The organism is Chryseobacterium sp. C39-AII1, assembly GCF_039672645.1.
GTDB lineage: Bacteria > Bacteroidota > Bacteroidia > Flavobacteriales > Weeksellaceae > Chryseobacterium.
In genome coordinates, this window is sequence record NZ_JBDFPQ010000003.1 from 424110 (window position 1) to 507207 (window position 83098).

Genomic DNA, 83098 nt, shown 5'->3' on the forward strand with positions numbered 1-83098 from the left:
CCTTCCAATTCAAAGATTGAATTGCTGATGAACCGAGCCGAATCATTAGAAAATAGCGAGTGCGGAGAGCAGGAAATAGCTCCTGGAAAAGTTGGAGCGTGGATGAGTTTTAGAGTTATAGAGTTTAAGGGTTTACGTTTTGTAAGATTTTATGTTTAATAATCACAAAAACCGCCACTTTCGTGACGGTTGACCTAGTTTTATTTTAAAAATGAGTTTAATCCCTGTTTTTTACCATTACCCAACCTGAATATTGAATTGGGGTGTTCTTTTTATTATTTTCATTCCATGTTACGGAATACCAATACGTTCCTGTGGGAACTTTTTTACCACCGATGGTTCCGTCCCATGTATAATTATTGAATCTGTCAGCCTGGAAAACTTTATTTCCGTAGCGGTCGAAAATATTGAAAATTAAATTTTGTTTGTTCGCCAGTGCTGTATAATCGATCACATCATTAATTCCGTCTCCGTTGGGTGTGATAACATTTGTAAGATTAGGAACAACAATTGCGACATCCACAGGATCACAGTCATAGGTATCTTTTACAAAAACAGTGTGATCACCTCTTGAAACATTATTAAACAAATTTGAATCCTGCCAATTGACATTATCCATCGAATACTTGTAAGGTGCTTTACCGCCTACAACATTGATCGTTACAATATGTGTTGAAATATCAATGGAAGAAATAACAGGTTGATCCGAAGGAATTACTTTTACATATTGTGTCGTAATACAATCTCCCGTTTTCAGTTTTATCCAATACGATCCAACTCCAATATTAGCAATTGATTGGGTTGTTGCTCCCGTACTCCATTCATATCCGCCGAAACCAGAACCAGCATCCAATGTTGTGGTATCTTCAATACAAATAGTTTTATCTTTTAATTCTGAAGAAAAAACAGGAGGAATTACTTCTAATCCAACTTTTGCAATTGCATAACATCCTTGAGAATTGGCCACTTTAATATAAGCAAAGCCGGTTGGAGAAATATACGCTGTTGGCGTTACAATAGGATTGGTAGAGTTAATCGCATCTGTTAAGGAAGGATAATATGATTTAACAATTCCTGTTTGTGAAGTAACTGCCGCCACCGTAAGATTGAATGCCGCAGTTAAAGGATCTCTTTCCAGGAAACACGTTCTTAAAACCGCATCATTTACTACAGCAATGGGATGAAATTTCAATGTTATCACCGCGTCAGCAACACATCCGAATTGCGAGGTTATTTTTACATAAACCGTTCCTTCTGCAGAAACATACGCTGCAGGATTTAGAATTTCATTGGTGCCTGCATTCAGATTAGCCAATGTAGGGTAATATTTTTTTATTGCAGTAGGATCTCCAAAAACACCAGCCGAAGTAAGATCAAAGGTAGCCGTCCCTGCATTGTTATTGTTACAGCTAAATATCGTTACATTTGTACCGCTGATATTTCCTTGTTTAAATTTAAAAGCACCAACTTGTCGGCAAGAATTAATAGGATTATTGGGATTAGCAGGATCTTCATAATGAATACTGTAATAATACGTTGCCGTTGTACTGACCGTAATCGGAGCCAAAATAGGACTTAATCCCGCCAAAGCATCATTCTGCGTGGTATGATACGTCACAAAGAAATTCGGATTTCCGTTTAAAATTCCTGCAGTTAAAGTGCTAAAATCAAAAATAGCAGGCGTATTGCAAATAATAATCTCTCTAGGATCTGCAGGATTAGCCGCCGGACTTCCCGGTGGATTAAAAGGATGTGGCTGCAATGCAGGATCTGTAAATGGTGAAGCTAAGGTTGCCGTTCCGCCCCAAGTTAAAGAAAACGGAGCAACAGTAGTACTTCCCGCTCCTACCCAGTTATCAATATATAAATAATAGGTTTGCCCCGGTAAAACATCCATATATTGACAATAAGGTGTATAGGAACCTCCTGCAGCACTGATGATGGTACTTGTCATATTCATCCCTGTGTTACCGCCAACCAATTGTGTGGTTGCTGCGTTACAGCGAATTGGCGATCCCAAACTTCCACAGGTTACATTCGGGCCATAAATTGCCCAGTCGTAATCTGCATCAGGATCATTCGGGATAAGATCAAAAGTAAGCGTTCCCGCAGTGGCAATAGTAAGTTTATACCAAATTGAATTGTGCTCGCCAGAGGTAAGACAGCCTCCCAGACTTTCATTCTCATTACCAATTCCCGTGGGAGAATACGTAATGCTAGAATTTCCACAAACCGATAACGCGGTTGAACAATCTGCTTGTGAAAAAAATATTTGAGAAATACATACAAATAAAACGAGTAGAATTTTTTTCATATATAATTTTTTTCAGGATTATTAGTGCCAATGTAAAATGGTGTATATCAAATATAAGCATTTTTTCAATCAACAATAACAATATTTAAAAAAATTACATATTTATATGCGAAATATTAAAAATTAGCTCAAGTTAAAAACCGAAACAACAACAATTACTTTATACTTGTGATATTTCCGCAAAGATTCTCTAAATGAAAAATCTTATGAAAAGGGCTTTTCACTTCATGCAAATGTTCTTTATCCTGAATAAAAGTATACCGTGAAGCAAGCGAATTCATATCAGAAACAATCACCAGCCAACATTCATCAACCGAGGTATCATAATAAGGAAATTTCTCGTTCTTTTTTTCTATTAATTCTAAAATTTTCTCTGAACACAGCTCATCAAAAAGATTCATATTATATTCGTGAGTAATGAAAACATTTCTACGATGAAAAGATTTTCGCAAACTTTTTACACAACCAACAGGCTTTCCTTTTTTAATACTTTTATAAATAAAATGAATGATTTCCTGTTGCAGTTCAAGATTTTCAAATTTAAGATTAGGATAGAATTCTAAAAAATAAACACCACGATATTTCGTAGTGTCTTCTTGTTCCAATAATATTTCTGCCTGACGGAAAATCTTGTTTAAGTTGCTTTCCATCTTTTTCATTTCAAGATGATTGATTACCTCAGTCAATTCAATTCCTATTTTTTTGTCGTTGAATTTGGCGATAAAGTCTGGACTCTCGCAGGTAAGGTTTTCGAACTGAACTTCGGGAAAATGATGCATAAAAGAATTCAGCAGCAAAATTTCAGATTTCTTTTTATACTTTTCACGGTCGTGAAGCGGAGATTCATCTATTTTGCGGTGATACTTTTCAATCGGCTTCTTTTTCAAATGTCGATTGAGATAATATAAGCTCAGATTCTTGATCAAATCTTCATCGGAAAATGCCTTTTTCATGTGCTTATCTTTTAATGGTTGTTGAGACACACGAAACCCTCGGTTTCTTTTGATTATCAAAAATTTATAGTTTAAAGTTAGTAAAAAAAACTATGCAACCCTTGTATTTAAAATTAATTTATCAGTTAATTAACATAGAGTTTATTTTCATAATCAATACCTTTGCGCTTCAAATATAAAACTGTGATTTATGGATTTTAAAAATTTTAAAATACCGTATAGTGTTAATCCACAATACTCTAAAAAAGTAGCCTATTTTTCAATGGAATTTGCCATTGAGCAGGTGCTAAAAATATATTCTGGAGGGTTGGGATTTTTGGCAGGTTCTCACATGAGAAGTGCTTACAATCTTAAACAAGACCTTGTAGGAATCGGGATTCTTTGGAAATTTGGATACTATGATCAGGCGAGAAATCACGATCAAACCCTGCAACCAACCTGGACGAAAAAAATGTACAGTTTTCTGGAAGATACTGGCATTAAATTTCAGATCGAAATTCACAGCGCTCCAGTTTGGGTGAAGGTTTGGTATCTTGATCCTGAAACGTTCAATACAGCTCCGATGTTTTTCCTATCCACGGATGTTCCTGAAAATGATCACATTTCAAAAACTATTTGTCATAAATTGTATGATGCCAATGAATCTACGAAACTGGCGCAATACATTTTATTAGGAAAAGGTGGTGCGAAATTATTGGACGAAATGAACATTGAAAGAGATGTTTATCATTTGAACGAAGCTCATGGACTTCCTGCTGCTTTCCATTTGTTGAAAAAATATAATGGTGATTTAAATAAGGTTAAAGAAAAACTGGTTTTCACCACACACACTCCTGAAGAAGCTGGAAATGAGAAGCATAATTTCAAATTATGTTATGATATGTCTTATTTTTCAGGCTTCAGCATGGAAGACGTGAAAAGCATTGAAGGTTCTGATGATGATCGCTTCAACCATTCCCTTTGTGCTTTGAAAATGGCGAGAGTGGCAAACGGTGTTTCTCAGCTTCATGGCGTAGTTTCAAGAGCAATGTGGAGTAAATATCCGGGAATCTGTGAAATTACTTCAATCACGAATGCTCAGGAATTTAAATATTGGGCAGACAAACCGCTTTACAATGCAAAAGATGAGCGTAACGATACCTTATTTGATTATCGTAAAAAACATTTAAAGAAAAGATTATTTAAAATTGTTGCCGACCAGACAGGGAATTTATTTAATCCGAATGTTTTCACTATCGTTTGGGCAAGAAGATTTGCTGGTTACAAACGTGCTGACCTTCTTTTACACGATAAAGACAGATTTTACAGACTTTTGAACAATCCGAAATATCCTGTGCAGATTATTTGGGCTGGAAAACCTTATCCGATGGATTATTCCGCGATTTCTACCTTCAATTCATTAGTTGAAGAAAGTAAAAATCATAAAAATATGGCGGTTCTTACAGGTTACGAATTGTCATTAAGTAAATCTTTGAAGCAAGGTTCTGATCTTTGGCTAAACAATCCGAGAGTTCCTAGAGAAGCTTCAGGAACATCTGGAATGACGGCTTCCATGAACGGATCGATCAACCTTTCTACAGACGACGGCTGGATTCCTGAATTTGCGAAACATGGCGAAAATTCTTTCGTAGTTCCGAAGGCAGATTACATGAATATGAGCATTTACGAGCAGGATAATTATGATTTAAACAAATTATATGAAATCCTTGAAAACGAAATTCTTCCAACATATTACGACAAACCGGATGCATGGAGAAAAATTCAGCATAATTCTATGAACGATGTGAAAGATCAGTTTAACAGTGATAGAATGGCAGATGAATATTACAGAATTTTGTATAATTATAAAGGATAACCTGCAAAGAAGGTTAAAAAATATCTTTAACCATTAAGAAAAATTAAGTTGTTAAGAGTTATTAAGCTTACTATATTTAAGTTTTTTAATCAAACGACTATCTTAATTAAACTTAATTTCTTAAATGAAACCTTAATGGTTTAAAAAATTAAAATTTCCTTTTAAAAATAAGTAAAAAACGGTTTGTAAAATTTACAAACCGTTTTTATTTTAAAACTAATCTTTTTTCTTTTTAGGAACTTTCAAACCAGCCTCTTTGGCCTCGGAAATTCCGATGGCGATTGCCTGTTTTCTGTCGGTCACTTTTTGTCCGGAAGAAGATTTCAACTTTCCTTCCTTAAATTCGTGCATTACTTTTCCTATTTTGTCCTGAGCTTTGTCTGAATATTTTGTTTTGCTCATGATATTGCTATTTTAAGATTTAGGTAAAGCCACTCCGATTTCATAAACGTGAGCATGCTTTAGGTATTTGGATCTTTCTCTTGAAGTTACCGACTCAAAGTGATCATTTTTAATCACAATAATCGGATCTTCTGCATTTTCGATTTCGAAGTTAGCTAAATATCTTTCGTCAGGTGGTGACTGCTGCAGTTTAGCCTTAATTTTTTGAAGTTCGTCAGCATATTTTCTGAAACCTGGATCTGATGAATGGATAAATTTATATTCTTCTCCCGCATCCACAAAATAATGGAGTTTTTTCTCTATTAAGCCTGCTTCATCTGTTATTACCGGGTTATCGTTGCCATCCTTAAAACCCACTTCCACCAAAGTACCACCTTTGCTCTGTGCACATGCTTCAGCATCTTTGAAACCTGAAAAACCTGTATATATGATCTGGTCATTAAAGTCATAACGGTTTAGTTTTTGGTTAAAAGCATTCGTTTCCATAATTATTACTTGATTTGATTATACTTTAATCATATTCAATTTTTCTGCCAAACCCTTTAGTAAAAGAAATATTAGTGTATGGTATCAATAATAAAACTTAATACTAAGAATAACATTCTAATTATATATTTTTGGCAATTAATATTTTACACATTATTAAAAAAACTACATTTGCAAACTAAATTTAAGACATGAAACTCAATTTTATCTTTTCAATGCTGCTCACAGCGGGTAGCCTTGCATTTGTTCAGGCTCAGAGAATAGACGCTGAGAATGTAACATTTCAATTACTAAGAGAACCTTTAAATCCTGTAGATGCCCAAAACAGAAATTTTTCTGTAACGGTAAATTCGCCTTACAATATCACCAAAGAAGACGTTACGAAGCAGGCAAAAGAAGATTTTCAAAAACGTGTAGATAATTACGATCAAAGTGTGGTTGATGCAAAAGCAGAGCACGCAGAAAGATTAAAAGATTACGATGCCGAAGTAAAAAAACTTCAGGAAAAATACAAAACAGAATCTGAGCAATACAATAAATTAAAAGCCGTTGAAAAAATTGCGATGAACGCTATGCCGCCGGTTTTAAGACTTCCTTCAAGACCACAGTTGAACGTTCCTGCAAAGCCCGTTTACACAGAACCGGATCTTAGAAATGCTTTAATTGTTGATAATAAAGTTTTGGCTTCCCAAGTTGGTATCGAAGGTTTTACTAAAGGAAATGCCATCGAAATCACGGTTGACATGGAAAGAACTAATTTTCAAGATAATGCAGGAAAATCTTTTGCCAATCAGCCAACAAAATTGGTCGTTAAGCAAAACGGCGTGGTGAAAATTGACAAAACCTTATTCACAGATTTTCAGGAAATTGCATCTTCGCCAACCAATGAGATCAATTTAAGTTCTCATGAAAAAATGTATCTGCAAAAAGTCATCAATAAAATCAATGAAATTTTAGCGGATAATTATGCTTTTGCGAAATACAGTTCAACCATAAAATTAGAAACGGTAAAAAATAAGGGTGAATATGATGATTTGGAGAAAGCATCTATTTATGTAACCACCAACCTGAAAAAAATGCAGGCAAGACCTGACTATGCTCCCAACAAAACAGCGTTGGAGAACATGGATAAAGGAATTACCATTTGGAAAGATGCATTGAAAAAAATCAATTATGATGATAAAAAAGCGCCATACAATGCTAAAATTGCCGCTTATCTTTATATGAATCTTATTCGTCTGAATCTAGCTTTGGGAAGAAAATCTGAAGCAGAAAAATCGTTAAATGATATGCAGGAGCATTTAGTAGACATGAAATTATCTTGGGATCAAAACAACGAATTAAAAGGCCTTGAGCAACAAATATATAACTAATACAACCATGAAAAAAACAATAATTACTTCGCTTGTTTTGATGAGCGCAGTTGCTTTCGGACAGAAAAAAAACGTTTACGGAGACGCTTTCGAGTTTAATTCTAAATATGAAAAAGACATTAAACTTGTACTGGCAGACGACTATAATCAATATGTTTTCAGTGATATTAATGAAGACGGTTACAGTACTTATCCTCACAAGAAAATCTTAATGAGAAAGCTGGATCAAAACGGAAATTTGATCGATACTTATATTAAAGATTACGCCAACAAAACCAACGGCGTTTTGCATAACTATTTAGGTTCTATTGAAGTCAGCAAAGACCAATTTGTGATCTTTACTGAAGAATTGGAAACAAAGGTTAACAGAAAAGAAATTTTCCAGCATGTTTTCAATAAAAAAGATGGAAACTATACCACAACAAGCGTTGCTAAACTTTTCACAGAAGGCGGCTTGAAAATGGGAACCACTTATCTTCGATTTTCAGAAAACGGAAAATATGTGGCGATTGTAAACGACAGATCGGTTTCTAAAAAAACAGCAAATACGATTGATAATATTGTGATTGATCTTTCTACACTTACCAAAAAGTGGGATAAAGAAATCACGTTGGATACAGATTATTTTGAAGCAGATGCCGCGGTTACGAATTCCGGAAGAGTTTTAATCTTAAGAAAATCAACCGGTTGGAAAGAATCATCAAAATTGGTTTACGTTTCGGCTCAAGGGGATCAGGATATTGCTTTGAAGGATAAATTAATCTTAAAAACTTTAAGCCCTGTTTCTATTAATGATCAGGATTATTTGGTTTCTTTCGGATATTTTACGGGAGTGAGAATCAATCAAAGTAATTTTGGAGATATGGCATTCATCAATCTTCAAAACGGAAATATTACGATGAGCGAGGTTTCAGATTTCAGATCAAATACTAATATGTCGGGAGTAGATATTCCTTTGGTTCAAGTCGTGGACGGAAAAGCATTTTTATACGGATTTAACGTCAATAAAACATTACCGCCGTCAACGCCAGCTAATCGTTTCCCAGATCCTATTTATTCTTATGGTCCGGGTAAATGGTTTACCATAAAATCTGACGGAACTGCAAGTACAACTTCTACTCAAAAAAGAGGAGATATAGGATTTTTCACTAAAGAAAATACGAATTATTTCTTCACAGACAGCTATGGTTTTACTCCATATAAAGTTGGAAGTGATCATACAGATCCAAGTAAATTTGTTGAATTCCAAAACAGATACACGAGCACTGAAGCAAAGTATGGGCAACCTATTTTCACTTCGGTGAAGTACATTCCACAATCTGATCGTGTGATTTTCTTACGAAAACTAGGCGAAAATAAATTGCTTACACAAAGCCTTTATGGTTGGCAGAATTAATCATTTTTATTGATATATAAGCGAAAAGTTGGCAGATATGTCAACTTTTTTGTTTTAAATAATTCACCAAATCCTAAACTTCATCTGTAAGATTTAAATATTTTATATATTTGAATTCTTTAAAATTAGAAATGAAAAAATTCTTACTAACGCTTACCGTTGCTGCTGCATTTCAAAGTTTGTCTGCACAGGAAATCACTTTAGATAAAATATATTCAGGATATTACCGTGGAAAAGGCATTGCCGGAATAACATCCATGAAAAACGGCGAAAATTATTTAGTAATTGAACCGACAGGAATTGCAAAATATTCTTACAAAACCTCTCAAAAAGAAGGAAATATTGTAGAGGGACAATTTGAAAGCTATGAATTTTCGGATGATGAGTCTAAAATTCTTTTACTAAAAGGCAGCCAGCCGATTTACAGACATTCTTTTTTAGGTGTTTTTGATGTTAAAGATCTGAAATCTGGGAAAACGCTTTCGTTAAATGACGGAAAACCTGTTCAGGAGCCAAGATTTTCTCCAGATGCAACCAAAGTGGCTTTTATTGTTGATAATAATATTTTTTATCAGGATCTAAACTCAGGAAAAATCACACAGGTTACAGAGCACGGTGTTAAAAATAAAGTATTGAACGGTCTTGCCGATTGGGTTTATGAAGAAGAATTCGGGCACGCAAGATTGTATGAATGGACGAAAAACTCTAATGCGATTGTTTTTGTGAAATCTGTAGAAACAGATGTCCCGGAAATTTATATTCCAATCTACGGAAAAACGCTTTATCCAACAGAAATGCGTTACAAATATCCTAAAGCGGGAGAAAAAAACTCTGTAGTTTCAGCACATATTTACCTTTTGGACGGCGGTAAAAAAACAAAAGTGAATTTAGATAATTTTAAAAATTATTACATTCCGAATGTTATTCAAACTTCAAAACCTGACGAAATTGTGTTGATTACTTCTCAGAGAACACAAAACGCGTCTGATGTATTGAAAGTAAATACGAAAACTGGTGAAGTAAAAAAATTGTTCACAGAAACCGATGAAAAATGGATTGATACAGATAATGTTACCTTAGAATTTTTGGATGACAACAGTTTCCTTTGGGGCTCTGAAAGAGACGGAAACCGTCATTTATACTGGTACGACCAAGATGGAAAGCTGAAAAAACAAGTCACAAAAGGAAATTGGGAAGTAACCGATTATTACGGATTTAATCCTAAATCAAAAGAAATCTACGTTCAGACCACTGAAAAAGGAAGCATCAACAAAGTAGTTTCTAAAGTAAATATCGAAAACGGAAAATCTCAGTTGATTTCTAACGCAGAAGGAAATAATTCTGCAAATTTCAGCAAAAACTATAATTATTTCATCGAAACTTCTTCTACCGCTGCAAAACCTTATACTTTCGTTTTAAAAGACGGAAACGGCAAAACGGTAAAAGAGCTTCAGAATAATAATGATCAGCTTCAAAAATTAAAATCAGATAATTTCACAGAAAAAGAATTCATAACAATTCCAAACAACGCTGGAGATCAAATGAATGCATGGATTATCAAGCCTAAAAACTTTGATAAAAACAAAAAATATCCATTGTTCATGTTCCAGTATTCTGGTCCGGGATCTCAGCAGGTTGCTAATTCCTGGGACAACGGAAACGGAATTTGGTTTGAAATGTTGGCTCAAAAAGGCTACATCGTAGCTTGTGTTGATGGACGTGGAACGGGCTACAAAGGTGCTAAATTCAAGAAGGTAACATACATGAATTTAGGAAAATACGAAATTGAAGACCAGATTACTGCAGCAAAATGGTTCGGAAATCAATCGTATATCGACAAATCAAGAATCGGAATGTTCGGATGGAGCTTCGGAGGTTATATGACGAGTTTGGCAATGACCAAAGGTGCCGATGTTTTCAAAATGGGAATCGCGGTGGCGCCGGTTACGAACTGGAGATATTATGACTCAGTGTATACAGAAAGATTTTTAAGAACTCCGCAGGAAAATCCTGATGGATACGACAAAAATTCACCAACTGAATATGCGAATTTGTTAAAAGGAAAATTCTTATTAATCCACGGAACTGCCGATGATAACGTACATTTTCAAAACTCTATGGAATTTTCAGAAGCTTTAATTCAAAACAAAAAGCAGTTTGATTTCATGGCTTATCCTGATAAAAACCACGGAATTTACGGCGGACAAACAAGACCGCAACTGTATCAGAAAATGACTGATTTTATTTTGGAGAATTTGTAAAAATTGATCTGAAATTTAATGATAAAAAAACTCCGAATCTCTTTTTAAGATTCGGAGTTTTTATTTTCTTTCTTTCCATTGTTCAGGATCTCTTGACGTGTGGAAAATAGAATATATTTCAATTATATTTTCTTCTGCGTTGTATGAATAGTGAATTCCGTAGGGAAATTTCTTGAGAAAAACGATTCGATTATGATCATATTTGAATTCAAAAGATAAAGGATTTTCTTTAATGAAATTGATTTTGGAGCGAAATTCTTTCATAAAATTAATCCATAGTTTTTTATTAATTTTCTTGTACCAATCATTAATTTCTTTCAAATCTTGTTTTACAAAAGGACTATAAATTAACTTAATCTCCACTTTCTAAATCATTTAAATAGTCATCCATATCAGATTCTGAAACAAAACTTTGAGGATTATCCTGAGAATATTTTATCCTTCTTCTTACCTCTTCTTTTTGCCATTCAGGAATATCAGTTTCCCTTACTTTAATATGTTTATGTTTCAAAAAATCAATAAAATCATTTACTTCCTCGTAAAAATTTTCAGGAAGTGTTCTGATATTGTTTTCTAAATCTTGTAACGTAATTTCCATTTTCTTCATCTTTATTTTATCCAAAGTTAATAAAATTCGATTATTATTTTTAAAATTCTATATTTGTGAAATTTGAAATTTATCAACTATGAAGACTAAACATCCTAAGGGATTGCCTTTCCTCTTCTTTACGGAAATGTGGGAACGTTTCGGGTACTATCTTATTCTCGGAATTTTTGTATTGTATGTGATTGAACCCACGGGTTTAAAAGGAGGTCTCGGACTTCCCGACAAAACTGCAGACGACATTTTCGGAACCTATATCGCTTTGACCTATTTGACACCTTTTATCGGCGGATTTTTAGCGGACAGAGTTTTAGGATATATTAAATCGATTTATTTAGGAGGTATTTTGATGGCTGCCGGATATATCGGGATGGGAGTTTTCAAAGATTTGACCTTATTTTATTCTTCATTAGCCTTAATTATCATCGGAAATGGTTTCTTTAAACCAACGATTTCTACATTACTAGGAAATTTATATTCTGAAGAACCTTACAAAGCCAATAAAGATTCCGGATACAATATTTTTTACATGGGAATTAATATTGGAGCGTTTATTTGCAACATTATCGCAGCATTTATGCGAAATAAATTCGGTTGGGGTGAAGCTTTCATTACTGCCGGAGTCGGAATGTTAATTGGTATGGTGATTTTTACAATTGGTAGAAAACATTATATCCACGCTGCTCAGATGAAACCCGTTCAGGAAGGCGATACAAAGCTTTCTGAAATTATGTTGAAAGTTTTCTTACCAGCGATTATCGCGGGAGGAATTGGCTGGGTAATTCCGGGAAATATTTTTGGAAGCGATAATACAGATGCCTTTATTTTTGCGTGTATCCCTGTTATTTATTTCTACGCTTCTCTATATTTTAAAGCAAAACCGGAAGAAAAATCTTCGATTGGAGCTTTGCTATCCGTATTTTTAATCAGTATGTTTTTCTGGGCAGTTTTCAAACAAAACGGAACAGCTTTAACGAGATGGGCAAATTATTACACCGACAGAAGTGTTCCTGCATCCATGGAAAAACCATTGGAAGGCATTTATATGGTTGACGGAAAAAGCTATGAAGATAAAGAAGTTCCTGTTTACGATAATCAATTCCAGTCTCAAAAAGACAAAAACGGAAACACCATCAAAGTACAAGGAAAAGATGTTTATTTTAAAAATATTTCTCCTGAACAACGTGCTGTTTTAGAGAAAAATCCGGAAACGAAAACCTATTTATACAATACAGAATTATTCCAATCGATTAATCCGTTTTGGGTTATTGCTTTAACACCGGTTGTCGTAGGATTCTGGGCTTTGTTAAGAAGAAAAGGAAAAGAACCTTTAACGCCAACAAAAATTGTTTTGGGACTTTTCATTTCAGGATTATCATGTTTGGTAATGGTTTTAGCAGTTTGGGCCGGAGATAACGGAGCTGTAAAAGTTTCGCCTTGGTGGTTAGTGGTAAGTTATGGAGTCATTACAGTGGGTGAACTTTGCCTTTCACCAATGGGACTTTCATTTGTTTCAAAACTTTCTCCAGCGAGAATTACAGCCTTAATGATGGGCGGATTTTTCTTAGCAAACTCCGTCGGAAACAAACTTTCAGGGATTTTAGCGAGTACTTGGTATAATTACGATAATAAAATGAATTATTTCCTTGTGAACTTCGGATTGCTGATATTTGCTACACTTTTAGGAGTTTCTATGTTGAAAAGATTAAACAAGATCATGAAAGAAAAAGGACATTAATCCTTATTTATAGTAAAGAAAATCAAGCTGTAGAATCATTCTGCAGCTTTTTTATTTAATTATAAAATTAAAACCTTGCCGAAAACACAAAAAAAACTATATTTGTCAGTCTTAACAAAAATTAACAATAAAAATGGATAATACTGAAGCATTAAGTCCGAAACCGGATGAATTTGTAGAGAAGAGCAACTCCAGGCATCCTAAGGGATTATGGGTACTTTTCGGAACAGAAATGTGGGAGCGTTTCAACTTTTATGGGATGAGAGCATTGCTTACCCTATTTATGGTAAACTCGCTTTTGATGAAGGAGGCAGATGCTTCAATTGTATATGGTGGTTTCTTGGCGCTTTGTTATCTTACTCCAATGTTAGGAGGTTTCATTGCCGACAGATTTTTAGGAAACAGATATTGTATCCTTGTTGGGGGTACTTTAATGGCTATCGGGCAATTCTTACTATTTATTAGTGCAAGTACGTTCGGATCAAGCTTAGGAACAGCTACAACGATTATGTGGGCTGCCTTAGGTGTTATTATTTTTGGTAACGGATTCTTCAAGCCAAACATTTCGTCAATGGTGGGAAGTCTTTATCCAAAACAAGAAAAATCTAAACTAGATTCTGCATTTACTATTTTCTACATGGGGATCAATCTTGGAGCATTCCTTGGTCAATTGATTTGCCCAATTATCGGAGATGTAAAATCAGCAGACGGAATCAGAGATATCCACGCTTTCAAATGGGGATTCTTAGCAGCTTCTATCGCAATGTTGGTAGGTACGCTTACATTCTTATTCCTTAAAAATAAATATGTTGTAACACCGACGGGAAGACCAATCGGAGGTTTACCAAAAAATAATACTTCTGAAGACTTCGAAGAAGGAGAAGCTCAAACTGCGAAATTCTCTACAGCTTCTGTAGGAATTGCTGTGGTTATTTTTGCTGTTTTAGGATCATTATTTCACTTTGCTTTAGGGCAAAACGTAATCTATTCATTGGTTTACGCGAGTGGTATTGCATTGGCATATTTAATTATGTCTGATTCTTCTTTAACTAAAATTGAAAGAGACAGAATCTGGGTAATTTACATTGTTTCATTCTTTGTAATCTTCTTCTGGGCAGCATTCGAGCAGGCAGGTTCATCTTTAACGTTCATCGCAGATAATCAAACCGACAGACATTTCTTTGGATGGAATATGCCGCCTTCAATGGTACAAATCTTCAACGGAATCTTCGTCGTTGCATTAGCAGTACCTTTTAGTATCCTGTGGGATAAATTGAGAGGAAAAGGCAAAGAGCCTGTATCTCCTTTCAAACAAGCAATGGGATTAGCTTTAATTGCTGTTTCATATTTCATTATTGCACACAATGTTAAAGATTTAGGAAGCCACGGACTTTTAGCTGTTAAATGGTTAATCTTACTATATTTCATCCAAACTTGTGGTGAGCTTTGCTTATCTCCAATTGGATTATCATTGGTAGGAAAATTAGCTCCAAAAAGATTTGCTTCATTATTATATGGTGTATTCTTTATTGCTAACGCTGCTGGATACGCACTAGCTGGAACATTAGGATCTATCCTGCCTGCAACAGGTGATAAATTCGAAGCTGCTCAAAAAATCGGAGTTAGCCTTCAGGATGTTTTAGATAAAAAAGTGACTTTAACTGCTGATCAGGTTGCTGCTTTCGAAAAAGCACAATTGCCTTTAGCAAACCCAACTTTTGCAGGTGTTGAAATTCATAACTTATTCGAATTCTTCATGGTATTCGTAGTTCTTTGTGGTATTGCTGCTGTAATTTTGGCATTAATTTCACCAATTTTAAAGAAAATGATGCACGGTGTAAACTAATCCGCATCAATAAAATACAATGAAAACCTCTGCTAAGTCGGAGGTTTTTTTTATTTTCGTATGTTCTTTATCTAAATACAATACTTGACACATTGTGTCAACAATTCATTAATTTGATAGAACACCCTTTATTAAAACTTAATCATATACATTATGAGCTTAACTTTAGATGAAATACAAAATTTCAAAGGAAAATACCCCAAACAAATCTGGAGCCTGTTTTTCTCTGAAATGTGGGAACGTTTTTGTTTCTACGGAATGCGCGGAATGCTCGTATTCTTCATGATCTCTCAACTCGATTTCCATGAAAAAGAAGCCAATCTTCAATATGGAGCGACACAGGCATTTGTGTACGCTTTTACTTTTGTGGGTGGGCTTTTCGCAGATAAAATCTTAGGATTCAGAAAATCTCTTTTTTGGGGCGGAATTCTGATGATTGTCGGAAGTTTGATTCTAGCGGCTGATCCACATAATAATTTCTTTTTAGGAATTGCATTTACCGTAGTAGGAACAGGTTTTTTCAAGCCAAATATTTCATCAATGGTTGGTCAGCTTTACAAACCAAATGATTCCAGAGCAGATGCAGGTTTTTCACTTTTCTATGCCGGAATTAACCTTGGAGCTCTACTTGGAGGATATTTATGTATCGCCATCGGAAAAGGAGAACTTCTTGCCAACCAAATTCCGGAAGAATTGAGATGGCATTTGGCATTTGGGTTTGCCGCTGTTGTAATGGTTGTAAGTTTGATTAATTTTGTTTTCACACAAAGAAGTTTAGGTTCAATTGGTCTCCAGCCAGGACATCCAAAAAATGAAGTACAATCTGCTCCAATCCCAAAATGTCAAGAATATGGAGTTTATGTTTTATCATTAATTTTCGTTCCCATTATCATGACGATGGTTGCTAAAACAGAATATACAGATTATTTTATGTGGACGATCGGGCCATTAACATTAATCTATTTATTCTACGAAATGACAAAAGTAACGCCGGCAGAACGTAAGAAATTGTGGGCAGCTTTAGTTTTCATCTTATTCTCCATTCTATTCTGGGGAATTTATGAGCAAAGTGGAGGTTCGTTAAGTATTTTTGCTGCTAAAAACTTAAATAAAGATCTTCTTGGATTAGATCCAAACGGTGTAAATAATTCCGGAGGAGCATTCTTTATCATCTTCTTAGCTCCATTAATTGGTTTACTATGGATTTGGTTAAATAAAAGAAAAATTGAACCCAATACCATCATCAAGTTTGGTTTAGGATTTATTTTCTTAGGATTAGGTTATTATATTTTATTTGCGACAAGACTTTTTGCAGACCTTCAGGGAATCACTTCATTGAATTTCTTTACCATTGCATTATTAGTGATTACTTTAGGGGAATTATGCCTCTCTCCTATCGGTTTATCCATCATGACAAAGCTTTCAACAAAAAATCTTCAGGGAATGATGATGGGAATGTGGTTTCTAGCATCAGCATACGGACAATACGTTGCTGGAATCATCGGAGCAGGTTTAGCCACAGCAAAAGAAGGCTCTACAAACTATGATGCTCTCATCACTTATACCGATGGATATAAACAATTAGGATTATACGCGGTAATTGCCGGAGTAGTATTAATTTTGATATCTCCGTTCGTGAAAAAATTAATGCAGGAGGTAAAATAGAAATAAAGCAAATTATGCTTATTTTTACTTAAATATCAAATTATGAAGAAAATTATAAGCATAATATTCCTTTTCTGTTTAAGCTTTAGCTTTGCTCAGGTAAAATGGATGACCATTGAAGAGGCTTTAAAAGCTCAGAAAGAAAATCCAAAAAAAATATTGATCGATTTTTATGCAGACTGGTGCGGTCCATGTAAAATCATGGATAAAAAAACATACGGTCACCAAGTAATTGCTGATATTTTAAATCAAAATTATTATCCTGTAAAATTTAATGCAGAAGAAAAAAAATCAATTGAAATCTTCGACAGAACTTTTTCTAACCCAAATACAGAACAAAAAAAAGGAAGAAATTCTCTACACGAGTTTACGCAGTATATGAATGTTGCAGCCGTTCCAAGTACTGTTTTTTTGGATGAAAAAGGAGATCCGATCACGATTTTGCAAGGAGAGTTGTCTGCAAAGGAACTTGAACCTTATTTAGAACTGATTTCTAAAGATTTATATAAAAAAATCCGAAGTCGTGAACAATGGGAAGATTATCAGAAAAAATTCAAATCTAAAATAAAAGATTAAACATATAAAGACTTTCAGCTTTGAAAGTCTTTTTTAATTTCTATTTTTTCCCGAAATTCGTGGCTCTTTTTAATGAATTTAGAAACCTCCATAGAATACGTTAAAGGCATAGGTCCTGAAAAAGCAAAACTTATCAAAAATGTTTTGGGCATTTCGAATGTAGAAGATCTTCTGAACTTCTACCCTCTCCGTTATTTGGATAAGAGTAAAATTCATAAAGTATTCAATCTTCAGGAAAGTAGTCTTGAAATTCAGTTGAAAGGAAAAATCACCCATATTCAGGAAATTCAGACAGGTAAAACGAAAAGACTTGCCGCTAAATTTAATGATGAAACCGGTTCGATGGATCTGGTTTGGTTTCAATATTCAAAATGGTTGAAAGAGCAAATCCCGATCAATAAAGAGCTTTATATTTTCGGGAAAATCAATGTTTTCAATAATCAATATTCAATGCCGCATCCGGAAATTGAAGTTGAAGAAAAAAAGGAAAATGATGTTCGTCTAAAACCTATTTATCCAAGTTCTGAAAAACTGACTAAAAGAGGTTTAAATCAAAGGTTTTTCCAGAATATTTTAAGAAATGTTTGTAAGGAAATTCCTAGTTTGATTGAAGAAAATATGCCTGAATACATGATAAAACATTTTAAATTTTTATCAAGACAGCATACTTTTTTAAACATACATTTTCCAAAAGATTTAGAACACTATGAAAAAGCTGATTATCGATTAAAATTCGAAGAATCATTCTTTTTTCAGTTGGGATATGCTTTGAAAAAACTTCATCATAAAACGCAGTCTCATGGAAATCCGTTTCCGATTGTGGGAGATTATTTCAATAATTTTTATGAAAATCATCTTCCGTTTGAATTGACAGGCGCTCAAAAAAGAGTCTTAAAGGAAATTCGTCTGGATATGAAAAAGCCGATCCAAATGAATCGCCTTTTACAAGGTGACGTAGGCTCAGGAAAAACGATGGTAGCTCTATTAACCATGCTAATTGCAATGGATAATGGCTTCCAAAGCTGTCTGATGGCTCCAACTGAAATTTTGGCACAGCAACATTACAACGGGATTAAAGATTTATTAGTCGGAACCAAAATAAATATCCGTTTACTGACAGGTTCAACCAAAACTTCAGAACGGAAAATTATTCATCAGGAATTAGAAAGTGGTGAACTTTCTATTTTGGTAGGAACACACGCTGTTTTAGAAGATAAAGTGAAATTCAAAAATCTGGGTTTAGCAATTATCGATGAGCAACACAGATTTGGTGTTGCACAGCGCGCTAAACTTTGGGCAAAAAATAAAATTCCGCCACATATTTTGGTGATGACGGCAACGCCAATTCCTAGGACTTTAGCGATGAGCTTCTATTCTGACTTGGATGTTTCTGTAATCGATGAACTTCCGATCGGCAGAAAACCTATTATTACCGCTCATAGAAGAGAAAAAGACAGAGCGTATGTTTACGATTTCTGTCGTGAAGAAATTCAGAAAGGCAGGCAAATTTACTTTGTTTATCCATTAATTGACGAATCCGAAACTTTAGATTATAAAAATTTAATGGAAGGGCTGGAAAATATTATGGATAATTTTTCGAAGTATAATACGACGATGCTTCACGGGAAAATGAAACCTGCGGAAAAAGATGAAGCGATGAATTATTTCGCTTCGGGAAAAGCAGAAATCATGGTCGCTACAACGGTAATTGAAGTCGGTGTAAACGTACCCAACGCTTCCGTAATGGTGATCGAAAGTTCGGAAAGATTTGGGTTATCACAGCTGCATCAGCTTCGTGGTCGTGTGGGTCGTGGTGCGGAACAAAGCTACTGTATTCTGATGACTTCCGATAAGCTATCCAGCGACAGCAGAACGCGTATTAAAACCATGGTTGATACAAACGACGGTTTTAAAATTTCTGAGGTCGATATGCAATTGCGCGGTCCCGGAGATATTTTGGGAACTCAGCAAAGTGGCGTTGTTGATTTTAAAAGGCTAGATTTGGTGCAGGATGCTGGCATTATTAAACTGACGAAAAAAACGGTTGAAAAAATTCTGGAAGCAGATTCTTTATTGGCAAGACCCGACAATCAAATCATCAAAAATTACTATCTGAGATTCTATCGCGGAAAAAATAAGTGGAGTAAAATTTCCTAGAGAAATAAAAAAACCGCGAAAATATGACTTTCGCGGCCCCCTTATAAAACTGTTATTTAGAAGAAATTTACTTTTTGTTTATATGAAAAATTTATTTTAATAGTTGATTCGCTTCATAAATTAATATTTTGTGGTGTGGTGTGATGATATTAAATTTGGTTTGAGGGATGTTTTCAGCTGCAACTATTAAAATAAATTATAAAAAAACAAAATGAATTATGTTTCCAATTTGCATTATTATAAAAACTAACTGAGACTTTCATTAAAGGCGTAAATGAAACGAATTATCCTTTAACTACTCGCGAGTTTTCATGATTGTACCGTTTTTTTAAAGATCTTCTTCGCTTATAAATTGGAGACTTTATATAATTCATTTTGTTTAACTAACATTGTGATTTATATAATTCAGTTCTAAAATTCGAAATAACTTAATCATTCATTTTTATGTCTTAAAATATGGATGAATTTGTGTTGCTATTTTCTTATTACAAATGTGATGATAACTGTTGAAAAAGTTTTTATATTATTTCAATTTTTAATTACAAAATTTTCACTTTTGTGTGAATATTATGCTTTAAATATTAATATTTAATTAATATTAGCAATACTTAAAAGCTTTTAATAATTATATTTTTAAGATAAAATTATCCTTATTTAATCCTGAAGTATAATATTGCCAATTCAGTGTTATTACATCAGAAATCTTCTTTTTAAAAGCACTCTTACTTTCCGTTTTTTTGATGCAAATATTTCCATTCTTAACAAAAAAATCATCCATTTCTGCATCTGAAATTTTTTCAGAATAAATGGCAGTTATTACTTTATAAAGATTTTCTCTTTTTTTAATTTCATCTAATAATTCGTTCTTTAAAATATCATAATTCATGAAAATTAATTCCGGAGAAAGCGTATCTTCCTTATCTAAATATTCTAAAACTTCATCTGAATTTTGAAATGTTAAAAGTTTAATACCAACTTTTACCTCATTAAAGATATTTTTAAAAAAATCGATATTTTCATCAATATTATCAACCAAGAAAACATTGAGATATTCTTTATTCATAGCCAATTAATAGTTTACCAATATACTTTGAGCTTTTCTTCTTTTCACCACAATTTTGTGAAACTGTGACGGCGTTACTCCTGTGGTATTTTTAAACTGTGTGCTTAAATGCGCCACACTCGAATAATTCAGTTTATGAGCAATTTCTGTAAGACTCTGTTTATTTCCTATAATAAGCTCTTTGGCGTGCTCTATTTTTTGAAGAATAATGAAATTTTCAATAGAAGTAAAAGTAACTTCTGAAAAAAGATTGGAAAGGTATCCGTAGCTATGATTCAGTTTTTCTGCGATATAAATAGAAGCCTTCACGGGAACTACCTCATCGGAAAAAACAAGCTCAACAATAGCATCTTTGATTTTCTGAACCAAAGCAATTTTCTGACTCTCAATGATTTCAATACCATAATCTTCAAGGTTTTTCTTGAAAACTTTATGCTGTTCTTTGGTAAAAGATTCGTAGAATTCTACTTCGCCAAAGTTCAACAAGCGATATTTTAACCCCTGTTCTTTTAGTTTCTCATCCAATACTTTTTTACAAAGTGCATTGAAATCAAATTTAACGTACATTTTCATCCTGTTATAGTGTGTAAAATTTTCGAGTAAATATAATTACTTTATTTCAAATAAAAGTGAATTAGGCGAAAAATTCTAAAAAAAATGTTAAAAAGCAAAAAACTCCTGCATTATTGAATACAGGAATTTAAACACTAAGGATGAAAAAAAATATACTGATAAAAAGCTCTGACAGCTTAGAACCGAGCATATGAATGTACTATTTTATATTTTAATTAATATTTGACTTTGATCTGTTACAAATATGAAGCAAAAAAACACTTCACATGTTATAGAATTATAATTCAATGTTACAGAATTTTAAGTCAATTGTTTGTGAATTAAAAATTCCATTAAAAAATCATCCATGACAAAATTATTCCCAATATCGAAAACCCCTTCATCATATACGCTATAACCTTGAGATTCATAGAAATTTTTCGCTGAATTATATTTATTAACATTTAAAATAATTCTTTCATCCCCTGCTCTCTCAACATTTTCTTTCAAAAACTCTAATGCCCCTTTCCCGAAACCTTTTCCTTTACTTTCGGGAACAAGATAAATTCGGTGAAGCTTGGTTGTTTTTTCCTCATAATGATTTTCATAACCGATAAACCCTTCAAACGAATTTTGAGATTCATCCTGAATTAAGAAATAATGATAATTCGGTTGTTGAAGGTGGTTTGATATTTCTTCTTTAGAATACATTGTATTTAGCATATATTCCATTTGTTCATTGGAAAGTATCTCGGCGTACGCGTTTTCCCAAGACCTTCTCGCTAAATCCTGAATTGAAGGAATATCATTTTCTGTTGCTTTTATAAATTTCATTGAAGTTGAGTTTAATTAATTGAATAAAAAAGGTGAAAAGTATCAACCTTTCACCTTATATGTATAAATTTAAAATTCACAATTTACTACAAAGCAAATTGATTATTCACCTTTTAAATATTCGCCATTTCAGCCTTAATCTTAGCATAAAGACCTTCGGAAGCCGGAATTAAAGGAAGTCTTAAATAATTTTTAATGATTCCTTTTTCAGCCAAGACAGCTTTGATACCGCATGGGTTTCCTTCAGCAAAAATCAATCTTGTAATCTCAACCAATTTGTTGTGAATTTCATAAGCTTCATCCACTTTTTTATCTAAAGCCAGCTGAACCATTGTTGAAAATTCTTTAGGATAACCTTGTCCGATCACAGAAATTACTCCTGCCCCACCCGCTAAAGTTACCGGAAGTGTATATTCATCATCACCAGAAACCAAGTTGAATCCTTCTGGCTTTTTTCTTAAAATATCGAAATACTGAAGAATATTTGGAGCTGCTTCTTTAATCAAGAATAAGTTCGGGAACTCATTTGCTAAACGCAAAGTTGTTTCTGCTTCAAGATTTTGTCCTGTTCTTGACGGAACATTATAAATAATGATATTTTTTCCTGTAGAAGCCAGCGCTTTATAATGTTGGTAAAGCCCTTCCTGATTTGGTTTGTTGTAATATGGAGATACAGAAAGTACTGCTTCAAATGCAGAAAGATCTGCTTCCTCAATCTGTTTTTTTACTTCCAGCGTATTATTTCCACCGATTCCTAAAACCAAAGGAACCCGTTTATTATTTACCTTAATGATATGGTCAATTACCTGTTTCTTCTCCTCAGCAGAAAGCGTCGCAGCTTCCGCTGTAGTCCCCAAAACAACCAAATAGTTGGTTCCGTTTTCGATATTAAAGTCTACCAATTTTGTTAAACTATCGAAATCAACGGATAAATCTTCATTAAAAGGCGTCACCAGTGCAACACCTACTCCTTTTAAATTGCTCATCTGTAAGAATTATTTTTGCCAAATTTAATAATTTAAGCTAAGAATTTGTAATAAATAATAATGTTTTATTCTACATATAATTATATTTGCATATACTAAAAGATATTATGAAAAATAAATTCTTGTTACTAGGAATTGCTCTGGCAACACTTTCGGCTTGTAAGACGGCTTCATCGGCTTCTTCCACGCAGCTTGTGAAAGTGAAAACCCAGAAAAATATTTCTATTAATAATGAGCTAAAAAATGATGAGGAGTTTGTAAAATTTATTGAACCTTATAAGCAAAAATTGGATAAAGAGATGAATCAAAAAATCTCGCACACCAATGTAGATCTTACCAAACAAGGTGACAATAGCAATTTGGGCAATCTTTTAGCAGACTATACATTTGAAGGAGCTGATGAATGGGCAAAGAAAAATCTTCAAAAAAACATAGATGCAGCACTGATTAACATCGGAGGAATCCGTACAACAATCGGTAAAGGCGATATTATGCTTAAAAATGTATTTGAAGTAATGCCTTTCGAAAATGAAGTGGTGATCGTAAAAATGAAAGGTTCGGATTTACAGGGACTTTTTGATTATTATGCTAAAAATCAAGTAAATAATCCGGTTTCTCATTTGACGATTGAAACCAATAACGGACAATTAACCAAAACTTTAATCAACGGAAAAGCAGTAAATCCAACACAGGATTATTACATCGCAACCTCTGATTATTTGGCTTTGGGCGGTGATAATATGAAATTCTTCGCTCAAGGAGAATCTATCGCAACAGGAATTAGAATGAGAGATCTTTTTATTGATTATTTTAAGAAAAATCCTGAAGTTGTAGTAAATAATGATGTTCGTTTAAATTTTATCGGTAAGAAATAATGGATAGAAAAAAGTTTTTAAAAGCAATAGGTGGCGGAACTTTGGCAATGGCTTTAGCTCCCAATATGATGATGGCGGAAGAATTGAATATTCTTGATCTGAAATCCGCCAACAAACTTACTATTCTTCATACCAACGATCAACACAGCAGAATAGAGCCTTTTGATGCAAGCTATACCAGAAATCCTAATCAGGGAGGTTTTGCAAGAAGGGCAAGTTTAATTCAACAAATCAGAAATCAGGAAAGTAATGTTTTACTTCTTGATTCAGGAGATATTTTTCAGGGAACTCCCTATTTCAACTTTTTTGGAGGTGAACTGGAGTTTAAATTAATGTCCATGATGAAGTACGACGCTTCAACCATGGGAAATCATGATTTTGATAATGGCTTGGACGGATTTTTAAAGGTTTTGCCGAATGCGCAGTTTCCTTTTATCTGTTCTAATTATGATTTTAAAAATACAATTCTCGACGGAAAGACTTCTCCTTACAAGATTTTCAATAAAAACGGAATCAAAGTCGGGCTTTTCGGAGTGGGAATTCAGTTAGACGGATTGGTGGGCAAAAAGCAATACGGAGAAACGGTTTATTCGGATCCGGTTGAAGTTGCTCAGCATTATTCCAACTTCCTGAAAAACGAACAAAAATGTGATCTGGTGATCTGCCTTTCTCACATTGGCTATGATTACAAAGACGAACCTAATAAAATCAGTGATAAAATCTTAGCATCCAAAACAGAAAATATTGATATTATTCTGGGAGGTCATACCCACACTTTCTTACCTGAACCTGAAACTTTTACCAACAGAGCCGGTAAAAATGTTTTGGTAAACCAGGTTGGATGGGCAGGGCTTCTTTTAGGAAGAATAGATTTCTTCTTCGATTCAAATAAAAACGTAAAACATATTTCCTGGAATAATCAGGTGATTGACAGCAGCATAATAGCATAACATGAAAAAACTTTTAATTTCTCTTGGAATTTTAGCATCCCTACAAGTTGTAAATGCTCAAAATATTTCTTCTAAAAAATGGTCGGATCTTTTTTCCTACAATAATGTACTGGCCATGAAAGAAGGCGGAGGCAAAATAGTAGCAGCCACAGAAAACGGGATCTTTTTTTATACCATTTCCACAGGTGAAATTACAAAGTTATCAAAAGCCAACGGGCTTCATGATGTGAAAATATCTGCATTTGATTATAATCCGCAAACCAATATGGGACTTGTGGGTTATCAAAACGGTTCTTTGGATATTATCACTCCAGACGGAGTAACCTATGTTGTTGATATTCCTTTAGCAACAGGCTATACAGGAAATAAAAAGATTAATCACATATCGATTACAGGAAGTAAAGCGACTGTTTCTGTAGGCTATGGTGTTTCTATTTTTGATTTGCCTAAAAAAGAATTCAATGATTCTGCATTTTTCATCACCGGAGGAGTTTATGAAGCCAGTAATGAAGCAACAATTGTTGGGAGTAAAGTATTTTCTGTAACCAATTCGGGTTTAAAAAGCCACGAAATAAATACTACATTTCCTGTTTACAGTACTTGGACTACAGAAATGGCTGGATCATTTAATCATATAGATTCAGAATCTGTAATGACGTTCGGGTCGCCAACTGCAGCCTATTTATACAATAGCGGAACCTCAACCGCTTTACCGGTAAGTTTCTCTAATATTCGTGATATTGTAGTAACCAATAACGATATTATTGTAACTGATGCCAACAGAATTTATACATTTGGAACCAACGGTACTTCCAGCGGAAATGTAAGTATTGGGGAAGAATGTAACACCGCGACAAAAGTTAATGGCAAAGTATACGGAGGAACAAAACTGAGCGGTATAAAAACCGAGGATAATATGGTCTTCAAACCAGATGGTCCTTATAGCAACACTTCTTATAAAGTTTCATTATTAAACGATCAGATTTGGGTTTCAACAGGAGGTAAAGAAGCCTACAACTCTCCTACCATAAGGAATCTAGGATATTATCATTTTGATGGAAACAAGTGGAATTATCCTGATTATTTCATCAATAATCCGATAACATTCAATGTTTTAGATGTAGTACCAAATCCTTCTAATCCGAGTGAAGCCTACTTTGTAAATTATATTTTTAATCAAGACAAAGGCATCTACAAAATGGAAAACGATGTCTTTAAAAAGAGATATAAAAATGATGACGGAGCAATTGGCGAAAACCGTCCTGGAGGCATTGCGTTTGACGAAAATAATCAAATGTTTGTATCGGCAGGAATTGTAAACAGTACATTAGGAAACGTAGGATATTACTTCTATGATAAAGCAGCCGACGATTTTATTCTTGTACCTGTAATTTCTGGAGGAAATACTCAAAAGCCTGTGGTAAAAGATGGAATGTTATATATTCCAAGTCCGTTTTTTGAAGCAGGAGGTTTGGTAATGAAGCAATATGGTAACAACCCAACCTCTACCACTGCTCCCTATAAAATTCTTAAAAAAGACAATGGTTTACCGGCAAATGGAACTGTTTCTGTAGCTGTTGATAAAGACGATAATGTTTGGATCGGAACAAGATTGGGAATCAGAATTCTTTCAAATCCAAAATCTGCCATTACAGATACAGCTCCAAAAGCAGAAGCTATCATTATTGAGCAAAACGGAGTTGCAGAAGAACTTTTCAGAGATAATGCCATTCTTCAGATCGAACCAGATACAGGAAATCAAAAGTGGGTTTCTGTGGAAGACGGTGGTGTATATTACCTTTCACCAAGTGGCGAGCAGACTATAAAGCACTTTACAAAAGAAAATTCTCCTTTGCCAACAAACAGTGTTACTGACATAAAAGTTGATTCTAAAACCGGAAAAGTTTATTTCGTTACTCTTGATGGAATCGTCGTATATCAAGGTGATGTGGGCGATGTTAACTCAAAATTCGGAAACGTGTTGGTGTATCCGAATCCTGTGGTTTATTCAAACTTCAAAGGAAAAGTTACGATAAAAGGTCTTGCTGAGAAAACCAATATCCGAATAGCTGATGCTGCCGGAAACGTTGTACACTCGGCGGTTGCAAGAGGTGGATATTATGAATGGGATCTGATGAGCCAGAAAGGTAAGCGTGTTGCTTCAGGAATTTATTTTGTCTTAATGACCAATGAAGATGGTTCTGATAAAGCAACTGCAAAAATAGCAGTGGTAAATTAATGAATTCACAAAACGGATTTCTAATTTCCTATTTAAAATACGGAGAAAATGATGCTGTGCTGCATTGTTTTACTGAAGAAGATGGCTTTCAGACTTATTTTCTAAAAGGTATTTATGCCAAAAGAAATAAGAAAAAAGCCTTACTTCTGCCGTTGAACCAGCTTAGTTTTTCTTTAAATCCGATTAAAGGAAACGGAATTCAGACCGTTTCAAAATTTGAGTTGGTAAAGAATAATGATATTTATACGGATATAAAAGTAAACACCATTATATTTTTTATTTCAGATTTTTTAAATCATATTTTAAGAAACGAAAGCAAAAACCTAAGTATTTGTTGGGGAATTGAAGAATTTATCAGCCAATTATCTCAAAAAAATTATCAGGCACATCTTGTTTTTTTAATTAAAATCTTAAAAATTCAAGGCGTTTCACCTTTGATTAGTGATAAAGATTTTCTCGATCCTGAAACGGGAACTTTTTCATCAACCATCAATCATCAATTGTTTAACAATACGATTTCTCTTATCTGGAAAAGTATTTTACTATCTAAAAATCCTTACGAAATCAAGATTCATTCGTCATGTCGGAAAGAATTTTTAGACAGCATTCTTATCTATTATCATTATCATATCACCGATTTTAAAACACCGACATCACTGGAAGTCATTCAGGAAATATTTGAATAGCAGCAACTCATCTTGAAAATATTTTTAAGTTTTACAAAGCTAAAAACCAGCAACTATCAACCAGCAACCAAAAACAATTATTCAGCGTCATCCGGCATTTCTGTTTCAGATTCGGCAATTTCTTTTTTAGAAAATCTAGGCATCAGAATCTTTGCAATCAATCCTGTCCAACCTGTTTGGTGGGAGGCTCCTACTCCACGTCCGGTATCTCCGTGGAAATATTCGTAAAATAAAATATAATCTTTGAAATCAGGATCAGTCTGAAATCTCGAATACTGCCCGTTGAAAGGGCGATTTCCGTTTTCATCTTTTAAAAATAATTTAGACAATCTTTTACTCAGCGCATCTGCAATCTGATCTAAATTTGAATAATTTCCACTTCCCGTAGGATATTCCACCAAAAAATCAGGACTGTAATAAAAGAAAAAACGCTGCAGGCTTTCAATAATTAAAAAATTGATGGGGAACCAAATCGGTCCGCGCCAATTGCTGTTTCCTCCAAAAAGTCCGCTATCACTTTCTGCAGGTGTATATTTTACGGTATAATCTGTTCCATTTAAATTTAAAGTATATGGATTCTTCTCATACTCTTTCGATAGAGCACGCACACCAAAATCACTTAAAAACTGATTAGGATCCAACATTCTGCTCAATAATCTTTTCAAACGATGGCCTCTCAACAGAGACAGTAAATGCTTAGAGTCCTCCCCTTTTACTTCCCAATGGGAAACCAACGACGCCAATTCCGGTTTATTTTCCAAAACCCATTGCATTCTTTTTTTGAAATTTGGCAGTTTTTCAATCATTTCATCATCAATCACTTCTACTGCAAACATCGGAATAAGACCAACAATAGTTCTCAGTTTTAAATACATATGATTGCCATCATTGGAAGCAATTGCATCATAGAAAAATTCATCTTCCTCATCCCAAAGGCTGAAACATTCTTCACCCATATTATCCAAAGAGTTGGCAATGGCAAGGAAATGTTCAAAAAATTTCATAGCCATTTCTTCATACACATTGTTATAAAGTGCCAATTCGAGAGCAATTCTCATCATATTTAAAGCAAACATCGCCATCCAGCTCGTGCCATCCGACTGTTCCAGTTGTTCGCCATTGGGAAGCGTTGTATTTCGGTCGAAAACCCCAATATTATCGAGTCCTAAAAATCCGCCTTCAAAAATATTATTTCCGTTAAGATCTTTTTTATTCACCCACCATGTAAAATTCATCAACAGTTTTTGAAAGGCACTTTCAAGGAATTCCAGATCCGGTTTTTCTTTAAAATATTCATCAATTTTAAAAACCCTGAACACTGCCCAAGCATGCACCGGCGGATTAACATCACTGAAATTCCATTCATAAGCCGGAAGTTGCCCATTGGGGTGCATATACCATTCAAAAAGAAATAATTTTAACTGATGTTTAGCAAAATCCGGATCAATCAAAGAAAAACTAATGGTATGAAAAGCCAGATCCCAAGTCGCATACCAAGGATATTCCCATTTATCAGGCATGGAAATAATGTGCTCATTGTTGAGGTGTTTCCAGTCATAATTACGGATCTTCTCACGGGATTTTGGAGGTTTTGCCTGAGCGGGATCGCCCTTCAGCCATCGTTCCACGTTGTAATGATAAAACATTTTATTCCATAACATTCCCGCAAAAGCCTGTCGCTGAACCAATTTTTCATCATCAGACTTTATTCCCTGCTGAATTTCATTATAATATTCATCGGCTTCTTTTTGTCTTGAACTGAAAATTTCATCAAAATCTTCAAATGGCTGATTCAGTTCTTTGTCTGATATTCTGAATTCAAATGTTTTTGTTTCTTTTGGCTTAAAATTTTCGTCTATAAAAAATGACGCTTTGGTGCCTTTATTATTGGGATTAACCGATTGTACATTTCCGTTAATTACAAAATCATTAATTCCGTTTTTGGGATAGTTTGAATTTCCCGGACATTGATAGATATTCTCATTATCAGTTTCGTTATCACAAAACAGTACTTTCTCCGATTGATTAGCGTAAATATTTTTTATTTCTAAATCTTTATGATTGATTTGTATCGAATTCACCTCATCAGATTTCATTTGTGGCTGATAATCGTTGTATCCCCAATTCCAAGTATTTCTAAACCAAATGGTCGGAAGAATAATTAATGATGCTTGATTTTCGGATTTGTTGACAATCGTGAGCTTCACCAGAATATCATTTTGACTTTCTTTCGCGTATTCAATAAAAATATCGAAGTATTCGTTCTGATCAAAAACTCCGGTATCGATGAGTTCATATTCAGGTTCATCTTTGGATCTTGCAGCATTCGTTTGTATCAGATCATCGTAAGGGAAAGCATTTTGAGGATATTTGTACAGCATCTTCATATAAGAATGTGTAGGCGTAGAATCGAGATAATAGAAATATTCTTTCACATCTTCTCCATGATTTCCCTGATCGTTGGAGAGACCAAAGAAACGCTCCTTTACCATTTTATCTTTCTTATTCCAGAATCCGACAGAAAAAACCAGCTTTTGGAGATCGTCACAAATTCCGCAAATTCCTTCCTCGCCCCAACGATATGTTTTAGCTTCAGCGATGTCGTGGTTGGTATAATTCCATGCATCGCCATTTTCGCTGTAATCTTCGCGCACAACTCCCCATTCACGATTGCTGACATAGGGTCCCCATTTTTTCCAGCTGACATCGGATAATCTTTCTTTTTCTTTCATACTTTATAAACGATAATTGATAAATGGTATATGATTAAAGGGCTAAAAGTGAATGGTGAATTTTGCTTCGCTAGTCAATGGTGAATTGATATCTAGCTTAAAAATTGACAAGTGAAACAAATTCACTATTGACCATTGACTTTCAAACGACTGCTTTTTCTATTTTCGGCTGCATCGCGCCCCGGATTGAACGGCCTGTCTGAGCTCTTTTTATAAGCGTTGGACTCAGAAAGGGCATAAAAAAGCGAGTAGTGAAAGCCGGAAATGTGCGCCCAAACTTATCCTCCGGTAGAAAAACTTTCGAAGGTTGTCATTCCACCATCCACGAAAATACTGGCTCCTGTGATGTAATCTGCAAGATCACTTGCTAAAAATGCGGCGAGATTGCCGATATCCTGTGGTTGCCCGATTCTGTTATAAGGAATCAGATCTAGTAATGAGTTTAAGGCTTCCGGAGTTCCCCAAGCGTCTTTATTGATCGGTGTTTGAATAGCTCCCGGACATATTGAATTGACCCTGATTTTATCTGCTCCGTATTCCTGAGCCAAAGTTTGCATCAACATACGGATTGCGCCTTTACTCGATGCATAATTGGCATGCCCCGCCCAAGGAATAATCTCGTGAACCGAGCTGATATGGATGATCTTGCCACAGGCAGCGGATCGGGAAGTGTCGATTCCGCGACGAAGAAATTCTTTTATGGCCTCTCTAGCACATAAAAACTGCCCGGTGAGGTTGATGCCGATGACGGTATTCCATTGATCGAGTGTCATTTGGGTGAATTTTGCATCTTTCTGAACTCCGGCATTGTTGATGAGGATATCAACCGTTCCAAATTGTGCAACAACATCCTGAAACATTTTCACCACCTGATCTTCCTTGGAAACATCGCATTGATAGGTCATTCCGTTTCCTCCAGCATCGGTAATTTCTTTTAAAACAGCTTTTGCTTCGTCTGTAGAATGTTGCGAGGAATGATTGACGATAACTGTTGCTCCCGCCGAAGCGAGGGATTTTGCAATTCCGGATCCAATGCCGCTGGAAGCTCCCGTTACGATAGCTACTTGACTATGAAGTGATATTTCCATGTTTTATTATTTGATGTTACTCAAATTTAGTTGAAAGTATCACGCCAAACATGAAAATTCTGAATTAAAAGTTTCTTAAAGTTTGAGGATTAATAAGTTTTGGCTAAAGCCCTTTCTTAATTGAATGGGAATGTTGATTTTTTCTCTCGCAGATTTTGCAAATTGCGCAGATATTTGTGGTGAATCTATGTGTTAATTGTTTGAAAAATTGATTTTAAAGTCTTTTGAACATTAAATATTGTGGTCCGCTTCGTCCGATGCGGGTTTTTCCTTCATATTGATAACCAACTTTTAAATATAACTCGTAAGCGGAAATATTATTTTGATTAACGGCAAGAACGATTTCATTACAGTCTTTGAAATTTTTTCGTACAAAATCATCCACCTGAATCATTGCACTTTTTCCGATTCCTTTGCCCTGTATTTCAGGGTTTATGGAAAGGGAACGCAATAAAGTTGAGTTTTGATTATCCGTTAAATCTAATTTATCTTCACCAAAATCTAAGGTAAAAAAGCCGGCAATTTCTTCATTATAGAAAATCGTAACGGCAAATTCTAAACCCGTATTTCTTTGGGAAATTCGATTTAAAGCAAATTCGGCGGTAGAAGTATATTGAAGCTGAAGTTCATTCAAAGTATAATTTACTCCAGAAAGATCTTCTGGGCTGAAAAATTGTAAGCGAACCATATTTTAATGATGATAAATATCTTCATACATTACTCCTGCGCGAATTTCCATGGGAAGTTTATTTTCTTCAGGAACGATCGGGCAATTATAATCGTAAGCGTTGTAAGCACAGAAAGGCTGATAAGATTTGTTGAAATCTAAAATGATGGTATTTCCTTTTGGAATCGTTAAATCCATATATTTTCCGCCACCATAAGTTTCTTTTTCATTGGTTGCATCACGGAAAGGGAGAAATAAATAATTCTTATATTTCTTTTGTTTGATTAAATCTAAACTTTGATATAAGGTTAAAGTATATGATTTTCCGTCTAATTCGAAAGTTGCTTTACCGTATTCTCTATAGGATTTTGTTTTTCCTGAGGAAGTAGGAAGATCAAAAGGTTTCGCATCTTTTGTTTTGGTAAATGTTGCGGTTACTTTATATTTCAGATCAAAAGGAAAGAAAGGATGTCCTTTAAAATTGGTGAAATTATCACCTCTTAAAGGTGTCTCCTTCGGATTAAGATATTCTGCATTAAGGTCTTCCTGAAATTTTTTGATTTCCACAATATCTTTAGAAACCATTTTCTGAGAAAAGGCAAGTAAAGGGAAAAGTATAAGCAACAAAATATATTTCTTCATGAACTTATTTGAAATTGGGGTTAAAACTATGATTTTTTTGTTTTCGCCAATATTATGATTATGTTACAAAATACTGACCGTTTTATAACAAACAAATTTCATGAATTTATTTGATTTTTTTAGTAACTGTTTTGGGAAAATGATAAGAATAGGCAAATATTAATTTTTGAACACGAAGTTCACGAAGCTTTTTTGGTTATTAATTATTTTTTAGTTTCACAAAGCCGTTTCACTTATATAAGAATAGAGAGATTTTTATTATTCATAGAGTCAGACTTTTAGCTAGCTTAATAATTTTAATGATATAGATTAGCTTTAAAATTCTCTCGCAGATCAAGCAGATAGCGCAGATTTTCTATTTTTAAAGATATCGTTTGCTAAATTTTTCATATTTGATACTGAACATTTCTGTTCACAAGAATTTTTTACTCAGCAAATGATAGCAATGCTTTAAAATAGAAGAATTGGCAAAATCATTCTAATAGGATTCAGAAATTTTAACCCGATAAATGTCTGAGTTATTTCTTTTGATCGATTCCACGAAAAAGCCTCCTTCTTCGGGAATAACTTCCTTCAAATCAAAACTTTTACAGTCTTTAGGTAATCCTGAGAAAACGAGTGTAAACCAAAAATCCCGCATAAAAGGAACGGGTGTCCAATTGGGGAAAATGGTAATATTTTCGGCATGAATCAATTTACTTTGATGCTCCGATTGATTATCAAAAAGATACGTTGTATGCCAAATCCTGATCAGATTTCCTAAAAATGGTGATGCCGGAAAGCAACAGTGCACAATTACCTGCTGCTCTTCTTCTATTTTCGTCTGAAGAGATTCCAGCAATTCTTTTGCAATGATGGGCTTTGCTATTGTTTCTGACATGTTTAGGAAATTGTGAGGCAAAGATAATTAATTTTAAAATTTTTGTTGAAAGATAGCACTGAAAAAAATCCCATTCAGAGAATGCATAAACACATTGTAGCTTATTGTGAAGTTAATTAGAATGATCCCTAGAATGTTTGAATATCCTATTTTAAGATGATAACATTTTTTTCAAAAGCTAAGATAATTTTGAAAATTTCATAAAACAAAAATGGCTTTACAAAACTGCAAAGCCATTTTTAAATATTTATGAATCAGATTAATATTCCAATTCTAATTTTTCTTTAGAATAATCTCTCAATTTGTCCGTAAGTTCTGGATGTTGGGCTAATTTCAGTCCGTAAGAAGGCACCATTTCCAGTAATTTAGCTTTCCACTCTCCTTCCATTTTTTCAGGGAAACATTTTTCAAGAACATTCAACATCGCATAAACTGCTGTTGAGGCGCCTGGAGAAGCTCCCAATAATGAAGCGATTGTTCCTGCTTTATTCACCACCACTTCAGTTCCGAATTCAAGTTTTCCACCCAGCTGGTCATCTTTTTTAATGATCTGAACTCTTTGTCCAGCAACTTTTAATTCCCAGTCTTCTTCTTTCGCATCCTTGATGAATTCTCTTAAATGCTGAATTCTCTGTGCTTTATTCATCGCTACCTGCTGAATCAGATATTTCGTTAATGGTAAGTTATGCCACCAAGCTCCAAAAAGAGATCTTAAGTTTTTAGTATTCACACTTTCAGGCAAATCTAAATAACTTCCCTCTTTTAAAAACTTCGTTGAAAAACCTGCAAAAGGACCGAAAAGAAGTGCTTTTTTACCATCAATAATTCTTAAATCTAAGTGAGGAACCGACATTGGCGGTGCATCAACAGTTGCCTGTGTATACACTTTTGCCTGATGCTTTTCTACCAATTCCTGATTGTGAGTTACCAACCACTGTCCGGAAACAGGGAAACCTCCATATCCTTCACTTTCTTTAATATCCGAACTGTCTAATAATGGCAAAGCATATCCTCCGGCTCCGATGAATACAAAATCTGCCACCACTTCCTGTTTGTGATTTTTAGTTCTGTCTTTCACCTTCATCTCCCATTTTCCGTCGTTACGAGGATTAATGTCTTTTACTTCATGATAAAGGAAAATCTCAACATTCGAACCTAACATCAAATGTCTTCCCATTTTTCTTGTTAAGCTTCCGAAATTCACGTCTGTTCCCATATCCATTTTTGTGGCTGCGAGTACTTCAGATTTATTTCTTTTACTCATTACCAATGGAATCCATTCTCTCAGTTTATCATGATCGGTTGAAAACTCCATGCCTTTGAATAAGGCAGATTCTGATAATTTATCGTGACGTTTTTTCAGATATTCAGCGTCTTTTTCACCAAATACCAAACTCATGTGCGCACAAGAATTGATGAAATCTTTAGGCGTATCCACATATCCTTTATCCACAAGGTAAGCCCAAAACTGCTTAGAAATTTCAAATTGTTCAGCAATACTTTCTGCTTTTGAAATGTCGATGCTTCCGTCTGGCTGTTCCGGGGTATAATTTAGTTCGCAAAAAGCAGAATGTCCTGTTCCTGCATTATTCCATGCTGCGGTACTTTCTTTGGCGAATCGTCCCAGCCTTTCAAAAATGGCAATTTCAAGGTTAGGATCAAACTCATGAAGCAAAGTTGCTAAAGTGGCGCTCATAATTCCGCCACCTATCAGTACAACGTCGTATTTTGGCTTCGGTGTTCTGCTAATAAGCGTTTGTGGCATAATTCTAAATTTTACAACAAATTTCGGGAAAAATTTTAAGAATTAAAGCCTGATTATACGATTTAGCACGTAATTTTTTAGAAAAAAACAAATTAGTTGATAGAGAAGAAAATATGATGGAAAATATAAATGAAGTGCTATCGAAAAGATAAATTTTAATAGAAGGTAAAGGTTAAGATTAAGGATGAGAAAAACTTAAGTTCTTAACTTTTTAATAAAGATCTTAATGGTTTTAAAAATTTTATTTTCTGGAGATTCCACGGATTGGCTTCATTTTTTCCAAAAAGGAATAAAATTTCGCTTTTTGATCGAAATAATATCAAAAAAAAAACACTTCGGCTCGGAACAGTTTTAATTATTAAAAATCAATTTTGCTCAAAGTCGAAATGTTTGAAAATATAATTTAGTTAAGTTTTGTCGTTAACTTTTTGAACTGTTTTTCAGCATTTTTACCTTCATACAAAATACTGTAAATGGTATCAACAATTGGGAGTTTTAATCCTTTCAATTTTGATGTTTTATAAATGGAATCGGCTGCGTAATATCCTTCCGCAACCATATTCATAGACTGGATGGCAGATTTTACGGTATATCCTTTTCCGATAAGGTTTCCTAAATTTCTGTTTCGGGAGAAAAGCGAATAAGCCGTTACCAATAAATCGCCTAAATAAGCACTTTCATTCACGTCTCGCGGTGCTTCATAAATAGCTTCAAGGAAAGTTTCCATTTCACGAATAGCATTGGAAACAAAAACTGCGGTAAAGTTATCTCCATAGCCTAATCCGCTTGCGATACCCGCTCCGATAGCGAAAATATTCTTAAGAATCGCACTGTACTCGTTTCCTAAAATATCTTTACTGGAATGCATTTTAATAAAATCAGAATTAAAAATATCAACCAATTTAGCTGAAACTTCCTCTTCTACTGTGGCAACTGTAAGGTAAGAAAGTCTTTCCATTGCAACCTCTTCCGCATGACAAGGCCCTGCAATCACCGCCTGATTTCTGAAACCTATTTTAAATTCGTCTCTTAAATAATGAGCAACCACATCGTTCACTTTAGGGATAATTCCCTTGATCGCAGAAACGAAAATCTTGTCACCATATTCACAACTCATTTTATCTAATGTATCTGATAAATAAATAGATGGAGTTGCCAAAACAATAACATCACAAGCCGAAACCAACTCGTTGATATCTGTCGTAAGCTTTAAACTTTTAAGATTAAAATTAACGGCCGTAAGATATGTCGGGTTGTGACCACGAAGCTCGATCGCTCCTTTTACAAACTCATTTCTTACGCACCAATGCACCACTTTGCAATTTTCTACAAGCATTTTTACGATAGCCGTTGCAAAACTTCCGCTTCCTACTACGCCAACGGAAATGTCTTTTTTATTCTTTTTTGAATTTGAAGTTTCCGAATTTGTTTTCTTTTTCGCCATAACTGAAATGTGATTTGCAAATATATTAAAACAAAGGTTGAACAGTACTTTTGAAGGCATGATAAAACCCATTTTTAGAAAAAATTAACACTTCAACACAATTAAATACATTAATCGCCGTTTATTACAGATAAAAATAAAAGTATGTTAAGAATAACATCAAAAAGTTATTTTTAATTAAATTTGCAAGCTTAAAACCGTTTTTTTAATTCTAAGAGCAGGAAAATGAAGAAATTTCTAAGCAGCAAGAAAAACGTAAATTTCCTTTTAGGAGGGCTTTTATTAGTAGTTTTTGCACAAGCCATTTTTATTGTTAAGTTATTTTCTCAAAAAGATGACAAAACCTACGAGGTGAATCTTGTGAAGATAAACACCCAAAAAGACAGCGTAGATTATCTGAAAATGAAAACTGACCTGAGTATTGTAGATCAAACTGTTGCTCAGCTTAATTCATTTTTAAAGTCTAAAGATGTGCCGAGCGAAAGATTGATGGCATTAAGTAAAGACAGTATTTCCAACTCTGTATATCTGGCAAAACAATCGAACCGATACAGCCAATATTTAATAGATTTACAGAAAAAGCTTCAGGAAGTTCCGCTAGGAATGCCTACTGATGGCTATATTTCATCTAACTTTGGGATCAGAAAAAATCCAATTCCTTTCAAAACAGTCTATGCTTCGGTAAAATCACCGTCTAAAACAGACTCGAAACCTATTGCAGCAGCTGCCGCTCCTGAAGTCAAAGCAGAACCTGTGGAAAAAATAATAGAACTTACGGACAGCTATGGAAATAAAAGAGAGGTAAAAGTAATGGTAACGCCAAAAACGACACCTGCTGCTCCTTCTCCGGCAGCTAGTTCATCAACAAAAACTATCGCTTCTAATTCAAATACTAAAACAGCAACTCCTGAAAAAAATAATCCACCTGCTGAAGCAGACCAAATGCAGTTCCATAAAGGATTGGATATTGCCGTGGCTTACGGTTCGGATGTAATTGCAACGGCTGCAGGAAAAGTAATCTTTTCCGGACAGAAAGGTGGTTATGGAAATTGTGTTATCGTCTCTCACGGAAATGGTTTAGCAACTCTTTACGGTCACTTATCTCAATTGGTCGCGAAGGTAAATGATAAGGTAAAAGTAGGCCAGGTGATTGCAAAATCTGGAAATTCCGGACGTTCCACAGGACCTCATCTTCATTATGAAGTACACAAAAATAATACTCCGGTTAATCCGAAGTTATTCATGAATTTGTAAAAGATTTTAATGTTATATAAAAGTCTCGGCGGAACCAAAGGTTCCGCCGAGACTTATTTTTAGCACTAGCAATTCGTTATTTCAAAAAGCTCAATTTACCTTCAAGATGAACTAAACTTCCATCTTTTGCTGTAAAATTAGAGTACACAATATTTTTATTATAATCTTCGATGTGCGTTATATTGTATCCGTTTTTAGGTTCATGCCAATATACAAGAAAAACATTTTTTGCCACTTCAACCACAGAATACTGTACGGTATCCGTATCTCCTTTTGACTTTCCTTCTGCCTGAACAAAAGTCATCGTCTTATTATCCTTGTATTCTTCAAGAAATTTTGTATCGTTAAAATCCACCAATACTTTTCTTCCAATAGCTGGATAAGGAGATTTCAAATCCCAGTTCATTTCTCCCAAGAAAACTTTCACACCCATTTCCAATTCATCTTTTCCGGGAAGAGTTGGGTATTGCTTAACCATATAGTTTACGATGGCGTCTGAAGTTTTATATTCTGTAACCGCTTTTTTAAAGTTTTCAAGATAGTTTTTAACAAGATTCAATGACTTTGGTGAAAGATCCAGCTTGGCATAATGCGAAGGCACAACCTGTTGAGGATTGAGGGCTTTCATGGCATCAATTTTAGCAATCCATTGATCGATTGCAGCTTTATTTTGAGTGTCCGCCATCCAGATATGAGATTCCACGGTCACCGAAATACCGCCAAGAATAGTTTTAATGGAAGGAATCCACAAAAAACTATGGGCAGGATCATCGATATTGTCTTTGATCTCAATTTTGTTTCCTTCCAGATCAGGAATTTCAGAAACTGCTTCAGGAATAATAATTTCAGAAGGCGCATCATTTTTCAATTTTGGTCCCCAAACTGCCAATTTTCCATCTTTAGACCCTGAAATTAAATACGCCGTTTGTGCCGTTGAAATAATTTTCACATTGGGAAAAGCTTTTTTAATGACATCTAATCCGAAATAAAAATCAGGATCACTGTGAGAAATAAAAACCGTTTTCAGATTTTTACCTGTAGCTTTAATTTCTTTTACCAGCGCTTCTGCATATTGTTTTTCAAACTGTGCATCCACCAACATCGCATCTTTATCTCCATAAACAATAGTGGAAGTTATCGGAAAAATAGCTTTAGATCCCGGATTGAAAACTTCTATCTTTAAATTTCCCGCCCAAGCAAAAGTTACACTCAAAACAGCAATTATTGTTAAAAACTTCTTTTTAAACATCAATAAAAATTTTAATTACAATTAATAAGCAGCGGTGAAACGTTCACGGATATGATTATTCTGCTCTAATTCATCTACCAAAACAACTGCAACATCTTCTACAGAAAGTACGCTTCTTCCTTCTTCATTGAACACTGGATTTTCCAAAGCTGTTCTGTATTTTCCAGTTCTCACTCCTGCAGTTCCCTGATGCATTTCGATAGCCGGACTAAAGAATGTCCAGTCCAATACTGTATTTTCTTTAATTTTATTTAGATAATCTCTTGCAGCTGTTGCTCCTGGTTTAATTTCTGCAGGAAAATCTGGTCCATCTACCAACTGATTTCCATCGATGAAAAGGCTTCCCGCTCCACCAACGGTAATAAATCTCTTCACGCCCGATTCTTCAACTGCCTTTTCAATGTTTACAGAACCATTTAAAAAGTCTTCATACAAGTTTGGGTTTGTCCAACCTGCATTGAAAGAGCTGATTACCGCATCATTTCCTTTTAAAGCATCTGCCAATTCGCTTACATTATTTACATCAACACTTTTAGCGGTTATTTTTTCATTTTGCTGAACTTTTGAAGCATCTCTTACAATCGCTTCCACTTGATATCCTCTGTTTACCAATTCGTTTACCACTTGTGTTCCCACAAAACCTGTCGCACCAATTACTGCTACTTTTTTCATAATATTTTATTTTTAAATTAAATTGTAATAATTTTTGTTACATTTTGAATCAAATTTTTTTATTCAAACTGATCACTAAACTCCTGAAGTGTTTTATCTCCTAAAAAGTTTAAAACCAATCGATCAGTTTCTGTAAATAAATGATCCAAATGATTGTTAATATCTCTTCCCACAGCACAAATCGGATTAGGATTTTGATTTTTCTTTCCTAAAAGCTCCGTATTTTTTACCGCTGAATAAATTTCAGAGATGGTAATAGATTCGGCTTTTCTCGAAAGCTGGCTTCCTCCCTCTTTTCCCTGGCGGCTGACAATTAAACCGGCTTCCTTCAAAACAATAATCTCTTTACGAACAACAACCGCATTGATATTGATGCTACCCGCCAGCCACTCAGAATTTAACCATTCTTGAGGGCTTTTAGCCAATAAAATCATAATATGTATTGCCGTAGCAAATCTTGTGTTGTTCATTTCAATTACAGTACAAAGATATAAATTTTTTAACTGTAACAAAAAATGTTACAGTTAAAATTTTCTTAAAGAATCAACCGATCCAAATCTAATAGTAAATAATTGATATTCTGATTAATTGTTCTCGTCGCCGACTGCATTTGATTCAACATAGCTTCCCGATTGTGCAAATCGTCTGCTCTGTAATAGCCTCCATCACTGAAAATAACTGATTGATCTGCATCCGTTTTATTATCTTCAAACTGATAATGCAGCCATCTTTCTCTCATACTTCCAATGATAGAATGCTTTTCTTTATTTGAAAACTTTTTCTCTGTGTACATATACCAAACAAACGGCGGAAAATTGGCAGCCTTTAGTTTTTCTGTCCAAATATCTCTTAATAAATTTCTCTGATGAATAAATTCAACTTTTTGACCTTTAGGATTTAATGTCGCCAAACCGAATCCGGCTCCTAAAATACCCCCGCCAATATCAATTGCATTGCTCCAGCCGTTATCCTTCACAATACCTCCGGCGATTGAAGCGGCGGCACCTGTTATAATTGAATATAAGATGAGCTTATTATTTCTTGAATCGTTCAGATTATCAACATAACTTCCAATCTGCGCTACTCTTTCACCTTCACAGTCAAATTCGGCAGCAACAGCATCTAATTCTGTTAAAGCAATGGTAATTTTACTATTAATCTTTCCTTTTAATTGTAAAACTTTAACCTGAGCGTCTAAAGACGTATTTTTTTTAAGCTCGATAATATCATGAACTTCATCCAGATTATCCAAAGCATTTAAAATTAAAATACTTTGATCTGAAAACATCGGTTTCAGTTCTTTATTGGCAGCAATAATAGAATCTGAATTATAAGAAGGAACTTTGTTGGTATAATTATATTGAAAAGGCGCTTTACAATAGCTGTCTTTAAGAGTAAGAATATTTTGCTTAATGACCTGATTTTTTCTGGAAACACAGGACGTAAGCATGCTAAAAGCAGCAAGGAGATAGAATAAATTTTTCATTTGGTTGTATTTTTATTTGTGTAAAGCTTTAAAACTGCAAACAAATCTGCAATCATTACTAAACACTAAGATAATACAAATAAAAAAATCTACCTGAATGTCAAGTAGATTTTTAAGCTATTTTTAAGGATATACTATTTGATATCCAACAATTCAACTTCGAAAATAAGCGTACTGTTTGGCCCGATTTCTTTGCTGATCTGCTGATCTCCGTAAGCCAAATGTGGAGGAAGAATTAATCTCCATTTACTTCCAACAGGCATTAACTGAAGAGCTTCCGTCCAACCTTTAATTACTTTATTCAAAGGAAATGAAGCCGGAGTACCTCTTTTTACAGAGCTATCAAATACTTTTCCAGTGATTGTTGTCCCATGATAATGACATTTTACGGTAGATTTTGGTCCCGGTTTTTCGCCGTCGCCTTCTGTGATGATTTCATATTGCAAACCGCTTGGCAGCTCAACTACAGATTCTCTTTTTCCGTATTCTGCCATATATTCCTGACCGTCTTTCAGGTTTTTCTCTGCCAATTCTTTTTTACGTTTAAATAACATATCTGCTACTCCCATAATTAAATATTTTTGCAAAGATAGTTTTTTGTGACGGAAGATGGGAGTTGGAAGATGGAAGTTTCTTTTACAATCATAGAACAAAAACCATTTAAACAACTATTTTTCAACACATTAAACCACCATCCATTTACTTCTTCAAAAAGTTCAAATATCTTTAATACTGGGTTAACATCTTTGTCGAAACTTGGCGTTATAATTGAATTTAAAAACTAAATGCCAAGTCCATTAAAATATAATAAGAAATACGACAAGCTAACCGACGAAGAAAAGGAACTGCTTGAGATCAATAAAAAAAGTATCGCCGACTTTGTTGAACAGTCATCAACCGTAAGCGATGTAAATTACGCCACCCGAAATGCCCATGCAAAGACCTATGCGGTAGCAAAAGGAGAATTCATTATTGATAAGAATGTACCTGAAGAGCTTCAGCCTTTCTTTGATAAGGAAAAATATGAGCTGATGATTCGTTTTTCGAATGCGCAATTGAAAATTGATGATAGCAAAAAAGATGTTCCCGCCTACGGATTTTCGGTGAAGATAAAAGATGAAAATGGTGATTTGCTCGCCAATTATCCTTTGGTGAACTTTCCTTTGTTTCCGATCAATTCCGTAAGTACTTTTTTGAAATTATTTACCTCTGTGAATCGATTTTATATTAAAAAATGGAGTTCTTTTTCGTTGATGCTTCAGATTTTAAAAGTTATACCTTCCACTTGTACAGGTTCGTTCTTAAAAAACGGTTTTAAGCTTTTCGCTAAAAGAAATGATTTTATTTTATCATTCGATTATCATTCGGTTGGGGCTTACCGTTTGGGAGAAAATATGATGAAAATAAAACTTCAACCTAAATCGGTTGATAAAAATTTCGATAAAAAAAAGAAACCAAAAGACGCTTTGAATCGTTATTTTAATGAAAATGATTTTTACGCCGATGTTTTAATTCAAATTTGCTATGATCTGAAGCATCAACCTATTAACAGGTTAAATGTTGAATGGAAAAATTCGCCTTTCGTCAAAATTGGAGAAGTAAAAATTGAAAAAGGTTCTTTGCAAAATCCAACGGCTTGTGAAAATGAATTGCTGTCTTTTAATCCTTTCGAAAGTAAATATTATTTTCAGCCTGTTGGAAAGATCCAAAAATTGAGAGATGAAGCGTATAAGGTTTCGTTGCAAACCCGTCAAAAAATTAATAAACTATTGAAATATAAGTAGTTTTTATGGTTGAATAGTCAATGGTGAATTTTGCTTTGCAAGTGAATAATGAATTTGATATTATTAAGAATATTTTAATTCAAAAAGTATTTCATATATCCCTCTAATTTGTCATGCTGAAAGTATCTAAACACTAATTATCTTAATCTGTTTAGATTATTGTCAGAATGATAAACTTTGAACATATTTTCAAATACTAAAATGAATGGCTTCTACCCTAGCCCCGATTGGAACGACATCCTTTTGGGTTGCGGCTGGAGCGAAGCAGAAGCCGTAACCCAAAAGATACAGTGGAAAGCGGGAAAAAGCTTCAAACAAAAAAAGCTCTACACAATGTAAAGCTTTTCTATATCTAAAGATAGTTGGTATTATTTTTCAATTTTCTCTTTCTCTTCTTCCTCTTTATCAGGGAAAATGATTGATAAGATCACGGAGATTACTAATACTCCCCCCACAATTCCTAATGAAACTGGTGATGAAATGTGAATCCACGGTGCGATTAGCATTTTAACTCCAATAAATGACAAGATAATTGCCAATCCGTAAGGCAGTTTGCTGAACATGTGTATGAAGTTTGCCAAAAGGAAATATAATGATCTTAATCCTAAAATTGCGAAAATATTCGAGGTGTAAAGGATGAAAGGATCATCTGAAATCGCGAAGATCGCCGGAATAGAATCTACCGCAAACAATACATCTGTAAACTCGATTACTGCCACAACTACCAAAAGTGGAGTTGCCATTTTAATTCCGTTTTGAACGGTGAAGAATTTGTCTCCAGCATAATTATCAGAAACTTTCCAGAATCTTTTGATCAGTTTAGCTCCGGCAGTATTGCTGTAATCTTCGTCTTCATCATCGCCACCATCTCCCCAAGATTTGATCCCGGCATAGACAAGGAATAATCCGAAAAGTACCATTACAATATTGATCTGAACGGCCTGTCCGAAAATATTCATTTCAGGCAAGTACGTCAAATTAATCAATCCAACTCCGGCAAAAATGAAGATCGCTCTGAAAATCAATGCTCCGATAATTCCCCAGAAAAGAACTTTATGGTGAAGATATTTCGGAACTTTAAAGAATCCGAAAACTAAGATGAATACAAATAAATTATCCACCGAAAGAGCTTTTTCAACCCAATAAGCTGCCTGATATTGTGTAAATTTCTCCACTGCCATAGCATGACTTTCCGGCGTTCCGTCTGTATTGAAAACCCAATACACCACTCCAGAAAACACCATAGACAGCGAGATCCAAACAATTGACCAGATGGTAGCTTCTTTGGAAGAAACCTCATGACTTTTTTTGTTGAAAACCCCTAAGTCAAGGAGCAACATGATAACTACCGTTACCGCAAATCCCCAAACCAACCCAGGATGAAGATCTATAATACTTTGATGTTTATCCACTTTTTAATGTGCTTTTTATATGATAAAAGCAATAGTTGTACGAATACAAGTATTGCCATTTAAATTTATTGTCTTAAAATTCAATATTTTAAAATAAGTTTTGGCTAAAGCCGGATTAGAAACTTACCTTTTCATTAAACGGGCTAAAGCCCGTTCCTATTGAATCCCAATTTTATAGATATTTTTGCTTTACCGTTTCAATGGTTTCCTGCAATTTTCTATCTGCTGTTGGATCTCCAATCGCATTGAATTTCCACTCGTTGTTTCTTTTGTAGAAAACACCCATTACCATCGCCACGTGACCTCTGAAAGAAGCATCGTTAGCAATATCATATTTAGCGAAAACTTCTTTTACATTCGTAGGAGTTCCTTCGTAAATTCTGATTGAAGCAAAAGGAATTGTTCCGAAATCCTGACCTTTATAGCTGTTCAAAACCAAAGCAACGTGCTCAACATTTGAATCCAAATTACTGAAATCTACAGTGATTACTTCATTGTCAAGACCGTCGTTTCCATTCACGTCACCTGTTAAATCATCGCCACTGTGCTTTACAGCTCCGTTTTTAGATTTCAGGTTTCCGAAATAGATCACTTCAGTCGCATTTTTATTAGAATCGTATAAAATACAGCTTCCGTCTAAATCAACTGCCTCTCGAGTTACTCCACCGAAAAATCCTTTTTTCTCAATAGCCCCCCAGTTGATCCCAACACAAGCCTGAGTAAGCGTTGTACCATTTTCCTTCGTAAGGTTAATTCTTTGACCTTTTTGTAAATTGATAGCCATCTTTTTATGTTTAGTTTATTGTTTTTTAGCAAAGAAACAGAATTCCCGTATTTAAATTCTACGGTTTTCAGTATTCTTTGTTTTTTAATTATTATTTAAATTTAAATTCAACATTGCGCGCAGAATATTCGTTTCTTCATTAATGTCAAAAATTTTGCTCATGATATCAATGCTTTCCAAATTTTGGATATAATCTTTCAAAACAGAGGTTACCTGTTCCGGCAATGTTCTTTTTCTTTGGTTGATATTTTCTTCCAACTGCTCATTTTTCTTTTTCAACTGATCCACAATAGATCCCTGATTAGATTCATTGGGCGATATATCCAGCTTTTCCAGTTTTTTTGAATCGATCAGGTACATTTTTTTACCTTCAACATCAAAAATAAAATGATCATCCGACTGGAAAATTTTAAACAACTCATATTCATTTCCGGAAATTACATATCCGCAGACAAAACGAGCTTTAAAATCCTGAATATTAAGTCTTCCCAATAATTTTCTTTCGATCTCATACTCAAGGTATCGATAAGCAGGAAAAGTATCCGACTTTAATAATTCTTCATCCACATCATTTCTGTAAAATTCTGTGGCATATCTTTTATTAAAATACAGCACATTATCCCAATTCAGACGGAATTTATCTTCCGTAAGATCTTTGTAAAGGCTTTTCAGCTGATTAGAAAAAACTCCGCTGTACATTCTTCTGTCTGTTTCAAAACTATCAACACGCTTATCTTCAAACCCCGAAATGTACTTGTTATTAATATCAATTTCGTTAATGATAACCAACAGATCGTTTTCCTTTTGCCTTTTAATTTTGGTCAAAAGTTCAATCAGGCTATCGGTATATTGCAAGTGAAAAAGTTCGAGTTTACTGTAATCCAATCCCGTATTTTCCCGAAAAAGATTGTGTATAATATCGGTTTTAATGTAAATCGAAATTATATCAACATTTTCAAAAAAATTACACAGAAGTTTAAGCTTTGTTAATCTTCTATTGCTCTGAGATAGTATGTTTACAGCATCATCATTCACCTTTTTCTATGCTCTTATCCTCTTACATTTGCTTTTAATTCGTGCTCTAAAGTCATCAAATCCTGATCCAGCTTTCTTCTTCCTTCTGCACCTTGTTTCTGGATTTGTTTTACTTCATTTAATGTATTAATCAACTTCGAAGTCGTTTCTCTCAATGTTTCAACAGACACAATCGTTTGCTCGTTTGCTCTTGCCACATTCACTGAATTCTGACCTAAACGCTCGGCATTTTTTCTCAAAATATCTTCCGTTGTCGCAGAAACTTTTTGTTGAATTTCAATGCTTTGCTGTTGTCTGTACATTGCAACGGCTAACGAAAGCTGGTTTTTCCAAAGTGGCAACGTCGTTGTTAAGATCGTTTGGGCTTTTTCAGCAATCGAAACGTTGTTATTCTGAACCAATCTGATCTGCGGAAGAGACTGCATCATAATTAAACGAACCACTTTAAGATCCGCCAATCTTCGGTCTAATCTCGCGATAAAATCTCTTTTATCTGCAATCTGATAATCCTGAAACTCCTGTGTATTGGCCTCCATGTGGGTTAGCTCAGCACCAGCTCTTTCCATTCTTAGATTTCCGACAATGACCAGTTCTTCAATTTGCTTGATGGCATTAATATTACTTTCAAAAATCGTTTGTAAAACTGCATTATCTTTCGTTGAAGTAATGATTCCAGCATTTACTTTATAAGAGATCTGATCGATATTGTTGATAATTTTATCATATTTGGCAAATAAATTCTCAATCTGCGTCATTACACTTTTCATGAAAGGTAATTTGCTTAAAAAACTTTTGAATTTATTCTGATTTAATTCTTCAACATCTACATAATTCAACTCGATCAATAAATTATTAATCAATTCTCCAACTTCACCGGAATTTGATCTTCTTACATTTCCTAAGAAACTATCACTCTGGTTCGATAACGTTCTTTGAAGCTCTGCTCCAAAATTAACGATCGATCCCGGATTTGTTTCATCAATAGAATCTGCAAGAACTTCGTATTTTCTACGCTCTTCAGACTGCAGTTGCGCTAAATTTACGTTTCCGTCTCTATCCATCACCGGAGCCGGAGCCATACTTGGCGTTGCAGGTGTCGGAGGAGTCATCGGAGTTGGTTCAAACGTCTTTAGAGGCTCGATTGATCCAAGCGGATCTATAGATTGATTTTCCTGATTGTCCATAATAAATTATTGATAGATTGATACAAATTTTTCAAGACCTTCTCTTTGCCCCGCGCCTACTGCTTCAAATTTCCACTCTCCGTTTCTGTTATAAATTCTTCCGAATTCTACAGCGGTTTCAATAGAAAAATCTTCGTCTAGTTCGTATTTTAAAATTTCTTCGTTCGTATCTGTATTGAAAATTCTGATGAAAGAATTTCTCACCTGCCCAAAGTTCTGTCTTCTGGCATCTGCATCGTGAATGGTAACAACAACAGTGATTTCTTTTACAGCATCATCAATTTTAGTTAAATCGATTTTAATTTGCTCGTCATCTCCAGCTCCGTCACCTGTTAAGTTATCACCAGAGTGAACTACCGCTTTATCCGGAGACTCCAAATTGTTGTAAAAAATAAAGTGATTATCTGAAATTAACTTTTTATTTTCTCCCAACAAAAATAAAGATGCGTCTAAATCGAAACCCGTTCCCGTAGAAGTATTGTTGGTGTCCCAACCCAATCCTACAGTAAATTTTGGTGCATTTATATTTTCTCTCTGTCCTTTTTGTAAGTTAATAGCCATAATTTAGTTCTGTTTGCGTTAAAGTGTTTATATTATTTTCAAATTCTTTTATGAGATGGTAATTATTACTGATTGCCTGTTCCAGCAAATCATCCATCTGTTCTTTTTTTACTTTAGACGTAAGATAATCAAAATTACTTGAATCTAAGCCCAAAATATATTTTACAATCCTTGTGTTGAACTGAAAACTTGGTTTCAGCATGACTTCTGCAATGTGTTCTACGTTTTTCACCGCATAATAATTGAAGAAATTTTCAATCTTTGGATCCAGCTCAAAATTCATCAGTTCAGCATAATACATGAATAAAAAATCACCTTCTACATTATATTCATTCAAAATTTTATTCACGGTAAACTCATGACTTCCCGTTATTTTAATATCATCTATAAAAATACAAAGTTTTCCTTTAAGAAAATCCTTATCCAGATAATAAGTATCATTGGCTATCAGATTTTTACGATCTTCAAAGCTTAGATTTCCGTAATCTGTTGTATAGGTATGATTTCTATTGATTTTTGATAAAATGCTTGATTTTTTTCCTTTCTGAAAAAGATAAAAATCAAGATGCTTTTTAAAGTAAAAACACAGGAAATTAGAAGCCGTCGGAATCGCCATGTAAGGACTTGGCAACACAACGATCTGCTGATCTGTGTTCAGAATTTCTTCATGAGAAGCAATAAACCCAGTAAACAATTCCTTTGCAAATTTTTGTGCAAACGACCTATCTCCGTACTTAAAATAGCTGTATTCTGCGGGCGAAAATGTAAACTCATCCGCCGAATGAATGTGATGTAAACTATATCTTTTATTCATCTTTTATTGTTAGTGTTTTAATAAATGTGCATTGAAACCAAAATCTTTCGCCCCTTTATAATCTGCAATCGGATTATCGCCGATGTGCAAAATTTGATTTAAACTTAAATCCTGATTTTTAATTAAATTTTTCACTTCCTGAAATATCTGAGGATTCGGCTTTGAGCAATTAATTTCATCAGAATAAATATGAAAATCGATGTATTGATCCAGATTCTCATTAATAAGGAATTTACGCATCGTTTTTCCTTTGATAAAACCTGTATTGCTTAGAATATTTATCGTTTTTCCTTGATTTTTAATTTCATCAAAAAAATCATGAATATTTTCAAATATCACAACAGGGCTATATTCTAAAAAAAGATCTTCACTTTTTTGATAAAATTCGCTTAAAAAATCTTTATTCAATTGCTTTACATCTACATTTAGAGAATTTAAAATCAATAAATAAATCTCAAAAGTGTCTACATTCCCACCAATTACTTCATTAATGGTATTACACAAATCGTCGTAATATTTTACCGTTTTCGCAACTTCATCAATCGGTTTTTCCACATTAAAAAATGAGGAAAAAAGCTCAACTCTTTTTGCTTTAAATTCAGGGTGAGATTTTATTAAAGTAAGCCACAAATCAAAAGAAAAATGTGAGTGATTGTGGATGTCGATATCTGTTTTCAAACCTTATAAGTTAAAATTTTTATTTAGCTTTTTCTTGAAAAAGATTTAATTGATTTCAAGTTTTTCATCGTTAGTTTTTTTAGCCGAATCATTTCAATTCTTTCCAAAGATAGAATTTTTAAATTAATGTAGAAATGTAGTTTTGTGTTTTAAGATATTTTTATAATTTGAACTAAATACCAATCATTTTTTAACGCAATGCTCGCAAAGATTTTCTTGAAAATCATTATGTATATTTTTCGTTCGCAAAGGCGTTTCACTCAGCCAAAATTTTCTGATATCATTTGCTGAACGAATGTAGCAATGCAATATTTGTCAATTTTTTGTCCTTTGAAAAAAATCAAAAAAAGTTTTTGCTGTTAAAATATTTTTTCTAATTTCGCAACCGATTAACAATCAACAATGTCAACAAAAATGATAAATATAATTTCTTTAAGCAATCCTATCAGAGCTGTGTACTTTGGTAGCACTGAATATTTATCTGAATAACGATCGACCTTTATAAAACAAAAAATATAACGAAGGCCTATCTGTTCAGATAGGTCTTTTTTGCTACCCTACTTTCAGCTTTTCAATTATTCGAAAAGGTGATCTGATATTTTTCACGAAAGTAAAATTCAATTTCTTACAAAAATGAAACGTAAGGACAGGGAATTTTTGTGCCTAAAATTCAGAACAACCTTAAAAATCAACAATTTAAATTAAACAAAATGAAATACAACACACGAAATATAGGTATCATAGCACACGTCGATGCAGGAAAAACGACTTTAACGGAAAGATTGCTTTATTACACTGGAATGATCCACAAAATTGGAAACGTAGACGATGGAAATACGACGATGGATAAAGACATTCAGGAGAAAAACCGAGGAATTACGATTTCATCTGCAGCAATTTCCACGCAATGGAAAAAGGATGATAACATTTTCAATATCAATATCATCGACACTCCGGGACACATTGATTTTGCGGTGGAAGTTGAACGCTCGTTACGAGTTTTAGACAGCGTTATCGCGGTTTTCTGTGCTTCTTCAGGAGTTCAGCCACAAACGGAAAACGTCTGGTTTCAAGCTGAGAAACATGGAATTTCAAAGATTTGTTTCATTAATAAGATGGACAGAATCGGAGCCGATTTCTTCGCTGTTGTGAATGAAATCAAAACCAAACTGAATGCAGTTCCTTTGGCTTTGCAAATTCCGATTGGTTCTGAAGACCAATTTGAAGGCGTTATCGATTTAATCAAACAAAAAGCTTTGTATTGGATCGATGAAAATGGAGAAACGATTGTTGAAAAAGACATTCCTGAAAATTACCAAGCTGAAGCTGATGAATTCAGATTAAAGCTAATGGAAACATTGGCAGAATGTGACGAAATTTTCTTTGAAACTTTTATGAATTCTGAGAATAAAATTTCTGAGGAAATGATTTTTGAAGCAATTCAAAGAACTTGTCAGGCAAGGAGTTTGGTTCCTGTTTTATGCGGTTCTGCTTTTAAGAATAAAGGTGTTCAACCTTTGCTTGATGCAATTGTAAGTTATCTTCCAGCTCCAAATCAACTACCTTCTATTAAAGGAAAAGATGCGAAAACGGAAGAAACGATCGAGCTTGAAAGAAATGAAGAAGAAACTTTTTCAGGATTGGTTTTCAAGGTTGTAATTGATAAACATATGGGGAAATTGGCAATGCTTAGAATTTATTCAGGAAGTATAAAATCCGGTGACACAATTCAGAATGTAAGAACAGGTGAAAGTTTCAGGATTTCGAGGATTTTGCAGATGCAGTCGGACAAAACGTTAACGATTGAAGAAGGAAAAGCGGGAGATATTGTTGCTTTGACAGGGATAAAAGATGCGAAAACGGGTGATTCTTTATCATCCATTGAACGAGCTGTTTTGCTTGAAGCCATCACAATTCCTGCTCCTGTTATCCGTGTTTCGATTGAGCCGAAAACGAATGCTGATGAAAAATCTTTCGGTTTGGTTTTAGCTAAAATTCAGGAAGAAGATCCGTCGTTGATTGTTGAAAGAGACCGACAAACGGGAGAAACTTTGTTAAGTGGTTTGGGAGAACTGCATCTTGAAGTGACTTTAGAAAAAATCCGATTGAATCATGGAATTGAAATTAATCAAGGAAAACCGAAAGTTTCGTACAAGGAAATTTTAACGGAAACCAGAAGACACAGAGAAAAACTTTCCAAACAAAACGGTGGAAGCGGACAATTTGCCGACATCACTTTTGAAATTGGACCTCGAGAGGATCATGAAATCGGTTTGGAATTTATCAATCAAATTAAAGGTGGTGTGATTCCGAGTGAATTTATTCCGTCTGTTGAAAAAGGCTTCAGAGAAGCGATGGAAAACGGAGCTTTGAGTGGAAATCCTTTGGAAAGTATGAAAGTTACGCTTCTGGACGGATCCGTTCATCAAGTTGATTCTCATGCCTTTGATTTTGAAATGGCAGCAAGAGATGGTTTCAAAGAAATAGGAAAATCTTGTAAACCTAAATTAATGGAACCCATTATGAAAGTTGAAATTCAAACCATTGAAGATTATACGGGCGTTGTGACGGCGGATATCAACAAACGAAGAGGAATGATCACTTCGATTAATGAAAAATCAGGAAGAAAAATCTTCACAGCGGAAGTTCCTTTGGCTTCTACTTTTGGATATATTTCTGATCTGAGAACGTTGACGAGCGGTAGAGCTTCGATCAGCATGAAATTATCGCACTATGCTTTGGTGCCTGATTTCATTGCAAATACATTAGTAACCTAAAGAACGAGGGCTGTAAATTTTATTTTGCAGTCCTTGTTTGGGTTTATAACGTTTTTTTCTCGCGCTGATTTTGCGGATTGCGCTGATTTTCTAAGACGATTAATATGACCTTGTTTTTAATCGCATTACATACGATTCTATCCTAAATCGTCCCTTCAGGACTCTAACCTAATTCATCCTTCAAAACTCTCCTACTTTCAAACCCTAAAAGCTCTCCTACCTTTCAGGCATTACTTTATACGTCGGGTCATCCTGGATATTGACTTCGATGACAGCTTCTGCATTTTTCAACATTCTGATACAGTCTTCGCTTAGATGTTTTAAATGAAGTTTTTTATTGAGCTGATTGTATTTTTTTGACAATTTATCCAAAGCATCGATGGCGCTCATGTCTACAATTCGGCTTTCTTTGAAATCAATGACCACTTCATTCGGATCGTTTGCAGGATCGAACTTATCTGTAAATGTTGTGACAGAGCCGAAGAATAATGGTCCGAAAATTTCGTAATATTTAACACCATTTTCGTCGATATATTTCCTGGCACGAATTCTTTTCGCATTATCCCACGCAAAAACTAAGGCTGAAATTATCACTCCAACCAAAACAGCCAATGCCAAATTGTGAAGAACAATCGTAATTAAAGCCACCGTCATTCCAACAAAAATATCGGATTTTGGCATTTTGTTTACAATTCTAATCGAAACCCACTGAAAAGTACTGATGGCAACCATCATCATCACGCCAACCAAAGCTGCCATCGGAATTCTTTCGATAAATGGCGCTCCAACTAAGATGATAATTAAAATCGTAATAGAAGCAATAATTCCGGAAAGTCTGGCTCTGGAACCTGCATTTAAATTCACTAAAGTTTGGGCAACCATAGCACAACCGCCCATTCCGCCTAAGAAACCATTGGTAATATTCGCCAAACCTTGAGCAACAGATTCTTTATTGGCGCTTCCTTTTGAGTTGGTAATTTCATCAACCATTGATAATGTTAATAATGATTCTATCAAACCGACTCCAGCCATAATTAAGGCATAAGGAAAGATAATTTGTAAAGTTTCCAGTGAAAAAGGAATACTTGGAATATGAAAAGTTGGAAAACTTCCGCTAATGTGAGCGATGTCTGCAACGGTTTTTGTATGAATTCCGAAACCTAAAACGATTCCAAAAACTATTAAAATAGCAACTAAAGAAGCCGGAACTACTTTTGTAATTTTAGGAAAAAAGTAAACAATCGCAATAGTTAAAGTAACCAACCCTGACATTATGTATAAGGTTGTACCTTGAAGCCAACTTACAACTCCATTTGCATCGGTTATTTTAAATTGTTCAACCTGAGCCATAAAAATAATGACAGCCAAACCATTCAGAAAACCATACATTACAGGTTGTGGGATTAATCTTACAAATTTTCCGAGTTTAAAAATTCCCACCAACATCTGAAAAATACCTGCAAGAATAACGGTTGCGAAGAGATATTCTACCCCGTGAGCTTTAATTAAAGCAATTAAAACAACGATGGTCGCTCCTGCTCCACCGGAAACCATTCCGGGACGTCCGCCGAAAATCGCGGTGACCAATCCCATCATGAAGGCAGCATAAAGCCCCGTTAATGGAGAAAGCCCCGCCAAAATGGCAAAAGAAAGCGACTCCGGAATCATGGTCATTGCCACGGTAAGCCCTGCCAACAACTCGTTTTTATAATTAATTTTCTGAGAAAAGTCGAATAATTTCATGTGTAAAACTGAACCACAAATGTAGAGAGTTTAAAATAATTTACACAAAATAAATTTTCTTAATTAATACCACAAAAGCTATATTTTATTTCACGCAAACGTCCATTTATTGTATATTTTTTAACATAATATTAATTTTAACGTTTTTTTTAATATATTTTTTTGTAGTTATTAATTAGGATTTTTTATATTTGAAGAACAAATGTTGGTTAATTTTTATCAATAAAATCTTGACGGAAAAAATAAATTGCTGCAATCACAGTATTAAAGGGAAAAATTAACAACTAAAAATTATATAAGATACATGAGAGAGCTTTAATAGGTAAGATGTAATTCAGACTTATGGGGAAGAGTTTGGAAATATGAAATTTTACGAGATTAAATGAAAGGATGATCGCTCACGACAATACGAATAGGACTCTTAGGATGTATTTAAGAGTAATTCTTTGGATATATTATCATATCTAATCATTATACATTACACTGAATAAAATAAATCATAATTCTAATTTTTCTTTATATCAACAATAAAGGAAGAAAAACTTTTATCTGAATAAAACAGATTGGCTTACCTATTGATCTAATGTATATTGTTTAATGATAAACATTACATACACAATGCTATACAAAGAGATACATATAGGACATTTTATAAAAGAGCGAGTAGACGAAAAAGAAATTACTATTGAAAGAATATGTAATTTTTTAAATAAAGATGAAGAATTTATTGAAAATGTTTACAAAAGCAAATCTATCGATACAGAAATTCTGCTGAGATTCTGTAAACTATTAGAGTATGATTTTTTCAGACTTTACAGTTCTCACCTTATTCTTTATGCTCCGCCTTCTGCGGTACATAAAAACCCTCAGAAATCTGAAAAAATTCCTTATTTCAGAAAGAATATTTATACGCAGGAAATCAAGGATTTTATTATGAAAAGAATTTTATCCGGAGAGATGACTCAAGGGGAGGTTATTAAAGAATATTCTATCCCTAAAAGCACATTACACAGATGGTTGCAGAAAAGAAATGATGTAGAATAGAACACACACAGCTAGGATATGAGACCCAATTACACCAAAATTTATCATGACATGCTTAAGCTGGAACACCCGGATAAGCTGAAAGACCCAAAGATTAAAGAACTCCTCAAAAAATTGAATACGACGGAAGATGTATTAAATTTTAATGAGAAGATATTCACACAATCTAAGGAAAGCCAAAGAGACAATCAAAAGCTTAAAACGTATGACAAAAAAACGATGCTGAGACTGCTTGAATATCAGCATAAGCACGGTTTTTCAACAAGTTATATGTCTAAAAAATATAAAATAAGCAGAACTACGATCGCCAAATGGAAAAAAACATTTGAAGAAGATCTGGAAAAAATAACAGCCGATAAATAGTAATTTATCGGTTTTTTATTTAATAGAAAAAGTATCTTATTTTTGTAATTATATGATAAAGGATCGCCAAAAAACTGAGATGATTAAAATTACACGATTGCTTAAAAATAATATTCTTCTGTTGATAATATTATCTTTTGCATCATGTAAAGAAAAAAAACATGAAAAAGTAGATAAGTTATTGACTTTATCTCAAAAATCATATAACAATTATGAAAATATTAAAGCCTTTAACTATGCATTAGAAGCAAAAACCATTTCACAAAAGGCAGAGAATTCCGCAGATATAGCAAAAAGTTACTATCAACTCGCTTTCATTTCGTCTGAAATGGGACTTCAAAAAGAAAGCCTTTATTATATCAGTAAAGCTTATGAACAAAAATATACTTTGAGTGATAAACTCCTTCAGGCAAAACTTAAAATCGTAAAATCTGCAAATTATTATACCGCAGAACTATATTCTCAAGATATCAGAGAGTTATTTGGTGCATTAAAACTTATTGAAAAAGATAATAATACCCAATCGAATATTACTAAAGCACAGATTTATAGGGAGATTGGCGGTTATTATGAAAATACAAAAGGAGATTTTGATTCCGCTTATATTTATTATAAACTGACTCAATTTGAGTTTGATAAAATCTCCGAGCGATTGGTTTATAGTGATTTATCTAATTTTTATATTCGCCTTGGGACGATCAGCATTAAAAAAAATGACAACGATAAAATAAACGAAAAAAATAAAAAAGATAATTATGATCAGAGCTTAATTTTTTATAAAAAAGCACTCGCTATTTCAAAAAAATATAAAGCAACTACTTTACAAACAGAATACCAAGCCTTGGGAGATTATTTTTACAGTACAGATCAGTACCCACAGGCATTAGATTATTATTTAAAATCTTTAAAAGAAAAACAGCCCGCAGCAGATCCCTATGCATTAAGAACTTATAGAAATATTTCGGAACTTTATGAAATTCTCGGAGACAATGTTAATAGAGATAAATATAAAGAAATCTTCGAAACAAAAGTAAGAAACGATGAAAGTCGAAATGCTAAAAATATGGATTTCATTGTGAAAGCCATACTAAAAGATCAACAAACAGAAAATTCACAACATCAAAATAAAAGCTTCACTTTATTGTCGATAGGTATTTTAATTTTATTTTTAAGTCTGTTTTTTATTTATCGAGTTTTAAGAAAAAAATTAAAACAGAAAGAAGAAAAGATCTCCGAAGTAACCACTACTCTTGAACAAAAAGAAAAAGTAATTTTCGAAAAAAACCAAGAAACCAAAGAGCTAAAAATTAAGGTTAATGATACTTATAATGAATTAATAGAACTTGCAAAAAATAATGATCCTGCATTTTATTTTAGGTTTCAGGAAATCTATCCGGAATTTCACAATACGCTATTAAAAAATTTTCCAGGACTACGAAATACCGAGCTTATACTCTGTGCTTATACATTTTTAGGATTTAGCATTAAAGATGTTGCAGAATATACATTCAAGTCTGTAAATACAATACGCAACAGAAAACAAAATCTCAGAAAAAAATTTGGTGTTCCTACGGATAAGGATATGGGCGTTTGGTTAAAAAACCTAATCTATCCGAATAATAGCGAATAAAATATGCATAAACAAAAATCAATCACAATTCTATAGCTGTTCAATTCAAAAACTATCTTATTTTTGTAATTCGACAATACCATAATCATCAAAGGCTTTAAGGGGCAAAAGTTAATATGATTTATACGATTACAAAAAACAGTCTGCAATTATTTTTTATTTTTTTTTCAAGTTTTTTATTCGCTCAAAACGCGGACATTAAAGAGATAGATGCACTCTTAATGAAATGTTTTAATAGCAGAGCCAAATATAATAATATAGATGCTTTACAGTATGCAAAGCAAGCCAGCAGCTTAGCAGAAAAAACCGGAAATTCTGAAAGAAAAGCAAAAAGCTATTATGAAATGGCTCTATTAACATTAACTCCAGAGTTACAAAAGCAAAGTTTAATTTTCACTAATAAAGCTTACGAAGAACCTTATACTAAGCAAAACATACCTCTTCAGGCGAGAATAAAAGAATTAAAATTTTATAATTATTCTATGCTTGGGCTCACTTCTCAGAGTATGAAAGAGCTATTTGGTGCCGTAAAACTCTTAGAGAACAGAACAGACGGAGACTCCGAAAGAACAATTACCAGCATTTATGGTAATATTGGAAATTATTATCAGACAGAAAATAAACTAGACTCTGCTGCTCATTATTATAAAAAAATTTATAATCTCGTTAATGGCTTCTCAAAAGAAATTCAAGCTATAAGGCTTCCGGAGTGCTATTTAGCCATGGGTGATGTTTTTCGTGAAAGAAAAATGCAAGATTCTGCACTCTATTACTATCAAAAATCTTATCAATTTAAAATTAAACATAAAAATCCTTCAGTTTTCATGGAGTATATTTGCTTTGGTGATTACTATAAAGCAGAAAAGGAAAATCAAAAAGCCTTGAATTTTTACTTAAAAAGCTTGGATAATATTAAAGAAAGCAAAGTAAATATTGAACCTTATTTATTTGTTTATGAAGAAATATCTAGCATATATGGAATTTTAGGAAATAAGCAGCTTCAAAATGAATATCAAGAAAAATACAATCAAAAAATAAGAGATGCTAATGAGCTTAAAATAAAAAATACAGAAAAAGCACTTAATATTATTCTAAAAGACAACGAAAGCCAATTAAAAGAATCACAAAACAGGATTTATTTATGGATTTCCCTATGTGTTTTAGCACTCTTTATTTCACTTCTTTTCATTTACAGAACATTAAGAAATAAACTAAAACAAAAAGAATCTGAAATAAACCAGGTGACAACACATCTTGAGCAAAAAGAAAAAATAATTTCCGAAAAAAATGAAGAAACAAAAGAACTTCAACAAAAAATAAATGACGCATATAATGAAGTCATAAATTTGGCTCAGAATAATGATCCTGCATTTTATTTTCGATTTTTAGAAGTCTATCCGGAATTTCAGACAAAGATGCTAAAAGAATTTCCGGGTTTAAGAAACTCAGAACTTATTCTTTGTGCCTATACTTATCTTGGCTTTACAATAAAAGATGTGGCAGAATATACCTACAAATCTGTAAATACTGTTCGAAACAGAAAGCAAAATTTGCGAAAAAAATTCAATATTCCAACAGAACAAGATATGGGAATATGGCTTCGTGAGTTAATTAATCCAAATCAGGAGAATTAATAAATTATTAAATATCAATATATTAAACCAAAGTAGTATACAAATGGTATACTATTTTTTTTGTGTTTTGATTAATTTTTTTTCTATTTGTATCAGAAAGTTGGAAGATGAATTTTGATAACCTTTTAAAAACATTTGATGAAAAAAAAACATATCATCAAAATTAGCCTAAAGACTTTCTATTAAAAATACAAATCTGAAATTGCCCCAAATTTTAAGTTTGTATTTAAAACACAAGATGAAAATTAATGGAGCAAACAGGGTAATATCTTCATCCTAATATTGCCCTGTTCCTATTAATTTTTAGGTTATTTTAATTAAAACCTTCGAAAAAAATTATTAAATATTCTATTCAAAAACTAATGTTTGAAGTAGAATATTTTGGCATTAATCATAATATTTTTTGAAGGAAAAAATAATGATGATGCCATTGAAAACACAAATAAAAAAAAGCATTTTATTACTCCTGATTCTTTTTTCAGGCTATATATCTTGCCAGAATAAAGATCTGAAACAAATTGATAGTTTGCTGAAAAAGGCAGATTATTTTAATAAAAAATTTCAAGATCTTAACGAATTCACAACAGCAAGAAGGGCTAATATTCTCGCGAAAAAAATAAACAACAGCGAAAGAAAAGCAAGAAGTTCTTACTACATTTCGCGTTCTTTATTTAATCTTGGGCTTCAAAAAGAAAGTTTAGCACACATTAATTCAGCAACATCTGACGGATATATTCCAAAGACCCTTTACTGAGTTCTCTATTTACCGAACTTAAGGGATACATTTATAAATTCATGAATCTGAAGTCACAGGGTATCTTTCAATTCAATAAAATATTTAGCATTCTAAAAAATGAAAATAGTGAAGAAGCCTACGAAATAAGAGCAAGAACGTATGCTAATCTCGCCCAAATGACTTCTGATAAAGATTCAGCTTATACTTATATTCAGTTACAAGCCAAACAATTACAAAAATTACCAGAACAAAAATATTTTAATGCAATCTGCGAGCATTACAGTTATCTGGGAGGTAATTATTTAGAAAGAAATGATTTTGATTCGGCATTTAAATATTTTGAAAAAGCGCTGAAACTTAAGAAGAAATACAATGATCCTGTATTATATGAGCAATATAAAGGCTTTGGCAGCTACTACATCTATAAAAATAATTACCAAAAAGCATTAGATTATTTTCTTAAAGCAAAAGAAAATATGCAGCATTACATTTATCAACCCAGCTATTATGCATTTATCGATGCTCAAATCTCTTATACCTATGCAAAACTTGGCAATAAAGAGATGTACGAAAAATATGAAAATTTAATTGCCAAGAATAATGCAAAAATTCAAAAAGAGCAAGATCATAATATGGATTATGCTTTGCATGTAATTTTAAAAGACCAAAAAAGAGATCAAGAAGAATCTAATAAACAGCAATATATTTATATTTTAGTTGGAATTATTGCCTTAAGTTTAATTTTCTTCCTAGTTTTTATTGTTTTGCGAAAAAATCTTAAGCACAAGGACAACATTATTTCAGAAGTTACACATACTTTACAGGAAAAAAATAAAATTATCAATCTAAAAAGCCAGGAAACCGAAGAACTTCAACAAAAAATCAACCATTCTTACACAGAATTAGTAGAATTGGCAAAAAACAATGATCCTGACTTTTATTTTATTTTTCAGAATGCATATCCTAATTTTCAGAAAAAAATGCTGACAGAGTTTCCCGGATTAAGAAATTCAGAATTAATACTTTGCGCTTATACATTTTTAGGATTTTCTATAAAGGATATTGCAGACTACACCTACAAATCGATCAATACAATTCGAAACCGAAAGCAAAATCTTCGTAAGAAGTTCAACATACCGACGGAGCAAGATATGGGATTTTGGTTAAGAAATTTTATTAATCCACAAAGAGAGAATTAATTAAAATACTGAATATTAAACCATTAAATAAAAATAGTATATAAATGGTATTTCCTTTTTTTTGTCATTCAGTGATTTTTGTTTCTCTTTGTATCAGAAAATTACACGGATTTACAAGTAAGGTCACAAAAATCGAATGATGAAAAAAACACAACCTCAAGCTTTTAATTAGAAAAATTAATCCCTAGAATTTTCTAAAAATAAGAATGAAAATCAAGGAATTTGAATATTGCCCTAAATTTCAAATTTCTTTTTCCAAACAACACAAATGAAAAAATCTGAAAGAAAACAGACTACATCACAATGATGAAAAACAAATGACAAAAGGGTAATACTTTAGTATTATCCTTTTTCATATAAATTTCAAATCTTAATTCCTTTCTCGTTTACATTTCTCAAATTGATTGATTTTTTTAATCGATTCTCGCTTTTATGCTTTAAAATAAACTTAACAACTTGTTTTTTTGACGTAAATTCATATTACACTTTGTACAATTTGCATCATTTTATTCGTTAATATTAGATGTAAACTTAAATCTTTAGCAAAAAAATGATAAACTAGTGAAATCATGGATTATATCTAGTATTTATTAAATTAAGAGTTATATTTTTGTAACAATCATTCATCACAACTTTATGGGGCAAAGTTTTATGATTAGAACAAATTATATTTTAAAAAATAGCATCATGCTACTTTTCATTTTATTGTCAAATCACGCGATTTGCCAAAGTAATGAAGTAGAAAAAATCGATGTGCTACTCCTTCGTGCATACAAAAATCATAAAAATTACAAAAATATTCTTGAGCTGGAGGATGCTAAGGAAGCCAATGTATTAGCAAAAAAAATAAATGATCCAGAAAGAATCGCAGAAAGTACATTTTCTATCGCTCGTGCCTTAAGCTCATTAGAATTGCAAAGAGAAAGTCTTTTAGCTATAGAAGAAGGCCTCAAATTAAGTTACACAAAAGGCGATCCGCTTTTGCAGGCTAAATTTAAAGATATAAAGGCCTATAATTTCAATGCCTTATCATTAAAATCTGAAGGAAGAAAAGAGCTTGATGATATTTTAAAGCTTTTAAAAGGAAGAAAAGACACCACTGCCATAAAATTACAGTCAAAAATATACAGCAATATCGGGCATCTCTATTTTGATGACGATAATCCTGATTCTGCACTTGCTTACTATCGTAAGAGAGAAAAGGAGATCCGAAAATTGCCAGAATATATAGCATACGCAAACTACGTAGATCATTATATTTCTATGGGAAATGCTTTTCTTAAAATGAAAAAAAATGATTCTGCATTATATTATTTTCAAAAAAGCTATGACGTATCAAGACAATATAATGATTACAGTCTTTTTTTATCCTACATGTCTTTAGGGAAATATTATCATCAGAATAAAGATTACAAAAAAGCGCTTGATTTTAATTTAAAATCTTTAGAAGAAGTTGATAAAAAATCGATGAATATCATGGGTTTTATTAAAATTTATAAGGATACGTCTGAATTGTACGGTATTTTAGGCAATAACGAAAAAAAGACAAAATATGAAAAGCTTTATAACGAAAACCAAAACAAAATTTCTGCAGACAGAGCAAGAAATATGGACTATGCTATAAATATAATTCTAAAAGACAAGGAAAATCAATACAATTCTTCTCAAAAAAGAAAATATACCATGATTTTTGCAGGAGTTTTTATACTAATACTCTTATTTATCATTATTTATAAAATTTTACACAAAAATCTGAAACACAAAGAAACTTTCATCACAGAAGTTACCAGTACCTTAGAAGAAAAGGAAAAATTGATCTCTCAAAAAAGTATCGAAAAAGAAGAGCTTCAGCAAAAAATAGGCGATGCTTATAAAGAGGTAATGCAACTGGCGCGTAATAATGATCCTTCATTTTATTTTCGTTTTCAAGAAGTTTATCCGGAGTTTCAGAAAAAATTACTGGAAAATTTTCCGGGCTTGAAAACTACCGAGCTCATCTTATGTGCTTATACTTTCTTAGGATTTACCATTAAAGATATTGCCGAATACACTTTTAAATCAATCAATACCATCAGAAACAGGAAGCAGAATTTGCGCAAAAAATTCAGTATTCCCACAGAAACTGACATGGAAGATTGGTTAAACAATACTATTTATCCAAAAGAATAAATAAAACATAAATATTTAAAAATCAAAACATTAACCAAAAGTAGTATACAAATGGTATACTACTTTTTTTGTGTTTACATATTTTTTTTATCTATTTGTTTAAAATTTAAAACGAAAATAATACCGAATAAAAACACAAACAATTAAAAACAAACCATAAAAAACACAATAAACAATAAAGTTTTCAGAGAGTAAATTTAAACTGTTGTTTTCATGAAATTGCCCCAATTTTTTTGACTACAACAAACAACACAACATGATGAAAAATTTAAGTAGAAAAAGGTAATATTTTTTCGATGTTACCTTTCTACTTTTTACTCTTTATCTCAACAAAAGTAATCAACAATAATTTTAATAATACAGTAAATTAAGTCAATATTTTGTTACTTTTGCCTAAATAAGCTATAACTAAAAACACAATAAAGCTTCATGACGAATAATTATTTAATGCTCAAGAGAAGCTTTCAAAAATATTTTCTTTTTCTATTCTTCTTTTTTTCTTCTAGTCTTATTTTCTGTCAAAATAATGATACTAAAAATATTGATGAGCTTTTAAAAAAAGCAGAAATCAGCAGACAAAAATTTAAACATCTCGATCAACTGAAATACGCAAAAGGCGCACTTATTCTTTCCCAAAAAGCCGAAAATTCAGAAAAAATAACACAGAGTTATTATACAATGGCGAGAGCACTCTCCTTTCTAGAAATGCAGAAAGAAAGTTTTACCTATGCTAATAAGGCACTAAATGAGCCTTATGGAAAAAAAAGCAACCTTTTACAAGCTCAGGTAAGTGAAGTAAAAGCTTTCAATTACTACAGTTTGGGATTAAATTCTCAGTTTACTAAAGAGCTTCCTAATATCATAAAGCTTTTAAAGAATGAAAATAATAGAGAAGCCATTATCTTAAAACAAAGAACCTACTTAAATCTTGGAGCATTAAAACCAGATTCTGCATTATATTATTCTAAATTATCTTACGATGAATTAAAAAAAATTCCTGAAAGGCAAATTCATTTAGAACTTTCAGACTATTATCGATATATGGGTACGGATTTTATGGATAACGAAAAGCCAGATTCTACACTCTACTATTTTAATAAAAGCTTCAAAATTAATTTAAAATATAAAGATCCGGTTGTTTTTCAGGATTATACGTCATTTGGAGACTATTTTACCTGGCAAAAGCAATACAAAAGGGCTATTTCTTTTTATGAAAAAGCAATCAAAAATATTAAGGACCAATCAATTGCCCCTTATCATTTTCACAATAACAGTTTATACAAGAAAATTTCTGACTTGTATGGTAATCTTGGAGACACAAAAAAGCAATCTGAATACAAAAAAATATATACCGATCTACAACATAAACTTCTTTTGGAAAGAGAAAAAAATATAGAGGAAGCTCTAAAAGTAATTCTCAGTGATCATGAAAATTTTTATAAAACAAAAGAAAAAACACACTATACTTTAATCTTTTTCCTTATTATCATTATAATTCTGCTCATTTTTATATTTTCCCGCTTAATTTATAAAAACCTAAAACATAAAGAAAATCAAATCAGCGAAGTAAAAGGCAATCTTCAGAAAAAAGACGAAATTATTGATCAGAAAAACACAGAAACCAAAGAACTGCAACAAAAAATAAATAAAGCCTACACCGATATTATAGATTTAGCCAAAAGTAATGATCCTAAATTCTATGAATATTTTCAGGAAATTTATCCTGAATTTCAAATAAAAATTCTTCAAAATTCCCCAGGGCTTAGAACTTCTGAGTTGGTTTTGTGTGCTTATACTTTTTTAGGATTTACCATTAAAGATATTGCAGAATATACATCAAAATCGATAAACACTGTACGAAACCGAAAGCAAAATCTTCGTAAGAAATTCAATATTCCAAAAGAAAAAGATATGGGGATTTGGTTGAGAGAATTAACACAAACTCAAAAAAAATAAATTAAAACATTAAAAACAAGAAACTTACATATAAATAGTATACTGATGGTATGCTATTTTTTTTGAATTAAAGCTAAATTTCATTCTCTTTGCATCAGAAAATTAAATCAATGCATTTGACGAAATTTTTAAAGCACAATAAATAAAATTAATTAGATAAAAAAGCACAAACACAAATAACAATAAAAATTTTCTAATATTCTATAATAAGGGCAAAAACACAAATGATGAATTTGATTAGTAAATAATCAAAATTTTAAAAACACACAAAAAATGATGAATTAATAGTAGAACCGAGCGGAACTAAACTCAATTTATGATTGCTCTTCTACTATTAATTTTTTTTGAAAGAAAAATTTTATTGCTCAAAATAATTCTCAGATAATTTCAATTGATCTATAAATTTAAATTTATTTCATTTTTAATAAAAAAATCAACCCAAAGAATATAAAACACTGAAAATAAAATAATTAATTTAAAATAGTATAAGAATAGTATACTGTTTTTTTTGTTAAGAAATATTTTTTTAATCTATTTGCACAGGTAAATCAACAAAAGGTGTATAATTAAAAACACAAATGATGATAAAGAAAATTCAATAAGTTTTCTAAAAAAATTTGACTAAATCTAAACACAATTGAAAATATAAAAATTAACCTTTAGATTGATTTTCCGAACACAAATGATGAAATTGAATTTTGCCAAAAACAAAAATTCAAAAACTAAAAACACACAATGAAAAAAAATTTTTATTAATGAAAACAAGGGCAATATTCTGAGTATTGCCTTTTTATTTTAAAACAGCATTCAACATTTTATTTTAATATCTTTCAATCAAGAAGCCGAATGAAATTTTCATCCGGCTTCTTTTATAAAAGGTCACAATCGAAAAAAATAATTGGGGCAGCGTGATGCCGGAGTCGAACCGGATAATCTTGCCGGTATTACCGACTTCATTATTCCTCCCCTTCAAAATGTTCACGATTTATTTTTTCTCTTAGTCACTTTTATTTTTAAACAAGGCAACAACCAAAAAGTGAGTCGTGCTCTAACCCACTGAGCTACTTTTCCTATTTAGATTTTGTGTTTTTTTTGTGGAAAAGGCGAGATTGTTCATTGCTCTTTTATATTTTATTTTTTGTATTCACGAATGCTGTGCATTTCGAACCCGCGACCCCGTCGTGATGAGCGAAGTAACACTATTTTACGGCACTTGTTTTTATTTTTTAAATTTCTTCTTCCGCAATAAATGTTTTTACAATAGGATGTACTTTTGCTTCTTTTGGATGATAACTTATCCCAAAACTTGACCAACCAGAAGACCAATAAAGCATCATTTCTTTAAGATAAGGAACGTCTTTTGTCTCGTCGTATTTAAAATTTTCATCAAAAATTTCTTGTACTTCAGGTAATAATTCTGGATAAAACATTTGATCTTCCTCATCAAAAACGTCTTCGTAAATACCAAGATTACTTCTGATTTCATTTAACAAGTAAGTTCTAAAATCCCATCCCATGACAATAATATCAGAACCCCACATAGAAAGTATCGGTTGCCATTTTAAATTAGGTTCGTTTACTACAAAACGGTGACCAAGAATAGGAATGAGTTGTGGAATTTTCAAAAACCACTGTCGAAAAATCTCTATTCTCTCCTCCTTAGACGAAGGTTTTTTACCCCACGATTTTAGCCAGACTTTATTCAATCCTTCAACATCTGAATACAACCAATCCGAAAGCCCGTAAAGCCTATCTCTAATTTCTTCATCATCTTTCAACCAATTGTAGAAAAAAGTACTTTCTTCAGTAATAATTTTACCTTCATCTTCATATTCTATAATTTCTTTCTTATCAATAGCATGTAAAACTTTTAAAAATTCTCTATGTTCATCATTAAATTTCACAGCGTATTTTTCTTCAACCTCATCGATTTGTTGGTCGGTAAGTGGTTGCCATTTTGCACCATAAAATCCATGTTCACTCCAATCTTCGCTCGACCAAATATTTTCTGTGCGATCTTTAATCCAGTATAAAAAATCTGTAAAATTTTCAGGTATTTTCATTTTATTATGTTTAGTAATATAACTGATTTATAATGAAATAATTTCGTGAAACTTGTTTATGTTTTTAAAAACAAATAAGGTAAAAGGCGAAAAGAGTGTGCTCTTTTAAGAGCGCCGCTTTTACCCATTTTGGGCAGTGAGCCGGCAATTCGACATCTACAAGAGACTTACGTTTTCTTGCGAAAACTTTTGCCCGGTTGGTTTTCAACCCAACTTCGCTAGTTCGGTCACCCGAATTACGCTACCTTAGAACCGTTATATTTACGAAGGAACCCTTCTCTACGACACTTATTTGTTATAAATTTTAAATTAAAAAAGAGGCAAAAGACGAGAAAACTCTTTATATAGATCATTTTCATATCTATTCTGGAGTCGAACCAACATCATAAGATTAACCGAAGTAAGTTTTCTCTAACGGCACTCTTTATTTTAAATCAAGGTAATTTTCGTACAGACACTTACGCTTACATCTTACCATTAGACGACTGCTTTCGCAGACAGGACTCAAACCTGCATCTTAAGCCTGGAATCGAAGCATTTCTATACTACGACACTTGACATATTTTTTAAATTTTTAATGAAAAAGAGGCAAAAGGCGAAAAGACAGACATGCACCCGATCCTTACTATTATTCAGGAAATTGCACTTTTTCTTAGATTTTTGAGGTCTAAATTCTGACTCGAAGTAAGCCTTTTCTACGGCACTCTTTGTTTTTTTAAATCAAGGTAAAAATGGCAGAATCTTCCGTACATTTTGCTCTACCATCTGAGCTACATCTCGTTTACAACAGAGAAGGCAGGAATCGAACCTGCGACACAAATATTTAACATCGAAGTATGATTCTAAAACGACACTTGATTTTATTTTTAATCGTTTTATTTCTAAAAAATACAAGGCAAATATTAATAAAAGCTGTCTTAAAACTCGTCTAGCCACTCGACCACACCTTTCGGCGAAAGGATTCGAACCTTTGTATAAAATCGAAGTAACTTTTATCCACGGCACTTGTAGAATAATTTTTAAAATCGAGCAATGTTTAAAAAGAGATTTAAGTTCAATGTAAAGTAGAAGTAACTCTTTCTTACGGCATCGATTATTTTTAAGTAAGGTGAAAAATCAAACAGAGACTTATCGACAGAGCGATACCATTACGCCATTCTCAAATAAGAAACAGGATTCGAACCTGTATTGCTGTCCCCCGAAGTAACTCTGTTTTACGACACTTACTTTTTTAAGTTTTTATGATTATAATTTTTTTGTTGAAGCAAAATTATCACCTCAGTGCGCATTCTTTTTACGCAGTTGTTTTTTTAATTAAAAACCAAGTAACAAGCTATAAGAGTTTTTGAATGTTGTTCAAATTGGAAGTTTGACGATGGAACTCTTAAGATAACGACATTGGTCAGTTTAAATCGAGCAATCTAGCGAAAAGACTCTTGTTCAAGTGGAAATCGAAGGAATTCTTTTCTTACGGCATCGATTGTTCTTTTTTAAGTTTTATGGTTATTGTTTTTTGTTGAAGCAAAATTATTGTATTAGTGCGCAATCTTTTTACGTTGTTATTTTTTTGTTTTTGTTCGTTTTGCCTTGAAGCAAAAGAACCAAAAGTTCAAGACTTGGAAATTCCGGCTAAAAATTTAAAAAACTTCTTAAAATCTCCAAACTCACGCCTTGCTTTTCCCAACGCTTGTTCAAACAGTGGATATTTTTTAACGGAAATTTTTAAAATTTTCTTAACGCCTCCATTTCCTAGGTCGTTTTTACAACTATTCTTTTTATGTCATTGCGAGGAGCGAAGCGACGAAGCAATCTCATAATAAATTCTTCACTTCATTGCATTTCGTTGTGAATGACAAATTTTAGTTTCTTATTCCAGCAATTATTTCTGAAATTGATTCTGCATTTTTCAACTTCATTGAATTCAAGATTTTTAAAACCTTATTTTTAAAATTTACAGGATGATCTTTTATTTTATCAAACTCTATTTTTAATTCCATTTCATCAATTTCGAAAATAGGTTTAATACTGACAAAATCTTCTAAGTTTAATTCTGTATAATCTGAAAATTGAACTTTTCCATTTTCTTTTTTATAGAAAACCCAAGGATGTCCAATTTGTAACACTGTCCATTCTTTTGAAGAGTTTTCAAAAATTTTTCTCCATTCTGAAATATCTCTGAGATCTCCGCAACACATTGGTTTAATTAAAACTTTTTCGTTTTCCATTAAAACAATTCCTCCGTTGAACGATATTATACTATCTTCAAAATCATCCAAATCTATTTCTTCTAAAAATTCAGTTAGAATGATTTGCAGATTTTCATCATCAATAATTTCTGTATCAACGAAGCATGATCCTTTTTCTATAGCATCGAAATCTAGCTTTAATATCGTTTGTGATTTTATCCATTCATTATACCATTCTTCCGAATCATGAGGATCAGATATTTCAGGTAGTTCGGCATCTTCTTTTTGATACCTTAATGGCGAAATTTCTATTGTGTTAATAAATCGAATCATTTTGTACAGTTTTTCTTTTCTAGCCCCGATTGTAACGGCATCCTTTTGTGTAGCGAAGCGGAACAAAATATACAGTGGAAAGCGGGATTAAGCTCCTAAATAAAAGTAATTATCCAATTTGAAAATCACTTATCATTTATGACTTATAACTTATATTTTAAAGCAGTGCCTTTTACAGCACTACTTTTTTTATCATTGCTACCGCTGATTTTCGGTCTTCCAAAGCATTCAATATGTCGAAAATTTTGTCTGACCAACCTACGATAAGGTATACATCATTTTTTCTGACATCTAACGGTTGTCTTCCGTAACCAGCCAAGTCAAAAATATACAATTTTGCATTCGGATTGAAACTTTTGTATTGATTCCACGAATTTTCGAAAGAATTTCTACCACTGTTGCTATCCCAAAGCTGAGTGTCGGTGAACAACATTACTTTATCCACTTTTTCACGTCTGTTCAATAGATCTTCGATCACCAAATAACCGTTTGTGGAGTAACCAACTTCACCTTCTCTTTTGTAGAATGCATCTACGTTTCTCAGGATACCGTTTTTAGGCATTGGAACTCTCTTCCAAGTGTCACCAAACATACCTGAAATCACATTTTTGCACTGTGACTGCAACATCATCGACATCAACAGACCGATATCGTACAACAATACTTTAGATTTCGGAGAAACAGGCTGTTGCATCGAACCGGAAACGTCTGCCGCGATCACCACCGACGTATCGAAACCAAAACCTTTGATGTTTTTTGCACTCACCATCACTGCATTTTCCAATGCTTCCATGATGGATGAGGTATATTTTGAATCGATATTTTTCAATTCCTTATATGCTGCCAAAAATCTGAATGGTAATTGCTTTGAATTTCTCACGGCTTTTTCATCCGACAAATAATTGCACACCTTGTTCATCGCTTCCGGAGAAACGTTGGCTTCTAAAATATTCCTAAGATTTCTCAGAGTCGCCATATAACCCAATTTGTTGCTGAAGATCAATTCTTCCCATTTGTTTTTAAAAGCTAATTTTCTTTCTGCGTCATCGGCAAATTTGGTCTGACCTAAAACCGAAAGTTCAACTTCCCAAGTGTACGGAGTTTCCAACGAATCGTTTACGATTTTGTTGAAAATTGCCTGTTGATTTTCATCTTTTGCTTTTGGGTGAACCAAGAACAAGGCATCTTTTAAAGTAACTTCCGCTTTTCTGTTGTATTTTGCGAATTGGTATTCATCAAATTTGTTGAAAGATTTTACCAAACCTTTTTGAATTTGTTTTGAAAGCTTGTTCAATTTTTTTAAATCTGTTCTTTCGTTGGCCAATTGGTAATAAGCCAATAGTTCTGTGATTTCGTCCGCTCTTTGGATAACTCCGTCAACGGTTCTGCTCACCAAATCTGTACCTGAAGTCTGTTTTGCCAATTCGGTCGTCAAAACCAATGGAATGGAACGCAAATACATATCTTTTCTTGCATAAACAGCTAGTTTAGCAACAAATTCAGGATCATTTTTCTGAATCAGAGACCGGATTCTCGCCAACCTTTCATTTCCTTTTTCATAGGTTGAGTTTGATAATCCTGTTGTAACAACAGCACTATATAGTTCTTCTGCAGGTGTCATTGTATATGCTTTTGCACCTTCATAATTCGCTACTACGCTATTTGATTTTCTTAAAAAATTAAATTTCATGGTTACTGTTTTTTAGTTAAACATTTTTGGAGGATTATCAGTTCCTCTCTGATTTCTGATGCAAAGTAAGAATGCTTTTGCGCAATGTTTTTGCGTAGTTGAATTTTTGTAAAAAAATTTTGTTGAACATGAATTGCACGAATTTTTACACGACTCACACTAATATTTCTTTGTGAAATTTGTGAAGTATTTGTGGGATTTGTGTTTAGAAAAAATCTATTATTCATTTTATATAAAGGAATCAACAATTTGAAGTTTATGAAAATCTCTTTTCTAGCTTTGTTTCATTAAAATTTTAAACTATGATTAAAGGATTATATGAAACGCATGTTCAGGTAAGTGATTTGGAAAATGCGATAGAATTTTATACAAAAGTCTTGGGATTGGAATTGGCTCACCGAGACGAAACCCGTCCGATTGCATTTTTATGGATTGGAAAAAATAAGGAATCGATGCTGGGTTTGTGGGAACAGAAAGAAAATTTGCAGACCAGACATTTTGCTTTTACTGCCGATAAAGAAGATATTTTAAATTATTCCGTTGAATTTTTGAACAATAAAAATTTAAAACCGTATAATTTTCTAAAAAATGAAAGTGTTCAGCCAATGGTTTTCGCATGGATGCCTGCTTTGGCTATATATTTTAATGATCCGGATGGAAATCAATTAGAATTTATTTCGATTTTGGAAGGTGATGGAAAACCTGAATTGGGTGTGCTTTCTTATGAAGATTGGTTGGAGAAAAATAAATAAAACCTGATTTAAAATTTAAATCAGGTTCTCTTTGTTTATTGTTTGATTAATAAATCGGATTATCATCCGATTCTATTTTAAATCGTCCTTTCAGGACTCTTCTACAAAAAAACAAGACAGGCTTCGTTTTCACGAAGCCCATCTCTATAAGAAAGTTATTAGTTTTTCTATTTTGTGAAAATTTCTTTCAGCTGAGAAACAATATTGCTGTTTCCGGAAACGGTGATATCTCCAATTTTGTCGGCGATTTTCTCCATGTATTCCATTTCTTTCAGCTTCCAAAGGACTTCGTTTTCTTCCATTAATTTCGCTGTGTTCAACAAACTTCTTGTGGAGGCGGTTTCTTCACGTCTCATGATGCTGTTTGCCTGAGCTTTTTTCTCAGCAATCAAAACCTGATTCATGATTTCCTTCATTTCACCTGTCAAAATCACATCTCTGATTCCTGCATCAGATGCTTTTAAACCTAGTTCTTCAGCTTTGTTTCCAAGATTTTCAAGGATTTCTTTTCCTACAGAATCTTTTTTCACAAGCAATTCATCCAACGTCAACGCTCCAACAAATTCACGCAAAGCCAATTGCATCAGAATATATAATTGCTTATCATATTCTTTATTTTCCATTAACGCTTTTTCGATGTTTTCCACCTGAAAACGCACGTAGAAATTGATACGAAGCATGGCTTTATCTTTTGTCAATAATTCCTGACCTGCAATTTCCATTTGCTGCATTCTCACCTCAACAGATTTTACATCGATGGAAGTTTCATTGTTCCAGAAATAATAAGTTCCGGCTTCAAGAACTTTGATTAATTTTCCGTCTATCAGCAAAAGTCCTTTATATTGATTCATTACTACAAACTTTCTTACGAAATTTTTCAACTTTATATTTTCAAGAATTGTTTTGGAAATTTTTTCGGTGATCTCAACTTTCGTTAAGTCGATTTTTTGAAACTCTCTGTTCAAAATTCCTTTCCAGAAAGCGTATTGACCGACATTTAGAACTTCTTTGAAAATTCCGTTTTCGTACATCAGAACGATTTCACCATCTTTCACTTCAACCACTTCCAATAGAGATTTCAGGCTTTCATTTTTCAACAAAAGATTAAGATCTGTATTAGATTTAAACAAAGATTTCATATCATAAATTTCCACAGATTTGTTTCCAAACATCCAGAAATTACCTTCTCTTAAAATCTCAATCAGGTTACCGTTTTTGAAAACCAAACCTGTTTCATATGCTTTAATTTGTACATTCTTTATCATCGTTTTACTATTTTAAATGGTTATTAATTTCAATTAAAAAAAAGAAAATCCGGAATTTCTTCTTCCAAAAACGGCGGAAGGAAAGCAATTCAGAAAAATTCGTTGAGCTTAGAATCTTATTTTCACATTCAGTTTCTAAATATTCAGATTTTGGGCGTGTCCCTCGCCTTACCTTTACCAGCAGCTTGGGTCGCTACGTTCACTTCTATCTTTTTTGTTCACATTTCGACTTCGCTCAATGTGACAAAAAAGGATATCCGTTACCATCGCTCACGCGGACGATCGTCCTTTTTAGAAAATTCATCCAAAAAATTATTGATTCTTCGTCTCCATTTCATTTTCAGAAAATATCTTTTCTTACAGGCTTTTTCAAAATGTTGATTCAACAACTGAAAAAATCCCAGACTTTTCCATGAATATTTTTAATGAGAATATTCAAAACTCGAAAAAAAATAGATTTTGAGTCTATTTTCAACCTACGTTAAAAATGTAGTGCTCTAGCCAACTGAGCTATCTAGTGCGTAACGAGAGTGGGAATCGAACCCACGCATTCAAAAAAGCTATTACTCTAACCGGGCTGAGTTATATTTCCCCAAAGGAAATAGAAGGATTCGAACCTCCGACCCATAGCGCATGGTAGAAGTTTTTTGGCAAACTCCTGAAACCTTCAAGTCAAGTTGAACAGAACGAAATAATGTTTCTCAACAAATTCTTCTGCAATGGTGTTATACAGAAACACTCAACAAGACCTGCCTGATATTTTGACTAAAACCTGTTTTTCAAAATTTTAGTGTTGTTCTATTTTGATGATGCAAAGTAAAAGGGAAATTGCGCATTGTTTTTGCGCTGTTATTTTTTTTTAATAATTTTCTTTTGTCTTGAAACAAAAGAAACAAAAGTTCAAGACTTGGAAAATTCCGCTAAAAATTAATTCTGTTCTCTAAAAATTCTAAAACTCGCGCGAATCTGGTATTTGTTCTTCGATTCAGTATTGGTCTCGCGCTCAAACAGTAGAATTTTCTTAACGTTCACAGAATTAATTTTCTTGACGCTTCATTTTCCTATGTCAATAAAAAAACTCCCTTTTTGAAAGGGAGTCATTGTTACATTTTTAGATTGCTAAATTGTTACATTATTATTGTTGCAGACACCAATGCAATATTTTCGCAATATTTTTGGCATCATCAACACCTCTATGATGCGTGCCTTCAAGCTTGAGATTCAATTCTCCTAAAGCTCTTGCCATACCGACACTTTTACGAACTGTCGGATGCAATTCTCCGAACAAAGTTTTCACGTTAATATGATCGTCACTTAAAGGATAATCGATATTGAATCTTCTTGCCTGATTTTGAAGCATATTCAAATCGTAGTTTCCATAGCTTGCCCAAGTCAGATCTTCAGAATCGTATTCTACTCTCAGAATATCTAATGCATCTTCCAGCAAAATGCCCTCATCATCTAGCATTTGTTGTGTAATGGAAGTCAGTTCCGTACAAAACGGACTCACTTTTGAAAATTGAGGTTTTACTAAAATCCCCTCATTTTGTGAAATTCTTCCGGTTTTTGGATCCATAATGCAAACTCCGATTTCTATGATTTCACTTTCCTGCCCTCTCGGTGGTCGGTCTTCCCAACACGTGGCTTCGAGGTCTATAATTAATATTTTATCTGTTGTTTTCATTTGTTTAAAAAATTTAATATTTGAGGCTGGAAGTTTGAAGCTGGAGGCTGGAAGTAAATTTCACACCGCAAAAACTTCCCGCTTCTATCATCCATCTTCCTTACCAAATTATTATCTCAAAATTTCTCTCAAAATTTTGGCGGCGTTGTAAGCATCGTCTGCTCCACTGTGATGATTGCCTTCGAAATCCATATTCAGGAACTTTAAGGCTCTTTTTAAGCCCATCATTTTAAAAAGTCCGTTGTATTGTTTGAATTGATACATCACATTGATATAATTTTCGGAAAAAGGATTTTCAATACCGAGATAATCGCATTGTTCAACGATCTGCTCTTTATCAAAATTTCCAAAACCTGCCCAAGTAAGCTGATTTGAGTGATATTCATCTCTGATTTTCTCACAGGCTTCTTCGAAATAAATTCCTTTTTCTTTAATTAATTGTGGTGTAATTCCGGTCAGTTCAGTGCAAAATTTATTAATTTTAGATCTTTCCGGAATTATATAAATGCTTTGTTTCTTGGAAATTGCTTGTGTTGTTCTGTTTAATTCGCAAATTCCTATTTCTATAATATCGGTTTTTTGTCCGGCGGGAATTCTGTCATTTTCCCAACATGTGGCTTCCAAATCGATGATTAATATTTCATTGGTTGTTTTCATAATTTTTGGTTTAAAGTATGGAAGCGGGAAGTTGGAGGCTGGAAGTAAATTACGCGCTGTAAAACTTCCAGCATCTTGCATCCAGCTTCCTTCTCATTAATTTCTCGGAGCAAATGGTGGAGTCCACTTTTTCTTTTTCATAAATTCTTTAACTTCTTCGTAAGAAATTGGATAAAAATTATGACAATCTACACCGACATCGAAGCTCAGAGCCATTTCATCATCCGGCAAAGTTCCGTGTGAATGACCGTAAAGTTGCCAAACTCCGCGATGTGAACCATTCCAAGTTCTCATGGCGTAATGAAAAAGGATGATTTTTTGTTTGCCATTGCTGTTTTCAGGCTCATCGATTTTTAGTTCGTGATAATCTCTGATAGACGCGAATCGTTTAGGATAAGTCAGAGCTGCACCTTCGTGATTGCCTTTTATTAAATGAATATTTCCATTTAACCGATCCAAAATTTCTTTCGTGAAATCAGGTTTGCCTAAACTCATATCACCTAAATGATAGACCGTATCGTTCTCGCCGATCCTTTCATTCCATCGTTTGATGAGTTCTTCATTCATCTGTTCTAAAGACTCAAAAGGTCTTTCTGAGAATTTTATAATATTTTCGTGACCAAAATGGTGGTCTGCTGTGAAAAATATATTGGGTTTCATTTTTTTTAATTGTTTGTTTTTTTAACTACAAAAGTTTTACGTTCTCACTGTCATTCTGAATGGAACGAAGTGAAATGAAGAATCTCTAATAATTGATGTTGAGATTCTTCCTTCGTCAGAATGACAAATTTTCTGCACGTTTTAGTTAATAAATTATTTTATGATTCAATTTTACATGTAAAAAAGTTTCGATAAATAATTACCGAAACTAAATTTTTACAGTCATTAATTCTTCTTTTACAATATCAATGACCAAAGAATTTAACTTTTTATTGATCCTTTTCTGTTCTTCTTTTTCTATGGTTGTGAAAACTTCCGGAAAATCTTTTTCAAAATCTTCTAAAATATCCTGAGAAAAAAGACCGATCACCTTGCCAATCATTTTCGGTTCGAATTCGCCAATTTTGCTGACAACGTTATTCAATCTGTTTACAGTTGCATATTTTTGGATTTCTTCCCAAATATTCTGAGCTTTTTCGCTAAAGTTGATTTGTTTTTGAACAGTTTTATTCTGTTTTCTAACAACTTTAGACTTTTCAACCCATTTTTCATTTTTATTTTTCAAAATGACTCGTGAGCCGTTTCCAAAATATTTGGTTTTCAAAGTTTTAATAATTGTTCCTTCACACATGTTGTTCTCGACTTCAGGTAACTCCAACCAAGCTGGAATTTTAGAATCGAAAACATTCGGATAATGTAAGGCATCTTCCAAAATTCCCTGAAATAAGATTTTTGCATAGAAAAATCCGGTTTCTTCAAAAATTTGATTGACAAAATCTGTATCCAAATAAGTAGTTCCATTCAACTTGATATCGAAAGCGTAAAACTCATTGTGAGGAGCATATTCAACACCCTTTTGAACTTTAACTGCATCTTTCACAGGTTCTACTTTTTTATGCTTGTAACCACCTCCGAACAATTCGCCGTAAATCACTACGGTTTCAACATCGGGATGCATCGTTTTCACTTTTTCGAACGCTTCAATTACATTTTTTCTGTAACGTTCTAAAATTTGATGTGCATTGAAGAATTTTTCATCCTGTTCAATAAAAGCTGTTCTTTTCGCGATTTTAATTTCCTTTCCGTCGGTGAAGAAAGAGAAATTAGCCCCGTGAACTTTCTCCTGCACAATGAAAACCTCATCTCCAAACCCCTGCATCCAAATCTGATCGATCACACGGTTTTGGTAAGTGTTTTCTATGGAGTTATATGTTTTGAAAATCATTTTTTTAGTTTTTAATAGTTTTAATTACTTCTTTTAAACTTGAGAACTCTTAGTTTTTTTAGTTTACAACTTTGAAAATATTTAGTTCACATAAGAGAAAATCAAAGATTTTCAAAAACTTAAGTATTAAAATTTTGTAGTTTTAAATAGTTCTAATTCATTATTTTTCATCTGAGTAACGTGTCTCTGAGCATGAAGTGAAAGGAAATAAATGTATTCATACACATTGATTTTTCCCAATTCGTTCACTGTCATTGTTGTTTTGCAGAGAAGACCTTCGCCGTTTTCATCAAGTCTAAATAATTTAAACATTGATGATATTGTTTAGAAATTAAGCTTCTGATTTCAGTTAATTTTAATTCTCCTTTCGGCTCCATGTGTTCTGGTCTTATCCATTCAAAAGCATCATAGTCACCTACTTTTTCAAACTTTTCTTGATTGAAACTGTAATTTTTTATTTCAATATTTAAATCAAGATTCAAATAATTTCGCATTGCTTTTTTTGAACCTTTTTCAATTAAAATCAACAAATAAAAGTTCGTAAAATAAATATGTTCTAGAATCTGTCGAACTGTCCAACCTCCATTTGAAGGTTGATAATTCAACGTTTCATTATCTTTATCAAACCACCTGTCAACCTCATCAAAACTGAGTTTCAAATGCGTTTTTATATCTTGAATACATCTAAAAATGTCCATTACAATTTTTTAAAGTTTTTTAAAAGGCTCTCAATATTTTGCTTTCCAACAGGATTCATGGAGTGGCAATAGAATTTGGGTAAATCCAAATAGTTATCCATACAATATTCTACCAGCCATTTTGCGCAATCGTAACCTGTTTTTTCCACAAATTCCTGAGAATTCGGTTCCAAATAATGTTCATCAGCAAGGTCGTGGTCAAAAGAGATCATTTCCGGAAGTCCTTTTTCCAAAATCCTGTTGACAAACTGCTTGTAATTTCGGACGATATGCCAATCTTTTCTGAGGAAAACATCCTGTTTGGTATAATGATACGCTTCAATCGGATATCTTATATCATCCAGAAACAGTAATCTTTTTGTTATTTCCATTGCTTTGTTTTATTTTTTTGGATGGATGCTAGAAGCTGGATGAAGGAAGTTAATTTCATACTATTAAAAAAATTCCATCTCCCATCATCCCGCTTCCAGCTATTTTACACCATCATATCAGCACAATTTGAACTTGCGAATGCATAAGGTTTTGCTTTAAACACATATCCCATTCCCAGAATATATCCCATTGCGTCTTTCAAAGCGACGTTGGATTTGAAGTCCGGATCGGTGTTAATGTCTGCGTGTACCTCCATTTCCACATCATAAGTTTCCAGAATAGAGCAAATTGCATAAGCGATTTCTACGGATTTATTCACCTCGTTCAGCATACGCTCTTTAATACTGATACTCTGTATTTCTCTTTCTTTTCTGATAAAGGTAAACGCTCCTTTTCCCTCACGAATAAAGACAACTGCCGTAGCATAATTAATGGCATCACCATAAACGTGGGAGTCTGAACCCACACATACTTTTAGTCGATGTCCATTTGCCTGTTCTCGGATGATGGCTTCTTCTACCAACTGTGTGATAGAGTGTTGGAAAATTTTTCCCTTCATGTTCTGCCATGTTTCTTGTTGCGTTTCCATTTTTTCTACATGTTTTGTTTTGTCTAAATTTTTATTAATTATTATGTCAATTGTAAAAGGTCAATTTGCTTTGCTTGTCATTTTTTTTAATTTACTTGTGAAACAAAATTCACCATTGACTATTCACTTTCTTGCGCTACGAACTGGACTCGAACCAATACCATCAGTTTTGGAGACTGAGATGCTACCATTACACTATCGAAGCAATTTTTGCTGATTCGTCAGGACTCGAACCTGAACAACAAGAGTCAAAGTCTTGTGTGCTGACCAATTACACTACGAATCAATTTATAAGTAATGAGTAGTAGGTAATTAGTAATATTTTTTGCGCATAATTTATTACTCATTACACATTACTTATTACTCATATCTCGCGGAACAGACAGGAATCGAACCTGTACCTTTAGTTTTTCAGACTAACGTGCAGACCTGCTACACCACTCTTCCTTGTGTATGAATGATAATTGATAAGTTATAAATGATACCATTGTTACTTTTATCATTTATTATTGATGATTTATCAATTATACTTTTGTACGGGAAGAGGGACTCGAACCCTCAAACCTTGAGCCTAAATCAAGTGTGTCTACCATTTCCACCATTCCCGCGAATTTTATAAGTAATGAGTAGTTGGTAATCATTAATAAAAAATTATGTCTTATAAATTCATAATTAATTATAACCGTTGCAATAATTACTCATTGCACATTACTCATTACTTATATTTTAGGTCTGAGAAAAGCTTGTCTATATTTATAAACTATGCCTGTTATATTCGTAAAGATCTTCTGCGCTCGACAAACTTTTCCCTTTCCATTTAAACCTATTTCTTTGTGAATTGTGAATCGTCAATTTACTTTGTAGTCAATTTTTAAAATTCACTTGCGCAGTAAAATTCACTATTCACTTATTCACTTTTCTGTACTCTATAAGGGAATCGAACCCTTGTTTTCTGCTCGAAAGGCAGGCGTCCTGAACCGTTAGACGAATAGAGCGTTTTTCTTGTGAATTGTCAATCGTCAATTTACTTGGTAGTCAATCTTTAAATTCACTTGCGGAGCAAAATTCACTATTCACATTTCACTTTCTTTGACCATCTGACCAGGAGTCGAACCTGAACAACAAGAGTACATTTCCTGCATGCTGCCATTACATTATCAGCGGTTGGTGGAAGTAGTAGGATTCGAACCTACTCAGCAATGAAGCAACAGATTTACAGTCTGCCCCGACTCTCCAACTTCGGCGTACTTCCGGTTTTCATGAGTAATAAGCAATTGGTAATGAGTAATATTTTATAATAATCTTCCAATTCTTAACTTTTAATTTCTTGTGAAGAAAAACAAAGCCTGTCTTTAATTTTTGTTTGATATAAGAACTTCTACGCTCGACAAACTTTTCTTTTTCTTCGGAACTAATCTCATTTTAGTTATTTGAGATGGTTATGAGATTGTTCATAACCATTTTATTTTTTTATCTGAATTCACGAATGTTTCACATTTCAAAACTCACTCAGCTTACGCAACGGTTTTGCAGACCGCCCCGACTCTTTCACTTCGGCGAACCATCGTTTTTATGAGTAATCAGTAATGGGCAATGAGTAATTTCCCAACATTCTGATTATTCTTTTTTATTTAAATTTTCATTAAAAAATAAAGCCTGTCTTAATTTTTTGTTTGATATAAGAACTTCTGCGCTTTGACAAACTTTATTTTACCTAAAATTTATATTATTTTTAAAAATTTCATCATCCAGCCTCAAAGTGAGTTAAGAAAAAGCCTGTCTATATTATATCGTGTTTTTGGCATAAAGATCGTCTGCTCTCGACAAACCTTTTCTTTTTCTCTTTTGAAACAATTAACTTGGTGTGAATTGTGAATAGGTCAATTTGCTTCGCTTGTCAATTTTTAAATTCACTTGTAAAACAAAATTCACAATTGACTATTCACATTTTTTCGTCTGGAAAGCAAGATTCGAACTTGCGACCTCCCGCGTCCAAGACGGGTAAACAACCACCGTTATCTTTCCAGTTTTGCAGATTCACTTTAAAAATCTTCTCCGAGAGACAGTCGGATCCGAAATTTTCCGTGAATCTTTGCGGTCTATGCGAGAATCGAACTCGCAGTGCCTGAGCGACAGTCAGGCAGGTTAGCCATTACCTCAATAAACCTTTTGTGATTCCGACAGGATTGTTCATGAATTTCATATTTTATTTTTATGGTATTCACGAATACTTCGTATTTCGAACCTGTAACCCTGGGTTTAGAAAACCCATGCTCTATCCAATTGAGCCACGGAACCGTTAAATGTGAATTGTGAATAGTCAATTTGCTTTGCTTGTCAATTTTAAATTCACTTGAAACAAATTCATCATTGACTTATTCACTTTTCTGTAATCTCAGAAGGACTCGAACCTTCAATCTTCGATGTCGTAAACCGACGCTCTATCCAATTGAGCCATGAGATTTTATTTGTGAGCGGTCAATTTTAAATTTTAAATTCATTTGTGAAGCAAAATTCACCATTCACTTTTTGTAATCCCAGAAGGACTCGAACCTTCAACCTTCGGCGTATCAGACCGATGCTCCAACCCATTGAGCTATGAGATTGTTTTTAATTTATGAATAAGCAATCGTCAATCTGCTTTGGTTATCAATTTTAAAAAATTCGCTTACGAAGTAAAATTGACCATTGACTATTCACTTTTTGGGGTATCTCCGGGGATCGAACCCTGTTCTCCGGTGCCACAAACCGACGCTTTACCAAATAAGCTAGAGAAACCATAAAACATCAAAAAGCGCCTCTTTTCGGGAGGCGCTTTATATTTTTAGACGGGTCAGTTTATTAGCTGACCCATTTATATAAGCACCTTTTATCCACAAATTCACTATCAAGAAGAACAATACAAGCATACCCCTGCCCCGTCGGTTCTACACCGCGCTGTCTTGAAGGTAAATTAGATATGTTATGTAATTGTTTCATTTTATTTTTCTTGTTTTAAAAAAAGTTTGTTTGAAAGGTTGAAAACTTGTTGCTTTCAATTTTCGGTTGCAAAGTAAAGATGATTTTTTTTAACCCGCAAATTTATTTTTCATTTAAACATTTGAAAATCAATTAATTATGACTGAAATTTAGAATAGAGAATTTCCGTCCGCAATATTTTGCAGATGTCTTAAATACCTAAATGACTGTCTCTCATCGGGTTACTTATCACGCTTTATTTTCTTATTAATTGTTCATTTGTTATTAAATAATTTTCATTTTTATGGTTATTTTTTTTCATTCTAAATAATTTCTGCCCTAAAAACACAAAAAACGCCCCGATCATCGAGGCGTTTCTGCAGTATTTTGTTTAATTTTTTACGAGTTTACAGTAAATAATTTTCAAAGCAAGCACATTTCGCCTCATTCAATATCATCCATTCATATCCGAACGATCCCTTTACTACAGGGCGATCGCATAGATTTAAACTGATATGTGCTCTTTGTATTGTCATAATTTTATTGGTGCAAAGATAATTGTTTTTCTTAATTAAAATAGAATAATGGATGATTAGCAGCCTAAATAACCTCATCATTATTGTTAATTATTAAGGATTTGCAGACGCTTCGACTTCGCTCCTTTAGATTTGCAAAAGAAAAAAATAGATAACTTTAGAAAAAGAGAAAGCATTTAATTAAACTAAGACACGCTCTGAATAAAATTCATATGCTGATAAAGAATTAAATGCTCT

At 33.3% G+C, this 83098-nt stretch carries 67 protein-coding genes and 12 tRNA genes; 25 read left to right on the forward strand and 54 right to left on the reverse strand.

Annotation, left to right across the window (positions count from 1 at the left end; all coding sequences use genetic code 11):
- Positions 1-217: 217 nt before the first annotated feature.
- A complete protein-coding gene (locus ABEG63_RS07640; RefSeq protein ID WP_346584015.1) occupies positions 218-2314 on the reverse strand; it encodes a gliding motility-associated C-terminal domain-containing protein in 2097 nt (698 codons plus the stop codon).
- 155 nt (positions 2315-2469) lie between these two features.
- Positions 2470-3267 (reverse strand): hypothetical protein, encoded by a 798-nt coding sequence (locus ABEG63_RS07645; RefSeq protein ID WP_267403992.1) that lies wholly within the window; start codon positions 3265-3267, stop codon positions 2470-2472.
- Between the two features lie 190 nt (positions 3268-3457).
- Between ABEG63_RS07645 and glgP the strand changes: the two genes are divergently transcribed.
- Positions 3458-5122, forward strand: coding sequence for an alpha-glucan family phosphorylase (gene glgP / locus ABEG63_RS07650; RefSeq protein WP_346584016.1), 1665 nt, complete (start codon positions 3458-3460; stop codon positions 5120-5122).
- A gap of 216 nt (positions 5123-5338) precedes the next feature.
- On the opposite strand, the gene ABEG63_RS07655 is transcribed toward glgP, so the two are convergent.
- A complete protein-coding gene (locus tag ABEG63_RS07655; RefSeq protein ID WP_267403996.1) occupies positions 5339-5524 on the reverse strand; it encodes a DUF6496 domain-containing protein in 186 nt (61 codons plus the stop codon).
- Positions 5525-5536: 12 nt separating this feature from the next.
- On the reverse strand, positions 5537-6010 hold the full coding sequence (locus ABEG63_RS07660; protein WP_267403998.1) for a hypothetical protein: 474 nt from the start codon (positions 6008-6010) through the stop codon (positions 5537-5539).
- Positions 6011-6201: 191 nt separating this feature from the next.
- Between ABEG63_RS07660 and ABEG63_RS07665 the strand changes: the two genes are divergently transcribed.
- From ABEG63_RS07665 to ABEG63_RS07675, 3 genes are all read left to right on the forward strand, one after another.
- Entirely contained in the window at positions 6202-7383 is a 1182-nt protein-coding gene (locus ABEG63_RS07665; RefSeq protein ID WP_267404000.1) for a hypothetical protein, read from the forward strand.
- Positions 7384-7390: 7 nt separating this feature from the next.
- Positions 7391-8779 (forward strand): hypothetical protein, encoded by a 1389-nt coding sequence (locus ABEG63_RS07670; RefSeq protein WP_346584017.1) that lies wholly within the window; start codon positions 7391-7393, stop codon positions 8777-8779.
- Positions 8780-8910: 131 nt separating this feature from the next.
- Positions 8911-11040, forward strand: a complete 2130-nt coding sequence (locus tag ABEG63_RS07675) for a S9 family peptidase (protein WP_346584018.1) — start codon at positions 8911-8913, stop codon at positions 11038-11040.
- Between the two features lie 60 nt (positions 11041-11100).
- Here the strand turns inward: ABEG63_RS07675 and ABEG63_RS07680 are convergent, their stop codons facing one another.
- The gene (locus ABEG63_RS07680; RefSeq protein WP_346584019.1) at positions 11101-11403 is read right to left on the reverse strand and encodes a type II toxin-antitoxin system RelE/ParE family toxin; all 303 of its coding nucleotides are present in this window, start codon (positions 11401-11403) and stop codon (positions 11101-11103) included.
- On the reverse strand, positions 11393-11638 hold the full coding sequence (locus ABEG63_RS07685) for a hypothetical protein (RefSeq protein WP_346584020.1): 246 nt from the start codon (positions 11636-11638) through the stop codon (positions 11393-11395). The genes ABEG63_RS07680 and ABEG63_RS07685 overlap by 11 nt, the downstream gene beginning before the upstream one ends.
- 88 nt (positions 11639-11726) lie before the next feature.
- Here ABEG63_RS07685 and ABEG63_RS07690 point away from each other — a divergent pair, with 88 nt between their 5' ends.
- The 5 genes from ABEG63_RS07690 (at position 11727) to recG (ending at position 19626) form a co-directional block, all read left to right on the forward strand.
- Positions 11727-13382 (forward strand): peptide MFS transporter, encoded by a 1656-nt coding sequence (locus ABEG63_RS07690; RefSeq protein WP_346584021.1) that lies wholly within the window; start codon positions 11727-11729, stop codon positions 13380-13382.
- Between the two features lie 133 nt (positions 13383-13515).
- Positions 13516-15228: a peptide MFS transporter gene (locus ABEG63_RS07695; RefSeq protein ID WP_346584022.1), complete on the forward strand. Its 1713-nt coding sequence runs from the start codon at positions 13516-13518 to the stop codon at positions 15226-15228.
- Between the two features lie 153 nt (positions 15229-15381).
- Positions 15382-16893: a peptide MFS transporter gene (locus ABEG63_RS07700; protein WP_346584023.1), complete on the forward strand. Its 1512-nt coding sequence runs from the start codon at positions 15382-15384 to the stop codon at positions 16891-16893.
- Between the two features lie 42 nt (positions 16894-16935).
- Entirely contained in the window at positions 16936-17469 is a 534-nt protein-coding gene (locus ABEG63_RS07705; protein ID WP_267404011.1) for a thioredoxin fold domain-containing protein, read from the forward strand.
- 72 nt (positions 17470-17541) lie between these two features.
- Positions 17542-19626 carry an ATP-dependent DNA helicase RecG gene (gene recG, locus ABEG63_RS07710; protein ID WP_346584024.1) on the forward strand — a complete coding sequence of 695 codons (2085 nt, stop codon included), beginning with the start codon at positions 17542-17544 and terminating at the stop codon, positions 19624-19626.
- 625 nt (positions 19627-20251) lie between these two features.
- On the opposite strand, the gene ABEG63_RS07715 is transcribed toward recG, so the two are convergent.
- The 4 genes from ABEG63_RS07715 to dapA form a co-directional block, all read right to left on the reverse strand.
- Positions 20252-20689 (reverse strand): response regulator, encoded by a 438-nt coding sequence (locus tag ABEG63_RS07715; RefSeq protein ID WP_346584025.1) that lies wholly within the window; start codon positions 20687-20689, stop codon positions 20252-20254.
- Between the two features lie 6 nt (positions 20690-20695).
- On the reverse strand, positions 20696-21262 hold the full coding sequence (locus ABEG63_RS07720; RefSeq protein ID WP_346584026.1) for an AraC family transcriptional regulator: 567 nt from the start codon (positions 21260-21262) through the stop codon (positions 20696-20698).
- Between the two features lie 300 nt (positions 21263-21562).
- A complete protein-coding gene (locus ABEG63_RS07725; protein WP_267404017.1) occupies positions 21563-22075 on the reverse strand; it encodes a GNAT family N-acetyltransferase in 513 nt (170 codons plus the stop codon).
- A gap of 113 nt (positions 22076-22188) precedes the next feature.
- Positions 22189-23061: a 4-hydroxy-tetrahydrodipicolinate synthase gene (gene dapA / locus ABEG63_RS07730; protein WP_346584027.1), complete on the reverse strand. Its 873-nt coding sequence runs from the start codon at positions 23059-23061 to the stop codon at positions 22189-22191.
- A 107-nt stretch (positions 23062-23168) separates the two neighbouring features.
- Between dapA and ABEG63_RS07735 the strand changes: the two genes are divergently transcribed.
- The 4 genes from ABEG63_RS07735 to ABEG63_RS07750 are packed head-to-tail and all read left to right on the forward strand — an operon-like array spanning position 23169 to position 27811.
- On the forward strand, positions 23169-23936 hold the full coding sequence (locus ABEG63_RS07735; protein WP_346584028.1) for a 5'-nucleotidase C-terminal domain-containing protein: 768 nt from the start codon (positions 23169-23171) through the stop codon (positions 23934-23936).
- Entirely contained in the window at positions 23936-24886 is a 951-nt protein-coding gene (locus ABEG63_RS07740; RefSeq protein ID WP_312397970.1) for a metallophosphatase, read from the forward strand. The genes ABEG63_RS07735 and ABEG63_RS07740 overlap by 1 nt, the downstream gene beginning before the upstream one ends.
- 1 nt (position 24887) lies before the next feature.
- Complete coding sequence (locus tag ABEG63_RS07745) at positions 24888-27125, forward strand: two-component regulator propeller domain-containing protein (protein ID WP_346584029.1); 2238 nt, start codon at positions 24888-24890, stop codon at positions 27123-27125.
- A complete protein-coding gene (locus tag ABEG63_RS07750) occupies positions 27125-27811 on the forward strand; it encodes a recombination protein O N-terminal domain-containing protein (protein ID WP_346584030.1) in 687 nt (228 codons plus the stop codon). Before ABEG63_RS07745 ends, ABEG63_RS07750 begins: the two co-directional genes overlap by 1 nt.
- 77 nt (positions 27812-27888) lie before the next feature.
- Here ABEG63_RS07750 and ABEG63_RS07755 read toward each other — a convergent pair whose 3' ends face one another.
- From ABEG63_RS07755 to ABEG63_RS07785, 7 genes are all read right to left on the reverse strand, one after another.
- Complete coding sequence (locus ABEG63_RS07755) at positions 27889-30543, reverse strand: glucosidase (RefSeq protein ID WP_346584031.1); 2655 nt, start codon at positions 30541-30543, stop codon at positions 27889-27891.
- A gap of 278 nt (positions 30544-30821) precedes the next feature.
- Positions 30822-31631 carry a glucose 1-dehydrogenase gene (locus ABEG63_RS07760; RefSeq protein ID WP_346584032.1) on the reverse strand — a complete coding sequence of 270 codons (810 nt, stop codon included), beginning with the start codon at positions 31629-31631 and terminating at the stop codon, positions 30822-30824.
- 214 nt (positions 31632-31845) lie between these two features.
- Positions 31846-32319, reverse strand: coding sequence for a GNAT family N-acetyltransferase (locus ABEG63_RS07765; RefSeq protein ID WP_346584033.1), 474 nt, complete (start codon positions 32317-32319; stop codon positions 31846-31848).
- A 3-nt stretch (positions 32320-32322) separates the two neighbouring features.
- Positions 32323-32940 carry a DUF1684 domain-containing protein gene (locus tag ABEG63_RS07770; RefSeq protein ID WP_346584034.1) on the reverse strand — a complete coding sequence of 206 codons (618 nt, stop codon included), beginning with the start codon at positions 32938-32940 and terminating at the stop codon, positions 32323-32325.
- A gap of 478 nt (positions 32941-33418) precedes the next feature.
- Positions 33419-33820, reverse strand: a complete 402-nt coding sequence (locus ABEG63_RS07775) for a hypothetical protein (RefSeq protein WP_346584035.1) — start codon at positions 33818-33820, stop codon at positions 33419-33421.
- 259 nt (positions 33821-34079) lie between these two features.
- Positions 34080-35585, reverse strand: coding sequence for a malate dehydrogenase (quinone) (gene mqo, locus ABEG63_RS07780; protein ID WP_346584036.1), 1506 nt, complete (start codon positions 35583-35585; stop codon positions 34080-34082).
- Between the two features lie 403 nt (positions 35586-35988).
- Positions 35989-37029, reverse strand: a complete 1041-nt coding sequence (locus tag ABEG63_RS07785) for an NAD(P)H-dependent glycerol-3-phosphate dehydrogenase (protein WP_312395096.1) — start codon at positions 37027-37029, stop codon at positions 35989-35991.
- A gap of 225 nt (positions 37030-37254) precedes the next feature.
- Between ABEG63_RS07785 and ABEG63_RS07790 the strand changes: the two genes are divergently transcribed.
- The gene (locus ABEG63_RS07790; protein WP_346584037.1) at positions 37255-38283 is read left to right on the forward strand and encodes a M23 family metallopeptidase; all 1029 of its coding nucleotides are present in this window, start codon (positions 37255-37257) and stop codon (positions 38281-38283) included.
- Positions 38284-38359: 76 nt separating this feature from the next.
- Here ABEG63_RS07790 and ABEG63_RS07795 read toward each other — a convergent pair whose 3' ends face one another.
- The 5 genes from ABEG63_RS07795 to ABEG63_RS07815 form a co-directional block, all read right to left on the reverse strand.
- A complete protein-coding gene (locus ABEG63_RS07795; protein ID WP_346584038.1) occupies positions 38360-39532 on the reverse strand; it encodes an MBL fold metallo-hydrolase in 1173 nt (390 codons plus the stop codon).
- A 21-nt stretch (positions 39533-39553) separates the two neighbouring features.
- A complete protein-coding gene (locus tag ABEG63_RS07800; RefSeq protein ID WP_346584039.1) occupies positions 39554-40204 on the reverse strand; it encodes an NAD(P)H-binding protein in 651 nt (216 codons plus the stop codon).
- 59 nt (positions 40205-40263) lie between these two features.
- On the reverse strand, positions 40264-40674 hold the full coding sequence (locus ABEG63_RS07805) for an Rrf2 family transcriptional regulator (RefSeq protein WP_312395085.1): 411 nt from the start codon (positions 40672-40674) through the stop codon (positions 40264-40266).
- A gap of 65 nt (positions 40675-40739) precedes the next feature.
- Positions 40740-41690, reverse strand: coding sequence for a hypothetical protein (locus ABEG63_RS07810; protein WP_312395081.1), 951 nt, complete (start codon positions 41688-41690; stop codon positions 40740-40742).
- 134 nt (positions 41691-41824) lie between these two features.
- Positions 41825-42259: an FKBP-type peptidyl-prolyl cis-trans isomerase gene (locus ABEG63_RS07815; RefSeq protein ID WP_267404048.1), complete on the reverse strand. Its 435-nt coding sequence runs from the start codon at positions 42257-42259 to the stop codon at positions 41825-41827.
- Positions 42260-42475: 216 nt separating this feature from the next.
- Between ABEG63_RS07815 and ABEG63_RS07820 the strand changes: the two genes are divergently transcribed.
- The gene (locus ABEG63_RS07820; protein ID WP_346584040.1) at positions 42476-43474 is read left to right on the forward strand and encodes a catalase; all 999 of its coding nucleotides are present in this window, start codon (positions 42476-42478) and stop codon (positions 43472-43474) included.
- A gap of 368 nt (positions 43475-43842) precedes the next feature.
- Here ABEG63_RS07820 and ABEG63_RS07825 read toward each other — a convergent pair whose 3' ends face one another.
- From ABEG63_RS07825 to ABEG63_RS07855, 7 genes are all read right to left on the reverse strand, one after another.
- Positions 43843-44886 (reverse strand): TerC/Alx family metal homeostasis membrane protein, encoded by a 1044-nt coding sequence (locus ABEG63_RS07825; RefSeq protein ID WP_346584041.1) that lies wholly within the window; start codon positions 44884-44886, stop codon positions 43843-43845.
- A gap of 172 nt (positions 44887-45058) precedes the next feature.
- Positions 45059-45670, reverse strand: a complete 612-nt coding sequence (locus ABEG63_RS07830; RefSeq protein ID WP_346584042.1) for a TerD family protein — start codon at positions 45668-45670, stop codon at positions 45059-45061.
- A gap of 84 nt (positions 45671-45754) precedes the next feature.
- Positions 45755-46555 carry a hypothetical protein gene (locus ABEG63_RS07835; RefSeq protein ID WP_346584043.1) on the reverse strand — a complete coding sequence of 267 codons (801 nt, stop codon included), beginning with the start codon at positions 46553-46555 and terminating at the stop codon, positions 45755-45757.
- Positions 46556-46719: 164 nt separating this feature from the next.
- The gene (locus tag ABEG63_RS07840; protein ID WP_346584044.1) at positions 46720-47889 is read right to left on the reverse strand and encodes a toxic anion resistance protein; all 1170 of its coding nucleotides are present in this window, start codon (positions 47887-47889) and stop codon (positions 46720-46722) included.
- Between the two features lie 6 nt (positions 47890-47895).
- Complete coding sequence (locus ABEG63_RS07845) at positions 47896-48450, reverse strand: TerD family protein (protein ID WP_267404061.1); 555 nt, start codon at positions 48448-48450, stop codon at positions 47896-47898.
- Positions 48440-49264: a phosphoribosyltransferase family protein gene (locus ABEG63_RS07850; RefSeq protein ID WP_267404063.1), complete on the reverse strand. Its 825-nt coding sequence runs from the start codon at positions 49262-49264 to the stop codon at positions 48440-48442. The genes ABEG63_RS07845 and ABEG63_RS07850 overlap by 11 nt, the downstream gene beginning before the upstream one ends.
- A gap of 9 nt (positions 49265-49273) precedes the next feature.
- Positions 49274-49942: an HAD family hydrolase gene (locus tag ABEG63_RS07855; protein ID WP_346584045.1), complete on the reverse strand. Its 669-nt coding sequence runs from the start codon at positions 49940-49942 to the stop codon at positions 49274-49276.
- A 710-nt stretch (positions 49943-50652) separates the two neighbouring features.
- Between ABEG63_RS07855 and fusA the strand changes: the two genes are divergently transcribed.
- On the forward strand, positions 50653-52719 hold the full coding sequence (fusA, locus tag ABEG63_RS07860; protein ID WP_346584046.1) for an elongation factor G: 2067 nt from the start codon (positions 50653-50655) through the stop codon (positions 52717-52719).
- A gap of 216 nt (positions 52720-52935) precedes the next feature.
- Here the strand turns inward: fusA and ABEG63_RS07865 are convergent, their stop codons facing one another.
- Positions 52936-54462, reverse strand: a complete 1527-nt coding sequence (locus ABEG63_RS07865; protein ID WP_346584047.1) for a SulP family inorganic anion transporter — start codon at positions 54460-54462, stop codon at positions 52936-52938.
- A 618-nt stretch (positions 54463-55080) separates the two neighbouring features.
- Here ABEG63_RS07865 and ABEG63_RS07870 point away from each other — a divergent pair.
- The 8 genes from ABEG63_RS07870 (at position 55081) to ABEG63_RS07905 (ending at position 65193) form a co-directional block, all read left to right on the forward strand.
- Positions 55081-55506, forward strand: coding sequence for a transposase (locus ABEG63_RS07870; protein WP_267404070.1), 426 nt, complete (start codon positions 55081-55083; stop codon positions 55504-55506).
- Positions 55507-55524: 18 nt separating this feature from the next.
- Positions 55525-55869 carry a helix-turn-helix domain-containing protein gene (locus ABEG63_RS07875; RefSeq protein WP_346584048.1) on the forward strand — a complete coding sequence of 115 codons (345 nt, stop codon included), beginning with the start codon at positions 55525-55527 and terminating at the stop codon, positions 55867-55869.
- Positions 55870-55948: 79 nt separating this feature from the next.
- The gene (locus ABEG63_RS07880) at positions 55949-57499 is read left to right on the forward strand and encodes a tetratricopeptide repeat protein (RefSeq protein WP_346584049.1); all 1551 of its coding nucleotides are present in this window, start codon (positions 55949-55951) and stop codon (positions 57497-57499) included.
- Positions 57500-57720: 221 nt separating this feature from the next.
- Positions 57721-59133, forward strand: a complete 1413-nt coding sequence (locus tag ABEG63_RS07885; RefSeq protein ID WP_346584050.1) for a hypothetical protein — start codon at positions 57721-57723, stop codon at positions 59131-59133.
- A gap of 430 nt (positions 59134-59563) precedes the next feature.
- Positions 59564-59887, forward strand: coding sequence for a hypothetical protein (locus ABEG63_RS07890; RefSeq protein ID WP_346584051.1), 324 nt, complete (start codon positions 59564-59566; stop codon positions 59885-59887).
- A gap of 41 nt (positions 59888-59928) precedes the next feature.
- Positions 59929-61068 carry a hypothetical protein gene (locus ABEG63_RS07895; RefSeq protein WP_346584052.1) on the forward strand — a complete coding sequence of 380 codons (1140 nt, stop codon included), beginning with the start codon at positions 59929-59931 and terminating at the stop codon, positions 61066-61068.
- Positions 61069-61755: 687 nt separating this feature from the next.
- Positions 61756-63237, forward strand: coding sequence for a tetratricopeptide repeat protein (locus ABEG63_RS07900; RefSeq protein ID WP_346584053.1), 1482 nt, complete (start codon positions 61756-61758; stop codon positions 63235-63237).
- A gap of 429 nt (positions 63238-63666) precedes the next feature.
- Complete coding sequence (locus ABEG63_RS07905; protein ID WP_346584054.1) at positions 63667-65193, forward strand: hypothetical protein; 1527 nt, start codon at positions 63667-63669, stop codon at positions 65191-65193.
- Between the two features lie 1226 nt (positions 65194-66419).
- Here ABEG63_RS07905 and ABEG63_RS07910 read toward each other — a convergent pair.
- From ABEG63_RS07910 to ABEG63_RS07920, 3 genes are all read right to left on the reverse strand, one after another.
- Entirely contained in the window at positions 66420-67256 is an 837-nt protein-coding gene (locus ABEG63_RS07910) for a hypothetical protein (protein ID WP_346584055.1), read from the reverse strand.
- 1859 nt (positions 67257-69115) lie between these two features.
- Positions 69116-69775: a hypothetical protein gene (locus ABEG63_RS07915; protein ID WP_346584056.1), complete on the reverse strand. Its 660-nt coding sequence runs from the start codon at positions 69773-69775 to the stop codon at positions 69116-69118.
- A 172-nt stretch (positions 69776-69947) separates the two neighbouring features.
- Positions 69948-71465, reverse strand: coding sequence for a TROVE domain-containing protein (locus tag ABEG63_RS07920; RefSeq protein ID WP_346584057.1), 1518 nt, complete (start codon positions 71463-71465; stop codon positions 69948-69950).
- Between the two features lie 302 nt (positions 71466-71767).
- On the opposite strand from ABEG63_RS07920, the gene ABEG63_RS07925 reads away from it, so the two are divergent.
- Positions 71768-72217, forward strand: a complete 450-nt coding sequence (locus ABEG63_RS07925) for a VOC family protein (protein WP_346584058.1) — start codon at positions 71768-71770, stop codon at positions 72215-72217.
- 167 nt (positions 72218-72384) lie between these two features.
- Here the strand turns inward: ABEG63_RS07925 and ABEG63_RS07930 are convergent, their stop codons facing one another.
- The 21 genes from ABEG63_RS07930 to ABEG63_RS08030 all read right to left on the reverse strand — a co-directional run bounded on the left by ABEG63_RS07930 (position 72385) and on the right by ABEG63_RS08030 (position 82145).
- On the reverse strand, positions 72385-73482 hold the full coding sequence (locus ABEG63_RS07930) for a slipin family protein (protein ID WP_346584059.1): 1098 nt from the start codon (positions 73480-73482) through the stop codon (positions 72385-72387).
- Between the two features lie 1135 nt (positions 73483-74617).
- Positions 74618-75166, reverse strand: a complete 549-nt coding sequence (locus ABEG63_RS07935; RefSeq protein ID WP_346584060.1) for a 3'-5' exonuclease — start codon at positions 75164-75166, stop codon at positions 74618-74620.
- Between the two features lie 111 nt (positions 75167-75277).
- Entirely contained in the window at positions 75278-75823 is a 546-nt protein-coding gene (locus ABEG63_RS07940) for a 3'-5' exonuclease (protein ID WP_346584061.1), read from the reverse strand.
- A 96-nt stretch (positions 75824-75919) separates the two neighbouring features.
- Positions 75920-76483: a metallophosphoesterase gene (locus ABEG63_RS07945; RefSeq protein ID WP_346584062.1), complete on the reverse strand. Its 564-nt coding sequence runs from the start codon at positions 76481-76483 to the stop codon at positions 75920-75922.
- Positions 76484-76691: 208 nt separating this feature from the next.
- Positions 76692-77708 (reverse strand): RNA ligase, Rnl2 family, encoded by a 1017-nt coding sequence (locus tag ABEG63_RS07950; protein ID WP_346584063.1) that lies wholly within the window; start codon positions 77706-77708, stop codon positions 76692-76694.
- Between the two features lie 126 nt (positions 77709-77834).
- Positions 77835-77963: a hypothetical protein gene (locus tag ABEG63_RS07955; RefSeq protein WP_346584064.1), complete on the reverse strand. Its 129-nt coding sequence runs from the start codon at positions 77961-77963 to the stop codon at positions 77835-77837.
- Entirely contained in the window at positions 77960-78406 is a 447-nt protein-coding gene (locus ABEG63_RS07960) for a DinB family protein (protein ID WP_346584065.1), read from the reverse strand. The genes ABEG63_RS07955 and ABEG63_RS07960 overlap by 4 nt, the downstream gene beginning before the upstream one ends.
- Positions 78406-78777 carry a cyclic-phosphate processing receiver domain-containing protein gene (locus ABEG63_RS07965; protein ID WP_346584066.1) on the reverse strand — a complete coding sequence of 124 codons (372 nt, stop codon included), beginning with the start codon at positions 78775-78777 and terminating at the stop codon, positions 78406-78408. Before ABEG63_RS07965 ends, ABEG63_RS07960 begins: the two co-directional genes overlap by 1 nt.
- Before the next feature lie 104 nt (positions 78778-78881).
- Positions 78882-79367 (reverse strand): ribonuclease H-like YkuK family protein, encoded by a 486-nt coding sequence (locus ABEG63_RS07970; RefSeq protein WP_346584067.1) that lies wholly within the window; start codon positions 79365-79367, stop codon positions 78882-78884.
- A gap of 134 nt (positions 79368-79501) precedes the next feature.
- Positions 79502-79572 (reverse strand) — tRNA-Trp (locus tag ABEG63_RS07975).
- 8 nt (positions 79573-79580) lie between these two features.
- Positions 79581-79653 (reverse strand) — tRNA-Gln (locus tag ABEG63_RS07980).
- Positions 79654-79741: 88 nt separating this feature from the next.
- Positions 79742-79814 (reverse strand) — tRNA-Phe (locus tag ABEG63_RS07985).
- Between the two features lie 88 nt (positions 79815-79902).
- Positions 79903-79975, reverse strand: a tRNA-Leu gene (locus tag ABEG63_RS07990).
- Between the two features lie 314 nt (positions 79976-80289).
- Positions 80290-80362 (reverse strand) — tRNA-Glu (locus tag ABEG63_RS07995).
- Positions 80363-80532: 170 nt separating this feature from the next.
- Positions 80533-80619: transfer RNA gene (locus ABEG63_RS08000), tRNA-Tyr, on the reverse strand.
- 703 nt (positions 80620-81322) lie between these two features.
- Positions 81323-81394 (reverse strand) — tRNA-Pro (locus ABEG63_RS08005).
- A gap of 68 nt (positions 81395-81462) precedes the next feature.
- Positions 81463-81534: transfer RNA gene (locus ABEG63_RS08010), tRNA-Asp, on the reverse strand.
- Positions 81535-81539: 5 nt separating this feature from the next.
- A tRNA-Arg gene (locus ABEG63_RS08015) sits at positions 81540-81665 on the reverse strand.
- Between the two features lie 92 nt (positions 81666-81757).
- Positions 81758-81831 (reverse strand) — tRNA-Arg (locus ABEG63_RS08020).
- Positions 81832-81899: 68 nt separating this feature from the next.
- A tRNA-Ile gene (locus tag ABEG63_RS08025) sits at positions 81900-81973 on the reverse strand.
- Between the two features lie 98 nt (positions 81974-82071).
- Positions 82072-82145, reverse strand: a tRNA-His gene (locus tag ABEG63_RS08030).
- Between the last annotated feature and the right edge of the window lie 953 nt (positions 82146-83098).

Bases quoted from the DNA above. Each gene is read 5' to 3' on its own strand.
- ABEG63_RS07640 (WP_346584015.1), bottom strand. From the start codon at position 2,314: ATGAAAAAAATTCTACTCGTTTTATTTGTATGTATTTCTCAAATATTT.
- ABEG63_RS07645 (WP_267403992.1), bottom strand. From the start codon at position 3,267: ATGAAAAAGGCATTTTCCGATGAAGATTTGATCAAGAATCTGAGCTTA.
- glgP (WP_346584016.1), top strand. From the start codon at position 3,458: ATGGATTTTAAAAATTTTAAAATACCGTATAGTGTTAATCCACAATAC.
- ABEG63_RS07655 (WP_267403996.1), bottom strand. From the start codon at position 5,524: ATGAGCAAAACAAAATATTCAGACAAAGCTCAGGACAAAATAGGAAAA.
- ABEG63_RS07660 (WP_267403998.1), bottom strand. From the start codon at position 6,010: ATGGAAACGAATGCTTTTAACCAAAAACTAAACCGTTATGACTTTAAT.
- ABEG63_RS07665 (WP_267404000.1), top strand. From the start codon at position 6,202: ATGAAACTCAATTTTATCTTTTCAATGCTGCTCACAGCGGGTAGCCTT.
- ABEG63_RS07670 (WP_346584017.1), top strand. From the start codon at position 7,391: ATGAAAAAAACAATAATTACTTCGCTTGTTTTGATGAGCGCAGTTGCT.
- ABEG63_RS07675 (WP_346584018.1), top strand. From the start codon at position 8,911: ATGAAAAAATTCTTACTAACGCTTACCGTTGCTGCTGCATTTCAAAGT.
- ABEG63_RS07685 (WP_346584020.1), bottom strand. From the start codon at position 11,638: ATGGAAATTACGTTACAAGATTTAGAAAACAATATCAGAACACTTCCT.
- ABEG63_RS07690 (WP_346584021.1), top strand. From the start codon at position 11,727: ATGAAGACTAAACATCCTAAGGGATTGCCTTTCCTCTTCTTTACGGAA.
- ABEG63_RS07695 (WP_346584022.1), top strand. From the start codon at position 13,516: ATGGATAATACTGAAGCATTAAGTCCGAAACCGGATGAATTTGTAGAG.
- ABEG63_RS07700 (WP_346584023.1), top strand. From the start codon at position 15,382: ATGAGCTTAACTTTAGATGAAATACAAAATTTCAAAGGAAAATACCCC.
- ABEG63_RS07705 (WP_267404011.1), top strand. From the start codon at position 16,936: ATGAAGAAAATTATAAGCATAATATTCCTTTTCTGTTTAAGCTTTAGC.
- recG (WP_346584024.1), top strand. From the start codon at position 17,542: ATGAATTTAGAAACCTCCATAGAATACGTTAAAGGCATAGGTCCTGAA.
- ABEG63_RS07715 (WP_346584025.1), bottom strand. From the start codon at position 20,689: ATGAATAAAGAATATCTCAATGTTTTCTTGGTTGATAATATTGATGAA.
- ABEG63_RS07720 (WP_346584026.1), bottom strand. From the start codon at position 21,262: ATGAAAATGTACGTTAAATTTGATTTCAATGCACTTTGTAAAAAAGTA.
- ABEG63_RS07725 (WP_267404017.1), bottom strand. From the start codon at position 22,075: ATGAAATTTATAAAAGCAACAGAAAATGATATTCCTTCAATTCAGGAT.
- dapA (WP_346584027.1), bottom strand. From the start codon at position 23,061: ATGAGCAATTTAAAAGGAGTAGGTGTTGCACTGGTGACGCCTTTTAAT.
- ABEG63_RS07735 (WP_346584028.1), top strand. From the start codon at position 23,169: ATGAAAAATAAATTCTTGTTACTAGGAATTGCTCTGGCAACACTTTCG.
- ABEG63_RS07740 (WP_312397970.1), top strand. From the start codon at position 23,936: ATGGATAGAAAAAAGTTTTTAAAAGCAATAGGTGGCGGAACTTTGGCA.
- ABEG63_RS07745 (WP_346584029.1), top strand. From the start codon at position 24,888: ATGAAAAAACTTTTAATTTCTCTTGGAATTTTAGCATCCCTACAAGTT.
- ABEG63_RS07750 (WP_346584030.1), top strand. From the start codon at position 27,125: ATGAATTCACAAAACGGATTTCTAATTTCCTATTTAAAATACGGAGAA.
- ABEG63_RS07755 (WP_346584031.1), bottom strand. From the start codon at position 30,543: ATGAAAGAAAAAGAAAGATTATCCGATGTCAGCTGGAAAAAATGGGGA.
- ABEG63_RS07760 (WP_346584032.1), bottom strand. From the start codon at position 31,631: ATGGAAATATCACTTCATAGTCAAGTAGCTATCGTAACGGGAGCTTCC.
- ABEG63_RS07765 (WP_346584033.1), bottom strand. From the start codon at position 32,319: ATGGTTCGCTTACAATTTTTCAGCCCAGAAGATCTTTCTGGAGTAAAT.
- ABEG63_RS07770 (WP_346584034.1), bottom strand. From the start codon at position 32,940: ATGAAGAAATATATTTTGTTGCTTATACTTTTCCCTTTACTTGCCTTT.
- ABEG63_RS07775 (WP_346584035.1), bottom strand. From the start codon at position 33,820: ATGTCAGAAACAATAGCAAAGCCCATCATTGCAAAAGAATTGCTGGAA.
- mqo (WP_346584036.1), bottom strand. From the start codon at position 35,585: ATGCCACAAACGCTTATTAGCAGAACACCGAAGCCAAAATACGACGTT.
- ABEG63_RS07785 (WP_312395096.1), bottom strand. From the start codon at position 37,029: ATGGCGAAAAAGAAAACAAATTCGGAAACTTCAAATTCAAAAAAGAAT.
- ABEG63_RS07790 (WP_346584037.1), top strand. From the start codon at position 37,255: ATGAAGAAATTTCTAAGCAGCAAGAAAAACGTAAATTTCCTTTTAGGA.
- ABEG63_RS07795 (WP_346584038.1), bottom strand. From the start codon at position 39,532: ATGTTTAAAAAGAAGTTTTTAACAATAATTGCTGTTTTGAGTGTAACT.
- ABEG63_RS07800 (WP_346584039.1), bottom strand. From the start codon at position 40,204: ATGAAAAAAGTAGCAGTAATTGGTGCGACAGGTTTTGTGGGAACACAA.
- ABEG63_RS07805 (WP_312395085.1), bottom strand. From the start codon at position 40,674: ATGAACAACACAAGATTTGCTACGGCAATACATATTATGATTTTATTG.
- ABEG63_RS07810 (WP_312395081.1), bottom strand. From the start codon at position 41,690: ATGAAAAATTTATTCTATCTCCTTGCTGCTTTTAGCATGCTTACGTCC.
- ABEG63_RS07815 (WP_267404048.1), bottom strand. From the start codon at position 42,259: ATGGGAGTAGCAGATATGTTATTTAAACGTAAAAAAGAATTGGCAGAG.
- ABEG63_RS07820 (WP_346584040.1), top strand. From the start codon at position 42,476: ATGCCAAGTCCATTAAAATATAATAAGAAATACGACAAGCTAACCGAC.
- ABEG63_RS07830 (WP_346584042.1), bottom strand. From the start codon at position 45,670: ATGGCTATCAATTTACAAAAAGGTCAAAGAATTAACCTTACGAAGGAA.
- ABEG63_RS07840 (WP_346584044.1), bottom strand. From the start codon at position 47,889: ATGGACAATCAGGAAAATCAATCTATAGATCCGCTTGGATCAATCGAG.
- ABEG63_RS07845 (WP_267404061.1), bottom strand. From the start codon at position 48,450: ATGGCTATTAACTTACAAAAAGGACAGAGAGAAAATATAAATGCACCA.
- ABEG63_RS07850 (WP_267404063.1), bottom strand. From the start codon at position 49,264: ATGAATAAAAGATATAGTTTACATCACATTCATTCGGCGGATGAGTTT.
- fusA (WP_346584046.1), top strand. From the start codon at position 50,653: ATGAAATACAACACACGAAATATAGGTATCATAGCACACGTCGATGCA.
- ABEG63_RS07865 (WP_346584047.1), bottom strand. From the start codon at position 54,462: ATGAAATTATTCGACTTTTCTCAGAAAATTAATTATAAAAACGAGTTG.
- ABEG63_RS07870 (WP_267404070.1), top strand. From the start codon at position 55,081: ATGCTATACAAAGAGATACATATAGGACATTTTATAAAAGAGCGAGTA.
- ABEG63_RS07875 (WP_346584048.1), top strand. From the start codon at position 55,525: ATGAGACCCAATTACACCAAAATTTATCATGACATGCTTAAGCTGGAA.
- ABEG63_RS07880 (WP_346584049.1), top strand. From the start codon at position 55,949: ATGATTAAAATTACACGATTGCTTAAAAATAATATTCTTCTGTTGATA.
- ABEG63_RS07885 (WP_346584050.1), top strand. From the start codon at position 57,721: ATGAAATGTTTTAATAGCAGAGCCAAATATAATAATATAGATGCTTTA.
- ABEG63_RS07895 (WP_346584052.1), top strand. From the start codon at position 59,929: ATGAATCTGAAGTCACAGGGTATCTTTCAATTCAATAAAATATTTAGC.
- ABEG63_RS07900 (WP_346584053.1), top strand. From the start codon at position 61,756: ATGCTACTTTTCATTTTATTGTCAAATCACGCGATTTGCCAAAGTAAT.
- ABEG63_RS07905 (WP_346584054.1), top strand. From the start codon at position 63,667: ATGACGAATAATTATTTAATGCTCAAGAGAAGCTTTCAAAAATATTTT.
- ABEG63_RS07910 (WP_346584055.1), bottom strand. From the start codon at position 67,256: ATGAAAATACCTGAAAATTTTACAGATTTTTTATACTGGATTAAAGAT.
- ABEG63_RS07915 (WP_346584056.1), bottom strand. From the start codon at position 69,775: ATGATTCGATTTATTAACACAATAGAAATTTCGCCATTAAGGTATCAA.
- ABEG63_RS07920 (WP_346584057.1), bottom strand. From the start codon at position 71,465: ATGAAATTTAATTTTTTAAGAAAATCAAATAGCGTAGTAGCGAATTAT.
- ABEG63_RS07925 (WP_346584058.1), top strand. From the start codon at position 71,768: ATGATTAAAGGATTATATGAAACGCATGTTCAGGTAAGTGATTTGGAA.
- ABEG63_RS07930 (WP_346584059.1), bottom strand. From the start codon at position 73,482: ATGATAAAGAATGTACAAATTAAAGCATATGAAACAGGTTTGGTTTTC.
- ABEG63_RS07935 (WP_346584060.1), bottom strand. From the start codon at position 75,166: ATGAAAACAACAGATAAAATATTAATTATAGACCTCGAAGCCACGTGT.
- ABEG63_RS07940 (WP_346584061.1), bottom strand. From the start codon at position 75,823: ATGAAAACAACCAATGAAATATTAATCATCGATTTGGAAGCCACATGT.
- ABEG63_RS07945 (WP_346584062.1), bottom strand. From the start codon at position 76,483: ATGAAACCCAATATATTTTTCACAGCAGACCACCATTTTGGTCACGAA.
- ABEG63_RS07950 (WP_346584063.1), bottom strand. From the start codon at position 77,708: ATGATTTTCAAAACATATAACTCCATAGAAAACACTTACCAAAACCGT.
- ABEG63_RS07955 (WP_346584064.1), bottom strand. From the start codon at position 77,963: ATGACAGTGAACGAATTGGGAAAAATCAATGTGTATGAATACATTTAT.
- ABEG63_RS07960 (WP_346584065.1), bottom strand. From the start codon at position 78,406: ATGGACATTTTTAGATGTATTCAAGATATAAAAACGCATTTGAAACTC.
- ABEG63_RS07965 (WP_346584066.1), bottom strand. From the start codon at position 78,777: ATGGAAATAACAAAAAGATTACTGTTTCTGGATGATATAAGATATCCG.
- ABEG63_RS07970 (WP_346584067.1), bottom strand. From the start codon at position 79,367: ATGGAAACGCAACAAGAAACATGGCAGAACATGAAGGGAAAAATTTTC.